This is a genomic window from Bacillus sp. AFS017336, assembly GCF_002555445.1.
Taxonomy (GTDB): Bacteria; Bacillota; Bacilli; order Bacillales; family Bacillaceae_G; genus Gottfriedia.
On the sequence record NZ_NUCO01000042.1, the window covers coordinates 1 to 109,601 of the forward strand.

79 protein-coding genes and 1 riboswitch are annotated in these 109,601 nt (G+C 35.6%); of the genes, 10 read left to right on the forward strand and 69 right to left on the reverse strand.

Features of this window, described 5'->3' with window-relative positions; translation table 11 throughout:
* Positions 1-374: 374 nt before the first annotated feature.
* Positions 375-1,712 carry an APC family permease gene (locus CN601_RS21195; RefSeq protein ID WP_218923252.1) on the reverse strand — a complete coding sequence of 446 codons (1,338 nt, stop codon included), beginning with the start codon at positions 1,710-1,712 and terminating at the stop codon, positions 375-377.
* 500 nt (positions 1,713-2,212) lie between these two features.
* On the opposite strand from CN601_RS21195, the gene CN601_RS21200 reads away from it, so the two are divergent.
* Positions 2,213-3,646: an amino acid permease gene (locus CN601_RS21200; RefSeq protein WP_098172265.1), complete on the forward strand. Its 1,434-nt coding sequence runs from the start codon at positions 2,213-2,215 to the stop codon at positions 3,644-3,646.
* A gap of 233 nt (positions 3,647-3,879) precedes the next feature.
* On the opposite strand, the gene CN601_RS21205 is transcribed toward CN601_RS21200, so the two are convergent.
* The 13 genes from CN601_RS21205 to CN601_RS21265 form a co-directional block, all read right to left on the reverse strand.
* Positions 3,880-5,325, reverse strand: a complete 1,446-nt coding sequence (locus CN601_RS21205; protein ID WP_098172266.1) for a glycoside hydrolase family 1 protein — start codon at positions 5,323-5,325, stop codon at positions 3,880-3,882.
* Positions 5,326-5,406: 81 nt separating this feature from the next.
* Positions 5,407-7,272 carry a beta-glucoside-specific PTS transporter subunit IIABC gene (locus CN601_RS21210; protein WP_098172267.1) on the reverse strand — a complete coding sequence of 622 codons (1,866 nt, stop codon included), beginning with the start codon at positions 7,270-7,272 and terminating at the stop codon, positions 5,407-5,409.
* A gap of 399 nt (positions 7,273-7,671) precedes the next feature.
* Complete coding sequence (gene licT / locus CN601_RS21215; protein WP_098172268.1) at positions 7,672-8,505, reverse strand: BglG family transcription antiterminator LicT; 834 nt, start codon at positions 8,503-8,505, stop codon at positions 7,672-7,674.
* Positions 8,506-8,945: 440 nt separating this feature from the next.
* Complete coding sequence (locus tag CN601_RS21220) at positions 8,946-10,961, reverse strand: Ig-like domain-containing protein (protein ID WP_098172269.1); 2,016 nt, start codon at positions 10,959-10,961, stop codon at positions 8,946-8,948.
* A gap of 216 nt (positions 10,962-11,177) precedes the next feature.
* Positions 11,178-12,599 carry an amino acid permease gene (locus CN601_RS21225; RefSeq protein WP_098172312.1) on the reverse strand — a complete coding sequence of 474 codons (1,422 nt, stop codon included), beginning with the start codon at positions 12,597-12,599 and terminating at the stop codon, positions 11,178-11,180.
* 213 nt (positions 12,600-12,812) lie between these two features.
* Positions 12,813-13,091, reverse strand: a complete 279-nt coding sequence (locus tag CN601_RS21230; RefSeq protein WP_098118175.1) for a YokU family protein — start codon at positions 13,089-13,091, stop codon at positions 12,813-12,815.
* A complete protein-coding gene (gene kamA, locus CN601_RS21235) occupies positions 13,091-14,527 on the reverse strand; it encodes a lysine 2,3-aminomutase (RefSeq protein WP_098118086.1) in 1,437 nt (478 codons plus the stop codon). The genes CN601_RS21230 and kamA overlap by 1 nt, the downstream gene beginning before the upstream one ends.
* Positions 14,528-14,783: 256 nt before the next feature.
* Positions 14,784-16,175, reverse strand: a complete 1,392-nt coding sequence (locus CN601_RS21240; protein ID WP_098172270.1) for a sigma-54 interaction domain-containing protein — start codon at positions 16,173-16,175, stop codon at positions 14,784-14,786.
* Positions 16,176-16,240: 65 nt separating this feature from the next.
* Entirely contained in the window at positions 16,241-17,104 is an 864-nt protein-coding gene (gene ablB, locus CN601_RS21245) for a putative beta-lysine N-acetyltransferase (RefSeq protein ID WP_098172271.1), read from the reverse strand.
* Positions 17,082-18,392: a peptidase gene (locus CN601_RS21250; protein ID WP_098172272.1), complete on the reverse strand. Its 1,311-nt coding sequence runs from the start codon at positions 18,390-18,392 to the stop codon at positions 17,082-17,084. The genes ablB and CN601_RS21250 overlap by 23 nt, the downstream gene beginning before the upstream one ends.
* A 15-nt stretch (positions 18,393-18,407) precedes the next feature.
* Positions 18,408-19,070: a 3-oxoacid CoA-transferase subunit B gene (locus CN601_RS21255; protein WP_098118090.1), complete on the reverse strand. Its 663-nt coding sequence runs from the start codon at positions 19,068-19,070 to the stop codon at positions 18,408-18,410.
* Positions 19,055-19,753: a CoA transferase subunit A gene (locus CN601_RS21260; RefSeq protein WP_098172273.1), complete on the reverse strand. Its 699-nt coding sequence runs from the start codon at positions 19,751-19,753 to the stop codon at positions 19,055-19,057. Before CN601_RS21260 ends, CN601_RS21255 begins: the two co-directional genes overlap by 16 nt.
* A complete protein-coding gene (locus CN601_RS21265; protein WP_098172274.1) occupies positions 19,750-21,084 on the reverse strand; it encodes an aspartate aminotransferase family protein in 1,335 nt (444 codons plus the stop codon). The genes CN601_RS21260 and CN601_RS21265 overlap by 4 nt, the downstream gene beginning before the upstream one ends.
* A 270-nt stretch (positions 21,085-21,354) precedes the next feature.
* Here CN601_RS21265 and CN601_RS21270 point away from each other — a divergent pair, with 270 nt between their 5' ends.
* Together CN601_RS21270 and CN601_RS21275 are read left to right on the forward strand one after the other, a co-directional pair.
* Positions 21,355-23,196 (forward strand): terpene cyclase/mutase family protein, encoded by a 1,842-nt coding sequence (locus tag CN601_RS21270; RefSeq protein WP_098172275.1) that lies wholly within the window; start codon positions 21,355-21,357, stop codon positions 23,194-23,196.
* 128 nt (positions 23,197-23,324) lie between these two features.
* Positions 23,325-23,624: a hypothetical protein gene (locus tag CN601_RS21275; protein WP_098118094.1), complete on the forward strand. Its 300-nt coding sequence runs from the start codon at positions 23,325-23,327 to the stop codon at positions 23,622-23,624.
* A 366-nt stretch (positions 23,625-23,990) separates the two neighbouring features.
* Here CN601_RS21275 and CN601_RS21280 read toward each other — a convergent pair whose 3' ends face one another.
* The 12 genes from CN601_RS21280 to CN601_RS21335 form a co-directional block, all read right to left on the reverse strand.
* Complete coding sequence (locus CN601_RS21280) at positions 23,991-24,632, reverse strand: LysE family translocator (RefSeq protein ID WP_179865640.1); 642 nt, start codon at positions 24,630-24,632, stop codon at positions 23,991-23,993.
* Between the two features lie 183 nt (positions 24,633-24,815).
* Positions 24,816-25,598: an SDR family NAD(P)-dependent oxidoreductase gene (locus CN601_RS21285; RefSeq protein WP_098118096.1), complete on the reverse strand. Its 783-nt coding sequence runs from the start codon at positions 25,596-25,598 to the stop codon at positions 24,816-24,818.
* Positions 25,599-25,614: 16 nt separating this feature from the next.
* On the reverse strand, positions 25,615-26,124 hold the full coding sequence (locus CN601_RS21290) for an aromatic-ring-hydroxylating dioxygenase subunit beta (RefSeq protein ID WP_098172277.1): 510 nt from the start codon (positions 26,122-26,124) through the stop codon (positions 25,615-25,617).
* A gap of 20 nt (positions 26,125-26,144) precedes the next feature.
* Entirely contained in the window at positions 26,145-27,446 is a 1,302-nt protein-coding gene (locus tag CN601_RS21295) for an aromatic ring-hydroxylating oxygenase subunit alpha (protein WP_098172278.1), read from the reverse strand.
* Positions 27,447-27,472: 26 nt separating this feature from the next.
* The gene (nadX, locus tag CN601_RS21300; RefSeq protein WP_098172279.1) at positions 27,473-28,255 is read right to left on the reverse strand and encodes an aspartate dehydrogenase; all 783 of its coding nucleotides are present in this window, start codon (positions 28,253-28,255) and stop codon (positions 27,473-27,475) included.
* Between the two features lie 15 nt (positions 28,256-28,270).
* A complete protein-coding gene (locus CN601_RS21305; protein ID WP_098118100.1) occupies positions 28,271-29,716 on the reverse strand; it encodes an aldehyde dehydrogenase family protein in 1,446 nt (481 codons plus the stop codon).
* Positions 29,717-29,728: 12 nt separating this feature from the next.
* On the reverse strand, positions 29,729-31,417 hold the full coding sequence (locus CN601_RS21310) for a thiamine pyrophosphate-binding protein (RefSeq protein WP_098172280.1): 1,689 nt from the start codon (positions 31,415-31,417) through the stop codon (positions 29,729-29,731).
* Positions 31,418-31,448: 31 nt separating this feature from the next.
* Complete coding sequence (locus CN601_RS21315) at positions 31,449-32,240, reverse strand: SDR family oxidoreductase (RefSeq protein ID WP_098118102.1); 792 nt, start codon at positions 32,238-32,240, stop codon at positions 31,449-31,451.
* Between the two features lie 64 nt (positions 32,241-32,304).
* A complete protein-coding gene (locus CN601_RS21320; RefSeq protein WP_098118103.1) occupies positions 32,305-33,231 on the reverse strand; it encodes a VOC family protein in 927 nt (308 codons plus the stop codon).
* 119 nt (positions 33,232-33,350) lie between these two features.
* The gene (locus CN601_RS21325) at positions 33,351-33,884 is read right to left on the reverse strand and encodes a cupin domain-containing protein (protein WP_098118104.1); all 534 of its coding nucleotides are present in this window, start codon (positions 33,882-33,884) and stop codon (positions 33,351-33,353) included.
* A 278-nt stretch (positions 33,885-34,162) separates the two neighbouring features.
* A complete protein-coding gene (locus tag CN601_RS21330; protein WP_098172281.1) occupies positions 34,163-34,957 on the reverse strand; it encodes an IclR family transcriptional regulator in 795 nt (264 codons plus the stop codon).
* 52 nt (positions 34,958-35,009) lie between these two features.
* Positions 35,010-35,813 (reverse strand): alpha/beta fold hydrolase, encoded by an 804-nt coding sequence (locus CN601_RS21335; RefSeq protein ID WP_098172282.1) that lies wholly within the window; start codon positions 35,811-35,813, stop codon positions 35,010-35,012.
* A gap of 462 nt (positions 35,814-36,275) precedes the next feature.
* On the opposite strand from CN601_RS21335, the gene CN601_RS21340 reads away from it, so the two are divergent.
* Positions 36,276-37,568, forward strand: a complete 1,293-nt coding sequence (locus tag CN601_RS21340; RefSeq protein ID WP_098118107.1) for an MFS transporter — start codon at positions 36,276-36,278, stop codon at positions 37,566-37,568.
* An 878-nt stretch (positions 37,569-38,446) separates the two neighbouring features.
* Entirely contained in the window at positions 38,447-38,659 is a 213-nt protein-coding gene (locus CN601_RS21345; protein ID WP_098172283.1) for a DUF6199 family natural product biosynthesis protein, read from the forward strand.
* A gap of 186 nt (positions 38,660-38,845) precedes the next feature.
* On the opposite strand, the gene CN601_RS21350 is transcribed toward CN601_RS21345, so the two are convergent.
* Positions 38,846-40,117, reverse strand: a complete 1,272-nt coding sequence (locus tag CN601_RS21350) for an efflux RND transporter periplasmic adaptor subunit (protein ID WP_098172284.1) — start codon at positions 40,115-40,117, stop codon at positions 38,846-38,848.
* Between the two features lie 651 nt (positions 40,118-40,768).
* Between CN601_RS21350 and CN601_RS21355 the strand changes: the two genes are divergently transcribed.
* Entirely contained in the window at positions 40,769-42,187 is a 1,419-nt protein-coding gene (locus CN601_RS21355) for an amino acid permease (RefSeq protein WP_098172285.1), read from the forward strand.
* Positions 42,188-43,038: 851 nt separating this feature from the next.
* Here CN601_RS21355 and CN601_RS21360 read toward each other — a convergent pair.
* The 13 genes from CN601_RS21360 to CN601_RS21420 all read right to left on the reverse strand — a co-directional run bounded on the left by CN601_RS21360 (position 43,039) and on the right by CN601_RS21420 (position 72,385).
* On the reverse strand, positions 43,039-47,853 hold the full coding sequence (locus tag CN601_RS21360) for a S8 family serine peptidase (protein ID WP_098172286.1): 4,815 nt from the start codon (positions 47,851-47,853) through the stop codon (positions 43,039-43,041).
* Positions 47,854-48,458: 605 nt separating this feature from the next.
* Positions 48,459-49,775, reverse strand: a complete 1,317-nt coding sequence (locus CN601_RS21365) for a 6-phospho-beta-glucosidase (RefSeq protein ID WP_098172287.1) — start codon at positions 49,773-49,775, stop codon at positions 48,459-48,461.
* Positions 49,775-50,086, reverse strand: a complete 312-nt coding sequence (locus tag CN601_RS21370; RefSeq protein ID WP_098172288.1) for a PTS lactose/cellobiose transporter subunit IIA — start codon at positions 50,084-50,086, stop codon at positions 49,775-49,777. Before CN601_RS21370 ends, CN601_RS21365 begins: the two co-directional genes overlap by 1 nt.
* A 116-nt stretch (positions 50,087-50,202) precedes the next feature.
* Positions 50,203-50,511, reverse strand: coding sequence for a PTS sugar transporter subunit IIB (locus CN601_RS21375; RefSeq protein WP_098118115.1), 309 nt, complete (start codon positions 50,509-50,511; stop codon positions 50,203-50,205).
* 31 nt (positions 50,512-50,542) lie between these two features.
* On the reverse strand, positions 50,543-51,055 hold the full coding sequence (locus CN601_RS21380) for an RDD family protein (RefSeq protein ID WP_098172289.1): 513 nt from the start codon (positions 51,053-51,055) through the stop codon (positions 50,543-50,545).
* 113 nt (positions 51,056-51,168) lie between these two features.
* Positions 51,169-52,473 carry a PTS cellobiose transporter subunit IIC gene (gene celB / locus CN601_RS21385; protein WP_098118117.1) on the reverse strand — a complete coding sequence of 435 codons (1,305 nt, stop codon included), beginning with the start codon at positions 52,471-52,473 and terminating at the stop codon, positions 51,169-51,171.
* A 105-nt stretch (positions 52,474-52,578) separates the two neighbouring features.
* Complete coding sequence (locus CN601_RS21390) at positions 52,579-56,877, reverse strand: InlB B-repeat-containing protein (RefSeq protein WP_098172290.1); 4,299 nt, start codon at positions 56,875-56,877, stop codon at positions 52,579-52,581.
* Between the two features lie 124 nt (positions 56,878-57,001).
* Positions 57,002-58,942 (reverse strand): BglG family transcription antiterminator, encoded by a 1,941-nt coding sequence (locus CN601_RS21395; protein WP_098172291.1) that lies wholly within the window; start codon positions 58,940-58,942, stop codon positions 57,002-57,004.
* A 489-nt stretch (positions 58,943-59,431) separates the two neighbouring features.
* Positions 59,432-60,151: an SIS domain-containing protein gene (locus tag CN601_RS21400; RefSeq protein WP_218923253.1), complete on the reverse strand. Its 720-nt coding sequence runs from the start codon at positions 60,149-60,151 to the stop codon at positions 59,432-59,434.
* Between the two features lie 22 nt (positions 60,152-60,173).
* Positions 60,174-61,541, reverse strand: coding sequence for a nucleotidyltransferase family protein (locus CN601_RS21405; RefSeq protein WP_218923254.1), 1,368 nt, complete (start codon positions 61,539-61,541; stop codon positions 60,174-60,176).
* A 28-nt stretch (positions 61,542-61,569) separates the two neighbouring features.
* Positions 61,570-62,697, reverse strand: a complete 1,128-nt coding sequence (locus CN601_RS21410) for a MupG family TIM beta-alpha barrel fold protein (RefSeq protein ID WP_218923255.1) — start codon at positions 62,695-62,697, stop codon at positions 61,570-61,572.
* A 33-nt stretch (positions 62,698-62,730) separates the two neighbouring features.
* Positions 62,731-63,648: an N-acetylglucosamine kinase gene (locus CN601_RS21415; RefSeq protein WP_098172293.1), complete on the reverse strand. Its 918-nt coding sequence runs from the start codon at positions 63,646-63,648 to the stop codon at positions 62,731-62,733.
* Positions 63,649-64,312: 664 nt separating this feature from the next.
* Complete coding sequence (locus CN601_RS21420) at positions 64,313-72,385, reverse strand: glycoside hydrolase family 94 protein (protein ID WP_098172294.1); 8,073 nt, start codon at positions 72,383-72,385, stop codon at positions 64,313-64,315.
* 669 nt (positions 72,386-73,054) lie between these two features.
* Here CN601_RS21420 and CN601_RS21425 point away from each other — a divergent pair.
* Positions 73,055-73,567, forward strand: coding sequence for a hypothetical protein (locus CN601_RS21425; protein ID WP_098172295.1), 513 nt, complete (start codon positions 73,055-73,057; stop codon positions 73,565-73,567).
* Positions 73,568-73,794: 227 nt separating this feature from the next.
* Positions 73,795-73,992: a hypothetical protein gene (locus CN601_RS21430; protein ID WP_098172296.1), complete on the forward strand. Its 198-nt coding sequence runs from the start codon at positions 73,795-73,797 to the stop codon at positions 73,990-73,992.
* A 231-nt stretch (positions 73,993-74,223) separates the two neighbouring features.
* Here CN601_RS21430 and CN601_RS21435 read toward each other — a convergent pair whose 3' ends face one another.
* The 3 genes from CN601_RS21435 to CN601_RS21445 form a co-directional block, all read right to left on the reverse strand.
* Positions 74,224-75,441, reverse strand: a complete 1,218-nt coding sequence (locus CN601_RS21435; RefSeq protein ID WP_098172297.1) for a translocation protein TolB — start codon at positions 75,439-75,441, stop codon at positions 74,224-74,226.
* Positions 75,442-75,594: 153 nt separating this feature from the next.
* Positions 75,595-76,977 (reverse strand): 23S rRNA (uracil(1939)-C(5))-methyltransferase RlmD, encoded by a 1,383-nt coding sequence (rlmD, locus tag CN601_RS21440; protein WP_098172298.1) that lies wholly within the window; start codon positions 76,975-76,977, stop codon positions 75,595-75,597.
* Between the two features lie 111 nt (positions 76,978-77,088).
* The gene (locus CN601_RS21445) at positions 77,089-77,970 is read right to left on the reverse strand and encodes a diacylglycerol kinase (RefSeq protein WP_098118128.1); all 882 of its coding nucleotides are present in this window, start codon (positions 77,968-77,970) and stop codon (positions 77,089-77,091) included.
* A 260-nt stretch (positions 77,971-78,230) separates the two neighbouring features.
* On the opposite strand from CN601_RS21445, the gene CN601_RS21450 reads away from it, so the two are divergent.
* On the forward strand, positions 78,231-78,698 hold the full coding sequence (locus CN601_RS21450) for a formate/nitrite transporter family protein (RefSeq protein WP_098118129.1): 468 nt from the start codon (positions 78,231-78,233) through the stop codon (positions 78,696-78,698).
* Positions 78,699-78,752: 54 nt separating this feature from the next.
* On the opposite strand, the gene gatB is transcribed toward CN601_RS21450, so the two are convergent.
* The 10 genes from gatB to pcrB all read right to left on the reverse strand — a co-directional run bounded on the left by gatB (position 78,753) and on the right by pcrB (position 92,465).
* Entirely contained in the window at positions 78,753-80,183 is a 1,431-nt protein-coding gene (gene gatB / locus CN601_RS21455; RefSeq protein WP_098118130.1) for an Asp-tRNA(Asn)/Glu-tRNA(Gln) amidotransferase subunit GatB, read from the reverse strand.
* Positions 80,184-80,198: 15 nt separating this feature from the next.
* A complete protein-coding gene (gene gatA, locus CN601_RS21460) occupies positions 80,199-81,653 on the reverse strand; it encodes an Asp-tRNA(Asn)/Glu-tRNA(Gln) amidotransferase subunit GatA (protein WP_098118131.1) in 1,455 nt (484 codons plus the stop codon).
* Positions 81,654-81,667: 14 nt separating this feature from the next.
* Positions 81,668-81,958 (reverse strand): Asp-tRNA(Asn)/Glu-tRNA(Gln) amidotransferase subunit GatC, encoded by a 291-nt coding sequence (gene gatC, locus CN601_RS21465; RefSeq protein WP_098118132.1) that lies wholly within the window; start codon positions 81,956-81,958, stop codon positions 81,668-81,670.
* A 333-nt stretch (positions 81,959-82,291) separates the two neighbouring features.
* Positions 82,292-82,816 carry a deoxycytidylate deaminase gene (locus CN601_RS21470; RefSeq protein WP_098118133.1) on the reverse strand — a complete coding sequence of 175 codons (525 nt, stop codon included), beginning with the start codon at positions 82,814-82,816 and terminating at the stop codon, positions 82,292-82,294.
* A gap of 278 nt (positions 82,817-83,094) precedes the next feature.
* A complete protein-coding gene (locus CN601_RS21475) occupies positions 83,095-84,297 on the reverse strand; it encodes an FtsW/RodA/SpoVE family cell cycle protein (protein WP_098172299.1) in 1,203 nt (400 codons plus the stop codon).
* Positions 84,298-84,549: 252 nt separating this feature from the next.
* Positions 84,550-86,097 (reverse strand): L-glutamate gamma-semialdehyde dehydrogenase, encoded by a 1,548-nt coding sequence (gene pruA, locus CN601_RS21480; protein ID WP_098118135.1) that lies wholly within the window; start codon positions 86,095-86,097, stop codon positions 84,550-84,552.
* Positions 86,098-86,298: 201 nt separating this feature from the next.
* Positions 86,299-87,501, reverse strand: coding sequence for a CamS family sex pheromone protein (locus CN601_RS21485; protein WP_098172300.1), 1,203 nt, complete (start codon positions 87,499-87,501; stop codon positions 86,299-86,301).
* 72 nt (positions 87,502-87,573) lie between these two features.
* Positions 87,574-89,574, reverse strand: a complete 2,001-nt coding sequence (gene ligA, locus CN601_RS21490; protein WP_098172301.1) for an NAD-dependent DNA ligase LigA — start codon at positions 89,572-89,574, stop codon at positions 87,574-87,576.
* A 15-nt stretch (positions 89,575-89,589) separates the two neighbouring features.
* The gene (gene pcrA / locus CN601_RS21495; protein ID WP_098118138.1) at positions 89,590-91,767 is read right to left on the reverse strand and encodes a DNA helicase PcrA; all 2,178 of its coding nucleotides are present in this window, start codon (positions 91,765-91,767) and stop codon (positions 89,590-89,592) included.
* A complete protein-coding gene (gene pcrB / locus CN601_RS21500; RefSeq protein ID WP_098118139.1) occupies positions 91,767-92,465 on the reverse strand; it encodes a heptaprenylglyceryl phosphate synthase in 699 nt (232 codons plus the stop codon). Before pcrB ends, pcrA begins: the two co-directional genes overlap by 1 nt.
* A 223-nt stretch (positions 92,466-92,688) precedes the next feature.
* Between pcrB and CN601_RS21505 the strand changes: the two genes are divergently transcribed.
* On the forward strand, positions 92,689-92,946 hold the full coding sequence (locus tag CN601_RS21505) for a YgaP family membrane protein (protein ID WP_216853967.1): 258 nt from the start codon (positions 92,689-92,691) through the stop codon (positions 92,944-92,946).
* 193 nt (positions 92,947-93,139) lie between these two features.
* Here CN601_RS21505 and CN601_RS21510 read toward each other — a convergent pair whose 3' ends face one another.
* The 16 genes from CN601_RS21510 to CN601_RS21580 form a co-directional block, all read right to left on the reverse strand.
* Positions 93,140-93,601: a hypothetical protein gene (locus CN601_RS21510; protein WP_098172302.1), complete on the reverse strand. Its 462-nt coding sequence runs from the start codon at positions 93,599-93,601 to the stop codon at positions 93,140-93,142.
* Positions 93,602-93,720: 119 nt separating this feature from the next.
* Complete coding sequence (gene purD / locus CN601_RS21515) at positions 93,721-94,986, reverse strand: phosphoribosylamine--glycine ligase (protein WP_098172303.1); 1,266 nt, start codon at positions 94,984-94,986, stop codon at positions 93,721-93,723.
* Between the two features lie 18 nt (positions 94,987-95,004).
* On the reverse strand, positions 95,005-96,540 hold the full coding sequence (gene purH / locus CN601_RS21520) for a bifunctional phosphoribosylaminoimidazolecarboxamide formyltransferase/IMP cyclohydrolase (protein WP_098118143.1): 1,536 nt from the start codon (positions 96,538-96,540) through the stop codon (positions 95,005-95,007).
* Positions 96,541-96,590: 50 nt separating this feature from the next.
* Positions 96,591-97,154 carry a phosphoribosylglycinamide formyltransferase gene (purN, locus tag CN601_RS21525; protein WP_098118144.1) on the reverse strand — a complete coding sequence of 188 codons (564 nt, stop codon included), beginning with the start codon at positions 97,152-97,154 and terminating at the stop codon, positions 96,591-96,593.
* Complete coding sequence (gene purM, locus CN601_RS21530) at positions 97,154-98,191, reverse strand: phosphoribosylformylglycinamidine cyclo-ligase (protein WP_098172304.1); 1,038 nt, start codon at positions 98,189-98,191, stop codon at positions 97,154-97,156. The genes purN and purM overlap by 1 nt, the downstream gene beginning before the upstream one ends.
* A gap of 82 nt (positions 98,192-98,273) precedes the next feature.
* Positions 98,274-99,686 (reverse strand): amidophosphoribosyltransferase, encoded by a 1,413-nt coding sequence (purF, locus tag CN601_RS21535; RefSeq protein WP_098118146.1) that lies wholly within the window; start codon positions 99,684-99,686, stop codon positions 98,274-98,276.
* Positions 99,671-101,890, reverse strand: coding sequence for a phosphoribosylformylglycinamidine synthase subunit PurL (gene purL / locus CN601_RS21540; protein ID WP_098172305.1), 2,220 nt, complete (start codon positions 101,888-101,890; stop codon positions 99,671-99,673). Before purL ends, purF begins: the two co-directional genes overlap by 16 nt.
* The gene (gene purQ / locus CN601_RS21545; protein ID WP_098172306.1) at positions 101,874-102,557 is read right to left on the reverse strand and encodes a phosphoribosylformylglycinamidine synthase subunit PurQ; all 684 of its coding nucleotides are present in this window, start codon (positions 102,555-102,557) and stop codon (positions 101,874-101,876) included. Before purQ ends, purL begins: the two co-directional genes overlap by 17 nt.
* A complete protein-coding gene (purS, locus tag CN601_RS21550; RefSeq protein ID WP_098118149.1) occupies positions 102,554-102,808 on the reverse strand; it encodes a phosphoribosylformylglycinamidine synthase subunit PurS in 255 nt (84 codons plus the stop codon). The genes purQ and purS overlap by 4 nt, the downstream gene beginning before the upstream one ends.
* A complete protein-coding gene (purC, locus tag CN601_RS21555) occupies positions 102,796-103,518 on the reverse strand; it encodes a phosphoribosylaminoimidazolesuccinocarboxamide synthase (protein ID WP_098172307.1) in 723 nt (240 codons plus the stop codon). The genes purS and purC overlap by 13 nt, the downstream gene beginning before the upstream one ends.
* Before the next feature lie 117 nt (positions 103,519-103,635).
* Entirely contained in the window at positions 103,636-104,931 is a 1,296-nt protein-coding gene (gene purB, locus CN601_RS21560; RefSeq protein WP_098172308.1) for an adenylosuccinate lyase, read from the reverse strand.
* Entirely contained in the window at positions 104,928-106,076 is a 1,149-nt protein-coding gene (gene purK / locus CN601_RS21565) for a 5-(carboxyamino)imidazole ribonucleotide synthase (RefSeq protein WP_098172309.1), read from the reverse strand. The genes purB and purK overlap by 4 nt, the downstream gene beginning before the upstream one ends.
* Positions 106,073-106,558 (reverse strand): 5-(carboxyamino)imidazole ribonucleotide mutase, encoded by a 486-nt coding sequence (purE, locus tag CN601_RS21570; protein WP_098118153.1) that lies wholly within the window; start codon positions 106,556-106,558, stop codon positions 106,073-106,075. Before purE ends, purK begins: the two co-directional genes overlap by 4 nt.
* 132 nt (positions 106,559-106,690) lie before the next feature.
* Positions 106,691-106,792: riboswitch (purine riboswitch) on the reverse strand.
* Between the two features lie 422 nt (positions 106,793-107,214).
* Positions 107,215-108,312, reverse strand: coding sequence for a PRK06851 family protein (locus CN601_RS21575; RefSeq protein WP_098172310.1), 1,098 nt, complete (start codon positions 108,310-108,312; stop codon positions 107,215-107,217).
* A gap of 138 nt (positions 108,313-108,450) precedes the next feature.
* The gene (locus tag CN601_RS27075) at positions 108,451-108,591 is read right to left on the reverse strand and encodes a hypothetical protein (RefSeq protein ID WP_179865641.1); all 141 of its coding nucleotides are present in this window, start codon (positions 108,589-108,591) and stop codon (positions 108,451-108,453) included.
* Between the two features lie 223 nt (positions 108,592-108,814).
* On the reverse strand, positions 108,815-109,372 hold the full coding sequence (locus CN601_RS21580; protein WP_098118155.1) for a GNAT family N-acetyltransferase: 558 nt from the start codon (positions 109,370-109,372) through the stop codon (positions 108,815-108,817).
* Positions 109,373-109,601: the final 229 nt, after the last annotated feature.

A 109,601-nucleotide genomic window follows, 5' to 3' on the forward strand; every position in this document is an offset into this window, starting at 1 on the left:
CTTTCTTGACCGAAGTCCAACTTTGTTCATAAAGTGGTGGTTTTTGCGCATAAAACGTAGACCATTGTTCATAAGCAAGTGGTTTTTGTGCATAACACGGTCGACACACCTAAAGCAGCTTCAATTCGCAGGATTTTAATATTAAAAATACGAACATTAATTGAACATTGTTGATAAAGTTGTGAACTCGGTTGATATAGTGTTAAACCTCGTTGATATAATGTTTAAATCCGTTGATATTATGTCAAAGTTCGTTGTTAAATTGTTAAAACGAACCAATTTGGAATTGGCCATCTAGAAATTTGACCTCATTTTAAAGAAAAACGCAAAAAAACCACAAGGAAATCAATTCCCTTGTGGCTTTTCGAAGCATATTATACGGCTGCTTCTTCTTCATATTTAGGTGGAGCAATTTGGAATGCTTTCGTTAAGTAAATTAAATATACTAAACCAACGGAGAACCACACTGTTCCCATAATTAATGAGCTTTTTTCAATATTAAACCAAAGGATCGCTACTGATGCGGCCCCAATTAGAGGCAAGATAAGGTAAGAAATGTAGCCTTTAATTGATCTCTGTTTTCCTCGAATAAAGAAATGATTAATAACTGATAGATTAACAAAAGTAAATGCCATTAGTGCACCAAAGTTAATTAGTGAAGTGGCTGTTACTAGATTGAAAAAGATTGCTGATAATGAGATCACACCAACGAAAATTACGTTAAATGCTGGTGTTTTCCATTTCGGATGAACAAATCCAAACCATTTATCAGGGAAAACTTTGTCGCGTCCCATTACATATAGTAGACGTGATACACTCGCATGTGATGCTAATGCAGAAGCAAGTGTATTAATAAATGTTATGCATAAGAAGATTGATTGAAATAATTTTCCACCTACGTATAGTGCAATCTCTGGTGATGCAGCATCAGGATGCTTAAATCTAGATATGTCAGGGTAGTATAATTGGATGAAGAAAGATGTAACTGTAAAGATTACTCCTCCCCAAAGGGCTGTGTAAAGAATTGCTTTTGGAATTGTTTTTGCTGGATTAATCGCTTCTTCTGATAAAGTGGAAACAGCGTCAAATCCTAAAAATGAAAAACATAGAATTGTTGCACCGGTTACTAATGTGCCAAAATGCATTCCCGCACTGAATAATGGTTTTATGCTGAATCCACCATAACCCTCTCCATGATGTAAACCTTGGATTACTAGAACGATAAAGACAACCATAATCACAAGCTGTACTAATACAAAAAGGGTATTGAAATTCGCTAACATATTTATACTTCTTAAGTTTAAGAATGTAACTAGCCCTACAAAACCAACTACCCAAATCCAAGTTGGAACATTAGGAAAAAGTGCATTGAGGTAAATTTTAGTTAATAAGGCATTTACCATTGGTAAAAACAAGTAATCTAGTAATGATGACCATCCAACAAGAAAGCCTAAGTGACCACTAATTGCTTTCTGAGTGTATGTATAAGCAGAGCCAGCATCAGGAAATACTTTTACAAGTTTACCATAGCTTACCGCCGTAAATAACATTCCAATTAAAGCTACAATATATGCAGTTGGTACATGACCATTAGTTACATGAGATACAATTCCGAATGTGTCGAATACAACCATAGGAGTCATATAGGCTAACCCCATCATAACTACTTGCCATAACTTTAAGGATCTTTTTAACTGTGTTTTATTTTCCACCTATCATATCCCCTTCGTTTTAGATTAAGCGCTTACACCTTTATTTCTACTTCCTTATAATTCTTACTTTTCCGACAGAAACCTCCTTTTTTTGAATATTTAAATAAGTCATTTTATAAAGTAGCAAGTTTTATGCCAAAATATTAATTTTATGTAAACGTTCAATTAAACACTTAATATTACACTGAAAGCATTAAGTATCAGTAGAAGAAACTGATTTAGATCTTTTGAAAATTACTTTATCTACCTACCTGTCCATTATTCACTCTTGCATATATTATTCAAGCTCTCATAATCCTTCTCTCTCTTTTCATGAGAACCCCTATATTCTATTCAATTATATGGACTGGCACGGAAGTTGCTACGCTAACTATAAACTACCAATCTAAAAATACATTGCTTCTACTAATAATAAAACTTTTAGTTATTAAACGAGACTAACTATCAGTTTAATTATAAGAAAATTCAGTTAATTAATTCTAATTCGGAGGAGATGATTTATGAGTAAACAAGGTTTTGATTCAGATGCTTTACAATCGTTTAGCTACAAACAGGAGTTACAGCGTTCTTTAAAGTTTTTCAGCTCATTTGCAGTTGCGTTTTCATTTATTTCAATTACAACAGGTATTTTTAGCTCCTATAGTCTTGCTTTAGGTGCAGCTGGACCGGTGGGGATATGGACATGGCCATTTGTAATGGTAGGTCATTTGCTTGTCGCTTTAATTTTCGCAGATTTATCAAGCAAAATTCCTTTAAGTGGCTACGTATACCAATGGGTCAGCCGTTTAACGAATCGGGGATTTGGCTGGTTTACAGGCTGGGCTGCATTATGTTACTTAATAATTGTGGTACCGACTGTTGATTACGGTGTTGCGCCTATTTTTCTCGATTTAATCGGTATTAAAAGTACAACTACTGTACTTACAACGGTTGTGCTAATTATAATCGTGATACAAGCTTTATTAAATATTTATGGAGTAAGAATTGCTACGATCATAAACAATTCAGCAGTATATACAGAAGTAATTGGATTTATTGGCATTATTATTATTTTAAGCTTTGTCTTATTTTTTAAAGGAGCAGATTTTTCTCTATTAACTTACACTGCCCATAAAGTTGGTTCAAACGGAAGTTATTTTACTGCATTTGTACTAGCTGTTGTAATGGGATCCTATACACTAGTAGGTTTTGAAGCAGCAGCAAACCTAGCTGAGGAAACCGTTGATGCTAATAAAACTGTACCTAAAGCCATTGTTTTCTCAATGTTACTAGCAGGGTTAATTGGTTTTATCTTCTTAATTATCATTACAGCAGGCATTAAAGATATTAATAGCATCATGGCTTCTGCTTCACCTATTTCTGATATTTTACAATCACGTCTAGGTACTGCCGTTGCAGACTTTTTCCTTGCATTAGTAATCGTGTCTATTTTTGCTTGCGGATTAATTATTATGGCTTCCGCTTCTCGTCTTATTTATGCACTAGCAAGAGACAATGTTTTCTTTGCTTCAAATGTATTTAAGAAAGTAGATCAGAAACATAATGTACCGTACAATGCTATTATTTTAGTTTCTGTATTAGGTATCATTGCCGTATTCTATTTTGGGAAACTATCATTATTAATAGGTACTTCTGCGGCACTTCCAGCCATTATTTACTTAATAACTGTAGTCGCTTATGCTACTAAAATTAAAACATTACCGGATTCAGATGGTTTCAAATTAGGAAAATGGCGACTTCCTGTTACAATTCTTGCGATTATTTGGTTAGTATTTGAAGTTGGCATTTTAACACTTCCAAAAGACTTTTTACCAACTACAAAAGTTATACTTTATTTATTCCTTGCTGGGATTGTTATTTATTGGACTGTATTTCGATCTAGAATTAAGGAAGGTAAAATTGGTATTAATTTGGAGAAGGATTTGGATGTTTAATTAAAATGAGAACTTAGTTTTAACAGGACTAAAGTTGTTCATCTTTATGGGGAAGGGCTTTTAGACTACATGAACTTATGCGTTAGATATATTTTTCCTTTTTCATAAGCCTGTTTGAGTAAAATACAACTATTCTTATGTGTTATATGAAAGAAAATGCTCTAAATAATAGATTAATAGAAAAATAACGTACATATTCATAAAAATATGTACGTTATTTCCTTTATCAATTATTAATCAAGTTGAGCACCGTTTGTTTGAATAACATTTTGGTACCAAGAGAATGATTTTTTCTTTTTGCGTTCTAATGATCCGCTTCCATCATCATGCTTGTCAACATAAATGAAACCGTAGCGTTTAGACATTTCTCCTGTTGACGCGCTTACTAGGTCAATACATCCCCATGGAGTGTAACCCATTAGTTCTACGCCATCTTCAATTGCTTCTCCAATCGCTTCGATATGGCTGCGTAGGTAGTCGATACGGTAATCATCGTTAATCGAACCGTCTTCTTCAATTTGATCGTACGCACCAAGTCCATTTTCTACGATGAATAGTGGTTTTTGGTAGTGATCATATAATTGGTTTAATCCAATGCGAAGTCCAGTTGGGTCGATTTCCCATCCCCAGTCACTTTCTTTTAAGAATGGATTCTTTACACCGCCAACTAAATTACCTTGGCTATTTTCTTCGTTCGTTTTATGTTTTTTCTCAGTGCGTGACATGTAGTAGCTAAGTGAAATGAAATCAACTGATCCTTCTTTAATGATTTCTAAGTCACCATCTTGAATATCTAAATTAATATCGTTCTCTTTCCAGAAACGTTTTGCAAATGCTGGGTATGCTCCTCTAACTTGTACATCACCACAGTAGTTGTTCCATAGGCGAGACTCTTGTAGAGCATACATTACATTTTCAGGGTTTGAGTCGTAAGTGTATGTTGGAACATATACAAGCATACAACCAATTTGGCTACCCGGAATAATCTCATGTCCTGCTTTTACAGCTAACGCACTTGCAACAAATTGGTGGTGTAGTCCTTGGAAGCTATCTTGTAATTGTGTTTCTTTACTTTCAGGAGAAAAACCAAGTCCTAATATTGGTAAATGTGTTGCACCATTAATTTCATTAAAAGTTAACCAGTATTTTACTTTGTTTTTATAGTATTCGAATAATGTTTTTGCATAACGATCAAAGAATTCGATTACTTTACGGTTACGCCAGCCACCGTATTCTGTGATTAAGTGCAGAGGAATTTCGTAGTGAGAAATTGTTACAACTGGTTCAATATTATATTTTTTTAGTTCATCAAATACACGGTCGTAGAATGCTAAGCCTTCTTCGTTTGGCTCTAATTCATCACCTTTAGGGAAAATACGACTCCATGCAATACTCATACGATAAGTTTTAAAGCCCATCTCTGCAAAAAGTGCAATATCTTCTTTATAACGATGATAGAAGTCAATTCCATCATGATTTGGATAAACAAATTTTTCATTATTTATTTTAAAATCAAAACCTGGTTCTTGAATAAATTTTAATCTTACTTTTCCACCAGGCATAACGTCTGCTAAATTTAACCCTTTGCCACCTTCTTGATAAGCACCTTCTAATTGGTTTGCAGCAGTTGCTCCTCCCCATAAAAATCCTTCTGGAAATGAATATTTAGTATTTGTCATAATGTCCCCTCCATAATTAATTCTTTATTAAAATATTCTGACTGCTGATTGTAAATTCACCAGTCAGAATCATTTATCTAATTAGCCACAAATAGTTAAAAGTGTTTCATTTTCTTTAATATTTTCTTTATTTACAGCATTTACTTCTGAGTAATTTCTACTGTTTGTAATAATAACTGGTGTTGTAACTTCATAACCTGCTTCTTTAATTTTTACTAAATCAAATTCAACAAGTAAGTCTCCAGCTTTAACATTGTCACCTTGATTTATATATGCTGTGAAGAATTCTCCATCTAATTTAACTGTGTCGATCCCGACATGAATTAAAATTTCAATTCCATCTTCTGAAGTAATGCCAATTGCATGTTTTGTTTTAAATAATGTTGTAACTACCCCATTAACAGGAGAAACAACTTTTCCTTCTTGAGGCTCAATAGCAATCCCTTTACCTAATGCTTCACTAGAAAATGCAGCATCATTTACTTCGGTTAAAGGTACAACTTTTCCTTGAAGCGGGCTTACTACCACATGAACAGCATCTTTATCTAATTTTTTTACTTCATTTACTACCTTTACTTCTTTTTTATCATCTTGCGCTTCTTCAACATCTTCAAATCCGATAAAGTAAGCAGCAATCGTGCCACCAATGAATGCGATTGGTAAACCAATTAAAGCATAAACAAATGTTGATCCAATAAAGAATGGAATACCAGGAAGACCAGCATTACTCGGAATAACGAATAATTTAACAGACATTAATGCGTAATACGCTCCACCTATAGCTCCACCGACTAAAGCCCCAATGAACGGCTTTTTAAGTCTCATATTTACACCATACATAGCAGGTTCTGTAACACCCATTAAAGCTGTCATACTAACTGATAAAGCTAATGATTTAAATGATTTATTTTTCGATTTTAAGAATACTGCAAAAGCCGCACCTGCTTGACCCATATTAGCCATAAACATTGCAGGTAGAATTGTGTCGTATCCTTTTGTACTTAAGTTTCCAACTACGATTGGTAAAAACGCGTAATGCATACCAGTCATAACGATTAAAGAGAATGTACCTCCAAGTAGAAGACCAGCAAAAATTCCAGTATGGGCATATAGGAATGTAACCCCTTTAGAAAGCCCGCCACCAATAACTACACCAAGTGGTCCAACAGCAATTAATGTAATTGGTACCATGATTAGTAATGTAACAGTTGGTACGATAATTAATTTGACCATGCTTGGCGTTACACGATCAGTCCACTTTTCAACATAAGAAGCAATCCAAACTGCTAACAAAATCGGTATAACAGATGATGCATATGTTACCGCTGTTACAGGAAGACCGATAAAGTGTACTGGTTTCCCAGCACCTAATAACGCTGTAATTGTTGGGTGCATCAAAGCTCCCGCGATGGACACTGCAACAAATTGATTGGAACCAAATTTTTTCGCTGCACTAAATGCTACTAAGAATGGTATGAAGTAGAACGCTCCATCTCCAATTGCATTCATTATTGTATATGCTTGGCTTTTGTCTGAAATCCAATGGAATGTCAAAAGAATAGCAAGAATCGCCTTGATCATACCTGCACCAGTAATTGCAGGTAATATTGGTGCAAATGTTCCAGAAATTACATCAAAAATACTTCCTATAACATTTCCTTTTTTCTTGGTATCACCGTTTGAATTGCTAGTATTTATATTGGCGATCTTATTAATTTCATTAAATACTTTTACAACATCGTTTCCGATGATTACTTGAAACTGAGTTCCGCTTTTATTTACACCCATGACTCCATTAACTGCTTCTAGTTTAGCTTTGTTTTTTTCAGCAATGCTTTCGTCATTTAAATTGAATCGTAGTCTTGTGATACAGTGAATCAAATTCGATATATTTTTTTCTCCACCAACTAATTCGATTATCTCACTAGCCGTTTTTTTATAATCCATAAATACCCCTCCTCAAGTTACGGAAAATTCCAAAAACAATGAATATCTCTTCTGAATTGTTATTGTAGAAAAATAAAAAACCTAAACTACTCGCGTATAATAAAGTTCATACGCACTTGTAATTTAGGTTTTGCCTGCATGATCAGTAACAATCCTGAAATAAGTTATTAAATTTAAAATCAAATACAATTATTAAGCAAACTGGCCTTCCTGACTGCCTTTGTCCGGATCAAAAGTGGCTCAAGAAAACAAAAAACCTAAACTGTACGCCTCTAAAATAACATTAGAAACGACAATTTAGGTTTTGCCTGCACGACCAGTAACAATCCTATCGGATGTATTTAATTGATGCCTTAATATTATCATTGTATATTAATCATGTCAACGCTTTCAGTAAAATTAATTTCGATTTACAACACGAGCAATATGAATTGTAAGATAAAGCTTTTCTTCCGTACTTAATTCATATTCATATTTTTTCAATACAAAATCCGTAATTTTTTCTGTACAGTTAGAAGCATCTTTATATTTCTCTTTGATCGTATTAAATAGAAAATCTTCTTCATTATTTAAATTAGTCTTACTAAAGATTCTTTGAGCAAAAAATTTAAGATGAGTGATAAATCGATAATAGTTTAATGATTCCTCATCGAATTCAATTTTAAAATGGTATTTAACAACTGTAAGGATTTCTTGAATAAACTTTGTAATATTTACAATGTTCGTCATTTCCTCATTCAATTCCGCATTTACCACATGCAAAGCAATAAAACCTGCCTCATCCTCTGGTAAGCGTATACCCGTTTTTTGCTCTATAATATTTAGCGCGTGTTTACCTACCACAAATTCTTCTTTATAAAGTCGTTTGACTTCCCAAAGTAAAGGATTCTTAATTTCCATTCCATTTTTTTGTCTGTGTAATGCGAAATGGATATGATCCGTTAGTGATACATAAATGCTCTCGTTTAATTTTTTTCCTAATGTCTCTTTTGCAAAACTGATAATTTCATCAGATAGATCCATATATTTTAAAGGAATTTCTTCGAGTAATTTTTTAAAATGCTCCGATAAGTCTTTATTTTCTAGTTTGAAAACCTTTTCAATCAATTGCTCATCAACTAGATCGCCTGGTTTTTTCTTAAAAGCCAACCCTCGTCCCATCACAACCATTTCTTTATTTTGTTCGTTTAAAACACTTACTACATTGTTGTTAATTACTTTATGGATTATCATCTATCTCACCCCTCTTGTGACGGATTGTTTGCTAAACCATTTATTATCTATACTATATCTTCCCTTTTTACAGGTCAATTTTACTACATCATCATCTATAAATAAAAATAACCTAAACAATCAATATCTCACTCAGAGACATTGATTATTTAGGTTTTGCCTGCACCTGCAGTAACAATCCAATTATTTATAAGATAGAAATAATTATAAAAAATATTGCATATATAAACAAGATATTTTTTATTTTTTGATTCTAAGAGAGGAAATAATCCTTCTCCCCCTTGAATACTAGGGTATTTTTAACTAGTCTACTCTGCCAATAAAATCCATAATTAGGAATTAGAGAATAAATATTACTTTATTACTCTCTAACTTTTTATAGATTTGTACTTTTGAATATATATGCTTTTTACCTAGTGGGTCTTACGAATTATCTTCCCCTATTCTAATACTGGAACTCCAGTAGGATTACTATTTTCAACTACATATTTCTTTTGATCTTTATCAGTAATTTGAATCACAACTTTTTTTGGTACAGAAAAATCATAAGTTGAACTAGTCCACCAATCACCTGTCACTGCTGCATCTTGTTTGATAAACGCTGTGCTTAATTGTCCATCAAGTCCACCATATGTTTGATCATCTGCTTGCAACTTTAGAATTTGCTTTCCTGTTGCTATTTTAGTTGCAATACTATTACCATTTTCATCTTCAAGCATCACTTTAATTTCTTTAATCATAGTATAAGGTAATTTAGTTAAATCTAGTTTAAATCCTACATTGTATGCCGAATTACCTTTTCCGTCATAGTTATTCCAATAGCCAAAATCTTGTGGTTGAACGAAGCTTTCTGAATTTGCTACCGGCCCTGAAGGTACTCCTGTTGGGTTGTTATTTTCAACTAAATAAATTTTATTATCTTTATCTTTTATTGTAATCACTGCTTTTGTTGGTGCTGTAAAATCATAAGATGAGCTTGTCCACCATCCGTTTGATGCTGCATCATCTCTTTGAATAAACGCTGCACTTAACTGTCCATCAAGTCCACCATATGTTACATCATCTGCTTGTAATTGTTTGATTTGATTGCCTGTAGCTGTTCTTTGCGCTAAAGTTTTCCCGTCTTGATCAACTAAAGCTACATTGATTTCTTTAATCATATTGTATGGTAGTTTAGCTAAATCTAACTTAAATCCTACATTATACGCTGGGCGGCCGTTACCCGCATCTTCCCAATAGCCAAAGTCTTGCGTTTGAACGAAGCTCTCTGAATTCGCTACTGGTCCTGTAGGTATTCCTGTTGGATTGTTGTTTTCAACTGAATAAAGCTTATTTTCTGTATCCTTAATTGTAATGACTGTTTTAGCTGGTGTTGAGAAGTCGTATGCCGTACTTGTCCACCATTCATTTGTTGCTGCTGCGTCTCTTTGGATAAATGCTGCACTTAACTGTCCATCAAGTCCACCATATGTTTGATCATCTGATTGTAATTTTAAAATTTGACTTCCAGTAGCCGTTCTAGATGCTATCGTTTTTCCGTTTTTATCTACTAATGAAATCTGAATTTCTTTAATTTTTATGTATGGTAATTTAGCTAAATTCAATTTAAATCCTACATTATATGCTGCGCGACCTTCACCTGCATCTTCCCAATATCCGAAATCTTGTGTCTGTACGAATTCTGTAGGATTCGAAACTTTAACTGGTGCAGAAACGGTCACTTTCACTGTTACCTTCTTATTAACATCAGTTACAGTACCTGTAATAGTATAAATTCCAGCTTTACTAAAGTTTACGCCATTTGTGTTCCAAACAACTGATTTAGTTAACTTCTGGCCGTTAACTAGTTTTACTTCTACTGTTTTTGGAAGGGTTACTTTATTACCTTCATAAACTGTAATGTCATTAATTTTACTGATGCTAGCAACTTGTAATCCAGCAATTTTTGCATTTATTTTAGTTTTTGTAGCATTTAACTTTGAGATGTATGAAGCTTTCACATCTGAATATTTTAAGCTATTAATAATCTTTAAAGCTGCGTTATATTGAGCAGTCACTTCACTACTCGTCGTTTTAGCTGTTACTTTCCCTTCAAATGATTGGAATACTTTAAGTGCATTCGTTGCATTTTTTTCTACTTTATCTTCTGAAGCCTCATAAGCTACTACCTTATTATGTTGAGTTTTAATTCGATTCGTTAATTTTCCTTTTAAAGTACGATAATTCTTCCCTAATTTTGCTACCTCTTTTTTTGCCGAAGATTCTAATGATGCAATTCTTTTTTCATCAGATGCTTTCTTAGGCATGCCAGCGCTTTCAAAAGTATTTACAGCTCTAGTAGCGTAAACTTTTTTTGATGCTGCATAAGCAGATGAACCCACCGATGTTGTTGCTAATAATGTCGCTACAAGAGAAGCAGATAAAACCTTTCGAACTGATAGAACTTGATTCTTCACTTTAAAAATCCCCCTAATGTTAACTATTTAAGACAGAAAATTTATAATTTTTTTAACCATCCAAATTATATTATAAATGTTACATTTTTAAACGACAAAGGTAAATTTTGTAATATTTTTGTAATAAAAAAAAGATGTAAATTCTAGTTGCGAATTACATCTCCAATCTACTTATTAATTAATAGAAAACCCATTACTGCTTACATAAAACTCTGTTTAATTCTTTAAATCACAATCAGTAAGACGAACAATTTTTGTCTTTTTAATTAGCTTATAGCCGATCCATAAAACAAGGAAAAGTGGCAATCCAATATAGGAAACAAGTACACCGTTCCAGTCAATCTTATTCCCCATAAATGCTGAATAGTTTTGACCAAGAATAACAACTCCACAAAGTACAAATGCAAATATTGGACCAAACGGGAACCATTTCGCTTTATACGGAAGATCATTTAAATTCTTACCTTGTGCTACGTAAGCTTTGCGGAATCGATAATGACAAATAGCTATACCAAGCCAAGCAATAAAACCGGACATACCTGAAGCGTTAAGTAACCAAACATAAACAACTCCGTCACCATATAAAGAGGCTAAAAATGCTAATGTACCAACTGCTGCTGTAATGATCAATGCATTAACAGGTACACCTCTTTTGTTTAACTTACCTAATGCTTTTGGAGCTTTCCCTTGGCGCGCCATATCCCATAGCATTCTAGTCGAAGCATACATCCCTGAATTCCCAGCTGATAAAACTGCCGTTAATATAACTGCATTCATTACGGATGCTGCAAAGGCTATGCCAGCTTTATCAAAAACTAGCGTAAATGGACTAACAGCTACATCACCACTTGCTAGATTATGATTTGTGTATGGAATTAGTAAACCTATTACAAAAACAGACATCACGTAAAATAATAAAATACGCCAAAATATTTGACGAGCTGCACGAGGAATGTTTTTCTGAGGCTCTTCACTCTCCCCAGCTGCTACACCTAATAACTCTGTACCTTGAAATGAGAAGCCCGCTGCCATAAAAATTCCGAGTGTTGCCATAAAGCCGCCATGAAAAGGAGCATCCCCAACTGTAAAGTTTTTAAATCCTACTGCTTGTCCACCAATAATGCCAAAAATCATTAAGCATCCCGCAACTAAAAAAATGATAACTGTAACTACTTTTATTAAAGAAAACCAATACTCTGACTCTCCAAATCCTTTAACAGATAAATAGTTTAATAGAAAGATAATAGCTAAAAATAATGAACTCCATAAAAGTGATGATGTGTGTGGTAGCCAGAATTTCATAACCATCGTAACCGCAGCTAATTCGGCAGCTATAGTAATTGCCCAGTTATACCAGTAATTCCATCCAAGTGCAAAACCAAGAGCAGGATCGACGAATTTAGTTGCGTATGTACTAAATGAACCTGCAACCGGCATGTATGTAGCCATCTCAGCAAGGCTTGTCATTAAAAAGTAGACCATTATTCCAATTGCTACATAGGCTAAGAGAACACCGCCTGGCCCTGCATTATGTATAGCGCCCCCACTCGCCAAAAATAGACCTGTTCCAATTGTTCCCCCTAGCGAAATCATTGTAATATGACGAGGTTTTAATCCACGCTTTAACTCTTGAGGCATAGAAGAAATATGATCCTGAGAATCAATGACTGTTATTGTATTTACCGTATTTTTCATTAAAATACTCCTTTTCAGTCGTTTTTGGGATTAGATAATTTTTTCTTAGCTTTTTTGAAATATTCGGCTGCAGGTTTAAGGAAAGAAATGTATTACTATAAATTAAAAGATTAATAATTAGAGAAAATGAGAAGCGAATAGTCGCTTCTCATTTTTTTATAGAGAAAAATCAAAATAATTTTTCTTTAATAAACGTGGTTGCTGTATTAACTCTTGAAATGAAAGTGTTCTTTCAATAAGTTTCGTATTAATTAAATATAATTGCTCCTCAATTGCACCAACTGTATCATCTGTTTGATAAGTTATATTACAATTCTGGCATATAACACATGGTGTTTCTTTAATCTCAATTGCCTTCGTTCCATCAGGAAGCTCCCAGTAGACCGTATTTGTTGATTCGACTATGTTAGCTGATTCACACCACTGACATGTCATCATTCAGCTTCACCTTTTGAGGGTGCACTCGCTACTAGCTTTTCGCTAACTTGAATTTTTGTAAGCTGTGCTTGGAATTTCTTTTCTTTTAATTCGTCACGCTTTTCACGTTTATCTTTTAAAGAAGCATGCTCTGGGTTTGTCGTATATGTTTTACGAGCTTCCATACGTTGTAAACCTTCTGGTACAAGATTGAATTTTGTTTCATTCATCAATCCTGCAATACCCGCATTCGAACGTTTTTCTTCCATATTAGGATAAATTTCTTTAAAGTATGCTTCCGCTCTACCTGGTACATAATTTTGTGGCTCTGGATAAGTAGTAATTACACCTTCAAAATTACGAAGTACAACTTTATCAGCACTTTGTGAAATTAAGTAATTCGGTTGGAGAGCAATTTTCCCTCCACCACCTGGAGCGTCTACTACAAATGTTGGTACTGCATATCCTGAAGTATGGCCTCTTAGACCTTCCATGATTTCTAAACCTTTTGATACAGGAGCACGGAAATGACCAATTCCTTCTGATAAATCACATTGATAAATATAATAAGGTCTTACACGAATTTTAACTAAATCATGCATTAGCTTTTTCATGATTGGTACACTGTCATTAATTCCAGCCAAGATTACAGCTTGATTTCCTAACGGTACACCAACATTAGCAAGCATTTCGCAAGCTCGTTTCGATTCTTCTGTAATTTCGATTGAAGTATTAAAGTGAGTATTTAGCCAAACTGGATGATATTTTTTTAAGATATTACAAAGGTTTTCAGTAATACGTTGTGGGAATACTACAGGTGCTCTTGTACCGATACGGATAATTTCCACATGTGGAATCTCTCGTAAATTTTTTAAGATGTACTCTAAAATATTATCGTTAATTAAAAGACCGTCTCCACCTGAGATTAGGACGTCTCGTACTTCAGGAGTTTTGCTAATGTAATTAATAGCAGCATCAAGCTGTTTCTTCGGTACTCCCATTCCAATTTGCCCTGAAAAACGACGTCTAGTGCAATAACGACAGTACATTGAACATTGATTTGTTACTAAAAATAGAACGCGATCTGGATAACGATGTGTTAAACCAGGTACTGGTGAATCTTCATCCTCATGAAGAGGATCTTCTAAATCATACTTCGTTTTATGAATCTCCGCAGAGATCGGAACTGATTGCATACGAACAGGACAACGTGGGTCATCCGGATTCATTAATGACGCATAATATGGAGTAATATTTAGTGGAATTGTTTTTGTCGCAATTCTTACCCCATCTTCTTCTTCTGGCGTGAGGTTAATTATTTGCTTTAACTCATCCAATGATTTGATGGTATTTGTAAGTTGCCAAACCCAATCATTCCATTGTTCATCTGTTACATCTTTCCACAATTCAACTTCTTTCCAGTGTCTTTTTGGAGCATAGACTGCATTTACCATACTTACATCCCCTTTCAAACTGTTTGATTTAATATAAAGCAAGACCCGTGCCAAAAATTTACATTTTTTTAATAAACACGCTCAGAATATAGAAAATTCAAACTATTCAGCCTGTTAATTTATTTTTTTCCGTTAAAACTCAAAGCGAGTATTAGTTGAAACATGTCGCAACAATAGTAAAACCGCCTAAATTTAGGCGGCTTGGCTAATAAATACAGTTATAAAACTATCATTTTCAAATGGTTTTAAACAAGATTTATACTAAAATATTTAACTTTTGAATCTTATACTGAAGAGTCTGCCTAGGTATTTCTAGAAGTGCTGCAGCTTGTTGAATATTAGCGTTAGTTTGCAACAATGCTTGTTTTATAAGTGAAATTTCCATTTCCTGCATTGCCGAACGTAATGGCTGAACTCCTCCTTTTGTTTCAGTACTTTTCTTAATTTGTTGCAATTGTATTGGAAGATGTTTAACAGTTAGCGTATGCCCTTCCGCCATAATCATAGCATGCTCAATCGTATGCTTTAGTTCACGGACATTCCCAGGCCAATTATACTGGTGAAATAATTCAAATACCGTATGCTCTACATTACGAATGTTCTTCGAGAAGCGTTCATTAAATTGCTCGACAAAATGGGATGTCAGCAATTCTATATCATAATTCCTTTCTCTTAAAGGTGGGATGAACAATGAAAATACATTCAGTCGATAATATAAATCCGGTCGCATAATGCCATTTTGAACGCAGTCTAACGGCGATTCATTAATTGCAGCGATTACCCTCACATTCACTTTCCGAGTCTTTTGATCACCTATTCGGCGAACTACGCCATCCTCTAGAACTCTTAGTAGCTTGGCTTGGAGCTCTAAAGGCATAGAATTAAGTTCATCTAAAAATAAGCTACCGCCATCGGCTAGTTCAAATAATCCCGCTCGATCGATAGCTCCCGTATAACTGCCTTTTGTTGTACCAAATAATATACTTTCTAGTAATGATTCTGGTAGCGCAGCACAGTTTTGAGCTATAAAAGGTGCTTCACTTCTACTTGAACAGTGGTGAATTGACTGGACAAAAAGTTCTTTTCCAGTACCAGTTTCACCGACTACAAGTACGGCAGAATCAGCATTTGCCACCTTCTCAACTTGATTTTTAACCGCCATTAAAGCTGGATCATCCGTTAATATATCTGAGATCGTATAGGAATGAATTTGTTTCGCTTTACCTTGCTTAACTTGCGGTTTAATTCTCGCTTGTAAATCTAAAACTTTTTCTCCAAGTGATTTAATGGTGGAATAATCCTTTGCAATCTCAACCGCACCTATAAGCTGATCATCCAAAATAATAGGAATAGTAGTATTAACTGTATCAATGTATTGGCCCTTAATATTCTCATAGCGTTGGGGCTGCCTAATAATCGCTTGCCTTGTTTCTAGTACCTTCAGTAGGGTGCTTGTTTCTTTTGTTAAAGAAGGGAAAGCTTCTAGCACATGCTTTCCTAGAACCTCTTCAACTGAAACTCCATCATGGTCAGCCGCAACTTGATTATAAAATATAGTCATTCCATTATTGTCGACTGCATGAATTGATTCATCGATACTATTTAATATGGCACTAATCATTTGATTAGTTGGAATTGTTGCGTTCATTTTCTACCCTTCCTTTCACCGCCGAAAACTTGGCAATTTCACGCTTAATTTTCGGCAGTTTGACATTAAGAGACTACTTTCGAAAGATCTTTCACCCAAACGTTCATATCTTCTAATTTATCAAAAATATAGCAGTTGTTTGTCATTCTTCCAGTATACATATAGCCTAATTGATGAAAGGCTGCATTCATTCCATACGATAATGATCTCGCAATCGTATATGAACAATAAATAGCTTCGCTTATTAAGTCCTGTTCTAGCTTCTTCATCAGTTCCTTCATTAGTCCATGCTTACGATGCTCCTCAAGCGTTGCACAATTCGTAAGCTCAGCATTTCTTTGTCCGATGTCAATTTCAGCTGATGCTGCACTCACTATTTTCCCTTCTTTTTCGTAAATCCAATAAATAGTCCCTTCATCCATCGTCTTTTCAACATAAGTCGATTCATTTAAAGGTGTTGGATATACTTTAAAAACTTGATCATAAAGTTTAGCTAGTTTTTTTGAGTCATTTTTTTCAGCTCTTCGTATAACATACTCATCAGGAATTACTTTTTCTTTTGATCGATCACTTTTTAAGACAGCATCTAAAATGTCATCTCCAGCAGCCCAATATAGACTGTTTCTTCTGTCCTGGCTAGCATATTTCGTAACAAAGTAACCATCACTTCCTTGAAAATATCCCTTCAGTGCAGATTCAATCATATACCCTGATTGTAAGAAGGAATATAAGTGTTCACTTCTTGCTTTAATTATTAACTTTGTATATTTATATTCTTTTGCTAGTTTTTCTACTCTCTCTATTAATAACGATACGTTACCTAAGTAGTAATCAACTCGAATTCTCTCATTAAAGTGATCTAAAGCACCTTCAAAATAATAGTTTTCTTGTTTAATTTTTACTGTTTCATAATACTTTTTCGTTTTCATATGCTCCCTCACTTTCATGTTGGTCTTCTACTCCACACCAATCAATTAATGTACAAGCAATGATTTCTGCTGATAAAAACAGTTGATCTAAATCAATAAACTCATCTGGATAGTGAGCTACTTTCGTCTCTCCTGGTCCAAAAACGATCATTGGAATATTTAAAATTTGTGTAAATAATCCTCCATCTGTTCCCCATGGTGCAGCTTCCACTATTGGACTTTGATTCATTGTTTCGCGATAGTTTCGTTGCAAAGTTTGCACTAATTCACTATCAGCTTCAACAGTACCTGGGACCCATCTTGCTCCAAACCATTCTACTTCTACAGGATTTTCAACGAACCAATCATCAAGGTTTTTAATATTATAAATCCAATTCTCAAATTCTTCTCTAGCAGCTTCCAATTTTTCATTTGGTGCTACTCCAAATCTTCCTTCTAAAGTGACTAAATCTGAAACAGAAGATGGCCATGTTCCACCATGAATCGTTCCTATATTAATAGGTATTGGAATTGGTACTCCATCATATAAAGGGTCATTTATTCGGTCATTACGTAGTTGCTCTAGTTTTTGAATTTGTTGAACGATTAACATACTTTTTTCGATAGCGCTTACACCTTCGTAACGAGTACCTCCGTGTGCTACTTTCCCTTTCACGCTCAGACGGAACCACATAGAACCTTGTTGCTTAATGAAGAACTTCATATTTGTTGGTTCAGGGATAATAACACCATCAGCTGAATATCCTCGCAAGATTGTTGCAAGTGTTCCAGCACCACCACTTTCTTCCTCAATTACACTTTGAAAATAAACATTACCTTTTAATGTAATCTTACTGTTCTTTATTGCTTCAATTGCTAAAATTAGTGCGACATTTCCACCCTTCATATCAGTTGCTCCACGGCCATATAGCTTGTTATCTACCACAGTTGCACTGTAAGGTGGGTTAGTCCATTGCTGAATATTACCTTCTGGAACGACATCAATATGTCCATTTAAGATCATGGACTTTCCTCCACCCGTTCCTTTAAGCGTAGCCACAATATTAGGACTACCAGCAAAGTCGTCTCTTGTAGAAATAAAGTAAGGATGCTCTTTCATTTCCTTTATATCTGGATCCCAAACGTCTAAGTCCAATTCAAGCTCTCTTAATTTTTCAAGAACAATTGCTTGTGCCTTACTCTCATTGCCAGAGACGCTGTTTTCCATTACTAGTTGTCTAAGTAGTTCAATTGTTTTAGCTTTATTTTCGCTAATATAGTCTTGAATAACTTTTTTGTAATGACTCATCCTCTTCACCCTTTTCTATATAAACATTTTTAAATCTTTACTGATTTTTAAATCCGCACCAGTATGTTTGATTACATCCTCTACAGTATATGGACTCATTATTTCTTTAAGCACTAATGAATTATTAACAACTTCAATAACAGCCATTTCCGTTATGATTAAATCCACACAAGATTTAGAAGTTAATGGCAAACTACATTCTTTCACGATTTTTGGATTCCCAGCTTTATCCGTATGATTCATTACGACAATTACTCTTTTAGCCTTTTGAGCTAAATCCATCGCTCCACCGATTCCCGGTACACGTTTTCCAGGTACAATCCAGTTTGCCAGATCTCCTTTTTCACTTACTTGTAATGCGCCTAGAACAGTTAAGTCTAGTAAACCCCTGCGTATAATTCCAAATGCCGTAGCACTATCGAAATAGCTAGCACCTTTTATGGCAGTAATTGGGAAACCACCTGCATTACATAAATTTTCATCTTCTTTTCCTTTTTCAGGACTCGGTCCGATCCCCATAACTCCATTTTCAGCATGGAACATAACATGAACATCTTCTGGTAAGTAATCAGGAACGATGGATGGAATTCCAATCCCTAAATTTACAATCATTCCGTTTTTAATTTCCTTTGCAGCTCGCTTTGCAATTTTTTGACGAAAATCTATTCCCATGCCCATTTCCAGTTCACTCCTTCCGATGAAATTATGTAATTAACAAACACACCTGGAGTTACAATTTCCTCTGGATTTAGCGTACCAAGTGGAACAATTTCCTCTGCCTCAACAATTGTAATATCCCCGGCCATAGCCATATGAGGATTCATATTCCTTGCACTCTTGTCAAAAACCAAATTTCCAAACGGATCAGCTTTCTTTGCAAATATAATACTGACTTCTGCAATTAGAGCTTCTTCAACTAGAAATTGTTTACCTTTTACAAATACTTTTTCTTTGCCGTCTTCTGCCATACTATCAAGACCTACATCGACTAGCACTCCTCCAAGTCCCATTCCGCCTGCTCGGATACGCTCCGCTAGTGTACCTTGTGGAGAAAATTCAACTTTTAGCTTACCTTCCGTCATTAACTTTCCAGCAAACGGATTTGAGCCAATATGAGATGTAACAATTGATCTCACTCTTTCATTTCTTACCATCCTTCCGATGCCAATATCCGGAAATCCAGTATCATTACAAATTAAGTCAATATCCTTTATTTCACTTTCTAATAATGCTTGAAGTAAAGTTGGCGGTGAACCGACTCCTCCAAAACCCCCAACCATTAGTGTCATTTCATCATGAAAAAAAGGAAGGATTTGTTCCATTGTCGCTATTTTTTTATAAGTATTTTCAACTAAATTCATACACTTTCCCCCTTAGCTGTATACGTTAATTGGGATTGTTCCATTTCCAATTCTGTTAAACTTTCCGTAAGAATTTGAAGTAATTCATCCATTTCTCCATAAGTAATGGTTAAAGGTGGCGCAATCATGAAAGCTGAATCTTCTTTTCCGTTTTTTCCCGCAACGGAAGGGTATAATAGCAAGCCCTTATTCATTACTTTTTGAATAAACGCACTTGATTTTATGTTACTTATAAATTCGATGCCGATTAATAAGCCTTTTCCTCTAACATCTCCAATGATTGAAAATTTCTCTTTTAACCCTTGGAGTTTATCCATTAAATAGTTACCTTTTTCTTCTGCAGCTTGTACTAAATTATGTTTCTCAACATATTCAATAACAGCTAAGGAAACTGCTGCCGATAATGGGTTTGCACTAAATGTATGCCCGCTCATTACAAGTTTTGAGCCTTGCATAATTGGTTCAATCACTCGATCGCTTGCAATAGTTGCAGCCATTGGTGTGTACCCAGAAGTTAATCCTTTTCCAAGTGTCACAATATCAGGCTGGACACCCCAGTGCTCCATTGCAAACATTTTTCCAGTACGACCAAGGCCAGTCATAACCTCGTCTGAAATTAGTAAAATATCATATTTTTCACAAATGGCTTTTATTCTTTGGTAGTAACCTTTAGATGGTACGATTGCACCACCTGCAGCACCAATTATTGGCTCAGCAATAAATGCTGCAATATGCTCAGGACCAATTCGATCAATGGCTGTTTCTAGTTCAGATGCACATGCTAAATCACAAGATGGGTGTTCTAAGTTGAAAGGACAACGATAGCAATATGGTGGTGAAACTGAAGGATAATCCTCCAATATTGGAACAAAACGCTGACGACGTAAAGGGTGCCCCGACATGGATAAAGCACCAATTGTTATGCCATGATAACTCATCCAGCGTGAAAGGATTTTATTCTTACCTTTTTTACCCTTCTCTTGGTAATGCTGTATTGCTAGTTTCATAGCAGTTTCTGTTGCTTCAGTGCCGCTATTAACAAAGAATGTCCAGTTTAAATCACCTTGAGTAATTTCACTTAGCTTCTTTGCTAGCTTCTCAGCAGGTTCACTTGTAAACTGTGAACGGTAGACGAATGATACTTGTTTTGCTTGTTCAGTCATCACATTAATAATCTCTTCAACGCCATGACCAATCCCTACGGTGATTGCACCAGATGAACCATCAATGTACCGATTTCCATCTTTATCAAATAAGTACACACCTTCCCCATGTGAAATCATAGGGTAATGCTGACCAAGCAATGGTTTTATTAAATAATCTCGATCCATCTTATCCCCACCCCTTTTTTTATAAAAAACTAAAAAGCCAATCTACTAAATATTGGAAATTTAAATAGAGGCTATTTTTTAGTATTCTTGCTTTCTGAAATACTTCCTTTTTATTTTTTTTAAACTTAAACAACTGTTTAAAAAAACTAGTTGGCCGCATTAGTTCCTTAACAAAAGATTTATACCTTTAGTTACCTGCTTTAACTGATAACCATATACATATTTATATAAAAAATTTGTATCAAGATCAGTTGGCGGTGAAAATTGAAAATGGTTTTATCAGAGCAGATTAGAGCTGAAATGGACGGTCTAATAGATAAGATTAGGTTGGATCAGTGCGATGATGGTTCGTGGAGATATTGTTTCGAAAGTGGTCCTATGACAGATGCCTATATGATTATTATTTTAAGAACACTTGAATATAACGATGAAGATTTAATTAAGACATTAGTAAATCGTTTATTAATAAAACAAGACTCAAGCGGTGCTTGGAAGCTTTTTGACGATGACTCAGGAAATTTATCTGTAACTGTTGAGGCTTACACTGCACTACTATTTTCAGGTTATATCGAAATTTCGAATGAAAAAATGAAGAAAGCTGAAGAATTTATTCGCCAAAATGGTGGATTAGAAAGTGTACACGTCTCAACAAAATTTATGCTAGCTTTACATGAATTGTATCCATGGCCAAGTTTTTTTCCAATTCCTCTTCTCTTAATGAACGTCCCAAAATCTTTTCCTTTGTCCTTCTATAAATTTAGCTCTTACGTTCGATTTCACTTTGCACCACTTTTAATATTAGGACATAAAAAGTTTACGACTAAAAATAAATGGACACCTACTATACAACATTTATTTACAAACAATAAATTAAAAAAGATTAGCAAAAAACGGAGGTTCCCTGCGTTTAAAATTCCTTTTATTAAGACATTTTCAAAAATAGGAATTAAAAAGGCTGAGGAATATATTATTCAAAATATTGAAAGGGATGGGACATTATCTAGTTATGCTAGCGCGACATTTATTGCAATTTATGCACTTCTTTCGTTAGGTTATGAAGTTACTTCGCCCGTAATTCAAAATGCTGTTTTAGGCATAAAATCTTTTCTATTTGAGTTGGATGATTCTCATCATATCCAAAATTCCCCTTCTACTATATGGGATACAGCACTTACTAGTTACGCTTTACAGGAGGCAGATGTACCATTAAATGATGAGGCTATTCGTTCCTCGGCTAACTATTTACTCTCTCTACAACTTAAGATTGTCGAGAACAATAGTACTATTGGTTTAGGAGGATGGGGATTTTCAGACAGTAATACCCAAAATCCAGATGTAGATGATACACAAGCAGTTCTAAGAGCGACAACTACTCTATCCTTGATCGATGACGATTATAGAAAATCGTGGAATGCTGGTGTGAGATGGTTATTTGAAATGCAGAATAAAGATGGTGGATGGGCATCATTTGAAAAAAACAGTAGTAAATACTTAAAACTCATCTTCCCGATCCAAAACTTTGTTGATACTGCAATTGATCCATCAACGGCAGATTTAACCGGTCGAACAATCGAATTTTTAGGTTCAAAACTAAAACTAAATATGAATCATCCACGAATTGAAGATGGGGTTAATTGGTTAATCAATAATCAAAATGAGGATGGTTCCTGGTACGGTCGCTGGGGAATATCATATATTTATGGAACATGGGCAGCGATAACTGGTATGAAAGCAGTCGGAATTCCTTCAAATCACCCTAGTATACAAAAAGCCAACAGTTGGTTACTTAGCATAAAACAGCTTGATGGTGGTTGGGGTGAATCGTGTAAAAGCGATATTGAAAGAAAATATATTCCTCTGTCTTTTTCTACAGTTGTGCACACATCATGGGTAATTGACACACTGATTTCTATAAACGACTATCCTACTAGTGAAATTGATGAGGGAATTTTAAACATTTTAAACTGGTTAAAAACCCCTGATAAGCGAATGACCTATCCAACAGGTGGCGGGTTACCAGGTCATTTCTATATAAATTATCATAGTTACCAATCAATTTGGCCATTATTGACTTTAAGCCATTATCTAAAAAAATATAAGACAAGTGACTAATTTACAATTTCTAGTTAAACGCCTTGTCCTTATTTTCTTTGACTGCATATAATACACTGTTTCTTACAAAAAAATATATGAGCGTATGTCAATATAGTTAATGGTTTAAACAATAAAGGAGTGGCTTTATGGGAAATCTTGACCCAAGTTTAATGAGAGAATTTTGTGGAAAGGTTTGTGATCCTCGTCATTTTCCACGTATTTTTCGTATTCTTCGATCATACCGTCGCAACGATTTAAAAAGTCGAGAAGGTGCATGTCATATGATTGATAGACTATCAGAATGTTGCGGATCAACAATAACTGAAGCACAACGAGAAAACGCGGCACAATGGCTAATGAACTGTGACGTAAATCCACAAGATCCATCTCATCAAAAAGAAATGTGGAATATGATCAGAAACAGCAGAAGACGTTCTTGGTTTTAATTAACTATAGACAATAATATGAAAAGCCTATAAATTTTCTCTTAAAAGGAAAATTTATAGGCTTTCGTGCGTGAAAACCCGCATGGAATTTCGGATTCCTAGCGTGTTTTTTCCGTTTCCTCTTAAATTGCGGTCGTTTTCTACTTGGTTAGTAAAAATGTTACGTTATTGCTTCTAATTTGTGGTGGTTTCTGGTGAGTCTTAGAAATATATCAACCGGAACTGGCAATATATCAACGAGTTTTAGTAATATATCAACGGCCAATAGCAATATATCAACGGAGTTCACAACTTTATCAATATAGTTCACATAGTGTTCGTACGGACCCAACATATTTTGTTCGCATTATATCCATCTCCCGCCGCTTAATTCAATAAATGTTTGTACCCATCCATGAAAACATGGCTAGCAAAGTAAAGGAAAATGATCGCTGCAATAAATGAAAAGATATTAAGTATTTTTGGACCTACTATATGCTCGGCTTTTTTCACAACAACCGGTAAAAAAAGTGACCATAATATGTTAAATAAAAAGAAACCACCAAAAAAGAAAAAGATATCGGTTTTAGAGTGGTTATTAATCGTTGCAGAAATGATACTTCCTCCAACAGTTGCAAACCAAATAAACCCAGATGGGGATGAAGCTGTTAAGGCAAATCCTTTAAAGTAATGTTTAAAAAGTGATCCTTTTTCTATACTATCATCTGCTTCTATGTTTAAGTTTCTTTCCCTAAACGCGTCCTTTAGCATGAGATACGTCATATATATAAGGACTAATGTACCACCTACCCAAAGTGTATATTTAACGTATATATTATTCAGTAAAAGGGATAGCCCTAAAAGTGATAAAATTGCATAAAGCATGTCTGAAGTCGTCGCGCCTAACCCCATATAAATACCAGGGGTAACACCTTTCGTTAAACTCGTTTGTATAACAGCGACATTTGCAACACCTATATCAAAGCATAGCGATGCAGATAGAACAAATCCAACCATAAAAAGTTCCATTATACTAATTCTCCTATATTTAAACATTTAAATGTATATTATATAGCTTGTGAGAATCTTTTAATATAGTTTTTTACTCTCTTAATTTTCTTTTCCATAACAAAAACAAACCCCCTTAAGGAAATATAATTACCTTTTGGGGGTTCTTCATCTATAAGTAATCTTTAACCTCAAAATTCTCCCTTAACCAAGTCCACGAACCGATAATCCACCGTCACTAGAAATAACTTCTCCAGTAATAGCACGTGACTGATCTGAAGCTAAAAGTACATATGCTGCAACATGATCTTCAGGCATTTGTGCTAGTTGGAGTGGATTTCGTCTTTTTATATTGCTTGCTTTTGTTTCATTATCGACGGATTTAGTAAAATTACGTAAAGGTGGGATTACTGTTAGTGCTGTTAAAGTCCCTCCTGGAGCTACTGCATTTACTCGAATATCTGGTGCTAGTTCGAATGCAAGTTGACGCATTAAACCGATTTGAGCATGCTTACTTGCCGTGTACCAAACGCCACCGCCGTCTGGGTAGAAGCTTGCACCTGATACCGTGAAAATAATATTACCGTTTGTTTTTTGTAATTCTTCTAGCGCTGCTTTTGCACCGAAAAATGATCCTTTTACATTTATATTTAAAAGAAAATCATATGCTTCTGAAAGAGCCTCAGGTGTTACGTCTGCAAATTTAGCAAATCCATCGAAAACGCCAGCATTTGCAATAAAGACATCTAGTTTACCGAACTGTTCAACAGTAGCTTTTACAGCTCGTTCATTGTCTTCGTATTTGCTTACGTCACCTTGAATAATTAGGAGATTATCATTAAATTCTTCTTTCATTTGCTCGAGTGTTTCAAGTGAGCGACCTATAATACTTACCTTTGCTCCTTCTTGAATGAAACGTCTTGTAACAGCTGCACCTATTCCTGATGCGCCGCCTGTAACTAACACAACTTTATCTTTTAATAACATAACTTAGCCTCCTCTATTAAACAAAGATTGCAAGATTTCTAGTATTAATGGTTGTCTGGTCTACAATAAATACCCGCTTGGAAAGCTTCCATTTCCCATCTTCATATGTAAACTCGTCATTGCGTTCTCCTGAAATTAGATCATGATGAATATCTGTGCTGCGGCTTCGATAAATAAGTAAATAGCTCTTAACTACTGCCTTTTCTTCTTTAACTAGCTCTTTTACGCTCACATTGCTTACAAAACGGCGGGTTCTTGAAGGAGGAATTTCCGCCCATGCATAATCAGTTTTCAATCGGTCCACTCGAAGCTTTAATAGTTCGATATCATCATTAAACGTAAACATCTCTGTTGAATAATCCGGGCGTTCAGTTCCTTCTTTATTAACGCGCACAGGCATTTGATAGACTAAATTTGAGTGCATTAAGCGAAACCAATCATCAAATTCAATATCATCAAGTAATTGCGCTTCATCAATTAGCCATTGTTCAAACTCTAATTTTGCTAATAATTTTTCAGTATTCATTTTCCTTCCTCCCCCCTTTATTACTTTGTCATTAATTCAAGCCAGTACTTATAGAAATTACGTTGGCTTGCTTCTGTAAATTTATCGTCATAAGCTACACCTGGGCCGATAAAGTCGACAGGCTCACGATGTAGTCCCATTGTATAGTTATAAGTCAAATTCTTTTGAAATGGCATCGGACCTTGGGCTGCTTCTGTAATGTCCGTAAACACTTCAGTATCATCTTGTTCAAAAATACCAGATGGACTAAATGTTAAGATAAAAGAATCTCTTGATCGATTCTTCCAATCCTGTGAAGCATTTTTCTCTACTAGTAACCACGCAATTACTTCCATCTTATTGTGGCTAATTGGTCTCCACATTCTAATTGAAGTATTCGAAATTAATTCGCCCTTAATTTTTGTGTGAGATATTAAAAATGACATGTTTGGAAATGCATTTCCAATCATATTTTTCAAGTTTGATAACACTGCATATTGTTCCTCTGATAAATTACTTTTGTATTCATCTTTCAATTCTTCAGGGAAAGCAAAGTCCGGGTTCGGTGTACCAAGGTTTAATCCGTGTCCGTTTTCCGTATGGATTTGGAAACCACGCTTCGAGTATGTTGCATTTGGTACCATACCTAATTTGGCAATTGACCCGTGAGTAACCATTGTATGGTAAGAATCACCTACAAAGTTATCAGAACCGACCTTCCAGTTTGATTTCACAATAAAACGTTGCGGAGCTCCAATTACTTCCATCTCAGCACGGCCCACTACAATATCTAAATACCACTTAAAATCACCGAGGAACTCTTCAAGAGGTTCTGCATTTTCATCCCAATTTCCAAATATAAGTCCTTTGTATGATTCTAGCTTTACTTGGTGAAGACCCATTTTAGTTCGGTCAAGTCGATCTCCATAAATATCTTTTTGAAGTGGAACACCAACTAGTTCGCCTGTATTTTTAAAGTTAAATCCATGATATGGACAAGTAAATAAAGTCTTGTTTCCTTTGTCAGCTCTACATAGCTTCATACCACGGTGAGTACACATATTGTAAAATGCATTGATTTCTCCATTACTATCTCGTGAGATAATGATCGAGTAGCCTGCAAGTTCACGTGTCATAAAGTCACCGGAATTTGGAACTTCAGATTCATGACCAAGAAAAACCCATGTTTTTAAAAATACTTTTTCATGCTCTAACTCGTAAACTGCTTTGTCTCCTAGAAGATATGCAGGGATGCTTCCTTCATCTGGTTTGACCGTTTCGGATACGTAATTTACTAGTTGCTCTTTTGACAATTCATCTAAAGTTTTCTCTGTTATAATCACGCTCGCACTCTCCCTTCATATTTCAATTACCCGACTTGTACATAGTTATCTTTATTTTGTAATTTCGCCAAAACGCTTAACGCTGCTAAATAACTTGTTTTAGGATTATTTGGCATTGGATCATTTTCAATCTCAAGTTTTAGTTTCCCGAACGCACCAGAAGCTTCAATTGTATGGCTATTTTTTATCACACTCGGGTCAGCAATGATTTTTACTTTCGTATTGTTAGAGCCTAGTCCTGCTAATGATAATACGATTGCTACATTTATATTTTTCGGGTAAAGTTTGATCGCTTCAGCTGCAGAACCTTCAAATAAAATCGTTTCTTTTTCTAATGGCTCTCCGGATAATGCTCCAGGTGGTTTTCTAGTTGTAATTGAAACGGTGTTTAAACCATTTACAGCTTTTGCTGACTTTAAAATATCTAAGCCTCCGATTGCTCCTGAAGGTAAGTAAACGTTTACGCCTTTTCGAATACAAACCTCTCGAACTTTGTCTTCAAAAGAAGAATCAGCCATTACGCCAATACTACTTAGTAATAGATCTTTTCCAGACTCAAGAACTTTTATAGCGTACACCTCTGCCGCTTCAACTGTCGCAGCTTCAATGACTAAATCTACATCAGAATGAAGGAGAGCTTCTACATCTGTAAAAGCTTCTGTTTCAAAATCTTTAGCCAATTGAACCGCTGATTCTTCACAGCGTGTATAAATTGAAACAATCTTTCCGCTAGGTAACATGCCGTCTTTATTAATTGCTTGAAGAAGAAATTGACCAATGTTACCACACCCGATTAGACCTAGTTTCATGTCTATTCACCATCCTCAATTTGCAAATCCATATGAATCTGCAAAGAATTCCAATCCACAGTGTCTTGTTTCTCTTGATACACCACTTTCTTTTAACCCAGGGAAATCCAGTGCTAAATCGCTAAAGATGGTGTGATTATTATGAAAAACTGCTCCTGCTTCTAAACGATCTGCCATTTCAACTGCCAATTCTTCATTCTCAGTCCAAACAGATGCCCTTAAACCAAATTCACTATCATTTGCTAGTTTGATTGCTTCGTCAATCGTTGAAAAAGGTAAAATAGGAATGACTGGTCCAAATTGCTCTGCACGAACGATCTCACTTTGCTGGTCAACCCCTGTTACGATTGTTGGTAAGATGTAATATCCTTGTTCCCACATTTCAGGATTCAGTTGAATTCCGGCTGTTATTACATTTGCGCCTTCTTTTTCAGCACGTTCAATTAATGCATTTACATAATCATATTGAGCTTTATTATTTAATGGACCCATTGTTACATCAGGTTGAATACCATCCCCTACAACAATTCGCTCAAATTCTTTCTTTAATTTTTTTACAACTTCAACATATCTAGATTCATGTACATATACACGTTTAATAGCCGAACAAACTTGGCCAGCCGCTCGTAAAATACTCATTCTTAATCGTGTAATCGCTTCGTCATCTAAGCTAGCATCCTCTAAAATAATTGCCGGGTCATTTCCACCAAGCTCCATATAGACTTTTTGAAGATTTCCAGCAGATTTCTTCATAATATCTTTACCTGTCTGTGTACTTCCGACAAAGGCAATTGTACGAACTCGTGAATCAGAACAAAGTTTATCGCCAATCACTTTTCCTGAACCTGTTACAATATTAATAACGCCAGGTGGAAAATGTTCAGCCACTACTTTTAAACAAGTCATAATTGTTAGTGGACAATTTGTCGCTGGTTTTACAACAACTGTATTCCCTGCTAAAACTGCTGGGATTACACGCTTAAATGTTAAAATCATTGGCGAATTCCAAGGAGTAATGACTGCTGCAACTCCTCTTGCTCTTCTTCTTACTTGAACTTTTTGATTGCCTGGAAGTAACTCTGGATTCCACCATTTAAGTAGTTCATCTGCTCCACCATTCATTACTTCAACACAGCGTAATAAGTCTTTCTTTGCTTCTACAAGTGTTTTTCCATTTTCACGTACAAATAACGAAACATTTTCTTCAATGATTTTAGAAAGTTCCTTCGCTGCGTTTTTCATTCTTTCTACACGATCTTGAACTTCACTTTGCGACCAAGATTCAAATGCTTTCGATGCTGAATCAATAGCTTCATTTACGATTTCCTCTGTACATAACGCAACTGTGCCGATTACTTCCGACTTATTTGCGGGATTAATAATATTAGCCGTTTCATTTATTTCTTTCCATTCACCATTTATGAGATATCTTCCTGATACAACCGGATATGTCGAAATCATATTGAATCTCCTTTATAATTTTTTTGGCTTAAAGCTTTCTGCTGCTCCTGGAGGTCCACCGAATGGTATTGCCATCGGGCCAACTGCTTCCATATCGACAACGATCATTGTTGGTCTTCTTCTTTCAGTTGCCTTCTTTATTTCATTCACAAATTCGTCTCCTGAACCAATACGTGCTGCATCAAAATGCATTGACTCAGCTAGTTTTACAAAATCTGGACTTAATAAATTCACTGCTACTTGTCGTCCGTATGCTGCTTCTTGAATATTTCGAAGTACGCCATAACCAGAATCATCAAATAACACGATAATAATTGGTAGACTTTCTTCAGCTGCAGTCACCATTTCACCTACGTTAACCATAAATCCACCATCACCGGCCATTAGTACGACTGTTTGATGAGGACGACCCACTTGTGCACCAATAGCAGTAGGAAGACCTTGGCCGATTCCTCCACCAGATGCGTGAATAGATGTTCTAGGTTCGTAAATATCGAATATTCTACTTCCCCATACATTTGCCTGTACTGTAACATCTCGAACTAAAATTGTATCTCTCGGTAAAACTTCTCTCATTCCATCTACAAATTGCTCAAATGGACCAAGTGTTTTACGAAGTTGTCCTCGTACTTCATTTCTTAAGCCGCGTACTTCCTCTATATAAGAAGGTAAAACCGAAATAGATTTTTCATCGATTTTATTAATTAGAGCAGACAAGATATCTTTTGCATCTCCAACTAAACCAACTGTCGCTTTATAGTTACGATTAATTGCATTAAAATCTGCATCAATCGAAATATGTTCTTCAGGGACAGTTACTTTCCAGTTTGAAGTTTCGTTTCCTCTGAAGCGTACTCCTACACTGATTAATAAATCTGCATTTCTCAAAAACTCTTTAGTAGACTCATTGGCTGCAAAATGACCGATACATTGCTCGTGATCTTCTGGTATCGAGCCTTTTCCTGACTGACTAGTAATAACAGCTGCGCCAAGAATTTCTGCTAAATTTGTTAACTCTTTTGACGCATTAGCAGAAATCACACCGCCACCAGCCCAAATAACTGGACGACGTGCTTCCAAAATTTTTGATATTGCTGTTTCCGGTATAACAGTTGTTAATTGCTGCTTATAAACTTCCACTTGCACTTTCTCGATCGAAACATCCTCGATTATCGCTGATTGAAAATCGATTGGGATTTCTAATGAAACAGGTCCCGTTGGCGCAGTTAATGCTTCTTCAATTGCTTTTCTTACTACTCCTGCTGTTTGATCTGGTCTTCTCAACCTTACAGCATTTTTACATGCTCCACTCATCATTGATAATTGGTCTTTACACTCATGTATATATCCTTTACCAGTTCCAAGATAAGGTGATGCTACTTCTCCAGTCAGATGAAGAAGAGGTACTCCAGCCGCCCAAGCTTCTACTAATGAACCAGCTGCATTTCCTGCTCCTGTTCCTGTGCTAGTAATGACAACACCTAATTTTCCTGTCGCACGTGCATAACCATCTGCCATGTTTACTGCTCCGCTTTCACCGCGTGAACAAATTAATTTAATACTCCCATCCCTAAGGATCGCGTCATAGATTGGCATATTATGAATACTTACAATCCCAAAAGCGATTTCTACTCCAGCTTGAACTAGCTCTTTTACAACGGCATCCGCAGTAGTAAATACGATTTCATCTTGTTTTTTCATCTTAGTATCCTACCTTTGTCTAATAAATTATTTAAAGTGCTTTACCGATTGCACCTGCAGTTTCAATTGTTGAACCGGCTACATAGCTCGCTTTGTCTGAAGCAAGAAACACTATTACACTAGCAACTTCTTCTGCTTCGCCTACACGACCTAGTGGAATATTTCGTTTTATCGCAAGATCTCTATAATATTCTTCAGGATCCATATCAGGAGCATTTTTCAATCTTCTTCGCTCCCATTGATCTGTTCGAATTAAACCAAGACTTACTGAATTTACTAAAATATTGTCTGATGCTAATTCTTGAGACAATGTTTTACTTAAATTTAAAAGTCCTGCACGAGTAGCTGCTGTTGCAACCATATGACGTTCAGGCTCTTTTGCAAGAGTTGCATTTATATTAATAATTCGTCCTCCTCCTCTTTTCACTAAATGAGGATGAACTGCACGAACTGCATAAATAATTGCAAAATATTTTAACTGAATTTGTTCTTGCCACTGTTCATCTGTAATATCGAAAAAATACCCCATTACACTTTGACCAGCTGCGTTTACTAAAGTATCAATTCCACCAAACTTTTCTGCTGTTTGTTGTATAAATGCATTAACGTCTTCTTTTGATGTAACATCACAAGTCGAAGCAAATATATCTTCCCTGTCACCATATGAGAGTAAATGATTTAAAGCTTGATCTGCGCGCTCTTTGCTTCTACCACAAATCGCTACTTTAGCGCCTTCACCTAAAAATAATTCCGCTGTCTTTAGTCCAACACCAGAAGTTCCACCCATAATGACTGCAACTTTTCCGTTTAAACCTAAATCCATTCTCGTCACCCCTTTTCATAGCCACTTCATTTTATGCTTTTAGTTCCGAATGCTTATTTTAAAATTATGAACGTACTTTAACTTCTGTATCGACCCAACCGGTATCTGGTTCTCCGCCCATCGCTTTACGAGCTTCTGGCTTCGGTGGGCCAGCAATTCCCCATTGATCCATTAAATGTGGCACACGTTTCCATACACGTGCTTTCCATTCAGCCTCATCTTCAATCGTCTCAAGATAGCATGTGTATTCCATGACAAATCCACCAAGATCTTGAAAATAACAGAAGATATTATTACCAGGACCATGTCGACCTGGACCCCATAGCTCACTTAGTCCGGCCTTTCTAACATTACTAATGCCGCGCATTAGTTCATCCACCGAATCAACCTCGTAAGCAATATGATTCACTGAAGCGTGTGCATCTTGGTTGAATGCAATCGAGTGATGTTTTCGGTTGCACCTTAAGAATGACATTTGGTGCTCGCTCCAGTCTGTTACTTTAAAGCCAAGTACATCTGTATAAAACTCGACGATCATATCTAAATCTTTTGTGTTCATGACTACATGGTTTAATTTCACCGGGTCAACGTTTTTATTGTTCCAAATGGACGTTTGGACCTCTACCCAAGCAGAAAGCTCAATTACGCGGTTTTCCGGATCAACAAATCGAAGTCCGTATCCACCACCAGCTTCGTCTAAATAACCTGGCTCTTCGATGATATGTATACCTTTTGAATGTAAGATTTCCGCTGCACGATCGACTGCATTTTTATCAACCATTCCAAATGCGATATGATGTAAACCAGCTTTTTCTCCTTTTCGAAGGCTTAGAATATGATGTTCAGGACCTGCCCCTCGAAAATAAGCAATATGATTGTCTTCTGTTGCATCTACACGATCTAAACCCCAAACTTTTTCGTAAAATTTTACTTGTTCCTCAAAGTTTGGTGTGATCAAACTGATATGCCTTAAATGAGTAATTCCTAGCATCAACAATCCCTCCCACTAATTTGATAACGATCTATATTAAGCGCTTTCTTTTCTACTCTATTGAAAAAGGCAGCTGCAATTTATCCAAAATGCAGCTGACCCTTTTTTAATTCTTTTAATTAACCTTTGATGATTGCTTCTCTTTCTTTAGCACGTTGTTTACGAAGATCTTCAAGAGCGCTACCTTCTGGATATGTTGGAAGGTTTGGTTTTACTGCACCAAGCATAACTAACATACGAGCTTCAGTATCTCCATCATTTCGAATGCCACGATGAACTCCAGGAGGTGAACTGATGCAATCTCTAGCATTTAATTTAATTTCATGTACTACGTCTTTACCAACTTCTTGAATTAAAGCTGTAACCTCTCCTTCAAGAATGAAGAACACTTCTTCTACATCATCGTGAAGATGTAAAGGTCCAATGCAGCCAGGAGGTAGAACCATTGTACTTAATGTAAAATGTTCTGCTGCAACTACATTTGAGTCATTATTCGCTGTCGCACCGCGTCCAATATAACGCATTTGAGCGCGTTTATATCTAGGATCAATTTCCTCTTGAAACTTTAATACATTCCAATCAAGCGTACGGTCTTCTAAGCGAGCCACATATTTTTTTTCAAATTCTTTAACTGAAAAAGTTTCATTTGTCATTTTAAAAATCCTCCCTGTGATTTGGTCTTTTTTTAAACAAAATGTTTTGTATTTTTGAGTTATTGTGTTTCATATACAAAACAGTGTTTTATCTATAAAATAATTTTAGAATGGAATTTCTTTCATGTCAACATAGTTTTTAGAAAATTTTGATATGTCACAAAAGTAATACATTACAAAAATATTGTATTTACAAGGTTTATAACTAGTTTTTTGAGCAAAAAAAATATGGATTCCCATTGTGTAGGAATCCATATTTATAACTTTAACGATATGACTCAAGTTGAAACTCTGCCATTGTAACCCATATAGTTTGATAGTAAAACAGAGACATCTAGTAGTTTAGGCAATGCAACTTTATTCATAAAATCTTCCTGATAAGACAATTCTGTTGCTACGATGTTTAGGGCAGCTAAGACCTTTCCAGTTCTACCGTAAATTGGGGCAGCGATCGAATGAATGCCTTGATGGAACTCCCCACTAGTCATAGAGTAGCCATTTTTTCGTATATTTTCTAATTGCTCCATAAACTCACCAGGAGTCGTCAACGTTTTATCTGTATATGGTGTTAAACTTGAAACTTGGAATAGTTGCATAAGACTTTCTTTTGGTTCGTACGCAAGAAGTAGTTTTCCATTTGCTGTTGCATGTGCTGGTAGTCTTAAACCAATGTTCACATTGACTGCTGATACACCTCTAACTGGCGCACTACCTACGTAAACAACTTCATGTCCATCTAAGATCGACAAATGACAAGATGCTCCGATTTCATCACGCAATGACTCCATATAAGGTTGTGCAATTTCAGGTATTTTCAAGCTATTTATATAACTAAACCCTAATTCTAGAACCTTTGGAGTTAGCGAATATTGCTTCGTATTTTCATCCTGTGTTAAATATCCAATCGACTGAAGTGTATAAAGTAGACGATAAGGTACTGTTCTGCTTACCCCTAGCTTTTTTGCAATCTCAGAAAGTGACAAACTAGGATGTTCCTCATTAAAAAGCTTAATAATTTCTAAACCTCTTACTAATGAATTTGCGCTATATTTTTCTTTCTCTACATTATCCATCGAGCAAACCTCTCCTAATACATATTATCGCAACTATTAAATCTATTTTATATTATTGACCATTTGGTTGTTTCTTTAAAAAGTCTACCACGAATTGATTAAATAGTTTAGGGTCTTCTTGATAGCATAAATGCCCTGTATTCGGAACGATAGCAAATTCTGAGTTTGGAATCAACTCATGAAATATTTGTGATTCACTTACTGGTGTTACTTGATCTAATTCCCCACACATAACAAGCGTTGGGACAGATATTGAAGATAAAATCTCCATTTGGTTTAAGTTCGATAAAGAGTAGGAAACGGAGCGATAACCAGAAGGACGTACTTGTGACATGATGCGCTCAGCTTCTTTTACAACCTCATCCGATGCATTCGGAGATAATAATGCTCTTACTCTCTTTTTAGCTAGTTCACTTGGTTCTAGATGATCAATAGAGTTTAATCTATTTTGAAGTTTTTGTTCATTATCTTCTTTAGTTAGTCCCACTGCTCCTCGTGTTGCGTCTGAAATGATTAGTGAATTAACCATCTGCGGAAAACGGCTCGTAAAATCGATTGCAATTGCTGAACCCATTGAATGGCCTAGTAAATTGATAGATTCTAGCCCTAGACTATCCAAAAATTCTTTTAAGACATTCGCAAACTGGGAAAATTCACGAAACTCCTCTTTTAAATCGGAACTCCCACCATAGCCTGGAGCATCCCAAACAATCACTCGAGAATACTCACTCAGTTGGTTTAATTGATGCTTCCATGACTGAGAATTGTTTCCCAATCCATGTAGTATGACTAATGCTTGTCCCTTACCTGACTCTTGATAATGAATTGATAAATCATTTAAATGACTAATTGGCATCCACAGTACCTCCGCTCTATTTTCTCTACACAAAGTCTACTAAATTGATTAATCCATGAGGATTTAAAAACAATGTGTTTCATATAAAAAACATGTTTTTCAAATTGAATTATAGATTTGTCAGAATTTATTGTCAATAATTCTATTTTTCTCAAATCTGAAAAAAGCTGGTTTAATTTTAGTTGAATACAAAAATTGGAAAATATTTTTAATGAATTCTTAATTGACAAACTTTTCTAATTATTTTATCTTTAAAAGAGTTTCATATCATAAAAATGAAACACTGTTTTATATTTAAAACAAAAAACCAAAAGGAGTTGATAATTAAGGTTGAGCCAAAATAAAAACGTGAAGTCAAAAACATATTGTTTGAACTTCAAATCTGCTAGGTAAACGTTGATTCTGCTTTTTCCTTCCAAATTTTTAACGAAATTAACTGATTTTAAAGGAGAGAGAACTTTAATGCTAAAAAGTCAAAAAAGATGGTTTTTAATTGCTTTACCAATCTTTTTCTTTTGGTTCTTCGGACAAATTGATAAGGTAGGCATCTCAGTCATACAAACAGATCCAGGATTCTTAAAAGCACTTGGTATGACGGGCATTGACAAAAATGCAAAAATTGGACTTCTTTCATTTGTTTTTACGATCGCTTATGGAATTTCGAATCTTTTTTGGGGATTCATCATTGATAAATTTGGTGCGAGAAAAACGGCTATAGCTGGATTATTTGTTTGGTCTCTTACTATGTTTTCGTCTGGTCTCTCCACTACATATGAAGCATTTATTATAAGTCGCATTATTCTCGGATTTTCAGAAGGGATGATGATTCCTGTTTCGGGAAAATTTATTTCGGCTTGGTTCAACAAACGCGAATTGGGACGTGCTCAAGCATCTTGGCTTACAGGTAACTATTTAGGACCAGCGATTGGCGCAGTCATATTAGTCCTTGTTATTTCATCACTTCATTGGCATGCAGCTTTCTTTATACTAGCTGGATTTAACCTAGTCATTAATATACCTATGTTTATTTTTCTTACAAGAAATACACCTGAAGAACATCAGTGGGTTAGTAATGAAGAACTGGCTTTAATCCGACGTCCAGTTGATTTTGAAGAACAAGAAAAAGGTTCAAATGAGAATAAAAATTTTATTCAAGACTATCGCTTCTGGATTGTTTGGTTTGGCATGTTAGTCTGCTCTTTCCTTTTCTTCGGAATAAGCATTTGGCTACCAACATATTTGATCGAGGCAAAAGGATTTGCGCGTGAAGGTATGACAAGCATCACTTCTCTATCATGGTTATTTGCACTTGGCTTTGTTCTCCTATGTGGCTTTCTTGCAGATAAAACAAGACGCCCAAGCTTAATGGCGGCAATACTATTTTCACTGACGGTCATCTTTTTAACTACAGCAGTCTTTGTTCCAAATGCAATAATAGCAGGAGTTTGCATGGGGCTAGCAATGGGATGCCAAGGTGGCGTCTTCCATCTAAGTAATATGTTCTTAGTAAAATATTCAACACAAGAAACCGCTGGTCGCGCAGCAGGTTTAATCGGATTTACAAACTTAATGGGTGGATTTTCTAGCTATATCATGGGATGGTTACGCGATTCATCAGGTGGTAGCTTCACTACTTCAATTTTCATGTTAATTATCACAGCTCTTCTAGGTTTGATTGCATATTCATTTTCTATTAAAGAAGAAGCAACTGAATTACGTGCTGTTCCACTTCCTCCACAGAAAATAAACGCTTAATTTTTTCAGTTTTTTGAAAACGCTTTACTTATTGTTCTACTAGTAAAAGAGGCTGTTTCATCAGTTTGGGGAACTGACGGATCTGTGCCTCTTTTTCTATTTGTAGAATAAATGATTTTTTGCGGAGTATTCGAGTGGTTTTTAAACATCGTTGGAGAATTTTTAATGCTTAAACTATTAGTAGAGGGGTATCGCGGTGTTGATTTTCATTTGTAATTGATATTACGACCTATTTTTATAGATAACTAGCCGATTTCATCGTTTTTTTGTTCGATTTAAAAAGAAATATGAGTAACTTGCTAGCTTTCCCTTTAAAATAATATGATTTTATATAATTATGACGTCAATATACCCTAACCGGTATGGGTACTTTTTTATCTTAATTGCGATTCTTTAGATTTTAATTGTGATTCTTGAAATTTATTTGCGATTCCACGATTTTATTTGCGATTCTTGAAATTTATTTGCGATTCTCAGATTTTATTTGCGATTCATCAAATTTATTTGCAGTTGGCTATTTTATTTGCAACTTCATCCTATTTAATTGCACTATTAGATCTCTAATATGCAATCCCTCAATTCTTATTTTACCCAATCAATATAAAGAGACATTTCACTCAAATTATTACTATTAGAATAGAAAAATAGTTTAATCTTCCCCTTATTTTTTTCTTAATAAAGAACAAAAACATGTCGAACTTTCCCTTTAAATGATAAAATTAAATTATAAATAATTGTTAAAATTTTCTAAATAACTTCTAATTAAACCTTTAACAATCATTAATTGATAGGTCGGGATCGTATGCTCAATACTTACTAAACACTTTATTCCCATCTCAGGTTCATTAAAGAATAAATTCGCTTAGGAGGGTTCTTATATGCTTGAGGCGATATTCGGAGGTATCTTTCTGCTTTTACTTGCAGGACTACTAATTTTTAAACCTGATGTAGTTTGGTTCATTACCGAAAGTTGGAAATCTTCAGTTGGTTCAGAACCATCTGATTTGTATTTAAGTAGTACACGTTTTGGTGGAATAGTCTTATTAATAATGACTCTTTTTTTGTTTATTGGATTAATTATCTATAGTTAAAACAAAATCATTTTTAAGTAAATAAAAACAGCGACCATCATTTAGACAGCCGCTGTTTATTAATTTGCTCTAAACTACGGTGAACGTAAGGGGTTCATTGGAAACTTAAATCCCGACTCCCAATATTCCGACCACACACCATCTGTTCCTTAGCAGATAATTTATTCCCTAAAGTAATAGTCTCTTCTATTTTTTATCTAAATCAATCTTAGTTCCAGCGCGGACAGTCCAGGAAGGATTTTTACCTATTTTATCCCCTTCCTTTACTCCTTTAAGGATAGCAACATATTTTCCTTGTTTTTGGCCAATCTTGACATTTTGTTTAACTATTTTACCTTTTTTAAGCAGGTACACGTATTTTGATTTCCCTGATCCCTTAACACTTGTTGCAGGTACTGATAATAAATCTTTTGACTCTACTACAACGTTAAGATTTGTTTCGTAGCCAGGATATAGTTTTTCTTGTGAATCTAAAGTTGCTCTAAAAGTGTAGTATGCATCAGATTCTTTTTTTGAGTCCTTTTCTTGATCAGTGGATGTATTCTTCATAGGATAGTTACTAACCTCTGAAATACTTCCTTTCCAGTTCGTATTTCCAACAATGTTTGAAGTAACTTTAATCGCTTGACCTGGTTCAATTTTTGATTTTTCTTCTTCTGTTAGTTTTCCTTCAATTTGGAAAGGTTCATTTGAAGCAATTTGCATAATTGAAATTTGTTGCTTGTCTGTTGCTTTAAAGCCTTGGCCAATGTCTTTGTTCAAGTTAAGTACGACACCTTCATTATTGCTTTTAACAGTTAATGCTTCTTGTTGTGCTTTTAATTTTTCAGCTTCAAGTGTGTATTGTTCTACTTTTAATTCTGCTGCATTTAATTCTTCTTTCGCAGTATTTAATTCAGCTTGAAGTGTTTGAATTATTGCTACATTAGTTGTAGTCTCAGTTTTATCTGTTGCTTTATCTGTTGTTTTATTTTCATCAGTTGTATTAGACTCAGTCTCCGTGCTTGCGCTTTGAATGTCTTGTTCTAGCGAAGAAACTTGTTCTTTTTTCTGAGTAACGCTAGTTTCTGCTAGTTTCTTATTAACTTCAGCTTGTCCAAGTTCAGCTGCTAGAGTAGTATTTTCATAAGAAAAAAGTTTTTGTCCTTTAGTGACTGTGTCTCCCTCTTTTACGAAAATTTCATTTATAGATCCTTTAGCTGGATTTACATAAATTGTATCAGTATGACTTTGAACTACGCGACCGGACACAGTTTCAGTCTTTGTAAAACTTTTAACTGCTGGACTGATAAACTGTAATGTTTCTGATTTACTTTTTCTAACTTCAACTACTGTTACGCTAAGAATCACGGAAACGATTAAAAGAACAATGACTCCTATTAAAATATACTTCTTCTGGTTTGGTGTAATTATTTTTACTTGTTCTTTTTCCTCGTCAATTCTTTTCGCCGATTCCATAACTATACCCCTTCCTCATTACAAAAAAACTACTTCTCCATAGTCTATTGTCTATTTTTTTATATGGTGTTTCAAGGAGATTTTTTAGAAAATGATAAATATTTAATATGTTTTTTTTAATAATCACTTATTATTGCCATTTTGTTCATTTTAATAGGTATATTCGCTCAGTTTACTTATTTATTTGATATTTCAGAATATTTAAATTAATATAACTGAAAAATTATTTATATTTTTTTATCTCAAATTTTAGAAGAAAAATAAGTTTAGAGACATCTAATTAAAAAGTCGCATTCCCCCTTGATACACCTATGTATTTCAGCATACATTTTAATCGGAAAAGTAAGAAATAATATACGCTCAAACAAAAATACAATATTTAAAAGATTCATACTATTATTGCGTAGTATTATTGAACTATGTTACAATACGAAATAAATCCTCAGGTAATAGGATAATTTTTCCAATATAATTAAAAAGTTTTTAACAAGAAATAGATTACTAGTATTCTAAAGTATTTATCTCTATCAATGAATTTGGGAATTAGTTAAACTCTCCCGCTTCAAATTTATTAATTACTGCACACAATTTTGTTTTACGCGCAGTTATTTACAAAAAATACAGATTATTCACAAAAAGGGGGAGTCATGAATGAATGCATTTTTTAGGAAAAAGTCTATTGAACAGCTTCAACTGGATGGGGCAAAAAACACTGGACTTAATCGCGTTTTAGGCTTATGGCAACTGACTGCCATTGGTTTAGGAGGTATTATAGGTGTTGGTATCTTCGTATTAACTGGTGTGGCAGCATCTAAACATGCTGGTCCAGCAGTACTTTTGTCTTTTATTATTGCAGGATTAGCTAGCGCTGCAGCAGCATTGTGTTATGCAGAATTTGCTGGTTTAATACCGGTGGCTGGAAGTGCCTATACTTATAGTTATGCTGTTTTGGGAGAAGGAACCGCATGGCTAATTGGATGGGATTTGTTACTTGAGTATGCACTAGTTGTCGCTGTAGTCGCGATTGGTTGGTCAGGCTATATGCAGGAGTTTTTATTACAAATAGGTGTTCACATTCCTGTATGGGCACAAGGTGCTCCTGGTTCTGGAGCAGGTCACAAAGTCGACTTAATAGCAGTTTTAGTTAGTTTTGGTATTGCAGGCTTACTTACATTAGGAACCGAAATGGGTTCAAAATTTAATTCATTAATGGTTATCATTAAATTAGGTATTATTCTTTTAGTTATTGGCGTAGGAAGCTTTCATATCAATACTGCTAACTGGCACCCATTCATGCCTTTTGGTTTCCATGGCGTAATGAGTGGAGCAGCTCTAGTATTCTTTGCTGTATTCGGTTATGACACGCTAACTACAGCAGCAGAGGAAGCAAAAAGACCGCAACGTGATTTACCACTAGCAGTCATCATATCGTTAGGCGTTGCTTTATGCTTGTATGTTGCAATGTCACTTATTATTACAGGAATGGCTCCATATGAAACACTTAATAACGCAGCACCTGTAGCAAAAGCATTTAGTAATATTGGCATGAAATGGATTACTCTAATTATCTCTGCCGCTGCAATTACAGGGATTCTATCAGTATTGTTCTCATTTATGCTTGCCGGATCACGAATTTGGTTCTCAATGAGTCGTGATGGTTTATTACCAAAATGGTTTACAAAGTTACATCCAAAATATAAAACACCTTATCGTCCTACTTTACTAATTGGGTTAATTACTGCATTTGTAGCAGGCTTTACTCCAATCAATGAAGTAGCTGAGTTAGTTAATATCGGTACATTAACAGCATTTATCTTAATTTGTTCTTCAATTATTGTATTACGTGTAAAACGTCCTGATTTAAAAAGAGGATTCAAAACACCATTAGTTCCAATTATCCCACTAATCGGTATCGGGTTCTCGGCATATTTAATTGCTAGTCTTCCAAAGATTACATTTATTAGATTTATCGTATGGATGGTGATCGGACTTATTGTTTACGCGTTATATGGTAAGAAGAGAAGTGTTTTAGGGAAGGATCAACAAGATCATAAAACTAAAATAAGCTAAATTTATTTCAAAAGCTTATAACGAATGAAAACCACGAGGAGATTAATTCCCTCGTGGTTTTATGCTTTCTATGAGTAACTATTTTTTATATTTTTACCTTTTTACTTACTCATGAACCCTTTATGAGTAACACTTTCGTAGATTTCTACTCTTTTACTTACTCATGAACCTTCTATGAGTAACACTTTTATAGATTTCTGCTCTATTACTTACTCATGAACCCTTTATGAGTAACTGTTTTTCATTTTTCTACCTTTTTACTTCCTCATGAACACTCTATGAGTAACACTTTTATAGATTTCTCCTCTTTTACTTACTCATGAACCATTTATGAGTAACACTTTCGTAGATTTCTCCTCTTTTACTTACTCATGAACACTCTATGAGTAACACTTTCGTAGATTTCTGCTCTTTTACTTACTCATGAGCACTCTATGAGTAACACTTTTATAGATTTTTGCTCTTCTACTTACTCATGAACACTCTATGAGTAACACTTTCGTAGATTTCTCCTCTTTTACTTACTCATGAACACTCTATGAGTAACCATTTTTCATATTTCCACCTTTTTACGTACTCATGGCCTTACCTGAGTAACCATTTTTCATATTCACTGTAATTTACGATCGCGTGAATCGATCACTAGTAACTTCAATTCTTTTTTCAATATTACCTAGGTTTTCTTTAAACACACTAAAACCACAAGGAGATTTATTCCCTCGTGGTTTTTCTGTGCTTCAAACGACTTATTCCTCGCTCAAATAAAAAAAGCATGCACCCGGTATTGTACCAGATACATGCTCTTGGATTATCTATTATTGGTAAAACTTCGAGTATTCAAAGTTCAAAGCTTATTTTCTAGCTCCGTCTTTTCCAACTTTATATTTACCAACTTTAGTATTTACAGCCATTACGCCTGATTTGTTGAAGTAATAATATTTACCACTTATTTTTTTCCAGCCATTGTTAAATCTTGATCCATCGCTGTTTAAGTAGTATTTTTTACCACTTACTGTTAACCAACCAGTTTTTACTACACCGTTTTTATCGAAGTAGTAGTATTTGCCACTAATTGATTTCCAGCCATTGCTGAATCGTGAACCATCGCTGTTTAAGTAATATTTCTTACCACTTACTGTTAACCAACCTGTTTTCATTACGCCAGATTTATCGAAGTAGTAGTATTTGCCACTAATTGATTTCCAGCCATTGCTGAATCTTGAACCGTCGCTGTTTAAGTAATACTTCTTGCCACTTACTGATAACCAACCAGCTTTTGCTTTCACACCAGTTGAATTGAAGTAGTAAGTTTTTCCTGAGATTACATTCCAGCCAGTAACTTTTTCACCTTTACTGTTTAAATAGTAAGTGTCTTTACCATCGTTTAACCAACCAGTTTGCATGTAGCCATCTTTATTAAAGTAGTACCACTTGCCACTATTGTTTAACCAACCAATGTGTAAAGTACCATCTTTGTCTGCATAAACCATTTTAGAACCAACTTGTTTCCAAGCTTTGCGTAATAAACCTGATTTTGCATCAAAGTATGCTTTATCACCGTATAAGTTGAAGATACCAGATTGCGCTACACCTTTTGAATCAAAGTAGAAGTACGTATTGTTTTCTGGAACAAACGTGATGTCTGTTGCCATTGAACCGCCTTCGTCAAAGTAATAGCGTTTTCCACTTAAATCTAACCAACCAGTTTTCATTACACCAGTAGATGGGTCGAAGTAGTAAGTAGATACCCAAGTGTAATCGTCTTCTGTTTGTTTTAGCTCTAAGAAGCCTTTGTGCATTTTACCATCTTCGTCGTAGTAGTAAACTTTATTATCGTCATTAACTACCCAACCAGTTGTTTTTGGAGCATCTGCACGATTAATTACTACTTCCTTCACTGTTTCATTACCAGCAAGGTCAGTCGCTCTTAACGTAATTTTGTTTTCTCCCTCTTTTAAAGGAACAGTTACTTTGTAATCTTTATTTAGTGGTTTAACAACATCCACTGGGCTAATTAATGGTACTTCAAATTCGTGGTTTTCACCAACGTAGAAGTTTAAGTAGCTATAGTTATCTTTTAAGTTTACATTGAATGACACTTGATCTACGTTTTTATCAACGCGAGCAGGTGCATCTGTAGTGATTTCTGCTGCATGTGTATCAATATAAACGTGACGAGCAACTGAGAAGCTCTTATTCGCAAAGTCTGTTGCTTCAACTTGTACAGTGTAAGGACCATCTTGGTCAAACGTTACAGTTGTTGAATAGTTGTAGTGGTCAGTCTTCGCATCATAAGTAACTGGAACTTCTTTTCCATTAACTTTAACTGCTTTAATACCAATTTCATCTGTTACGAAACCTTTAACTGGAACTTTATTGTCACTATATGCTCCCCATGGTTCTGGAGAATTTGGAACATAACCGCCTTTACCATCTGATGTACCGTCAGTAATGTACACTAATGGAAGATCTACGTCACCAATTGCCGCAGTATCTTCTGCTGCATTACCTGCGTAGTCCATTGCAACTACTTCAACTACTGATTTATCAGGAGCTGTCGATAAATCAAATGATGATTTTGTAGAGTCAGTTGTTCCTTGAAGAGTTCCATTTACAAAGACACCATAAACTTGAACTCCAGTTCCATCATCTGAACCTTCCCAAGTTACAACTTTTTTATCTGGATCGTAAGTTGCTTTAATACTTGGAGCGTGAGTATCAACGTAAACAGGGATTGTCTTAGATTGCCACTCTGCATCTTTATAGCCAATTACAGATTTAATCTCATATTTATATAAACCGTCAGGAACTACTTGACCGTTTACTTTACCATCCCAAATAGTTGACTCACTATCCTTCATGATCTGGCCTTTACCATTATCATAAGCATTTTTAGTAACATCTGATTGAGCAGATAAACGACGAAGGAATTTGCCGTTGTTATCAAGGATGTTATATTGTACTTCTGAAGCATTTCTTAAGAATGATGGAAGTGCATTGATATCGTCAGCGAATCCATCTGTGTTTGGTGATAACGCATAGAAGTTTTTACCAGGAACAGAATTGTAGAAGTAATTATCACCATCACGTGTCATATCATGAGCGCCTGAACCATAAAGCTTTTGTAAATTGAAATAACGTGTTTCACCAAGATCTTTCGTTCCATCAACGATTGGCAGTTTATCCCACTCACCGTAGTAGCCTACGTATGGAGCCGTTAAGTTTGGATTTCCAACTGTACCGATAAGATTTACTGAACCTTCAACAAAAATATTGTCATGAAGAGCTTTAGTAGCTGGTTTACCATCTTTATCGAATCCTGGAATAGTTGCATTCGTTAAATCAACTTTTACAGTGAAATCAACTGACTTCCCTGCAGGTACCATAACTGTATCAGGTGCATCGATTTTAACTCCATCAAGTTTACCCGTTTGAAGTTTATTACGATCAACGCCAGTAACTTGATCAAATTCATCAGTTAGTGCAGTTGTATCTACTTTGTAGAATGCATCTTTATCAGAAATATTTTTAGCAGTGAAAGTCATTGAAACTTGTTTAGATTGGAAATCTTTCAATTCGTACTTTGCTTCACCTGTTGACTTATTATAGAAATAAACTGGTGTTTTAACTGCATTTTCGATTTGCATCATACCAGCACCTTGACGGCGTGGAGAGTACGGATGACCATCTAAATCGTTTATAACTTTAGCTGTATTCATTAATAATACTTTTGCTAAATGAGTACGCTCGCTAACACTTAAAGAGCTAAAGCGTGTATCATTTTTTAAGTACTCTTGTACTAATGCAGAACCACCAGCTACGTGTGGAGCTGCCATTGAAGTACCACTCATTACTTCATATTGGTTGTTATTAACAGTTGAGTAAATATTTCCACCTGGAGCAGTGATTTCAGGTTTTAACTCAAGACTTGGTGTAACACCCCATGAAGTAAAGCTTGTCATACGGCCCATTTCAGGACTTTCATTTTTAGCTGTTTGGTTAACATGGATTGTTCCTGAACCATTAATTGCGTTCGCTAATGCTACTCCATCTGCATAAGAGTTAACAAGCATGATTGGAACATCCCAACCGCCTTGGTCAGCATATTGAACTCCGTTTGTCGCATTCCATACGATAATACCAGCAGCACCCGCTTGAGCAGCATACTTCGTCTTATCTGCAAAAGTATATGAACCACGCGCCACTAATACTATTTTCCCTTTAACATCTACACCTTTATAATCATCTGGTCCACCTAATTTGTAGCTTCCATCACCGTTTTTACCTAGGTTTACAACTGGAATATTTCCACCAAATTTATCTGATAGATCTTTCCAACCATCAATACCTTTTCCTAGGACACTTAAACTATTATTTCCATCAACAGTGATCGCATTTTCATATAGATAAGCTTCATTTCCAGAAGCAGCTACTGAAATTGTATCTTTGTTAAGACCAGGCGCACCTGTTACACCGATATCAGGATTTTGTGACAATGGATTATCCCATCCGTAACCAATATGATTTGAGTTACCAGAAGAAACAGCACATACAATACCGTTGTCAACTGCACGAGTAATCGCAAGATCCTCTGCACTATTTGGCTCATAAGAAGACGCTACTGAACCAAGACTCATGTTTAATACATCAGCACCTAGTTTAATAGAATCATCGATTGCTGCAAGATAAATATCTGACCATGTAGATGGGTAACTTGGGTCATTACTGAATACCTTCATCGCAAGAACTTGCGCTTCCGGTGCAACCCCTTTAATACCACCATTTGCTTCGTCACCGTTAGCAGCTGTAATACCTGCTACGTGCATACCGTGCATTGAAGCCCCTGGTCCAAGGTCTGTTACAATGCTGTTTTGGTCATAATAGTTATAACCATAAGGAACTTTGTCAGTGTAGAATTTACCTGGAAGTCCTTTATCTTTTACAAGCTGAGCTACTGAGTCTTTCGTTAAGTCCTCTTTTGAAGGGTCAGTTAACTTAAAGTCGCGGTGAGTAGGATCAATACCTGTATCGATAATTGAGATAACCATCCCTTTACCGTCATATCCAGTGTCTTTCCAAGTTTCCTTAGACTGGATAAATTGATGACTCTTCGTCATATCTGGCGTAGAAGGCTCTGCAGTAGGACGATTGTATTCGTTCGCTAAATAAACATTTTTTACACCTGAAGTAGCTTCAATTTTAGCTACGTCACCGTATTCAACTACACCACTGAAACCGTTAAATGCAGTTGAGAATTGTTTCTTATAGCTAATGCTAATTCCTTTTGATTGTAAATTTGATTTTACTGAGTTTTGTTGGCTTTCTACTGTAGCATAAAGACTAGATTTTTGACTTGCAGATAAGTCTTTAAATAATTTACCTTGTTTAGTTGCATATTCAACTGGAGATTGTCCATCAACTTCAACGATAACGCGCACTTTATCTGAAGCTTTTAAATTAGCACGATCAGCAGTTTCAGCTACGTTACTATTATTCTTTGTATTTAGATTCTTTGAATCTAGTTGTCTAAGTTGATCTAATTTTGACTGCAAATCACCAGGGCGGTAAGAAGCAGCTGACGTTGGTGCAACAAAAGCTAAATTAGAAAGAGCAAGTGCAGATGCTAAAGCATATGTCGTTACTTTACGATTCTTTTTGTTAGTCATTTCTCAATTTCCTCTCGAAAAATATAATTTTTAAATGAATAATAAAATAGATTAGTACAAAAACTTCCCCTGTTTTGTGCGCTAATTCGAGGAATCTCGACAAATTCATAGAATCGTTTCTCTATAAAGAACGTGTCAAAATACCCCTAACATTTTTTTCCAGATTTACCCCTTAATATCTCCCTTCATCTATACTGTTCCTATTAATACCCACACTTTTTTAATAATTCTTTAATAAAGTCTTTAAGTAAATAATAGATAATTTAAATAATTCTTTTTTTGAGTCGAAATTCCTTTATAAAATTCCTAATTTTTTTAATTTTTTTAAATTTTTTATTATTTTTAATAAGATTTTGTAAAATTTTGTATTAAATTAGCGTTTTTAGCTTATTTCTATAGATTTAAAGTTCTATATTCAGAATTCTTATAGATAAATATTCACAGAATGTTTAAAACTCAAACGAACCCCTTCGAGACTTTTTAGAAAACAAACTATTAAACTTCTGAATAAAAAGTATGTAGTGCATTTTGAGGAAATGAGTAGATAGTATCTCTAAATAAAAAAGGCAGCACCACATGATGGTCGCCACCTTAAGACATTTGTTTTATTTAAAGAACTTAGGTAAATATTGTTTATGTGCTTCAAGCATCTCGTCTACAATTGCTACAGCAAGTTTATCATTCGCTACAAGTGGATTAATCGTTAAAGCAAGAATTGCTTTTTCACGATTACCTTCTACAGCAGCCTCAATTGCCGTTTGTTCAAACGATTTAATCGTTTGAATTAAACCTCGAACAGGAACTGGTAATTCTCCCATTGTTAATGGAACTGGTCCATCTTTCGTGATCACACAACTTACTTCTACAGCACTATCATATGGTAAGCCTGAAATTGCTCCTTTATTCACCGTATTCAATGGTTGAATATCTCTTGTATCATTATAAATCGATGAGATTAATCGACATGCCGCATCAGAATAGTAAGCTCCACCACGTTCTTCTAACTCCGGTGGTTTTACATCTAGCGCTTCATCTTTATACTTTTCAAAAAGAGATGCTTCAATTTTTTGCACGACTTCTGCGCGTGTTTCGTTCGACTCAAAGTCTTTTAATGCTCTTTCTAGCATCTCAGATGTTTTGTAGTAGTAGTGGTGATATGAACAAGGAATGATATTAATTGCTTTAAGGAATTCAGGTGCCCACTCTTCTGCATCTATATTTTTTACAAAGCTTGCATTAGCTGGGTCCATAATCATTTCAAGTACTTGCTCTTTTACACTAACTCCATCTAAATAAACCTCTACTCCAAATACCATATGATTTAGGCCTGCAAAATCAATTCGTACGCGTGAGTGATCTACGTTTAAAAGTTTTGCAATACCCATTTCCATTCCGATCGGTATATTACAAAGACCTATAAATCTTTTAATATTTGAATATCTTAATGCCGCCTCAGTCACCATGCCTGCAGGGTTTGTAAAGTTTAGTATCCAAGCATTCGGGCATAGCTCTTCAACTTCATTACAAATATCTAAAATAACTGGAATTGTACGTAGTGCTTTAAACAATCCGCCTGCCCCATTTGTCTCTTGACCAATTACACCATGTTTAAGAGGAATTCTTTCATCAAGAGCACGAGCAGCTAGTTGTCCAACGCGAAGCTGTGTTGTAACAAAATCAGCATCCTTCAAAGCCTCACGACGATTATAAGAAAGATGAATTTCCATTGGAACTCCGGCCTTTTTGACCATACGTTTTGCTAAAGCACCAACTGTTTCTAATTTTTCACGACCTGCTTCTACGTCAACAAGCCAAAGTTCTGAAACTGGTATTTGTTCATAGCGGTTAATAATACCTTCAACCAGTTCTGGCGTGTAGCTTGAACCCCCGCCTATTGTAACAATTTTAAGTTTCTTAGACACTACTTTAGACCCCCTTCATACAAGTCAACGAACTCTTTTGCCATGTCTTTTACGGTCATTGCATTCATTAAGTGATCTTGTGCGTGAATCATTAAAAGTGAAATTTCCGTTGGAGTGCCACCAATCTCGGATTGAATAAGGGTTGTTTGAATGTGATGTGCTTCATTTAAAGCATCACCCGCTTCTTGCAATTTCTTATGTGCTAATACGAAGTCTTTTTTCTTTGCTGCTTTAATAGCTTCCATTGCTGCACTTCGGCCGTTACCACCATGTAAGATCAGTGTGAAAATTTCCGTTTCATTTTTAATCATAAAAATGACCTCCTCTCTTTTTTTATTAAAATTTTTTATTGTATACCTCTCGTTTAAGGCAATCATCGTAAATTGCTTGAATAAAGAGAAGAAGAGTCACTTCTCAATAATTAAGACTACTTGTTTTTAATTAATTCGATGGCTTGTTCTAAGATCGCTTCACCATCACACATGCCATAATTCATCATATTAATTACTTCAACCGGAATATTTTTTTCTCCACAGATTTCTTCCATTTCTTCTAAAAGGAAACGTACTTGTGGTCCTAGTAATAACACATCAGCCTCATCGATTTCTGAACGAACAACTGATTCAGAAACTGCCCAAATACGTGCTGTAATTCCATTTGATTCCGCAACTTTTTCCATTTTTGAAACGATTAGACTAGTTGACATTCCAGCAGCACAGCAAAGTAAAATATTCATGATAATTTCCTCTTTCTTTAGTAAGTTTTTATTATTCGTTCTTATTAATAACGACAAAGCGTCCGATTCGATCGTGTACAGCTAAAGATTTTTTATTAGCAAACATGCTAATAACGGATAAAAAGAATGGGAAACCTTGAAAAATAAACATCGTCAAAAATTTAAAGAAACTTCTAACAATCACTAGTAATATATAAGGTAACTTTCCTTTTTTGTTATTCATTCGTGTTAACTTTAATCGGAAGATTTTCTTTCCAATTGTCGATCCTCTTAATAATAAAGTTGTTACAACGTCATAGCAAAAATAGATTATAAGCGATTGTAGAAACGCTTCATTAAAAAGAGCCATTACCTTTACCGCAACATCTTGACTAGCTGTAGATTTTTGAAGCTCTATCATATTTGCAAGAACTCCTGGAAAGTTTGGCAGTCCCGTTATTCTATATACAATAGACAAGATGATTGAAACAATTATTGCATCAATGATAAAGGCACCTATTCTTTTTAATCGAAACGAAGTAATAATTTTTTGTCGATTTTCCATAGTTGTAGTCCCTTCTAATCAATAATCCGTTTTTTAAAGACCTATCAAATCATCGAAATGATTTGGGTGCCATTCATGAATCGGATGACACCCGAAAGGAGATCGGCTTAAAATTAATTTTTAGCTTTCTCCAATTCTAAATTTTTCTTATCCCACATACGAATGAATGGGAACCAAATAAGTGATGCTACTGCAAAAGCGACTAATTGCATAACTACACCCATAATTTTTCCACCCGTCATAAGATATCCACTTATGAAATACGGGGTTGTCCAAGGAATAATTGTTCCTGTTGTATGTGGGAAAATTCCCATCGCTGTACCAAAATACGTAACCGTTAACACTGCTACTGGTGCAAGAATATAAGGAACAATTAAAAATGGATTTAAAACGATTGGAACACCAAACATTATTGGTTCATTAACGTTAAATATCGAAGGTCCAATTGCTAGACGTCCTACCTTCTTAAGTAGTTTTGACTTCGCTAAAAACGTCATATAGATTGCTACCGGTAAAGTAGCACCTGATCCACCCATCCAGATTCCATTTTCATAGAATGTATACGTAATGATATGTGGTAGTGCTTTACCAGCTTTTACTGCTGCTAAGTTAGCATCAGCATTTTGTATCCAAATTGGTTCCATAACCGATGTAATGATTGATGAACCGTGGATACCAAAGCTCCATAATAGATGTTCCATTAAACACGCGACAAGCGTACCAATATAAGTTGAACCTAAAATTGTAAATGGTCGTGTCACAACTTTATGAACAAAAGTTGCAAAATCTCCCCAACCTGTATGACTAAATCCATATCTAACTAGTAAGAAGAAAAGAATAATCACAAAACCAGGAATAAGAGCCGTAAATGAACGAGAAACCGATGGCGGTACCGTGTCTGGTAATGTAATAATGATCTTCTTTTGTAAGAAGAAACGATAAATTTCAGCAGTAATAATTGCAATGATTAATCCAACGAACAAGTATTGTGCACCAAAAAGATCGGGTGACCAAGCCGATACAGTTTCCTTACCGACTTTAAAAGTGCTCATAATGTTAACAATTAAATAACTTGCTAACGCTAATACTCCGGCTGGAACTCCGTCTATATTCTTTTTATCGACCTTATAGCTACTAGCTAACGAGTATGCAACACCAAATACTGCTACTAAGGCGATAATGCCCATTGAACCGTTATATACGATGTCTCCAAAAGCATTCCAATTTTCACCAAATACTTTTGACATAAAGTTTTGATACCAATCTGCTTCTAACCAAGCTACGATAATGAAAAATGAACCAATAATCATTAGTGGCATTGCAAACATAATACCGTCACGTAAAGCTAGTAAGTGTCTTTGATTACCTATTTTAGAAGCAATCGGTAAGAATTTTCTTTCAAAAAAATTACTTTTCATTTTTCTCACCTCTCTGAGGATTAAGGATCTTAGTAAATTTGGAAATTCCTTTTCTACTAAGATCCTTGGAATTTATTCAATAATATTTAGTTTTTTACTTACAATTTATAGCTTGTATTTAACAACTGTTGTGTAATTTCCGTAAACCTTCACTTTACCAACTAGAGTATAAGCACGAACTTTAAAGTAATAAGTTTTACCTTTGACTAGTCCTGTTGCAGTATATGTTCCTGAAGTAGTTGTTTTTGTCACTTTATCAGAGAAGTCACTCTTCGTTGCGCGAACAATTTCATATCCAGAAACACCGCTTACTGAAGCCCAGTTTACTTTAACTGAAGTTGTACTTGCTTTTGCTGCTTTTAAACCTGTTGGCGTAGCAACCGTCCATTTTGCGTAAAGTGTTGTATTTGCTGTTACTTTATCAGTCGTAAAGTTCCATGCTGTTTTAAGTGCAGCATCTTTGTACCATCCAGCGAAGACAAATCCTTTTCTTGTTGGATTAGCTGGTTTTGTAACAACAGAATTATAGTTTACTGTTTTAGCAGTAACTGCAGATCCACCATTACTATTAAATGTAGCCGTGTACTTGTTAATATTCCACTTAGCATAAAGAGTAGTTGATGCTGTTACTTGATCAGTTGCAAAGTTCCATGCTTGTGTACCTGCTACATCTTTATACCAGCCAACGAATGTATAGCCTGTTTTTGTTGGTTTTGGAGATGTAATCGAATCATTGTAACTAACAATCTGTGAATCTACTGAAGATCCACCTTGAGAATCAAATGCAACTGTTTGTTTTGCATTTTTAGATACTGTGCGTTCGTAAACCATCACATGGCTATCATTTGCAAAAGCAGGATCTCCATCTAGTGTCATACCAGAATATACTACTGTTGCAGTGATATTAGCTGGCTTGTCTGTTTTGTACGTAACTTTTCCATCATTATCGACAGTAACGTCGTCTGGTGAAGATGACTCGTAACTAACTTCTACATATTTATTTCCTTCTTCATTTAATCCTGATTCAGCCATTGCATTTTTTAACCAAGTTGGATATGCGAAAGAATTTTTATCAAGTTCAGCTGGAGCAATTTTTTCTCCTGTTGTCATCGGGTCTACAACTTTGATTGTATATGTTACTTTTTTCGGTGTTCTAAAGAACCCATCAATTGTATAGCCAGTAACAGTCACTGTACCTGGTTTTAAAGCAGTTGCGTATGCACCATAGTGCTCACCATCAACACTAATTCCAGTAGCATCTACATTTCCTACTTCATCGTAAGCCGCTAAATTTCTTAAGTCGATTACTGAAGAAACATTTGAATCAGCATTGATTTGCGATGGTGTTCCATTGCTATATCCTGCTAGATCCCAAGCATTCGTTAACCATGCTACGTTTTTCGTATAACCTGTCGCTTTAGCATCCAACTTAACTGAGTCACCTACATTAATCGTGAATGTATGTGTATCCTCATTATATTTAGCGTTTGGATTCATAGCCGCTACATTAGTTGGGTAGTCTAAGCTTTCTGTACCGTTATTTACAGGTGCTGTAACTTTTGAACCTAAATCGTCTACATAAGCAGCATCCTCAGGGTTTTGCGTTAACCAATAAGGCATAGATGTTACAGTTGAAGATTCCATTGATGTGCTGTTACCTGAATCAATTGTTCTTCGATCCATCGTTCCGAAAATGTTTGTATTGTATTTAGACATCATTATTTCATCACGTGGAATAAGTTGGTCAACCATTAAATCTGGTGTAACATGTGTTACGTCATTTCTATTGGCAGAAAGAACATCCCAGTTTACGAAGTTGTTTGGAATACGCGTCATTTGCCATGTTGAACCTGCTAGGTCAACAGTTGAGTTTGCGATACTAAATCCTTTATCTTTCATTGCACCTAAAGAAGCTGCGTAGAAAGTTGACATAAATGGATTTTTCTCTCTTTTTTCGTTAAACCACCATTGGTTCATGCCTTGTAAGATACCTTGAGAAGTTGATTTTTCAGCATGGTGAGATAACGTGTAGTATGATAATGCTGCTTCTTCTTCATCAGAATAGTTCATATATGCTTCGTAAGATACACCACTTACACCGATATCATCTCCGTTATGAGCCGAAATACCAAAGTATCTAGAGTGGTATTGCAATGACATATCCATTAGTGAAGTTGAGTTATATGACTTTGGATATCTTGTTTCGTAATCATTGTGTTCTGACTTTGTAGGCGCTTCCACACCATTCATCACTTTGTATTCGTTTGCAAAATCAAGTGGAGCAATTACTGCAACGCCTTGGTTTTCAAGTGCAGCTTTTTCTTCTGGAGTATAGTTACCCATATCTCTTGCAGCTACAAGCATTTGTAATGCTAATGTTGCATTTAATGGACCATCTTCATAATCATTTCTACCCCATGCATTTGATACACCATCAAGGAATTCCGGATTTAAATTTGCCCATTTAGTCGGAGCTGAAGGAGCATTTAATCCATTTCCAGGAGCAACTCCATTGAAACGAGATTCAATTGGGTTTTCTCCAGTAACACTTACTTGGTAATAGTTGTTTAACACCATAGCATTTGTATGGTTAATTAAATCATTTTTCACAAGAGCCGCTAATTCAGGATCGCTATCTTTGAATGTGTTATAAGCAAGGTCTAATGTGAAATAGTGACCAACTAGTTCATCTGTCGAGGTAGTTGCTTTATAAAAGACTTTATCTGAGTCTAATGCTTTTGTAGCATCATCTAGACCAGGGTTTTGATCTCTTACAATATTTGTTAAGCGTGATGGTACTGCAACAGTGTCATATGCTTTAATGCCTGCAGTTCCTCCATTTATTTTGCCAGGAACAGAATATTTAACTTCTTTATTATTTGCATCTGTTGTAGTTCCTGCGCTTTTTTGTAGCCAAGCTTGATCCCATGACTTACTTTCTGCAGTTGTAGAACCATTATTACTACCATCTACTTTGTATGATCTTGCAAAGAAACCAGCAGAAGCAGGTTTTCCTGTATCAGTTAATGTATAATTTCCATCTTGATCAACGAAAACAGGTTTTCCTTCATTTGTTGCAAGCCAAGCCTTACCTTCATCAATTGTCGTTACTTTTCCTCCAAGTGAGTTAACGATATATACAACGTCATTTACATTGTCTTTTGAAGGTACTTTTAACTGCATTCCAGAAACATAACCTAGTGTTACGATCGCTTCAACAGCACGAATAGCAGAAGCTTTTGCGTCGATTGTTCTAGCATCTTTTTCACCAAAGTTTTCTTTCATGTAGTTGTATCTCCAAATTTCACCTGAAGCGTACATCGTAGTCCATAATCCGTCATTATCTGTATCAGAAACTGAAGTTATCGCATCTTTATCGGCAGTCATAAGTGCTTTAATCATATTATTTTGATCAGAAAAGCTCATAGATCCAGATTGGAATCCGAATCGGTCTGCATAGTTTCTAGAAATTTCTTCCTGAACTAATGATTTACCCATTAGTGACATTTGCTTTCTTACTATATGAGTGGCATTTCCTTTTGCACCTAAAATCCAAAGTCCATTATTACCATCAGGCATTATGTTCGTAATGACCTCTTTAGCGTTAAATTGAGTTGGATTACCGTTTTTATCAATTCCAGATCCTGAATTTTCACCAGTTTGCGGAATATATCTTCCACCTTGCAAATATTGAATTTGATCAGCCGGTGCTAAGTTCGGGTCATATAAAGTAATTGCATCTGATACAATACCAGTCGTGATCGGATGATCTTTTTCATCACCAAAGTTAACATTACCGTTAGATCTAAATAAAGTATCTTTTGAAATTAACCATTTCACACCATTTTCCCCATTAACATAGCCAACATAGCTTTTAGATGGGAATTTAGTTCCAGATGGTGCAGTTGGAATGTGGCTTGTCTTCCAAGTTGTAGAAGCAAGAGAAGCTGGAATATTTGAGTCGCCCGCTTTATAGTAGTAAACAAGCTTTTCTAGATTAGTATGTGATTGTGTCTCTATTACAGAAACCGTAATGTTCACCGTTGCAGGATTACCACTTCCATCTACTCCAGTACCAGTGATAATTGCAGAACCACCAGATACTCCTAGAATTTTCCCGCTAAAATCTCCCTTTGCATTACCGATTGTATCGACATAAGCAACGTAAGGATCAGAAGTTGTCCATTTTACTGGTTTAGTAGTATCTAAACCACTTGGTTTCGCATGAGTGATTTGTGTAGTATTCATAAAAATCTTAGTGCCAGTTGAAGTTGGCGCTACTGATTGAGTTGAAATAGTCGGTGCAGCTTTTGCAATAACACCATTAATAGGTGATGCAAACATTGATGCTGCTAATACTGAAGCTGGAAGAGCTCTACCAAAAAGCCATTTATTTCTTTTCATTTATCTTCCTCCAAATAATTTATCTTTTTTTGATTAATATATTGTCTTCTAAAATCTTATCTCTCTTTTTAAAAATACTTACAGACCGAACGTTCCCCCACTTATTTCAGTGCATTTCTTATCATTAGGAACCATACTGAAATAAAATTTTTGAAATTTCGTACTGGAAATCGTTGAAATTATTTGACTTTAATACTTTCTGCTTCGCTTCGGGATGATCCATCAAATGTAAAAATAATCGACTTAACTCTTTGTGTAAAAATAAGTCTCCAGCGCGTAGGTTTATTAAAAATAGAATTTGTACGACTTTTCCGTCAATTGTCGGCGGATTTTTAAATATAACGACACTGATTGAGTCTTGAATCGCAACCATTTTTAAAGCGTGTGGTGCGGCAATTCCATTTTGCAGGATCGTTGATATTTTTTCTTCTCGGTCGACTACTAAATCAGGGTAGTCAGGTGATGCATAACCTAGTTCAACAACTCTATTTGCCTTTTCTTTTATAAAAGCTTTGTAGTCGAATGACTCTTTACTTTCTTCAATCGAAAACAAATCATTATGAAACAGTGATAAGAGCGTTGGTACATCTTCTTTAACTTTATTAGCTGGATATCTTGTAAGCTTGCGTCGGATTCTCTGGACATCCGTTTCTGTTAGGATTGGTGCTACCTGAATATACGGAATTGAAATATGAACAAAAGGTATTGCAGTCGATGATACTAATAAATCATAGTTTTCTAGATTCACTGATTGGAGCTCGCTATACACAACAACCTCAATAGTCGCTCCTTGAAATAGTGACTCTAGTTTCATTTTCATTAAGTCCGCTGAGCCTGCACCTAATCCGTACGAAAGTAGAATTTTCTTATAGGAACTTAATTGTTTTTGTTTCTCTCTTTCCACATGGGCTGCAAGATGCATTGTTATATAGCCCATTTCGTCGCTGGAAAGTTCAAATCCCCATATTTCCTTTATCATTTCAGAAAAATTTAAAGCAATCATGAACACATCGGAATACCTACTGTATACATCATCTATCAATGGATTTGTAAGCTTTAAATTGAAATATAACCTTCTTAACAACGGATACATATGCATGATAAGCGTATTCAAAAGCTGCTGATCACCTGAAAACTGCGTAAAGAATGTTTGATCTAATTTTTCCAAACAATTCTTAAGTTTTTGTTCTAAATCATTCTTTTCTTCTTCCTCAATTTCGTCTACACTCGATTTCCCACTTATGTGAGCAGCTAAATAAATAATCTCACTCTGTGGTAGTACGACATGATAAAGCTCAGAAAGAATCTCACAAATTCTTTTAGCAATATTCATAAACGATGGCTTGATTAGAGATAAATCTAACTTCTTCTCTTGATTAGGCAAGATAAAGTTGTGTTGAGTTACTCGAAACGAAAGTACTTGGATATGAACTAAAATGTTTTCAAGTGCAAAATAACTTATTTTCAAGTGGTTATTTTGAACTTCTTCATTCAAGACAGCCCGAATTTCCTCAAAAGGAAACGCTTTCTCAAAAGTTTGATAATTTGATTTCTTTAACAGCCCTGTTTCTTTTTGACTTAAGAAGTAAGAAAATGCTCTTCTAAAATTTGTTTCGTCACCTATTAGACGAACACCATAGCGCGATTTTGTTTCTACTTTTAAATCAAAAATTCTAACTTGCTTTTCAACTTCAATCATGTCGCTAAAAACTGTTGATCTACTGATCATTAGACTATCAGCAAACAGATCAATCGTTTGAAATTCTGTCGTTTGAAGCAGAAGCATAATAATATTGTTCACACGAACACGAGGTAAGTCAGGAGCAAGTGCACCGTCAATTTCTTTCATATAGTTTTGGACCAGCTCTTGGTTTTCTACATGAAGTAAATAGCCTTCACCGCGTTTTTTTTGAATCACAAATCCAGACTTTTCTCCGATTACATTTAATTCTTTCAACTCGTTTCGTAAAGTCCGATTTGAAATTGCAAATTCTGATTCAAGTTCCTGTGACGAAAGTGACTTTCCTTTTTGATACAAATATTGCAATATTAAATCTCTTCGCATACATTACCTCACCACCCTAGATCCTGCTAATCTAGTAATTTTAGTTTACTTTTCATCAAATCTATTTAACAGTTTGAATTTTTCCAATATAGTTCGCAATTTATATATAAATACGTCTAGGTCATATGTTTAAAGTGACGTATGTACCGTCATTGCTATAATACGACTTTAGACCTACGGGAAAATAGAGGTACTTTTTACTAACGCCAATCAGTTTAATTAATTTTGTATACAAATAAAATTCATATTACTTATAAAAGCGCTTGGATAAAGGGATTCACTATTTAACTGTTTTAAGTATTTCTTAACGACGTATTAGAAATTCCGTAATACGGTACTCCTCCTTAAAACCTATGTGCATAAAAAAAAGCGCTCCATAAACTGGAAACGCAATAGATGATCGATATGATTTTAAACAAGCTAATCGAATTCATTTCATTTAATTTTTGAATACAAAATGTAAATTACATTAACACTTAGCTCTTAACATTACACTCCATAGTACTTTGCAAACAGCTCTTTATTCCATTCATCTCCACCGTCAACATTAGAGCTCTTAAATACTGGCGGTACAAGTCCTGCTTGATGATATTTTTTCGCAAGCATTATCGACATCGTCTGAGCTACAAATGCTCCTGCTATCGTTGAAGTCGCTCCCATTCCTGTTTTTGCTTCTTCTACATAAAAAGCAGCATCTCCAGGGCCAGTACAATTATTAACGACTATATCACTAAAGTCACAAAGGTACTTCCCACTACTATGTCTTGATTTTGAGTCTTTCGGATGATCAGGATTTGTAAACGCAATAACCTTTGCACCACATTCCTGTGTCATTTTTGCAAGTTCCACTGTCATTCCATTTCTTCCCGAGTTTGAAGCAATGACGAGTACATCCTTTGAGGTAATTTTGTATAAATCAAAAATTACTTTTGCATAAGCTTCTACACGTTCAATCACAGTGCTTTTTAAAGGATGATCATGTAAAAAGAATTCGTTCGGTAAAATAGGAGAAACTTTGGCAAATCCGCCCGCTCTTACATAAAATTCTTCTGCAAACATATGTGAGTGACCCGAACCAGTAACAAGGAAACGCCCTCCGTTTTGAATTGCTTCAAAAATACATGTTGCAGCTTCATCCATTTTTTGAATTTGAGTCGTATATAGCTTTTCAAGATTTGCCGTCACATATTTAAAATAATTTTCCATCATTCTATACCTTCTTCTATTAAATTTACCAACCGTACTTCTTTTCATTCCACTTTTTGATGACCAGGTCTTGCTTTACAAAAACAAGACTGTTTTGTTCGATATCTTTATCGATAATTGCACCCGCACCGAGCACGCTATAAGCACCGATTTTACAGCCTGGCATAATAATCGTATTAACGCCAGTTCTGCAATAATCACCAAGATAAGCTGCATTTGAAAAATGTAAAGGTACTTCCTTCCGCCCATTCACAACATGCTCAGTTTCTCCGTCATCAAAGCGTAATGTTCCGCAAACCGTTGCAGCTCCGATATCCGTATGACTGCCAATTGCACCATAAAACTCGCCATAGTGATATAGATAGACTTTATCCATTACCATCCCACCGAGGAATTCTGCACAGTGATCGAAAATACAATATGATCCAATTGAAACACCATCATAAATGATACAGTAATTACGAATAACTGTTTGTTCACCAATTACCGCATTGCCATTAAAAATCGCTCCATTATCAATGATTGTATTGTCACCTACAATTAAGTTACCGTGAATAACAACTCGATCACCAATCGATGAATTCTTACCCAACTTTACATAACCATGAATGGTTGCTTGTTTTGAAATCGTCGCACCTTCTGCTAGCTCGTTTTCTTGAAGTGCATTACATAAGTAATTCACCATGAACTCATTTGCTTCTAACATATGCCATGGTTTATCAATATCAAAGAAATGACCACTACATTCAATCGCCTGCAATTTTGTTTTCTCTATCCATTTCAGAAGAGCAGCTTCAATATAGCGTTCTTTTGGAGCACCTACGCCTACTTTTACATTTGGAAAATAATCTGGCGTTCTTTTTATTTCATCTAAAATAGCTTCGTCAAAACGAAATCCCCCGAATTGATGGGTAATGCTGTCGCCACGATAGTGAGCACCGATCGACTGAACAAATCCATTTTCCATGCTTGCACCAATCCAATTTCTCGATGTCTCTTCTAATTTTTTCAACAAAACAGCAGGTTTTTTCGAACTAACTAATCTCATTAGATCCTCTTGTTCAATGATTGTATCTCCGTATAGAACTAGAAATTCTTCGGTAGTAGAAAGTTTCTCAATTCCCTTTACTAAACTTTCCGCGCTTCCTAAATTTGTTTGGTCGGTCACAAATTTAACATTCTTTATATCTGATAAAACATTTTCAATTTCTCTTTGATGCTCATCATTAACAACAACTACGATTTCTTCTATTCCCAAATCTAAAATAGATTCAATGTTATAACGTATTAATGGTTTTCCAGCGATTTTTATGACTGTTTTAGAGCGAACCGTGTTGAAGGGAAACATTTTACTCCCTTTTCCTGCCGCAAGAATAACTGCACTTTTTACCATTTTAATACCTCGACTATAATAATTTTTACTAATACTCTACTAATCGAAATTTATTTTTACCTGCTAACAGATAAGGTAATAGGTCATGTGCAAAAGGATGAACAAAACCAATCACATTATGCTCAACAGATTGCCCCAAATCTTTTAATGAAATTTGTACTTCTCCTTCATATTGTGCACTTCGATTATTTAAAACTGACACCGAATACTTCCTTCTAGGTGCACAATAGCAATGAGGCACTTCGGTTCCCCTTGTATCAGTCGCCCGAATGAGATTTGCAGGTTGATCGACTCTTGAAACAAGTACTTTTTCCAGAATTTTAAGTTTCGTTTGCTCCAGAACATACGGATTAAATACAACTGGAATTTCTATATAATCTTGTTTATAGCATCTTGCCATTTCCATAAGCTCTGAAAGATCTGCAAACGAATCGCCAATCAACACATCATTAAACCCATTTGCGAATAGCTCTAACATAGCAATATGACTAGGTATGAAACGGTGCTTTTCAATCGTACAAACCCCATGACCCAAATGGTGTAAATCTTTAGGTGAAAGCTGTGATGCAATAAACCCTCCAACAGGCACATCAAATAAAGCAAATAAGTTGTTAATCGAGCGAATATCCTCAAGAGATAGCGCTGTGTCTGGCAAAGGAAAAAAGTTATGACAAGCCGTTAGTTGTCCAATGTTTCCTTCTCTTTCGACTATTTCTAAAAACTCGCGACACTCTCGCAAAGCGTTTCCATCATTATTATCAGAAGAAGACATTGAAGCATTAACTTCTATTTGAATTCCATGCTGATTTTTTGAAAGAATTGCAACCTCTTCACTCGTAAACCCTCCATCAATACGAAGTCTCGTAATTCCCATCTTTTGTAGCGATGAAAGATCCGTTAAAGTGCAGCCTAGCTCATTGAAGACTTCATCATTCATATCAGCTGAAACAGTCATATTCAGCTCTTTGCAGTAATTCAGTAGTTCATTCCAAGTGTCTGCATTTACATTTTGTGCACCTTCAAACCCATGATTATTTAAAATCAATGAAACAAATACCTTTTTAAAGCCTAGAGAGCTAGCCTTCTTTAAATAGTCTTTGATTTGTTCTAACGGATAAAAGTTGGGATAAACACTAATTCCTATTTCACGCATCATCATTCGCCATTCCTTATATTTTTATTTTTATCTTTACTTGTATTTCTCACCAATAATAATGGCACCAAAAACCGGATCATAAAGCGGTGCAGAAAGCTCTACTTGTGGTAAAGTGATACTTAACTTATTCTTCAACGTATCGAAATATTCAGATGACTTTGTTAGTAAACTACCCGCAACAGAAAGACGGAAATTCTCTGATTCCATTTGACGACTGATTCCTACAACTAATCGTACTAACTTATTAAGCTCTCCTTCAACAATCGTACGAGCTGCCTCGTCTCCATTTACCCATGCCTCTAAAATAATTGGTGTACACGAAGCTACCTTATCAACCGGAATTGTATCCTCCAAATATAATAAATCCATAAAATCTTCAGGAGAATTTAGTTGAAAATGACCAAGTAATTTTTCAGTAAATGTAGTAGGGGAAATCACTTTGTCATACTCTTGCATAACAGCTGAAATCGCATGTAAACCAATTTGAAAGCCCCCACCTTCATCACTAATTAACCCACCCCAGCCACCTGAGCGAATCGTATTTCCTTTTGCATCTACTCCCATAACGATTGAACCTGTTCCGGCAATCATTAAAGCATCTTTTCGGTCTCCGTTCCCACCAACAAGAGCGATCTCTGCATCATTTACAACTTCTAGCTGACATGTAAAACAACTCTCTTTTAATGCATTCAAATAAATATCAATATCCTTCGGTCGATCTACTCCCGCAGAACCTAGTACAAGAATCGCATTTTGTAAACGCTCTCCAAAACAAGCAAATAATGCTTCATATATTTCACTAAACACTGGTTTTAGTCCTTCAACGCCGATATTATTGTAATTTGACATCCCAAAATTTTGGTCAAAAAGCGTTTCTCCATCTAGACGTTCCTTTACCATAACTCTAGTTTTCGTTCCCCCGCCGTCCATTCCAATGATTAGTCTATTCATATTTATTGATTCACCCTTTCAATACTCAAATAAGATTCCTTATTGCAATCAAGATGCCATCAATTTACAAGTTCGATTGGCACTCCAATGTATAATCTCTTCGTTTCTTATTTCCTATCTCATTTAAAATTTTATTATGAATGTATGATTGCATTAATTGTAAAGTAAACTTTTTGCTTTTACTAGGAGGATATTTTCTTCTAATAAAGGAAAAAAACCACTTATTAAAGATGAACTACTGATCATAGAAAAGTACCCTATAGGTAGACTTGTTTATCAGTCTTTTCTAAAGGGTACTTATTTGGTTTACATATTTAAAATAGTTTTAGCATATTCAAACGTACTTACATTGAATTTCAAATGACTACTACCCTTATATTCAAGCTGTTTTTTTCTTATTCATAATCTGGTTGATTTGAGTTTTTAATGCATCAACTTTTGTACCGAAAATAGCTTGTAACGTATGATTAAAGTTGCCTTTCAGTGTGTGGATATAGTACAAAAACTTGATTTTCAGGTTTTAAGGAGACAACCACTTGAAAAATAGTTAAAAGAATTAGTATTAAAAGATGATGGATTAAGTGTCTCTATAAAAAATAAATCTACTTATATATATTAAACAACTAAAAGGAGTGCAAAAAATGCACTCCTTTTTTACATTCAATTAGATTACTTTAGAATATTGTATACCTACATAAACTACTACTTGATGATTTTCCCCATCATTTTCTAGAATTAAGTACTCGCTATTTTCTTGTTTTTTTCCATCCACTAACCATGTTGGTTCATCTTGGTTTTGGCCACAAAAAACCTCAATTGAATAGACAGAATCACCATATCTGTAATCAATACTAAATGAGTCCCACTCTATAGGAACACAAGGTTGTATATATAAACGGTTTCCTCTACACTTGATTCCCAAAATATATTCTAGACCTGCTTGGTACATCCAACCAGAAGCACCTGTATACCATGACCAACCTCCACGTCCTTCATGTGGAGGTGCAGTGTAGACATCGGCCGACATTACATATGGTTCATTTCCATAAGTTTTAATATCACGAATATTTTTTGTATGTGCGATTGGGTTTAAAATAGAGAACAGATCAAAAGCCTTATCACGACGACCTAAGATTGCCCAAGCTACAATTCCCCAAATAACTCCGTGAGTATATTGTCCACCATTTTCTCTAATTCCTGGTGGATAGCCTTGTATATATCCCGGACTTGGATATGTTTTATCAAATGCTTTAGTTAGTAAACGTGCCAGATTCAAATCTCGATCTACAAGTTCACGGTCAAACGAGCGCATTGCTCTTTCCTGACGATCGATTGGTGTCCCGTTAGCAATAACTGACCAAGACTGAGCGATTGCATCAATTCGACACTCTGTATTCTCCATTGAGCCAAGCCATGTTCCAGCGTCAGTAAATGCACGACGGAACCAAGTACCATCCCAAGCATTTTTATTCATATTTATTTCCAATTGATCTACTTCATGTTCAAATTGCTTTACGATATCTTGTGAAAGGATACCCTCTTCAAATTTCAAAAACCTCTTTAAAATATCTAATAAAAACCAACCTAGCCATACACTTTCTCCACGTCCCTTAGCACCAATCCGGCTCATTCCATCATTCCAGTCACCTATTCCCATTAATGGAATACCATGTTCACCAAACTTCAAAGAATGTTTAATCGCGCGTAGACAATGTTCTAGCACTGAACCCAACTCGTCAGACACAACAGTATCCTCATAGCGCTCCAATTCTCCTTCTTTTAGCACTTCACTATACAAAAATGGTACCTCTTGTTGGAGAATTTCTAGGTCTTCTGTCTGTTCTATATAACGTGAAACAGCATATGGTAGCCACAGTAAATCATCAGAAAACTTTGTTCGAATTCCTTTGTGGGTTTCTTCATGCCACCAATGTTGAACATCACCTTCAAGGTACTGATGCGCTGCATTTATAAGTATTTGGTTTTTTAATATTGTCGAATCAACATGTAAAAAAGCTAGTGAATCTTGCAATTGATCCCTATAACCAAATGCGCCCCCTGCCTGATAGAAAGCAGTGCGAGCCCATAATCGGCAACTAAGTGCTTGGTACAGAAGCCACCCATTCATCATTATATCCATCGCTCGATCAGGTGTTTTAACTTTCACTTGGTCAAGAGTATTTTCCCAGTACTTTTTAACGTTTGAAAATGTTTCTTCATACGCAGAAGTCCTTCCGTATTGCTTTACTAGTGAACACGCTTCTTGTTTGGAAGCTGCACAACCAAGCAATATGCTAATTGTCACTTCTTCGTTAGCAGGAAGTTCGATAACAGTTTGTACAGCCCCACAAGAATTTGAAAACACACCAGTTTTCTTGTTAAGTGTTTCTTCTAATAATGCTGTTGGGCACTCTAATGTATTGCCCCGTCCAATAAATTCTGTACGGTCACTCGTCCAAGAATACGTATGATGAGATCTCGCTATCGTTTCTGGAAGCGCAATATGTATAAAACCAATCGCGTCACGAAACTTTTCTTGGTACTTGTTTTGTGCAAGTAATGTACTATTATCTGTATTCCATTCAGTAACAATGAATGGTGCTTGAGCGTCTCTTAGTACCCCTAGAACCCATTCAGCATAATACGTAATGGCTATCTTCTTTATTTCATCACTTTTATTAAATAATCGAAGTCTAATAATTTTCAACGGATCATCTAACGGAACCGTTGTATCCATAGTAGAAACTACATCTCCATCAAGTTGTTCGAAACTACTATACCCCCTACCGTGTATAACCTTATATGTTCGATCACCACCTGCAGGTTTTTGAGTAGCTGACCAAACTTGATTCGTTCCAATATCCATTATATAAAGACATTCCCCTGGAGGGTCAAGGACCGGGTCATTATTCCAAGGCGTAAGTTTACATTCACGCGAATTTCGCCACCAACTATATCCCGTACCTAATTCAGTTAGTAAGCACCCAAATCTTGGATTAGAAATTACATTACTCCATGGTCTAGGTAAATACTCTCCATTTTTTACAATCATTTGATACGCATTGCCATCATCGATAAAACTACCTCTACCATTAAAAAATTCACCAGTAGGTATCATACTACTCGCTTGCTTCTCATGGTGCATTTGTTTTGAAACCTTGATTTTCCGTATTAGATGTAAATCTTTCTCTAATAGTCGTAATTGTGCACGTAAACTTGGCCCTCCAGCCTTCAATACTACTCGGGCAACAGCGAAGAGTAAATTTCTTTCATACTCTGACAATTGGGTTGACTTCAATACAACAATTCGATTCATTTGATAGATTCCACGAGAAATAAGATTTTCATTTAGAGTCCTCATGAACTGATCCTGATAATTGCCAACTGTCTCATCTAATACTACTAAATCAATAGCTAGCCCCATCTTTACTAAATATTGATGCTGACAAGCTAAAAGAGTAACAAAGGGCAAATCAGACTCTTTTTTGATGGAAACTAATATAACTGGTGTATCCCCACTAATACCAAGAGGCCATAAGGAAGATTGTCCCAATGTATTGTGTGAAATTGCCTCACTACGAATTTTTGTTAACGGTGGGTTAAATAGAAGTCTTCCCGCCAACACATTTGCATCAGTGGCATGCTTAGATGTTAAATTCAAATGTCTAAGATCAATTTGTGATCGTACCCAAGCCAAGTGGAATGCTCGATCAACTTGTTTAGAATCATTAAAGCGCTGTACAATTTCAATCGCTTGTTCACGACTTTTTGTAACACCAGTAACAAAATAAATGGTAGCCGTCTCATTAGTTCCCAATTGTAATGAACGCCTCATTGAAAACGCCGGGTCAACAACGGAACCGGTTGAACCTTTTAGTTGTGAGTATATACCTTTTGGTGTTTCAAGCGTATTACCACGTCCTATAAATTCTGCCCGATCTGTTTCAAATTCGTAATCGCCTTTCTCACGTCCATCTACAAAAATTGTATGAACTGCCCAGATTTCATCTTCTTCATCCTCTCGTGGACGACGTTTAGCTAGCAAGCATTGTGCATTTTTATCGAAACTTGTTTCAATAAAAAGCTTACTAAATGCTGGGTGTGCACTATCTGCAGACTGACTTGCAAGCGCTAGCTCTAAGAATGATGTTACTTCTAATGTACGATTTTCACTACTGTTGTTAACTATCTGAAGTCGTCGTATTTCCGCATCAATCTCAGAAGATATCGTCAAATCGAGTTTATAAGATATCCCTTCTTTCGTTCCTTCATAAGTAGTTTTGTCAAAACGAAATTGTGTTTTCATATCCGTCGTTGTCTCATATGGGAAACCTGATGTACTCCAAGTTTCTTCTGAGTTGGCATCATGAATAAAAATAATTGGCCCAGAAGTGCCTGAAACAGGATCTTCTTTCCATCTTGTGACAGCTAATCCATTCCATAAAATCATGCCTGTTCCATCGTTCACATTTACACTAGTTAATTGTCCATTTGATAAAACATTAACCTCTGGAATAGAACTTGGTCCTGTAAATGTACGTTCCGTGTCATCCAAATTACCATCAAATTCAGGAGCTTTTGCATCAATTCCTATTGGTTTTTCAACTAAAGCTGCTTTTACTGGTACTCTTTCTTGGAGTAGCAAGTCCGCTGCACAAACTCGTGGATCATTGTGGAATCGGTTTACCATAATATCATCAGTCAATAAATTGACAAGGGTTAACATGCTCATACCTTGATGGTGTGCCATAAAACTTTGTATTACTTTATAATCTTGCCCTTTAGGCATTCTAGCTTTTGTAAAATCAACAGCTTCATAAAAGCCATATTCACCTTTTGCACCGTATTCTTTAAATTTTTGAAGGGCCAAAAGAGCATCATCACCTGCATATGGAATAGCCATAATAGTTGCATAAGGTGCTAACACAAGATTTCGCTCTAAACCTCGTTCAAGTCCAAGCCCTGGAACACCGAATGCACGATATTGATAATTTAATTGGTAATCAAACGCGTAATATCCACTTTCTGATATACCAAACGGGAGTTGATATTTATCTGCATATTGACGTTGACGATCAATCGCTCCTCGATAAGTTGATTCCCAAATGGTATTTTTAAATGTCCGCATAATCAAGCTTGGCATCATGTACTCAAACATTGTTCCCGACCATGACAAAAGTGTCTTCTTCTTATTAAAAATTGTCATAGTACGAGCAAGTGTAAACCAGTGAGAAACAGGAATCTGGCCAAGTGCAATTCCTACGAAACTTGCTTGCCTAGCTTCTGAAGCAAGTAAATCGTATAGAATCGTATCTTTTTGATTTGAGTCAACGTGATAACCAAGGCTAAACAAGCGTTCATCATTGTTATATAGGGATTTGAAATCTGTTTGTTCAATAAGTTGATTAATTTCAATAATAATATTTTCAATACGAAATTGAAATTCTTCTTCTCTCTTTTTCCACTCTAATAGACCCTGTCTTACTACCATCATATAAGCAATAAAGTTGCCTGAATCGACAGTGGAAACATATCGAGGAGTAAGTGGCTTTGCAGAACATGTATCATACCAATTAAGCAGATGTCCATTCCATTTTTCCATATTAGAAATAGTTTTCATCGATAATTCGATTCGATCAAGCATTTTAGATGTATCAATAAAATCTAAATCACGAGCGGCTACAACACAAGTTAAATATAGCCCAATATTTGTTGGCGATGTTCGGTGGGCAACAGTTTCATTTGATAGATACTGTACATTATCAGGTGGTAGCCAGGATTCTTCTGATGTAACATACTTTTCATAAAACGACCAAATTTGAAATGCTAATTCCTTTAATTCAGCCCTTGCTTTATCCAACCAATCTCTACTTTCAACCTTTAACGGTCGATTTAATTGCTGTATGATTGGCCTTGCTAAAAACCACATAATAAGTTCCACAGTACCAAATATGTGATTTAAAGTACCTTTGGAAAACCATGCCAATATACCAAACAATATAATTACTGCATATCCAATAGGCTCGTACATAAAGACTCTCATTGTAGCAGGAGTGTTACTAACTTGAGCAAACGTGACCCACTCTAGCAAATTACGACGGCTAATGTATAGCCGGTAAAGAGTTCGTAAAGTAGCATCTACTACAAGAACCGAAGTAAACGGTAATGTTACAAATTTAACCAGATTCTGCAAAAAATTAATCTTTATTGAACGAACGCTTCCTCTCCCAATCACACCATGTAAAAGTGAAAAAAGAAAGGGAAGAAAAACAGTTAAAAGTACGATTGTTTCCCAAACCCAAGCTTTACCTGGTAATACACTAAATCCTAGTAAGGCTATTAGTAAAAGAGCTGGTGCAAGTAGACTGCGGCGTAAATTATCAATAATTTGCCAACGTGTTAATCCACATAAATCAACTCGTTTATTTTCACCATTACGATCTACACAATTATTTCCTAACCATTTGATAAGTTGCCAATCTCCTCGGATCCATCTATGCTCTCGACGCTGGAATGAATAAAAGGAGCTCGGATACGACTCAACGACCTCAATATCAGAAGTTAGTCCTGCTCGAAGAAACCCACCTTCTAGTAGATCATGACTAAGTACATGATTATCCGGTATTCGATTTACCAAGGTTTTTTGAAATGATTCTACATCAAAAATTCCTTTACCCACAAAAATCGCATGACCAAATAAATCTTGGTATACGTTTGATACAGCAAAAGAATAAGGGTCAATTCCTGGCTCCCCTGCCCATAAAGAAGTAAAGCGGGACTTTTGTGTTGAGTCAAAACTCACGCCTACTCGTGGTTGTAATAATCCGAAACCTTCAATTACGCGTGTTTCATCCGCATTTAATCGAGGTCGATTATACGGGTAATGAATGGTACCAGCCATTCGGCCAACAACACCAATTGGCAATTGGGTATCCTGGTCTATTGTAAATACATAACGAATCTTCCTTAATATATCTTTATCTCCATGAATTGTTGTAAAACTAGAATTTTCACTACCAGTCAATAACTCAACAAACTCTACTATTTTTCCACGTTTCCGCTCCCATCCCATATAAACATTGTCTGTTGGATTGTAAAGGCGGGATCTGTGAAATAAGAAAAATTTATCTTTCCCATATTCCTTACACAATGCATCGATCCTTGAAGTAACATGTGACAATAATTCATTATCTTCAGCTTTCGATTCAGTCAACGCATCTGTAAAATCACCTAAGATACCGAAATAAATATTTTTTTGACGATTTGCAAGATAATGAACTAAAAGTTGATCCACTATTTCATCTGCATCTTTGGTGCTTGAAAAAATAACTGGAATAACGACCATTGTACTAGCATCTTCCGGAAGTTCTTCTGAATAATCAAACCTCAAAAGTTTTGTAGTCCGACTATATCTACAAATTAGTTTATGGGCAATCGTTATAGCCCACTCACTAACAGGTAATATAAGAGCTACTATTATCGCTATCCACGACAAAGGTCTAAGGAATGCCCCAGCTGTTATCCATCCACCAGAGAGAAACAATATTCCTACAAACAATAAAGCTACAGTTGATAAATACAAATACAATGGTTGTTTTCGTAAAGATATTTGTGGAAGAATACGTGGTCTAGTTTTCTTCAAAAGTGCTTTACGTATTTCTATGTTTCCTTGGGCATCAAATAAATAATAATCAATATAAGCATTTTTCGGCATTACATTGATTTGATCTGGCTCTACTATTTTCGATTTAGCTAGATGAAGTGCTGTCTCAGCTACTAACATTTCAGGTACTTTTAACTGATTTGCAATCTCTGCAACACGTCCACGAATGATGTCTCGACTGTCTAAATCTAAACTTTTATAAGTGATAGTTGATGGATTAGAGAGTAAAAATTGTTCGAGATGTGAAATTTTAGTAAATGTTAACCTCCATGGCTGGCGCTCTAACTTATGTAAGCTCTGAACTAGATTCCCACAACTTACTTGCAAGTCCGCTTGTAATTGGTTCTCAAACGAAACAATTTGCTCAAGGCTAGATTCACTATTCTCTATGTGAGCTGCAAGCCAGTCATGAACAATATGCATATTTGGTTCCAATTCGCTCAAATGTCTCACTAAATGTACAATCTCAATTGGTCCAAACGGTTTTTTACGTGCTTCTCTATCCAATAAAATTCGAATTTTATCGTCTGACAACTTTGTTATTTTTTCAAGAATTGAAGTAATAGAGTCACATATTTCATGACGACGTTGTACTTCACCCATCGCTCCAGACAAACGGCGTATTAAAGTAACTCGCATTGCACTTGGCAAAGCCCAGCATTCTAGATCTTTTAGAACAGATACCTCTTGATAGGCTTTTATATACCCTTCAAATGAGTTCACCTCATATCGGCCACCCACATGCTCTAAGTAATCATTACAAAGTGCATATATTCTTGGCATCCCAGTAGAATTTAATTTTGGTAGTTTATGTAATGTTTCCCGTGGCAGCATACGGAGCACTTCTTGAGCTTGAGTCTCAATAAAATTAATGTGATCAAGGAGCCAGTCTTCTGCTGGTTGCCTACAATGCACCTTATTATTACTCAGTTTTTCTGCAAACGTATGTAGATCAGCCACATCTTTTCGAAATCCTGGCCAATAACGAACAATTAAAAAATTGTTCACAAAAATTTCCTGAGTTAAAGCAAACTCACGTCCTCTTTCTTTTAATTGTTCATTACTAAGTATCATATAAACCTCCTATGTAACTCGAAAAATAGTCCATAGTGGTAAATATCCCCGAAATCTTACTTTTTTATTTATGAAGATTAAACTTTTTGGAAATAGAAGGATGAATTCTGAAAAAATAGAAGGAATAAAAATTTTTGAATCCTATAATCTAAAAAACTGACCCAAACACTTCAATTTGGCGAATCTCTTAAAAGAAGAAAAAGGCAACGAACTAATTTTCGCTGCCTTTTATTTTATATTATCTAGTTTCAAAACAAGCTCTGCAACGCACTCATCATGTGTGGACTGTAATTTACAATACAATAGATTGTGGTGGGTTTATGAATAATGCTTGGTCACCTTAATCAACCTAGCATTTCATTTTCGGTTAATACGCTTCAACAAAAACACCCTTTTATTAAAAGGCTCAAAGTAGTTTATAAGTTTTCTTATTCAACTAACTGGCAGTTTAGTTGAATAAGGATTATCTAAAATCCTATGTGCCGAGTGTAGCGAAGAAGGGATAAATGAACAAAAGGACGAATACTATAAGTAACTAGAAAATATTGGAAAGTGCTCCTCGACGTGCTCCTTGCTTCGCTTCGTCCGCCCGTGAAAACAGAGTGGAATGACGAAGGAATGAAATGAAGAGCGGCGCGAGCGAGCATAGCGAAGGGAGAGAGCAAAGCGATGAAAAAAACGAGTGTATTTTTAAGTCTTTTATTAGTTGGTCTATTGGCGTTAGCAGGTTGTACTTCAAACGACACAACGAAAAAGAAAACGGTGGATCCGAACATTGCGATGATCAAAACGGTGTTAAAAAAGCAGACAACTGGTCCGGATGCTGAACTAAAGAAAGCACTGGAGTCACCAAATCCACCTGCAGGCATCGAAGCGTACACGAATAAAGAGTACAAGGCGTATTTTACGGAAAGTTCGTTCGAATCGTTTGTTGCAGCAGACGCACTTCGCTTTACGTTTGACGCGCACAAAAATGGGTACACCTTAGCGTACAAAGATGCGAAAGTGAATGCGGTAAAAGAAAAAGGGGCGTATGATTTTACGGTGTCATTTGTGGCGAAAAAGAGTGGCAAAGATGACCAAACAATTGAAGTAACAGGACGCTTTAACGTCAATGAAGACGGCAAGATCACGCACGTGCGTTACAGTGACGAAGAATTCGCAAAAGCGATGCTCCAATAAGGCACGCACTCCTCGCTGCGCTTCGTCCGCGTGTAAAGAACGAAGCGTCGTACAGAGTGGGTGAACAAAGTTGCAATTTAAAAATAGAAATAAACTGAATTACCTTTTTCAACTAACTAATGCGATTCTTCAATAGGAGATCGCTTTTTTATATTCATCAAAATGGCAGTATAGCTCAATAAATAATTGGTATTTTATGGTAAAATATTTAAAAAGGAGGGGAAACTGTGAAAGGTTTAATAACAAATATTGTATTTTTGATATTAGGGGTAGTCATCTTCACAATTGAATTAGTTTTTAAATTTGATGATACAGTAGGGTTGTTGTTGGCGATCGTCGGTGTCCTACTATTTGGTATAGGGTTATTTTATAAATCTAGAAAACCAATAAGATTTTTTATTGAGTTTTTTATAAACTACTTCTAAATCTTAAAATAAAATTTATATTAACACCAATTAAATAAAGGTTTTCTTTTTGTGTTAGACGGTTAATAATGATTCTGAAAGATTAGATTCTACAATCTAATTCAACTAACGAATTTGTTCGTTACATACAGAAAAAAAGAACTTCGCGTTAAACGAAGTTCCCTTTTTTATTCAATTAATCGGCCGCTCAGTTGGATAATCCATTGAGTATTTCTAAGGACTTTTGTTTGCTTATTTCGGATCATAAAAGACTGGAGCTGAATCAACGTTCTTAATCCATAAATGTTCTTTCCCAGTTATTCCATCTTTCATCCATACATCTCCCTTAAACTCCTCTGCCTTCCTTCGAAAAAAAGAAAGATAAGATTTAACTTTTTGAGGATCTTCATCAAGTTCATTCTTCCTTGGAAAAGAGATTTGTTGTTGCTCTCCTGTTCTTATGTTTATAGCATAAAGTGATGTGAACATAGTTGGTACAGGTCCTTCTTTCCACTCCTTGTTTTCTTTCGAACGAGCCACAACTACCAAATCTTTAGAGTACCATTCCAGATCGAGGTCTACATATCCTTTTGGTGTGTATTCCTTTTGTTGCTTAGATGTCGGGATATCGGCAATCGTCATTTTCTTGTTTTCAACGAAAAATCTTCCTTCTCCTGAAATATAGGCCAATTGATTGGCTAGTGGAGCCCACTTAAACCAGTCTTTATACTCTAACATTTTTCCCACTGATTGAAAGTGTTTTCCTTGTGATGATAAGACACATAACGTATTGCTATCCGCTGACCAGGCAGCTGTAGGAGTAATTAAAAAGCTAACCCACTTCCCATCAGAACTCCACTTAAAATAATTAGCATCAATCCCAAACAAATCAGGCTCTTTAGTTTGAATAGTATAAAAAGGCTTTATTTTATCTTTAGCAAGGTTTGCATCTACTGGAATTCTATAAATTGGGATTGGACCCCATCCAGTAGGACGTAAGCTGGATTGTGAAGCAACGATAAATTCTTTCCCGTTCGGAAACCATTCAAAACCACTAACCCCAAGTGAGACATTTTCAAACCCCTGTGGGCGACCATTCTTTATATGAGTAACGTTTAAGATACCTTGATCATTGTAAGCTAGTTGATTATTGATCGGTGACCATTTAAAGTCAGAGGTTACGACCCTTATATAAGGTTGGTAGCTTTCTTTTTCTTTTGTATCATAAATATATAAATCCGTTTTTTCTCCCTTCTCATCACCATCGATATATCCAATAAACCGACCGTCATATGACCATTGCAGATTATACACATATCGATTCTGTGTAAGTTGTATTTCCTGATTTCCCCTTTTTATCCATAATTGGTGGTCACGGATAAATGCAGCTGTAAGTGGCGCTTCTGCACTGGCAATAGAAGATAATTTATAACTGAATAATATTAGCAGTAATAATATTCGAAATAACAAGATCATCCCTCCTTCTTTTAGGATGACCATATAGAATACCGTGATTCTCATTAAGCAATTATTTGCATCTTTTTATTTAAAACCTTCTTCTACGTATTCATTACATTTTCGTAAATCCTCTAGAAGAACAAAAAAAGGCACCAACCACAAGGGTTAGTTGCCTCCTTTTAATACAAGCTCAGCCACACACTCCACATGACTAGTATGCGGAAACATATCAACAGGCTGTATTTCTAACGTCTTATAACCACCATCTTCAAGCACACGTAAATCTCTTGCTAGAGTTGCTGGGTTACATGATACGTACACTACTTTGCTTGGTTTCATATCAATGATCGTATTCAGCAAAGCCTCGTCACAGCCCTTTCTTGGAGGGTCTACTACAAGTACTTCCGCTGAGATCCCTTGCTTATACCAATTTGGTATCACTTCTTCAGCTTTACCTACTTCAAACTCAACATTTGTCATGTCATTAATCATTGCATTGCGTTTCGCATCTTCAATTGCTTCTGGTACTATTTCTACTCCGTATACCTTTTTAGCTTTTTGGGCTAAGAATAAAGAGATTGATCCGATTCCGCAATATGCGTCGATAACAGTTTCATCTCCATTAAGATTTGCATACTCAAGCGCTTTATCATATAAGACTTTCGTTTGCGTCGGGTTTACTTGATAGAAAGATCGAGCTGAAATTTCAAAAGTAATGTCACCGATTTTATCTTTAATTGTTTCACTTCCATATAAAACAAACGTTTGATTTCCAAGAATCACATTTGTTTTTTCATTATTTACGTTTTGAATAATGCTTGTAATCGTAGGATATTTCTCAACGATTCTAGCTACTAGTTCATCTTTTTTAGGAAAGTTAGCTTTCTTTGTAACAAGAACAAGCATCGATTCATTTGTGTAGTATCCGTAACGTGCCATAATGTGACGTAATTGACCTTTATGGTTTATTTCGTCGTATGGCTCAATTTTTAATTCATCACAAAGATCTTTAACGCCTTGAATCATTTCGTCATTTTCTTTACCTTGAATGTGGCATTCATTCATTGGAATGATTTCATGACTTCTCTTTTGATAGAAACCTACTACTAGGCCGCCTTCTAGTTCCCCTACTGGAACCTGTGCTTTATTTCGATAACTCCATGGATTTTCCATTCCTAGAACTGGATGAATTACGACATCGTCAAGTTTACCAATTCGTTTTACTACTTCTACTACTTGTTTATGTTTCGCTGCAAGCTGGCCTTCGTAGCTCATATGTTGAGTTTGACAGCCCCCGCATTGGTGATAGATTGAACAAATTGGTTCAACTCGAACATCACTTTCTTGTTGGAATTCGGTCACTTTACCGAATCCAAAGCCTTTACTTGTTTTTAGCACTTTAATTTGTGCTTTTTCTCCTGGTAGCGCGTTTGGTACAAATATTGGGTATCCATCTACCTTTGCTACACCATGTCCTTCATGAGTTAAATCGATAAATTCAACATCTATAAATTGATTTTTTTCTACAGGTAACACTCTTTTCGACAAGTCCTTTACCTACCTTTCAAGCTTTTATAACCATTTATTTATTATACAAAATAAATAACCACGTTAACTACCGTGGTTACTTTTTACTAGTATTTACTACTATTTCACTTATTATGGTACATAGATTTCTAGGTGGTTGTAAAGCATATCTACTGTACATGGAGTTTCTCCACCATATTCACCATCAATATTTAATAGTAGTTTTTCATCAGACATAATCTTCAAATGACTTGCTCTAGTATAAAGAACGTGTTCATTTTGTACATGCTGACCTCTTAATAGCTGAGCACATACTCTTATAATTTCGGCTATATTTGATTTCTTTAAGACTAATAAATCAAATTGTCCATCATTAATACTTGCCTCAGGTGCAATTTTCTCAAATCCACCAACTGAATTTGTATTCGATAATAAGAACAAAAATGCTTCATCATCGAAAACTTTTCCATCATACTCAATTTTTAAATGAGTGGGCTTAACTCTTGGTAACATTTCAATACCTTTTAAATAATATGCTAGTTGTCCTAACATTGTTTTTAGTTTGCTAGGTACTTCATATGTTAATTCTGTAATTTTACCGGCAGCTAAAATATTTACAAAATATTTTCCAGCAACTCTTCCAATATCTAGCGGAACAGTTTGCCCGTTTGTTATGACTTCAGCTGCTTCCATAATTGAAACATTGACGCCAATTGCTCTAGCAAAATCATTTGTTGTCCCAACTGGGATTAATCCTAACTTTGGTCGATACTCTTGTTCTGCTAAACCACTAATGACTTCATTTAGTGTTCCATCTCCACCGCAAGCTACAACTAAATCAAATTTACGTTCACATGCTTCTCTTGCTGCGATTGTCGCATCACCTGCACCAGTTGTTGCATGGCAAGAGGTTTCAAATCCTGCTTGCTCAAACAATTGCAAAACATCAGGAAGCTTTTTCTTAAAAACTTCACGACCTGAAGTAGGGTTATAGATAATTCTAGCACGCTTCATCGTTAACCATCCTACTTAATTTATTTAAGTTCTCTACTTTCTATCCTACCCTAAAAAGATTTTGTAGTAAACTTTTTCCATTTTACTTATCTATTTTTCCCTTTAAACAGCAGGTTCAAACACATATTGTACTTACGTTATTGTATTAAATTTATATTACATTCAATTCTTTGCTATATTTTCCATTCTTTTTGAACAACTTAATTATTATAGTACATATTGATAATAAATACATTAAAGTAGAATTAAGGATTGATAATATGGAAAACAAACCATTACTGAACGTGGAGTATCTAGCACTAAAGAAATTAAAGGTTTACCGTGAAAGCATTTTTCGTTTTTTATTTAGATCAACAATGGCTAGTATGTTCATAGGATTCGGCATTATCGTAGCATTTAAATCTGGCCATTTATTTAATACCGACCACTCACCATTTGCATACCCTTTGGCTGCCATAACATTTGCTGTAGCCATTCTCCTCATTGCCTATGGTGGAGCTGACTTATTCTTAGGAAACATATTTTATTTTGCCTATACTGCCATTAAAGGAAAAATAAAATGGCCAGAAGTGATTCTTATATGGCTTACGACTTACATAGGAAATATATTAGGTGCAGTTTGCTTTGCTTTATTAATCCATTTAACTGGATTATATAATGATCCAACAGTAAAGTGGATCTCCACTTGCATGCACCAACAAGCCAATCATTTAATCGAGTCATTTTAATGAACTACAAAAAAACTACGAGCTGCTTATAGCTCGTAGTTTTTTTATAGAGTCTTATCTTTTTTGAATTTCTTCCATTAAGATCTTATTTAATAATGGTGGGTTCGCTTGACCTTTAGTTGCTTTCATCATTTGACCAACTAAGAAGCCAATTGCACGATCCTTACCGTTTTTAAAGTCTTCAATTGATTGTGGGTTTGCATCTAACGTTTCGATTACGATTGTACGTAGAGCGCCTTCATCAGATAACTGAACTAAACCTTTAGCTTTTACAATTTCATTTGCATCTCCACCATTTTCAATTAACTCAGTGAAAACTTTTTTAGCAATTTTAGATGAAATCGTACCATCTGAAATTAATTTAATCATGCTTGCTAAGTTTTCTGGTGTTAAAGCAACATCATGTAATTCTTTTTGAGATTTGTTCAAGTATGCTGATACTTCACCCATTAACCAGTTAGATGTTAACTTCGCGTCTGCTCCATTATTAACTGTTGTGTCAAAGAAATCAGACATTTCTTTAGTTAATGTTAATACCATTGCATCATACGATGGTAAACCTAATTGTTCAACATAACGTTTTTGACGAACATCTGGAAGCTCAGGAATACTTTGACGTACACGCTCTTTCCACTCATCATCAATGTATAACTCTACTAAATCTGGCTCTGGGAAGTAACGGTAATCATCCGATCCTTCTTTAACACGCATTAGAATTGTCGTTTTTGTTGATTCATCGTAACGACGTGTTTCTTGTTGGATTACACCACCAGATAATAACACTTTCTCTTGACGAACTTGCTCATGCTCTAATCCTTTTTGAACGAAAGCGAATGAGTTTAAGTTCTTTAATTCAGCTTTTGTACCGAATTCTTCTTGACCAAATGGACGTAATGAAATGTTCGCATCACAACGTAATGAACCTTCTTCCATCTTTACATCAGAAACTCCAGAGAATTGAATAATTGCTTTTAATTTTTCAAGATAAGCATATGCCTCTTCTGGTGTACGCATGTCCGGCTCAGAAACGATTTCAATTAGTGGTGTACCTTGACGGTTAAAGTCTACTAATGAATAACCTTGATCAGTATGATTTAACTTTCCAGCATCCTCTTCTAAATGAACACGAGTTATACCGATACGTTTCTTTTTACCATCTACTTCAATTTCAATCCATCCGTTCTCACCAATTGGTTTATCAAATTGAGAAATTTGATATGCCTTTGGATTATCAGGATAGAAATAGTTTTTACGATCAAACTTTGTTTCTGTTGCAATTTCACAATTTAATGCCATTGCAGCTCTCATCCCAAAGTTAACTGCTTCTTCATTTAATACTGGTAACACACCAGGGTATCCTAAGTCGATTACACCAGTGTTTGTATTTGGATCTGCACCAAACGCATTAGGGCTTGGTGAGAAGATTTTTGATTTTGTTTTTAATTCTACGTGCACTTCTAAACCGATTATCGTTTCAAAATTCATCTTTCCCGCGCCTCCTTATAGTTGTGGTCTTTGTTTTGTAAAGTCTGTTGCTTGCTCGTATGCATGAGCAACTTTGTAAATCGTAGACTCATCAAAATGTTTACCAATAATTTGTAAGCCTAATGGTAAACCATTATGGAAACCACAAGGAACAGAAATTGCAGGAACACCCGCTAAGTTAATCGGAATTGTTAAAATATCATTCGCGTACATTGTCATTGGATCGCTTACTTTTTCGCCTACTTTAAATGCAGGAGTTGGCGTAGTTGGTCCAATAATAACATCATAGTTTTCAAATACTTTCTCGAAATCTTCTTTGATTAATGTACGTACTTGTTGAGCTTTTTTATAATAAGCATCATAGTAACCAGAACTTAATGCATAAGTACCTAACATGATACGACGCTTCACTTCATCACCAAAGCCTTCAGCTCTTGTTTTCTTATAAAGATCAATTAAGTTCTCTACATCCGCTGCACGGTGACCGTAACGAATACCGTCAAAACGAGCTAGGTTAGCTGATGCTTCTGATGAAGAAATTAAGTAATATGTAGCTAATGCATATTTAGAATGTGGTAATGAAACCTCTTCCCAAGTTGCGCCTAAGCTTTCTAATAGGTTTAAAGCAGCCATTACAGATGCACGGGCTTCTTCTCCTACTCCTTCACCTAAATATTCTTTAGGTACAGCAATTCGAAGACCTTTTACATCACCTGTTAAGCTTTGAACAAATGAAGGAACTTCTACATTTGCTGAAGTAGAGTCACTTGCATCTAATCCAGAAATAGCTTGTAATAATAATGCATTATCTTCTACGTTTCTAGTGATTGGTCCGATTTGATCTAAAGAAGAAGCAAATGCTACTAATCCAGAACGAGATACACGACCATATGTAGGTTTTAAACCAACAACACCACAGAAAGATGCTGGTTGACGGATTGATCCACCTGTATCAGAACCTAAAGAGAATAATACTTCTCCTGCAGCAACTGAAGCTGCAGAACCACCACTACTTCCTCCTGGAACATAATCCGTATTCCAAGGGTTGCGAGTGCCACCGAACGCAGAATTTTCATTTGATGAACCCATTGCAAATTCATCCATATTTAATTTTCCGATCGTGATGCTTTCAGCTTTTGCTAATTTCGTTACAACTGTCGCATCATAAATTGGATTGAAGTTCTCAAGGATTTTACTCGCACAAGTAGTACGAAGACCTTTCGTAACAATATTATCTTTTACACCAATAGGCATACCAGCAAGAATTCCGCGAGACTCATCCCATGGTTTTTCATCAAGAGCTTTCGCTTGAAGACGCGCTTGCTCTTCATTTAAAGTTAAAAATGATTTTACTTCGCCATCTACTGCAGAGATTCGCTCATAAGATTCATTTACTAATTCTTCTACTTTAATCTCTTTTGTTTTTAATTTGCTATGTAATTCTGAAACTGTATATTCAAATAATGACATTCTAATTTCCCCCCTTAATCCAATATTGACGGCACTTTAACTTGTCCATCTTTGTGGTCTGGTGCATTTTTCAATACCTCTTCAATTGGTAAACCTGTACCTGGCTCATCTTTACGTAATACATTACGCATTTTTAGAACATGTGTAGTTGGTTTCACATTTGTTGTATCAAGTTCACCTAACTGCTCAGCAAAATCTAAAATTGCCCCAAGCTGTTTTGAAAACTTCTCTGCTTCTTCCTCTGTCACCGCTAAACGCGCTAAATGAGCAACGTGCTTAACTTGCTCCATTGTAATTTTTGACATTTATATGCACCTCCATATTATTCGCACAACATACAATATACTGATAATACCAAATTTCCCATGTGTCGGGCAACATTCCACTTAAATCCAACTAAAATAATTAAAAAAATTTCAGACTGGCAAAAAAACGCTCGCTTTCTTCTTAGTTTCGCCGGAATAAGCAATGTTCAATACCTCTAAAATCACTCTGCTCCCCGTCCGACACTCTATTTCGAAAGACAAACATCTTCAATCAGTCTGAAAACAAATATTTTTATACACTGAAACTATTAAATCAAACTAACCATTTCAATTTAAAATAAATCAAACGTTTGTTTAAAATTGAATCTTCTATTATTCAGTAGGAATTCTTGTTAATTCAACTCCATATTTTTTAAAATACTCAATCGAATAATCATCCGGATAACCTACATTATAAACAACTCTAGTAATACCTGCTCCATTGATCATTTTCGCGCAAGCCCTACACGGCGCAGTTGTACAATAAATTGTCCAATTGTCACCTTTCGTTTTTTGAATTCCCGATTGTACTAATTGATAAATTGCGTTTTCTTCAGCATGGAAAGCATCACATGGATACTCATCTGAGTATTTACCACTATCTAATATACCTTCTTGACGAGCAGCAAAACGTGGGCATCCACCATCAATACAATGCTTAGCTCCCTTTGGATATCCATTATACCCAGAAGCAATGATTCTATTATCACTTACAATAACTGCTCCGACTCTTCTACTTCCACAAGTTGAACGAAGAGAAGTTATAAATGCTTGTCCTAAAAAATAAGAGTCCCAATCATCACGACTCCCTAAAGGAATTGAATCTACTAATTGAATAATTTTCTGTAAAATTTGCATGGTATCCCTTCTCTCTGTTCACTAAAAGTCTATTTAAAATTATAGCATAATAATATGGAGAAGGGCTTAGTTGGAAATTAAGTTTTACGCGTCCTTCTCCCATTTTATAAAAAACTTTCATGTGAATTTTTTCACATTTAATTATTTAAAAAATAATGATCTAATTGTCTGCCTGTTAACTTAGCGTAATTATAAGGTACAACAGATTTAAAATGATAATCGAAAATATACCAATTGCTATGTATAATAAGATTCTCATTCCCTCTCGAAAAATTTATTTATCCATATTTTCCTCCCACTTGATGATAGAATATGTATCCACTATAAGAATTTCTAACCGATTGTACTATTCCTATTAAGATCATATTTGATAATAATGAACTACCACCATAGCTAATAAATGGGAGTGTAATACCTGTAACTGGTAGCAAGCCGATTGTCATTCCTATATTCTGAAAGATTTGAAAAGCTAAGACAGATATCGTACCAACGCAGATCATTGAACCAAATAAATTATTAGTATTTTTTAAAGCAGCTAGTGCAATATTAATGATTCTACTTAAGAATAGAAAAAATAAAGTTATGACTACAGCTCCTCCAATGAACCCGAACTCTTCACCTATATTTGCAAAAATAAAATCGGTATGTGCTTCTGGAATGTAGACAGTTCCATTTAAGTATCCTTTTCCTGAAAATTGACCAGTTCCAATTGCAAGTAATCCTTGTTTTGTTTGAAACCCTGCATCACTATTTGCAAATGGATCCAACCAGCCTGTAATTCTACTTCTTTGATGGGGCATTAATAAGGATAGAATTCTTTCTTCAAAATATATTGGAAATTTAATTATGATAACCAAAAGAGTAGATACCATAAGCGAAGGAATTGAAAGTAAACATACAACGATTGAAGCTTTAATCTTGGAGCATAATACGATGGAGAAAATAATGACTAGAAAAATAATAGTCATTCCAGTGTCGGGTTGTTTCAGAACAATTAAAGCAGGCGGCAACGAAATAAGTGAGATTTTGCCCAACAAAAGTAAATCGCTTTTTATATTATTGATTGGAAATATCTTATAATGCTGATCGACCAATGCACTCATACTTAATATCAAGCTAATTTTCATAAATTCTGAAGGTTGTAATGAACCAATAATCGGTAGCTGAAACCATGCCTTTGCTCCATTCTTTGGTTTTGCAATACTTTCGGGAGCAAACATTAAAACGATTAATAGCAAAACACAAATTCCATAAATCATCCAGTTAATCTTTTTGATTCGATCAATATCAATTATCGCAACTACTATTGAAATTGTAAGTCCAATTAAATAAAAGACACTTTGCCTTATTACAAAATCTCCCTGATACTGCCCACTTTTACTAGCTGAATAGATTGAAACAATACTCGTAATCATAAGACAAAAAATTAATATTAACATAATAAAGTCGTAGAATTTAAAGAAATCATTTTTAGGATTCATATTCAAAGTCCTCTAATCTTACTTTTATTAAATTCCTTTCACCCATTATACTAATGGCTTGATTATATTTACTACGGAACAACAGGATGTTTTGAAAAATATTCCTTATTTAGACATACTATGGACAAGAGTTATTTAACCTAAGTTTTTTGATTAATGATGATATAAACACAAAGAAACCCACAAAGAAAATTAATTTTCTTTGTGGGTTTCTTATTAAGGGTTGTCCAAAAGACAAGCCTTTCTTATTTATTAAAGCATTTCTGAAGTTGTTTTACCTTGCATGTGAAGAACTAAGTAGTCTGGTCCGCCTGCTTTAGAGTCAGTACCTGACATGTTGAATCCACCAAATGGTTGGTAACCAACGATCGCACCAGTACATCCACGGTTGAAGTATAAGTTACCAGCGTGGAAATCTTCGCGTGCTTTTTCGATGTTTGCACGGTTGTTAGAGATAACAGCACCTGTTAAACCGTATTCTGTGTTGTTAGCAATTTCTAAAGCGTGATCAAAGTCGTTAGCTTTACAGAATGCTACAACTGGTCCAAAGATTTCTTCTTTCATTAAACGAGCATCTTCAGCAACGTCAGCAACGATTGTTGGTTTGATGAACCAACCAGTAGAATCGTCTCCTTCTCCACCTGTTACTACACGGCCTTCTTCACGTCCGATTTGTACGTAGCTCATTACTTTGTTGAAAGCAGCTTGGTCATTAACTGGACCCATGTAATTTGTACGATCTTCTGGGTTTCCAAGTGTTAATTCGTTAGTTAATTCGATTGCACGAGCAAGAACTTGATCATACACATCTTGGTGAATTACTGCACGAGAACAAGCTGAACATTTTTGACCAGAGAAACCGAATGCAGATGTAACGATTGATTTAGCAGCTAATTCTAAATCAGCTTCTTTATCAACTACCATTGTATCTTTTCCGCCCATTTCAGCGATAACACGTTTTAACCAGATTTGACCTGGGTTAACTTTTGCAGCACGCTCATAAATACGGATACCAACTTCTTTAGAACCTGTGAAGCTAATGAAACGAGTACGTGGGTGATCTACTAAATAGTCACCAACTTCAGCGCCACTTCCTGGTACGAAGTTTACAACGCCTGCTGGTAATCCAGCTTCTTCTAATACTTCTAAGAATTTGTAAGCAACTACTGGAGTTGTACTTGCTGGTTTTAATAGAACAGTGTTACCTGTTACTACAGCAGCTACAGTTGTTCCAGCCATGATTGCAAATGGGAAGTTCCAAGGAGAGATTACAACACCAACTCCTAATGGAATGTAGTTGAAACGGTTATATTCACCAGGACGGCTTTCAACAGGAATTCCGTCTTTTAATTGTAACATTTGACGAGCGTAGAATTCTAAGAAATCGATCGCTTCAGCTGTATCAGCATCTGCTTCGTTCCAAGGCTTACCAGCTTCTTTTGTTAATAAAGCGGAGAATTCGTGTTTACGACGGCGAATAATTGCAGCCGCACGGAATAAAATGTCAGCACGAACTTCAGGTTTAACTTTTTTCCATGTATTAAATGTTGTATCAGCAATTTGCATAGCTTTTTCAGCTAAGTCGCGGCTTGCTTTAGATACAGTACCGATTACTTCTTTATGATTTGAAGGATTTACAGATACGATTTGCTCTTCTGTAAAGATACGCTCTCCACCAATGATTAGCGGATATTTTTCACCTAAGTAAGATGAAACTGTTGCTAATCCTTGTTTGTATTGTTCTTGATTTTCCTCTAGGCCAAAATTAGTAAATGGCTCATGTTTGTAAGGTATAACCATTGAATAAATCCCCCTTTAAATTAAAAATAGCAATAACTGTAAACGTTTTTATATCAAAGTTTTCAGTCAATTGCTAGTAGAATAACTACTGAATAAAAAACTCACAATTACATAATACATTATTCCTATATATTCTTCAAATATGAAACGCTTACAGATTCTTCCCATAAATAGAAAAAAAGGAAGAGTAGCTCTCTTCCTTTAATCATAAATATGCACACTAGGTTCCTTTGCATCTACATCTTTTACAATGAGAGCTTCCTGCCCATTTGATGAGAATATATTCGTCTCAACCTTTAAGTATGAAGGGAAATGGTCCATCATAAGTCCTGCTACATATTGTGTAAAAGCTATGACTTCTGCCTTACCATAGAATTGCATAGGTATATCAATTTTTAGTTGTATTAATTCATTATCCTTATAAAAACCAGTGCCTACAACACCCGTATAATTCGGAAAATAATTTTCTATATCTGATTTAAAGTTGACCATTTTCATTGCATCATCACGATAATCTGCAGTTGCAGCAGCTGATGGGAATAAATAATATTTTTCATTAATTTTATCCCAATTGCTAATCGAGAAGTCATTTCCTGAGACTGAAGTCATTGCAACGTAATTCCCTGGTACAACAGAAGATTGACTTTGCTGGCGGAAAATAGCAAATGTAATTGGAATATTTTTAAATGCATCCATTTTGCGAACTCGAGTTAAAATTTCTTGAGCGATTGCTTTTCCTTGCTTTAACATATCTTCTTGTGAAATTTTAAGTTCTCTTGGGTAGCCATGCTCTTCTTGATAGTAATAGACAGAGTTCATCGCTAAACCAATTGCTATTCCTTCAACTTTAACTTCTTTTCCATCTTTTTTTAGATAATCCTGCTCTAAAATATGGTTTAAATAGATCGGAGCTTGCTCTGCTTTTTGATCTGCACTTAAATTTTTAGAATCATTTTGAATCGGATTCAATCCGTCATTCGTAATCGATTTTGGATTTAAATTTGCAGCTTTAAGTGCATTTTGCTTTTCTTTAAATTGAGCAGGAGTATATTTCCTATTCAACCAAGATACCACTGTTTCTTTACTTAATAATTGACCTTCTTGATACAAGTAATCTTTTGTTGAATACTGCTCTTGTACAAGTCGCATTAAACCTAATTCAAATTCATTAATATCTAATCTATTATCGATATTTGCAACGACAGCACCTCTTGTTGTACTAGGTTTAAACGGAAGTATTGTCTTGTAGTAATCATTTGAAATTGAATATCGGGGTATAATCGCATCTTCCCCTTTTTTATTATTGCTTTCTTGTACAACCTTATCTTCATTCTTAATCGTTAATGAACAGCCAGATAAGATGAGCGTAAAACAACATAGGAGCATTCCTATACGTTTCTTCATCTAACTCACACCTTCTATTTATTAAGTGAACGAACTAATCCTAACTGTCCGCCCTCTAGTTGATTGAAAGGTTTATTGTGGTTGAAGCTCTTTAATCATTCTCTCTTCATCCCAAACCTCGATATTTAATTTACGCGCAGCATCTAATTTCGAACCAGCTGCCTCACCCGCAATGACTAAATCAGTGCTCTTACTAACACTTCCAGCAACTTTCGCACCAAGCGCTTCTAATTGCTTTTTAGCTTCACTTCTAGTCATCTGTTCTAGCTTACCAGTTAATACTACTGTTTTACCAGCAAAAAGAGAATCCATATTGATATTTTCTACTTGAATTCCTTTATATTCAGTATTTACGCCAACAGATTTAAATGTTGAAATTAGTTCTTTTACTTCGTCTTGTGAAAAATAATCACTAATTGACTGCGCCATCTTTGAACCAATTTCATTAATTCCTGTTAATTCTTCAACTGAGGCTTCCATAATATGATCGATTGTTTGGAAATGCTGAGCCAACGTTTTTGCTGCCTTAGCTCCAACATGGCGAATCCCTAATCCGAACAATAGTTTTTCAAGTGAATTGTCTTTTGAAGTTTGTATTGCAGATATTAATTTATCCGCTGACTTTTCTCCAAATCGTTCCAATGCCAATAACTGTTCTTTTGTAAGAAGATAAAGATCTGTAAAAGTTTTAATTAAGTTTGCATCGAATAATTGAGCGACTACTCGCTCTCCCAGACCTTCAATATTCATAGCATCTCGAGACGCAAAATGAATTAATCCTTCACGAATCTGAGAAGGGCAAAACGGGTTTACACAACGCAGTGCAACTTCACCTGGTACCCTTATTAAGTCATGATCACATGAAGGACAGTGAGTTGGCATTTCAAAAGGCTGCTCGTCACCAGTACGGCGATCTAATAACACATTTACTACTTCTGGAATAATGTCTCCCGCCTTACGAATAACAACTGTGTCGCCAATTCGAATGTCTTTTTCCTTAATTAAATCTTCATTATGGAGCGATGCGCGCTTAACGACCGTACCTGCAACTCGAACTGGCTCTAATATAGCAGTTGGTGTCACTACTCCTGTACGCCCTACACTTAATTCGATATCTACTAATTTTGTAACTACCTCTTCAGCTGGGAACTTGAATGCAATAGCCCATCTCGGCACTTTAGCCGTTGATCCTAATTTATTCTGGGTACTATATTCATCCACTTTTATAACGATTCCATCTATTTCATAAGGTAATGATGGTCGTTTTTCTTTCCATTCCTCAACATATTCAATTACTTCATCAATTGTATGACAAGTTTTACGGAATGTATTTGTTTTAAATCCTAGCTTTTGTAAATAATCTAATGCTTCACTATGTTTTTCAATTGAAAATTCTGCTGCCGTAGGAAATCCGTAAACAAAAAATGATAAATCCCTCTTTGCAACAATTTTAGGATCTAACTGGCGAAGTGAACCTGCCGCTGCATTTCTTGGATTGGCAAATAATTCTTCTCCATTTTTCTCGCGTAATTCATTTACCTTTTCAAAGCTAGCTTTTGGCATGAATGCCTCACCACGAGCTTCGATTGTGATTGGTTCAGAAAGTCTTAAAGGAATGGCTTTAATCGTCTTTAAGTTATGAGTAATATCTTCTCCTACTGTACCGTCTCCACGAGTTGCACCTTTAACAAACAATCCATTTTCATATTGTAATGAAACTGCTAAACCATCTATTTTCAATTCACAAACATAAGATACTATTTGTGTATCCTGTCTAATTCTTTGATCGAAATCCTTTAAATCACCTTCATTAAACGCATTACCTAAGCTTAACATTGGATGACTATGAACGACTTTTTCAAATAGATCAATTGCCTGTCCACCAACACGTTGAGAAGGAGAATCCGGCGTTAAAATTTCAGGATATTGTTCCTCTAATCCAATTAATTCATGTAATACTAAGTCATATTCGGCATCTGGCACTGAAGGCTGATCTAATACGTAATACTCATAGTTGTATTGATTTAATTTTGTTCTTAGTTCCTCAACTTTATCAATGATTTTTTGATCCATGAGCTACCATCCCTTCTATGCTTTCGTAATTGGAGCAAATTTTGCTAATAAACGCTTTATACCAACCGGGCTTGGGAAAGCAATATCCAATTCCATTGCTTCGCCTTCTCCTTTTACACTTACAACTGTACCAATTCCCCATTTACCATGAGAAGCTTTATCTCCAACTCTCCAACCAAGTGACTCGCCACCAGTTGTTTTCATGGCTACTGCAGGTCTTGAAACAGCTCGTCTCTCATTAACAACCTTCTTATTTGCACGATCTAATAGTTCTTCAGGTATTTCATTAATAAAACGAGATTCTTGGTTTACACTAGTGCGACCATAAAGTGTACGTGTTTGTGCATTTGTAATATATAAATTCTTTTCCGCACGTGTTATACCTACGTATGCTAATCTTCTTTCTTCTTCCATCTCTTCTTCATCCATTAAAGAACGGCTATGTGGGAAAATTCCTTCTTCCAAACCGATTAAAAAGACTATTGGGAACTCTAATCCCTTAGCTGAATGAAGTGTCATTAGTATAACTTCATCGGCTTGTGACTCATCCTTATCGGCTTGATCAATATCTGAAACAAGCGCTAAATCAGTTAAGAATGAAACAAGACTTTTATCTTCACTGCTTTCTTCAAAAGCATTTGTAACTGTTAAAAACTCTTCAATATTTTCAATTCTTGAAGCAGATTCTATTGTATTTTCATCTTTTAACATTTGGATATAGCCAGTTTTATCAAGAACTTCTTCAACTAGTTCTGTTACTGATAAATAATCTAGCATTTGTTGCCAGTTTTTCGTCATCGTGTGGAAATCTCCAATTGCTTTCGTAATTTTACCACTCAAACCAACGAAATCGATTTGCTCTAAAGTATCAGATAAAGATAAGTCATTCATTATGCTATAGTTAATAATTTTATCAACAGACGCTGCACCTACACCGCGTTTTGGCACATTAATAACTCTGGAAAAACTAATCTCATCATTCGGATTTGCAATGAATCTTAAGTAAGCAAGTATATCCTTAATTTCTTTACGATCATAGAACTTAACTCCGCCGACCATTTTGTAAGGAATATTAGATTTAACTAAAACTTCCTCCATTGCACGTGATTGAGCATTCGTACGATAAAGAATTGCACAATCACCATATTGTTGAATTCCTTCTTTTTTCCATTGTGCTAGTTTCCCAGCTACGAAATATCCTTCATCTTGTTCAGAGGCAGCTCTAAAATAATGAATTGGATTTCCTTGTCCATTTTCTGTCCAAAGTTTTTTTGCTTTACGATTTGAGTTATTTGTAATAACCGCGTTCGCTGCATCAAGAATCGTTTGAGTCGAACGATAATTTTGTTCTAACAGAATGACTTGTGCTTTTTCATAATCCTTTTCGAATGAAAGGATATTAGAAATATCCGCCCCACGCCAACGATAAATAGATTGGTCTGAATCACCAACTACACATATATTTTTAAATTGCTCAGCAAGCATTTTTACAATTTTATATTGAGCATGGTTTGTATCTTGATACTCATCCACATGGATATATTGAAACTTTCTTTGATAATATTGCAATACTTCAGGAACGCGTTCAAATAAATTAATGGTCATCATAATTAAGTCATCGAAGTCTAACGAATGATTTTTTCGTAGTCGATCTTGATAAGATGCATAAATTTCTCCAACGATTTTTTCAAAAGGAGTAAAAGCATTTTTTGAATACTCAGCAGCTGTTTGTAATTCATTTTTCGCACTGCTTATTGAGCCTAAAATGCTACGAGGTTCAAATTTTTTTGAATCTAAGTTCTTCTCTTTAAGAATGTTTTTTATTACTGTTAATTGGTCTGTTGTGTCTAAAATCGAAAAGCTTCTATTAAAACCGATTCGATCAATATCTCGACGTAGAATTCGTACACACATTGAGTGGAATGTTGAAATCCAAATGTCTTCTGCGTCTTTTCCAACTAGGTTAAATACACGCTCTTGCATTTCTCTTGCTGCTTTGTTTGTAAATGTAATTGCTAGTATATTCCAAGGAGCGACGCCTTTTTCTCCTAGCAAATATGCAATACGATGCGTTAGTACTCGCGTTTTCCCTGAGCCTGCACCGGCCATAATTAATAAAGGACCATCCACCGTCTTTACGGCTTCTTTTTGCATTGGATTTAAGCCTTGCAATAATTCTTCTGCTGTTTTCATTACTTTGTCGCTCCTTCTTTCGCAGCTTTCACAGTTAATAAAGCCACTTGTAAGTTTTCATATATAATGTTCCCAACAACAATCGTATCTGCGTATTGTTTCATCTCGGTCGCTTGCTCGGTTGAAGAAATCCCTCCACCGTAGAATAGTTTCGTATTATTTAATACGTTTGATACTTCTTTTACAACCTCTACAGAACCGTAAGTCCCACTATATTCTAAATAAAATATCGGTAATTTTAATAATTGCTCAGAAACTTCTGCGTATGCCACAACATCTTCTACCGATAAATCCGTCACTGCACTTGTAAGCTTAGCCGCCTTACAGTCTTCATTTAAAATACAATAACCTTCCATCACAAGTTCTTCAGCATGAACTAAATGAGCAAATTCTTTCATGGCCTGTTGATGCATCCCAACAATCCATTTCGGGTCATTACTATTCAAAACAGTCGGGATAAAGTAAAAATCATAACCTGGGGTTACTGCTTCAAGATTTGAAACTTCTAAAATACAAGGCACCGCATAACGTCTAATTCTGACTAATAATGATAACGTATCATCTAGCGTTACGTCGTCAGTACCACCAACTAATATTGCATCCGTTCCTGACTCACAAATCTTTTCTAAGTCGTCGTCTGAGATATCTTTATTTGGATCTAATTTAAATATGTGATTCCATTGTGAATAATCGTACATTTTGTCCTCCGGAATTGTTTTTTAACCTAAGTTTAAATCTATATATAAACTAATTTTCATCAAAAATATAAATGTATTGTATCTTAATTAAAAAGGAAAAGTAACCCTTCCTCCCCAACATAAGTCATTACTGCTAATTGTTTCCTATGATATTGCAACATTTTAAGGGAAAAATGGTAAAGAGTGATTTAGTCACTGATACTTATTATAAGGGGAGTTACTGTTGAGACCAAATATTAGCACTATAAACGCACTCATACGTATAACTGCTGGCTTAACAATTTTAGCTTATGGCACAGCAAAGCTCACACGCAGAAGATGTAGTAATTCTGTCATCATTTTGATAATAGTTGGTGCCATGAAAGTTGCTGAAGGAATTTTACGTTTTTGCCCAATGACTGCACTCGGCAAAAAATGTATGATTATGGCAGAAAAACACGACGAGGAAGATTCATTCGAAGACTGCATTCAACCTTCATAAAAGTAGTTTATCAAATCTATGGTTGATTGTATAGATAAAGCAGAACATTAGTTCTTGTTTTAAGGAGAAAAATAGGTTATCTCAAAAATTTTGTAAAAACCCGCGAGGAAAGATTAACATTCCTAGCGGGTTTTTTGTTTTCTTGAATTGCTATTGTGTCTGTTCAAATCACTGTCATTTCGTCCATTTTCTTCTACTCTTTGATGCTTTTTGTGCCCATGTTGTTCACGTGATAGTTTTCATCAAGCATCACCGTACATTTGTTGTACCAAGCGCCGCGTACGCTGCCATCGTCTTTAAACGTTTTCGTGCATAGCCCGTAATCCATCGATTTCACGATCCGAACGTGTACGTCGTAATCACGATGCAATTTCGCGTGTACTTTGTCGAACACGAGTAACATGCGCAGTGGCTTGAGTTCATCGGTGTCTTTTAGGACGGTCTCTACGACAAGGCGATCGTTTTCTTTTTGAAGGGTGTAGGTGTCAGCCACACCTTCAAACTTCGCTTGTTTATACGCTTTCGCGAATGTTTTCTCGATGGAATGTACTCGTTCGTCTTGAGCGTAAGCGGAGAACGTGATGTGCTTGCTGCACCCAGTTAGTGCGAGTATTGCAGTAAGAATTATGATGAGTAGCGTATGGTGCCGTTTCATTACTTGTCCCTCGTTTTCTTATTTTTCTTTTCTATCTCTTAGTATACAAGGATGATCGTTTGAAAATTAGCTACGATCAGCAGTCAAAAAGAGTCGTCAAAACTGACGACCCTTTCTGATTAACTATTTACTTTAATTGCTTTATGCCCAATATCATGGCGATAGAATAAACCAGTTGATTGAATCGTATCAATTTGTTTATACACATTTTCGCAAGCTTCATTTATTGAGCTGCCTTTATGTGCAATAATTAGTACTCTTCCACCATTTGTTACGAATTCATTATTTTCAAGCTTTGTACCTGCGTGGAAAACCATTGTCTCATCAGTTACATTTTTTAATCCATTGATAACAGCACCTTTTTCAGGAACTTCTGGATATCCATTTGCAGCAAGTACAACTCCAACAACAGCTTCTTTTGACCATTCTAAGTTGATCTCTTCTTCGTTTAAAATTGCTAACATTACTTCAGCTAAATCACTCTCTAAACGAGGTAATACAACTTCAGTCTCAGGATCACCAAATCGTGCATTAAATTCGATAACTTTAGGTCCTTGGCTTGTTAACATTAAACCTGCATACAGGATACCAGTAAAGTGTCTTCCTTCAGAAATCATTGCTTCTGCAACTGGTAACACTATTTCGTTTAATGATTGTTCAACAATTGATTCAGGGATTTGAGGTACTGGTGAATAAGCCCCCATACCACCTGTGTTAGGTCCTTTATCTCCGTCATAAGCACGTTTATGGTCCTGCGCGATTACCATAGGGTAAACCTTATTTCCATTTACGAAAGACATTAATGAGAACTCTTCGCCCTCTAAAAATTCTTCAATGACTACTGAAGCACTTGCGTCACCGTACTTTTCATCAAGTAGCATATCGTGAAGACTCACAATTGCTTCTTCAATCGTCATCGCAACTACTACGCCTTTACCCGCTGCCAAGCCATCTGCCTTAATAACGATTGGTGCACCAACCTTTTCAACATATGCTTTCGCTTCTTCATAGTCCGTAAACGTTTCATAAGCCGCTGTTGGAATAGCGTATTTCTTCATTAAATCCTTTGTAAAGCTTTTACTTCCTTCAATAATTGCCGCTTCCTTAGTTGGACCAAATACTTTTAAGTTAGCAGCTCGAAATTCATTTACAATTCCGTTCATTAAAGGAACTTCCGGACCAACGATTGTTAAATCAATTTCTTCCTTTTTTGCAAATGCAATAAGTGCTTCATTGTCACTTTCATCAATATTGACAAGTGTTGCAACATCAATCATTCCATCGTTTCCTGGAGCAACAAATACATCCGTTACATTCTCCGATTGATTTACTTTCCAAGCAATTGTATGCTCACGGCCTCCGCGACCAATGACTAATACTTTCATCTTGTCATCTCCTATTTCTTAATGTTTAAAGTGACGAACCCCTGTAAAGACCATTGCAATTCCATATTCATCAGCTTTTTTAATTGAATCTTCGTCCTTGATTGATCCACCTGGTTGAATAATTGCTGTAATTCCAGCTTTAGCCGCTGCTTCTACAGTATCATTCATTGGGAAAAATGCATCTGAAGCTAATGCAGCACCATTTGATTTTTCACCAGCTTGCTCGATCGCAATTTTTGCCGCTCCAACGCGGTTCATTTGACCTGCACCAACTCCAACTGTCATATGATCTTTAGCTAAAACAATCGCATTTGATTTAACATGCTTTACAACTTTCCATCCTAATTTTAAATTCTCCCACTCTTCTTCAGTTGGTTGACGTTTTGTAGGGATTGTAATAGTTGCCTCATCTAAACCGAACGTATCCATATCTTGACGTAATAAACCACCATGAACGGTTGTTAATTTAGGCGCAAATGTTGGTTTAGTATCTAAGTCCACTGTTAATAAACGTAAATTCTTTTTGCTCGTTAAGATTTCTAAAGCCTCTTCAGTAAATGAAGGAGCGATGATTATTTCTAAGAATAATTCATGCATTTTCTTAGCTGTAGCAGCATCAACTTCACGGTTTGTTGCGATAATTCCACCAAATATAGAAACTGGATCTGCAGTATAAGCACGATCATAAGCTTCTTCAACTGTAGTTCCTTCGCCAACTCCGCAAGGGTTCATATGTTTAACAGCAACAACTGCAGGATTTGAAAACTCACGTACGATATTTAATGCTTCATTTGCATCGTTTATATTATTATAAGAAAGCTCTTTACCATGTAATTGTTCAGCATAAGCAATCGATGAAGCTGTTGGCATAGGTGAACGATAGAATGTAGCTTTTTGGTGAGGATTTTCACCATAGCGTAAAGATTGTTTTGATTCATAAGTAACTGTATAGCTTTCAGGATTTTCTTCTCCTACTTGCTCTGTTAAATAATTAGAAATTAATGAGTCATAAGCTGCAGTGTGACGGAAAACTTTAGCAGCTAATCTACGATTCGTTTCAATAGAAACTGTATTATTTTCAGCTAACTCAGCTAAAATTACATCATAATCTGTTGGGTCTACTACTACAGATACAAACTCATGATTTTTAGCTGCTGAACGAAGCATTGTAGGACCACCGATATCGATATTTTCAATCGCATCTTCAAATGTAACATCAGGCTTCATGATTGTTTCTTTAAATGGGTATAAGTTCACACAAACTAAATCAATTGGTTGAATACCTAGTTCATTCATTTGACGCATATGTTCTTCGTTTGAACGAACGCCAAGTAAACCACCATGAATTGAAGGATGTAATGTTTTTACACGACCATCCATAATTTCTGGAAAGTTAGTTACTTCTGAAATACCAATTACATTTAATCCAGCATCTTTTAATAAATTAAACGTTCCACCTGTTGAAATAACTTCAAAGTCATGTTTAATTAATCCACTTACAAATTCAATAATCCCTTGTTTATCTGAAACGCTAACTAAAGCTCGTTTTTTCATGATCTACATACCCCTATCTAATCGATTTCATGCTCTTTATCTTAATCTAGTTAACTAAATAATTTATTTAATGTTTTTACATATAAAACGTGCTCGACATTATGGACCTTCTGTTCAAGAGACTCTTTAGAGTCTCCCTTTTCAATAAGAATTTCCTCTTGCGCTATAATTGGCCCGGTATCCATACCTTCATCGACATAATGAACTGTTACACCAGTCGATTCGACACCAGCTAGGAGAGCTTGACCGATTGCGTCTTTTCCAGGAAATAATGGTAGAAATGAAGGATGAATATTTACGATTTTCCCGGGAAATGAGTCTAAAATTGTCGACCCAATCAGTCTCATATAGCCAGCTAACACGATAAATTCGACATTTAACTCTTTAAGATGGGCAATAATCTTACCTTCATATTGCTCCTTTGATTCATAATCTTTCGCAGTAAAGTTAAACGAAGGAATATTTGCTTGATTTGCTCGCTCGATACAATATGCGTTTGGACGATCGCAAACAAGTAATTTCACTTCAGCATTCAATTCTCCGCTTAAAGTTGCATCAAGAATAGCTTGAAAATTACTTCCATTTCCTGAAGCAAATACGGCAATCTTCTTCATTACAGAGAACCTCCACCAAAGGTAACACCTTCACCTGATGTTGTTCTTCCAATAATGAATACTTTTTCTCCGTCTTCTTCTAATAGATTAATAATTTCATGTAGGTTCTCTTCGCTAACAGCTAAAACCATACCGATACCCATATTGAAAATATTAAACATTTCTTCACGTTTCAATTCACCAATCTCTTCTAATAAATCAAAGATTGGTTGGATTGGCCATGAACCGTAATCAATTTCAGCACCGATTCCTTCTGGTAACATTCTAGGGATATTTTCAATAAATCCGCCACCAGTTATATGAGCCATACCTTTTACTTCAGTCTTTTTAAGAACGTTTAAAATCGGTTTTACATAGATTTTTGTTGGGCGTAGTAATTCTTCGCCTAATGTATGACCTAATTGATCAATGTGTTGATCAAGCGTTAAGCCACCTTTTTCTAGTAAAACTTTACGAACTAGAGAATATCCATTACTATGAATACCATTTGATGAGATTCCTAATAAGATATCTCCTTCTTTAATGTTTAATCCTGTTACAAGCTTTGACTTGTCAGCGATCCCTACTGCAAAACCAGCAATATCATATTCATCTTCTGGGTAGAAACCAGGCATTTCTGCTGTTTCTCCTCCAATTAAAGAGCAACCTGCTTGAATACAACCGTCTGATACACCTTTAACAATATGCTCAATTCGTTCAGGTACAGCTTTACCAACTGCTAAATAATCTAGGAAAAATAAAGGCTCTGCTCCTTGAACCACAATATCATTCACACACATCGCGACTGCATCAATGCCAATCGTATCGTGACGGTCCATTTGGAAAGCTAATTTTAATTTTGTTCCTACTCCATCTGTCCCTGATACAAGAACTGGTTCTTTATAGTTGAATTTAGAAAGATCAAACATCCCTCCAAATCCTCCTAATCCACCAAGAACTTCTTGACGCATTGTTTTTTGAACGTGTTTTTTCATTCTGTTCACTGCTTCATAGCCAGCTTCGATATCTACTCCAGCTTGTTTATATGCATTCGCCATGTGATGATTTCCCCTTCCGTTCCTTATGAATAATTCAATTCAAAAGAGGCGGCGACTTCGATCACCGCCTCTATTTTTTATATTAATTCTGAGAATGTACTAATTCATTTTCATCATAGATTACTGTTGGATAACGTCCTGTAAAGCAAGCAGTACATTGTCCTCTATTTGGACCTTCATGATTTCTACCAATAGCATTTAGTAATCCTTCTAGACTAATAAATTCTAATGTATCCGCACCAATTTCTTGGCATATTTCTTCTATTGTATTAGTTGCCGCAATTAACTCTTCTCTAGTAGAAGTATCAATTCCGTAATAACAAGGATTTTTCAATGGTGGTGCACCGATTCGAACGTGAACTTCAAGTGCTCCTGCATCGCGCAACATTTGTACAATTCGTCGGCTTGTCGTACCACGAACAATTGAATCATCTACCATTACTACACGTTTTCCTTCAACAATTGAACGAACTGGAGAAAGTTTCATCTTAACTCCTTGTTCACGAAGCTCTTGAGAAGGTTGGATAAATGTACGACCTACATAACGGTTTTTAATTAATCCAAGCTCATAAGGAATACCAGACTCCTCAGCGTAACCAACCGCCGCTGAAATACTTGAATCAGGTACACCAATTACAACGTCTGCTTCTACTGGAGCTTCTTTTGCTAAAACGCGGCCCATGCTTTTACGTGCAGCATGAACATTGATATTATCAATATTGCTATCTGGACGAGAGAAGTAAATATACTCCATACTACAAATCGAATGGTTAACTGATGAAGTAAACTGATCAGTCTCAATTCCATTATCAGAGATAATTAATAACTCTCCTGGATTAACATCACGAATATATTTCGCTCCAACTACATCAAATGCACATGTCTCAGAAGCTACAACGTAAGCATCACCTAATTTAGCTAATGCTAATGGTCTAAAGCCGTTTGGATCTAGTGCAACATACATTGCATCCTGTGTTAAAACTAAGTAAGCAAATGCTCCCTTAATCATATTTAAAGATGCTTTAATGCTATCTTTTAATGGAGCCGAACCATTACGTTTAATTAAATGAGCAAGTACTTCAGTATCAGATGTTGTTTGGAAAATGCTTCCTTGCATTTCTAAATCTTTACGTAATCTTGAAGCATTTACTAAGTTACCATTATGAGCAAGAGCAATGCTTCCAGTATGCGATTGGAATAATAGAGGCTGAACATTTTCATAGCCCCCACCACCTGCAGTTGCATAACGAACATGACCAATAGCAGCTTTTCCGTGTAAGTCGTTTAATTGACCTTTACTGAAAACTTCTGTGATTAATCCAAGTCCTTTTGCACCTTCAAGCTTATTCCCATCAGTTACAACAATTCCTGCACCTTCTTGGCCTCTATGTTGCAAGCTATGAAGACCATAGTAGGAGATTTGGGCAGCATCAGTATGCCCCCAAATTCCAAATATTCCACACTCTTCGTTTAATCCTTTTATTTCAGCAAGCATGGGATCGCCTCTTTCCAAGCTTGTTTCAGTTCCTCAACTGAAGCATGAAGAACTGTTTCATTATTTTCATTACGAACTGTTACTGATGTTTCTTCTGTAACTGTACCGATTAATTTTGCATCCACTAATGCTTCGAATTGTTCTTTATGCTCAGGTTTAACTGAAAGTAAGAAACGTGATTGAGTTTCACTAAATAGTGATACTACTTCATTTCCTTCGATTGTAATCGTTGCACCAACTTCTGATGGACCAAATGTGCTTTCTGCAATCGCAACTGCTAAACCACCTTCAGATAAATCATGTGCTGAAGCAACTACACCAGCTTGAATTGCAGCAAGAATTTGCTCTTGGCGACTAGATTCAATCGCTAAATCAATACTTGGTGCTTTACCAAAGATTTTGCCATTTAATAATTTTTGAAGCTCACTTCCACCAAACTCAGCTTCTGCCGCGCCGATTACATAAATTAAATCGCCAGTAGCTTTGAAGTTTTGAGTTGTGATATGCTCAACGTCTTCAATTAGACCAACCATACCAACTACAGGAGTTGGGTAAACAGCTTCACCATTTGTTTCGTTATATAATGATACGTTACCACCGATTACAGGCGTACTTAGAACATTACATGCTTCACTCATACCGTCAGTTGCTTTTTCTAACTGCCAGAAAATCTCAGGTTTTTCAGGATTTCCGAAGTTTAAGCAATCTGTAATAGCAAGTGGTCTTGCACCAGAACAAATTACATTACGTGCAGCTTCAGCTACTGCAATTTTTCCGCCAACTTCTGGATCTAGATATAAGTAGCGTGCATTACAGTCAGTTGTCATCGCTAGAGCTTTCTTTGTATCGCGAATTCTAATAACTGCAGCATCCGAACCAGGAGCAACTACTGTATTTGTACGAACCATATAATCATACTGACCGTAAACCCACTCTTTACTTGCAATTGTAGGTTGAGAAAGTAATTGTTTTAACGTTTCTTTTGAGTCATTAATTTCAGGAATATAGTTTTCCATCGCTTGGAACTCGCCATAGTATGCAGGTTCAGTAGATGGTTTATGATATACCGGTGCTTCTTCAGCAAGAGCATCTACAGGTAAATTAGCTACAACTTCTCCTTTATGAAGTAAGCGAAGCATCTTATCATCTGTAACAACTCCTACAGATACAGCATGTAAATCATACTTTTCAAATAAGTCTACGATTTCTTGCTCTCTACCTTTTTCTACTACTAATAACATACGTTCTTGAGATTCTGATAACATCATTTCGTATGCTGTCATACCCGCTTCACGTTGTGGAACTAAATCAAGATTCATCTCAATTCCCATTCCTGCTTTTGAAGCCATCTCAGCAGATGAAGATGTTAATCCAGCTGCACCCATATCTTGAATTCCAACAAGAGCGTCATTTTGAACAACTTCTAAACATGCTTCAAGTAATAACTTCTCCATAAATGGATCGCCAACTTGAACCGCTGGACGTTTCTCATCAGAAGCATCAGATAATTCTTCAGAAGCAAATGTTGCACCATGAATGCCATCGCGACCAGTTGAAGCACCTACGTACATAACTGTGTTTCCAGCACCGTGTGCTTGACCTTTTTTAATGTCTTTATGGTTGATTAATCCAACGCACATAGCATTTACTAAAGGATTACCTTCATAACATGGATCGAAGTTTATTTCGCCACCTACTGTTGGAATACCAATACAGTTTCCATATCCAGCAATACCTGCAACAACTTCTTCAAATAAATATTTAACTCTAGGCGTTTCTAATTCACCGAATCGTAAAGAGTTTAGAAGAGCTACTGGGCGTGCTCCCATTGAAAATACATCACGAATGATTCCACCTACACCAGTTGCAGCACCTTGGTATGGCTCAATTGCAGAAGGGTGATTATGGCTTTCGATTTTGAAAACTACAGCTTGCTCATCGCCAATATCAACAATCCCTGCTCCTTCACCTGGTCCTTGTAAAACGTGCTCACCACTAATTGGGAATTTACGTAATAAAGGTTTTGAGTTCTTATAACTACAATGCTCTGACCACATTACTGAGAATAATCCAAGCTCTGTATAGTTCGGATTGCGACCAATAATTGATTTAACTAATTGAAACTCTTCATCAGTTAAGCCCATAGTAGTATAAATTCTATCATTTTCAATTTGAATTGGATTTGGCTCAAGAAGTAACGACATGATTTTCCCTCCAGTTTCTTACAATCGAACGAAATAGTTGAAGTCCGTCTGCTGATCCTAATAATGCATCAACTGCACGCTCAGGGTGTGGCATCATTCCTAATACATTTCCTTTTTCATTCACGATTCCAGCAATATCATCTAAGCTACCATTCGGATTATTTTGATAACGGAAAATAATCTGATTATTAGTTTTAAGAGATTCATAAGTTTCTTGATCACAATAGTAATTTCCTTCACCATGTGCAATTGGTACTGTAATTACTTGACCTTTTTCATATCCAGTTGTAAACATTGATTCATTGTTTTCAACAACTAACTCAACTTGTTTACACATAAATTTTAATTTCTCATTACGTCTAAGAGTACCTGGTAGTAGTCCTGCTTCAGTTAGAATTTGGAATCCATTACATACGCCAAATACTGGTTTACCTTCAGCAGCAGCTTTCTTTACAGCATCCATCACGTTTGCAAATCCTGCAATTGCACCAGAGCGTAAGTAATCACCATATGAGAAACCACCTGGTAATAAAATACCATCAAATTCATCTAAATTCGTTGAATCATGCCATACGTATTCTACTTCCTCGCCTAACTCATCTTTGATTGCATGATACATATCAACATCACAATTTGAGCCCGGGAATACAATTACTGCAAACTTCACTGTGCGACTACCTCCTCTACCTCATAACGGTAATCTTCAATTACGATGTTTGCTAATAACTTTTCACACATTTCTTTAACAGTTGTATCTAAATCTGCAACATTTTTATCAATTAATAATTCCATATATTTACCGATACGAACATCTTCAACTTCGCTAAAATTCATGCTATGAAGTGCGTTTTTTACTGCAATTCCTTGTGGATCTAAAACACTTTCTCTTAATGTAACGAATACTCTTACTTTGAACATGATAATCCCCCTAAGCGTTTTAAAATTTCTTCGTATCCATCTGTTAAGTTACCTAAATCTCTACGGAATACATCTTTATCAAATTTTGCGTTTGTATCTTTATCCCATAATCGGCAAGTATCTGGTGAAATTTCATCTGCTAACAAAATTGTTCCATCATTTAATTTGCCAAATTCTAATTTAAAATCGACTAATCGAACATTGCATTCATTAAATAGTTCTACTAGTACATTGTTAACACGGAGAGCAATATCTCTAATTGTTTCAAGATCTTCTGTTGTTGCTAGTTTAAGTGCAGCAATATGATCTTCATTAATAATCGGATCACCTAAATCGTCACGTTTGTAGTAAAACTCGATGATTGGCTTTTCTAATTTAACGCCTTCATCTAATCCCATACGCTTCGATAAGCTACCAGCAACAATATTTCTAACAACTACTTCAATTGGTACAATTGTTACTCGTTTTACAAGTTGTTCAAGTTCTGATGTTTTTTCAACGAAATGAGATGCAATCCCTGCTTCCAATAACTTTGAAAATAGTAAACTAGTAATCGCATTATTCAAACGGCCTTTACCAGCAATTTCTGCTTTCTTTTCACCGTTAAATGCAGTTGCTGAATTTTTGTACTCAACTCTTACAATTTCAGGATTCTCAGTAGAGAAAATCCTTTTTGCTTTTCCCTCATACAACATTACTTGCTCCACCATGCTAACAATGCCTCCCATATCCTCATTTAAACACCCAATAGAATTTTTGCTTTATCTTTTATTTGAATTGTTTGGCTAAGAATCTTTTTCTCTAAACTTAGCCAAACAATTTTTTTATTAATTTAATCCTAAGCGTTCAAAAATTGTATCAACTTGACTTAAGTGGTAACTATAGTCGAAGCAATCATCAATCTCTTCTTGAGATAATAATGAAGTAATTTTTCCTTCAGATTCTACAAGCTCTTTAAACTGTACTTGAGTTTCCCATGCTTCCATCGTTTTTGGTTGAACTGTATCATATGCCTCTTCACGTGACATACCTTTTTCAATTAAAGCTAGAAGTACACGTTGAGAATAAATTAATCCGTAAGTACGATCCATATTACGTTTCATATTCTCAGGGAATACTGTAAGATTTTTAACGATATTTCCAAAACGATTTAACATGTAATTTAAAAGTATTGTTGCATCTGGTAAGATGATTCTTTCAGCAGATGAATGTGAGATATCTCTTTCATGCCAAAGTGATACATTTTCATAAGCTGTAACCATATGACCTCTAATTACACGAGCTAAACCTGTCATATTTTCAGATCCAATTGGATTTCGTTTATGTGGCATTGCAGAAGAACCTTTTTGACCTTTTGCAAAGAATTCTTCAACTTCACGCGTTTCACTTTTTTGTAATCCACGAACTTCAGTTGCAAACTTTTCAATTGAAGTTGCAATTAAAGATAATGTTGCCATGTAATGTGCGTGACGATCACGTTGTAATGTTTGAGTAGAAATTGGTGCCGCTTGAATTCCTAATTTTTCACAAACATATTCTTCAACAAAAGGAGGCGTATTTGCAAATGTTCCAACAGCGCCTGAGATTTTACCAACTCGAACTGTTTCGATTGCGTTGTTAAAGCGCTCTAAGTTACGTTTCATTTCTTCAGTCCATAATGCAAGCTTTAATCCAAAAGTAGTTGGTTCTGCATGTACACCGTGAGTACGGCCCATCATAACTGTGTATTTATGTTCTTTTGCTTTTGTTTCAAGGATTCCAATAAAATTCTCTAAATCATTTAATAGGATAGCATTTGCTTGGCGTAGTAAGTAAGAAAGTGCTGTATCTACTACGTCAGTTGATGTTAAACCATAATGTACCCATTTACGTTCTTCTCCTAATGTTTCAGAAACTGCACGAGTAAATGCAACTACATCGTGGCGTGTTTCTTTTTCAATTTCATAAATTCTGTTTATATCGAAAGAAGCTTTTTCACGTAACACTTTTACGTCTTCTTTAGGAATATCTCCTAATTCAGCCCATGCTTCACTTGCTAAGATTTCAACTTCTAACCAAGCTTTAAATTTGTTTTCTTCTGTCCAAATTGCTGCCATTTCTGGGCGTGAATAACGTTCAATCATATTTTTACCTCCATCGGGCTTTGTTGCCAAATCCCTAACTCATTTACTTTTTGCATCGCTGCTTCAGTTGATGCTGCCATTATATTAATATGTCCCATTTTACGGCCTTTTTTGCTTTCCTCTTTACCATAAAGATGGACATTTAATGTACTATCATTTTGCATTACATTCAAGACTTCTTCAACATGTTCACCTAATATATTTACCATTACTACTGGTTTCAGTAATTCTGTATTGCCCAATGGTAAATTACAAACTGCTCGTATATGCTGCTTAAACTGTGAAGCTTCTACTGCTTCCATCGTATAATGTCCTGTATTATGTGGACGCGGAGCTAATTCATTAATGTAAACCTGCTCATCTTTCGTTACAAATAGCTCAATTGCTAAAACACCTACAAGATGAAATGAGCTCGCAATCTTTTCAGCATAGTTTTCAGCTGTTTCGATTACTAATTTTGAAGTATTTGCTGGTACGGATGAAGTATGGAGAATTTGATTAATGTGTACATTCTCTGCTATTGGGAACGTACTTACCTCTCCATTACTATTTCTTGCGACAATAATTGACAATTCTTTTTCAAAAGGAACCCAGCCTTCAAGAATACATTGTTGTTTTTTAACAAGTTCTAACCCATCAACAAAGTCTTCTTCAGATCTTAAAACAACTTGCCCTTTTCCATCATAACCGCCAGTTGTTGTTTTCAAAACCGCTGGTAATCCGATTGCATTGACTGCTTCAAAAAATTGCTCTTCGTTTTCTACTAGACGAAATGGTGCAACCTTTATGCCTAAATTTTGAATCGCCGTTTTTTCTGTTAATCGATTTCTTGTAAGCTTTAATAACTCACTACCTTGAGGTAAATATGAGTGTTCATCCAAATACTCAAGTGCTTTTACATCAATATTTTCAAATTCATATGTTATAACATCACTTACATTCGCAAGCTGTTTTATTGCTTCTATATTAGAATACTCAGCTGTAATCTCTATATCAGATACTTGCCCACAAGGCGAGTTTGGAGTCGGGTCTAAAACTGCAATTTTATAACCCATTTCTTTTGCTGAAAGCGCCATCATTCTTCCAAGTTGGCCTCCACCAATAATGCCGATTGTTTGCCCTGGTAAGATAACTTTGCTATTCATAATGTTTCACTACTTTCTAAAACTTGTTTTGTAGTGTTTTCGCGACGCGTTTCTAACGCTTTATAAACTTCTTGATCTTGGATGCTTAATATTTGTGCTGCAAGTAAGCCTGCATTTGTTGCTCCAGCTTTACCAATTGCTACAGTGGCAACAGGTACCCCACCTGGCATTTGTACAATTGATAATAATGAATCTAATCCATTTAAAGCTTTTGATTGTACTGGTACACCAATTACTGGAAGTGTTGTCTTTGCTGCTACCATTCCTGGTAAGTGAGCAGCTCCACCAGCTCCTGCTATGATTACCTTAATACCACGTTCTCTAGCTGATTCTGCATACTCAAACATTAAATCTGGTGTACGATGTGCTGAAACAACTCGTTTCTCATAGCTAACATTTAACTCTTCTAACACATCACAAGCATGTTGCATTGTTTCCCAATCACTTGTACTCCCCATAATGACACCAACTACCGGTTTCATCTGCTTTTCCCCCAAGTTTATTCGCTATTTTTATTTTTTATATAAATTTCTAACAAAAAACGCCTAAATAGAATTATCCCCTCTATGGTGAGAAAGATAATCTACTTAGGCGTATACTAGTCTAACGTACACGTGTGATTAACTTCCCCTCATAGTCCAGTAATTTAAGGTTACTAGGTAGAAACTTTTGGGCCATATTCCCAAACTTATATGAGGTTTGCTAAATTTCCTATCTCTATAGTATCAATTTATAACTCTTTTTTCAATAAAATATGAATGTTTTTATTAAAAAATATTTTAATGTTCGTGTTTTACACTGTTTTTTCTATTCTATGAAGACTATTTGGATTAAATTACAAATGTCTGTATATTTCTTATTTGTACTACTAAATCGAATGAATTGATAAAATAGCGCGCATCAACTGCTTTATTTCACCTAAAGAATTAATGTATCTATCCCTATAATAGATTGGAAAAATCACTATTTCAATTATTGACTTTTCGTGAAGAACCAATTATTTTGTCGAAAAAGCCCATCTTTTGTTAAAACTTCAGAGATTTTATATGAAATACTGCTACGTTAGCTAGCCATTTAGTGCGAAATTAATGAATCACAAAAAGGCGTACCAAAGTGGCCCGCCTTTATTAGTATTATTTTATTTATTAATGATACTTTCAATTTCTTCTAGTATTTCAGATTGAATCTTATCAACTATAGAAAAATCCATAGCCCCTATATAAATCGCCTCTAATTCATCTCTTAGCACTTTAACTTCCGCCAAGTAAGAAATGGCTTCCTTCATTTTGTCTTTATATGACTTTGTCGTTCTGTCAATTTCTTGAGCGTATTTCTCATCTGTTCCTGGAGTAATACATCTTTCATACATATCAATAATTTCATCTGATTCACGATCTGGAAAATATTCATGCGGTGCTGTACTATCAAAAATCGCAATGCCTTTTTCTGGGATTATTACCATATCAAGGCTATTTGGATCAAAACCACAATGATAAATCTCTACATCAAATCCTCTTTCTTCACCTGCAGCTGCTATTTTTTTTAACATCGTCGATTTTCCTGAACCAGCTCTTCCTTTAATAAAATAACGTTTTTCAATTTCTTCCGTTAAATTTTGAACATAATCAACTGCACCACTTGGCGTTGCAGCACCTAAAAATCTATGTTTAACTTTTGAATCTTTTTCAGTGTTACTGTCATTACCATAAAAAAGCGCAATTAGTTCATCAGTTAGCTTATTCGCTTCTTTAAAGTCCATATTTGCAATATAAACCTCTTCAATCCCATCATGCGCCTTCAAAGACGCAGCAAACGTATCATACGCCGTTTGAAACTTTTTAGAAATCTCACTATTTAATGAAAGTATCGCTTCCTTGTGCAAGGGTAATTTCTTAGAATCCCAAGCGACACCTAAGTTCACATATTCTTCAATAACCCCAGGAGCTTTAGGCTCAATTACATGGGGTGCCGTTCCATCCACTATACCTACTTGAAATTTCGGGATAATTAAACCATCAATTGAATTTGTATCTGAAGAACAATGTAAATATTCAATATCGATCCCCTTATTTACAATCTTTTCACCAATGGTTTTCATTAATGTTGATTTCCCAGTTCCAGGACCACCTTTTAAAATAAACAGTCTATCTAAATCCTCTAAAGCTGAGTCATAGAGATTATAAAACCCTTTTGCAGTATTACCCCCTGCATAATAATTGAGTATTTTTCCTCTCATCTTATTCCCTCCATTCAATCTAAATTATGTAGATTTATTCATAAGGGTGTTTGCCCAGCATTAATATTATTGTTTACTTTTTGAATTTTTAGCAGATAAAATAGAAACTTTCGTTGTATATGGGAAAACAAAGTATGTTTAAAATCGTTCTAAACTTTTTGTTTTGGAAGGTACAACATAATTTGATGGCTGAGGAATAAATGGAGTTATTTGTTCGAGGTATGGAGAATATTCATCGTTAGCAAGATTTGATTCATCGCAAGAAGTTGACCAGATCATGATTAATTCTACTAGAGGGGGATAACAGTTTCATAAATCCCAACTTGTCTCTATGTTTACTGCATATCTCGCTTTCTGACCCTATCGATAGATGCTCGTCCGTTGTACGTCAAGTCGTTCTCTCGCAATTTCTAATGGAACATAGACTGAGGTATGCACGTATGTTTGTTTTTCTCTTCATTTTCTGACAACCTTATGTAACATCATTCATTTGAACTATCCGTTAGTTACATAATTTCTTCCACTCGTTAGATAGAAGCCCATAAATGACATGGTCTACATAATGATCATACAACCACTCTGATTGTCTAATTTCCCCTTCTACAACGAATCCAAATCGTTCAGGAAGTGCTCTACTTTTTTTATTTCCAACAGCGACACTAACTTCTATTTTATTTAGACCAAGATCTTTGAATCCATAGTCAATTAATGATTTAAATGCCTTTGACATAATACCTTTACCTTGGAAGTTTTCACCTAGCCAATAACCAATTGTACCAATTTTATTAGTCTTATTTATTTCATTAAAACCGATTGTACCAGCTATATGATCTTTATAAATAATAGCGAATGACCTTGGATAGCCACCATTTTCAGCAAATGCTTTAAGTCTTGAAGTAATGTTTTGAGCAGTATCTTCTATACACTCAACATTGTCTAACCAACCAAGCCATTCTTTTAAATAAGGCTTTGAATTAATTGTTAAATTGAAAAATTCTTCTGCATCATCAATATTCAACATTCTTAACGAAATTTCTTGATCTATTTTATGTATTAACATTTCTCTTCCCTCGCTTATTGAAAGTTCATTATATATTTTATCAAATGTAAACAATCCCTAGATAATCATTATCCCACTAAACTTTTGTCTTATTGCATAAGGAGTATATTGTAAAAGAAGCTAAATAAAAAAAACATCAGCCTAATAGCTGATGCTTTTTTTACCAGGCGACGTTCTACTCTCACAGGGGGAAACCCCCAACTACCATTGACGCAAAAGAGCTTAACTG

Excerpts from the sequence above, each read along its gene's own strand:
- purH (WP_098118143.1), bottom strand. The coding sequence starts at position 96,540 with ATGAAAAAACGAGCTTTAGTTAGCGTTTCAGATAAACAAGGGATTATT.
- CN601_RS21270 (WP_098172275.1), top strand. The coding sequence starts at position 21,355 with ATGGTTTTATCAGAGCAGATTAGAGCTGAAATGGACGGTCTAATAGAT.
- CN601_RS21580 (WP_098118155.1), bottom strand. The coding sequence starts at position 109,372 with ATGTTAATACATAAAATAGATCAAGAAATTTCGTTAAGAATGTTGAAT.
- CN601_RS21210 (WP_098172267.1), bottom strand. The coding sequence starts at position 7,272 with ATGGATTATAAAAAAACGGCTAGTGAGATAATCGAATTAGTTGGTGGA.
- CN601_RS21450 (WP_098118129.1), top strand. The coding sequence starts at position 78,231 with ATGGAAAACAAACCATTACTGAACGTGGAGTATCTAGCACTAAAGAAA.
- CN601_RS21225 (WP_098172312.1), bottom strand. The coding sequence starts at position 12,599 with ATGCCTCAAGAGTTAAAGCGTGGATTAAAACCTCGTCATATTACAATG.
- CN601_RS21405 (WP_218923254.1), bottom strand. The coding sequence starts at position 61,541 with ATGGTAAAAAGTGCAGTTATTCTTGCGGCAGGAAAAGGGAGTAAAATG.
- CN601_RS21325 (WP_098118104.1), bottom strand. The coding sequence starts at position 33,884 with ATGACAAATGAAACTTTTTCAGTTAAAGAATTTGAAAAAAAATATGTG.
- CN601_RS21335 (WP_098172282.1), bottom strand. The coding sequence starts at position 35,813 with ATGCCAATTAGTCATTTAAATGATTTATCAATTCATTATCAAGAGTCA.
- gatB (WP_098118130.1), bottom strand. The coding sequence starts at position 80,183 with ATGAATTTTGAAACGATAATCGGTTTAGAAGTGCACGTAGAATTAAAA.
- CN601_RS21320 (WP_098118103.1), bottom strand. The coding sequence starts at position 33,231 with ATGCTAGGAATTACTCATTTAAGGCATATCAGTTTGATCACACCAAAC.
- CN601_RS21345 (WP_098172283.1), top strand. The coding sequence starts at position 38,447 with ATGCTTGAGGCGATATTCGGAGGTATCTTTCTGCTTTTACTTGCAGGA.
- CN601_RS21395 (WP_098172291.1), bottom strand. The coding sequence starts at position 58,942 with ATGCGAAGAGATTTAATATTGCAATATTTGTATCAAAAAGGAAAGTCA.
- ablB (WP_098172271.1), bottom strand. The coding sequence starts at position 17,104 with ATGAAAACGAAAAAGTATTATGAAACAGTAAAAATTAAACAAGAAAAC.
- purB (WP_098172308.1), bottom strand. The coding sequence starts at position 104,931 with ATGATTGAACGTTATTCACGCCCAGAAATGGCAGCAATTTGGACAGAA.
- CN601_RS21265 (WP_098172274.1), bottom strand. The coding sequence starts at position 21,084 with ATGGATCGAGATTATTTAATAAAACCATTGCTTGGTCAGCATTACCCT.
- CN601_RS21280 (WP_179865640.1), bottom strand. The coding sequence starts at position 24,632 with ATGGAACTTTTTATGGTTGGATTTGTTCTATCTGCATCGCTATGCTTT.
- CN601_RS21375 (WP_098118115.1), bottom strand. The coding sequence starts at position 50,511 with ATGAATATTTTACTTTGCTGTGCTGCTGGAATGTCAACTAGTCTAATC.
- CN601_RS21305 (WP_098118100.1), bottom strand. The coding sequence starts at position 29,716 with ATGATTTCGACATATCCGGTTGTATCAGGAAGATATCTCATAAATGGT.
- CN601_RS21370 (WP_098172288.1), bottom strand. The coding sequence starts at position 50,086 with ATGATTAAAAATGAAACGGAAATTTTCACACTGATCTTACATGGTGGT.
- CN601_RS21315 (WP_098118102.1), bottom strand. The coding sequence starts at position 32,240 with ATGGATTTAGGTTTAAACGGAAAAGTTGCAGTCATTATGGGTGGAACT.
- CN601_RS21420 (WP_098172294.1), bottom strand. The coding sequence starts at position 72,385 with ATGATACTTAGTAATGAACAATTAAAAGAAAGAGGACGTGAGTTTGCT.
- CN601_RS21330 (WP_098172281.1), bottom strand. The coding sequence starts at position 34,957 with ATGGATAATGTAGAGAAAGAAAAATATAGCGCAAATTCATTAGTAAGA.
- nadX (WP_098172279.1), bottom strand. The coding sequence starts at position 28,255 with ATGAAACTAGGTCTAATCGGGTGTGGTAACATTGGTCAATTTCTTCTT.
- CN601_RS27075 (WP_179865641.1), bottom strand. The coding sequence starts at position 108,591 with ATGATCTGGTCAACTTCTTGCGATGAATCAAATCTTGCTAACGATGAA.
- gatA (WP_098118131.1), bottom strand. The coding sequence starts at position 81,653 with ATGTCATTATTTGAATATACAGTTTCAGAATTACATAGCAAATTAAAA.
- CN601_RS21260 (WP_098172273.1), bottom strand. The coding sequence starts at position 19,753 with ATGAATTTAGTTGAAAATACTTATAAAAAAATAGCGACAATGGAACAA.
- purM (WP_098172304.1), bottom strand. The coding sequence starts at position 98,191 with ATGGCGAATGCATATAAACAAGCTGGAGTAGATATCGAAGCTGGCTAT.
- CN601_RS21445 (WP_098118128.1), bottom strand. The coding sequence starts at position 77,970 with ATGAAGCGTGCTAGAATTATCTATAACCCTACTTCAGGTCGTGAAGTT.
- CN601_RS21575 (WP_098172310.1), bottom strand. The coding sequence starts at position 108,312 with ATGAGAGGAAAAATACTCAATTATTATGCAGGGGGTAATACTGCAAAA.
- pcrA (WP_098118138.1), bottom strand. The coding sequence starts at position 91,767 with ATGAAAACAGCAGAAGAATTATTGCAAGGCTTAAATCCAATGCAAAAA.
- purL (WP_098172305.1), bottom strand. The coding sequence starts at position 101,890 with ATGTCGTTACTTCTTGAGCCAAATCCAATTCAAATTGAAAATGATAGA.
- CN601_RS21310 (WP_098172280.1), bottom strand. The coding sequence starts at position 31,417 with ATGAAAAAACAAGATGAAATCGTATTTACTACTGCGGATGCCGTTGTA.
- purC (WP_098172307.1), bottom strand. The coding sequence starts at position 103,518 with ATGGTGGAGCAAGTAATGTTGTATGAGGGAAAAGCAAAAAGGATTTTC.
- CN601_RS21510 (WP_098172302.1), bottom strand. The coding sequence starts at position 93,601 with ATGAAACGGCACCATACGCTACTCATCATAATTCTTACTGCAATACTC.
- CN601_RS21340 (WP_098118107.1), top strand. The coding sequence starts at position 36,276 with ATGCTAAAAAGTCAAAAAAGATGGTTTTTAATTGCTTTACCAATCTTT.
- purS (WP_098118149.1), bottom strand. The coding sequence starts at position 102,808 with ATGTTCAAAGTAAGAGTATTCGTTACATTAAGAGAAAGTGTTTTAGAT.
- CN601_RS21250 (WP_098172272.1), bottom strand. The coding sequence starts at position 18,392 with ATGAGTCATTACAAAAAAGTTATTCAAGACTATATTAGCGAAAATAAA.
- CN601_RS21390 (WP_098172290.1), bottom strand. The coding sequence starts at position 56,877 with ATGAAAAGAAATAAATGGCTTTTTGGTAGAGCTCTTCCAGCTTCAGTA.
- CN601_RS21415 (WP_098172293.1), bottom strand. The coding sequence starts at position 63,648 with ATGAATAGACTAATCATTGGAATGGACGGCGGGGGAACGAAAACTAGA.
- CN601_RS21425 (WP_098172295.1), top strand. The coding sequence starts at position 73,055 with ATGAAAAAAACGAGTGTATTTTTAAGTCTTTTATTAGTTGGTCTATTG.
- celB (WP_098118117.1), bottom strand. The coding sequence starts at position 52,473 with ATGAAAAGTAATTTTTTTGAAAGAAAATTCTTACCGATTGCTTCTAAA.
- CN601_RS21380 (WP_098172289.1), bottom strand. The coding sequence starts at position 51,055 with ATGGAAAATCGACAAAAAATTATTACTTCGTTTCGATTAAAAAGAATA.
- CN601_RS21475 (WP_098172299.1), bottom strand. The coding sequence starts at position 84,297 with ATGAATCCTAAAAATGATTTCTTTAAATTCTACGACTTTATTATGTTA.
- CN601_RS21275 (WP_098118094.1), top strand. The coding sequence starts at position 23,325 with ATGGGAAATCTTGACCCAAGTTTAATGAGAGAATTTTGTGGAAAGGTT.
- CN601_RS21230 (WP_098118175.1), bottom strand. The coding sequence starts at position 13,091 with ATGACATGTCAGTGGTGTGAATCAGCTAACATAGTCGAATCAACAAAT.
- CN601_RS21290 (WP_098172277.1), bottom strand. The coding sequence starts at position 26,124 with ATGAATACTGAAAAATTATTAGCAAAATTAGAGTTTGAACAATGGCTA.
- CN601_RS21485 (WP_098172300.1), bottom strand. The coding sequence starts at position 87,501 with ATGAAGAAACGTATAGGAATGCTCCTATGTTGTTTTACGCTCATCTTA.
- CN601_RS21410 (WP_218923255.1), bottom strand. The coding sequence starts at position 62,697 with ATGATGCGTGAAATAGGAATTAGTGTTTATCCCAACTTTTATCCGTTA.
- licT (WP_098172268.1), bottom strand. The coding sequence starts at position 8,505 with ATGATAATCCATAAAGTAATTAACAACAATGTAGTAAGTGTTTTAAAC.
- pcrB (WP_098118139.1), bottom strand. The coding sequence starts at position 92,465 with ATGTACGATTATTCACAATGGAATCACATATTTAAATTAGATCCAAAT.
- gatC (WP_098118132.1), bottom strand. The coding sequence starts at position 81,958 with ATGTCAAAAATTACAATGGAGCAAGTTAAGCACGTTGCTCATTTAGCG.
- ligA (WP_098172301.1), bottom strand. The coding sequence starts at position 89,574 with ATGGATCAAAAAATCATTGATAAAGTTGAGGAACTAAGAACAAAATTA.
- CN601_RS21350 (WP_098172284.1), bottom strand. The coding sequence starts at position 40,117 with ATGGAATCGGCGAAAAGAATTGACGAGGAAAAAGAACAAGTAAAAATA.
- CN601_RS21200 (WP_098172265.1), top strand. The coding sequence starts at position 2,213 with ATGAGTAAACAAGGTTTTGATTCAGATGCTTTACAATCGTTTAGCTAC.
- purD (WP_098172303.1), bottom strand. The coding sequence starts at position 94,986 with ATGAAAGTATTAGTCATTGGTCGCGGAGGCCGTGAGCATACAATTGCT.
- purK (WP_098172309.1), bottom strand. The coding sequence starts at position 106,076 with ATGAATAGCAAAGTTATCTTACCAGGGCAAACAATCGGCATTATTGGT.
- purF (WP_098118146.1), bottom strand. The coding sequence starts at position 99,686 with ATGCTTGCTGAAATAAAAGGATTAAACGAAGAGTGTGGAATATTTGGA.
- purE (WP_098118153.1), bottom strand. The coding sequence starts at position 106,558 with ATGAAACCGGTAGTTGGTGTCATTATGGGGAGTACAAGTGATTGGGAA.
- CN601_RS21240 (WP_098172270.1), bottom strand. The coding sequence starts at position 16,175 with ATGAACGCAACAATTCCAACTAATCAAATGATTAGTGCCATATTAAAT.
- purN (WP_098118144.1), bottom strand. The coding sequence starts at position 97,154 with ATGAAGAAGATTGCCGTATTTGCTTCAGGAAATGGAAGTAATTTTCAA.
- CN601_RS21255 (WP_098118090.1), bottom strand. The coding sequence starts at position 19,070 with ATGGGCATGGGAATAGATTTTCGTCAAAAAATTGCAAAGCGAGCTGCA.
- CN601_RS21285 (WP_098118096.1), bottom strand. The coding sequence starts at position 25,598 with ATGTTATTAAAAGATAAAGTTGTGTTAGTTACAGGCGGCGCATCAGGA.
- CN601_RS21400 (WP_218923253.1), bottom strand. The coding sequence starts at position 60,151 with ATGATGGAAAATTATTTTAAATATGTGACGGCAAATCTTGAAAAGCTA.
- kamA (WP_098118086.1), bottom strand. The coding sequence starts at position 14,527 with ATGGTAAATGCAGTCTATGCTCCAAAAAGACACTGGAAAGAAGTTGAA.
- CN601_RS21205 (WP_098172266.1), bottom strand. The coding sequence starts at position 5,325 with ATGACAAATACTAAATATTCATTTCCAGAAGGATTTTTATGGGGAGGA.
- pruA (WP_098118135.1), bottom strand. The coding sequence starts at position 86,097 with ATGGTTATACCTTACAAACATGAGCCATTTACTAATTTTGGCCTAGAG.
- CN601_RS21355 (WP_098172285.1), top strand. The coding sequence starts at position 40,769 with ATGAATGCATTTTTTAGGAAAAAGTCTATTGAACAGCTTCAACTGGAT.
- CN601_RS21360 (WP_098172286.1), bottom strand. The coding sequence starts at position 47,853 with ATGACTAACAAAAAGAATCGTAAAGTAACGACATATGCTTTAGCATCT.
- CN601_RS21470 (WP_098118133.1), bottom strand. The coding sequence starts at position 82,816 with ATGCAAATTTTACAGAAAATTATTCAATTAGTAGATTCAATTCCTTTA.